A 115,343-nucleotide genomic window follows, 5' to 3' on the forward strand; every position below is an offset into this window, starting at 1 on the left:
CGAGACCGTCAGCGCCGCGCCCACGCTGCCAATGAGGCTGAGCGCGGGCGTGCCAATCAGCAGCGACAGCAAGAGCATGCCGTAGGCATCCCCGTCGAGGTTCATCAGCATGCCGAGGACGGGCGACAGGGCGACAAGCGGCAGAATGGTCGCGACCCAGTGCGCCAAAATTTTAGCCGCCGCCACGCCGGTGAGCCCAAGGGGCGACAGCGCGAGGTCATCAAGGCTGCCGTCCTCATAGTCGGCCTGATAAAGCCGGTCGAGCGATAACAGGCACGCCAGAAGCGCCACCACCCAGATAACACCGGCGGCGATGCGCGCCAGTGTCTGCGGCTCAGGCCCGACACCGAAGGGGAAAAGCGTGACGGCAATGAGGAAAAAGCTGAGCGCCATGGTGCCGGTCCCGCCCTGCGACCAGGCCAACCGCACATCGCGGGCAAAAATCGCCCCGAAGATACCCGCCCCGTTCATGCCCACACCCCGGTCACAGCCATGCCTCGTCAATTTCAAGTTTTGGGGTAAAGTTGTCCAGCACAAGTTCATCACCATCCACCCCGATGGGGTCGTGGGTCGCGGCGATGATCATGCCGCCTGCCGCCAGATGGCTGGTCATCAGATCCGCGAGCGACTGCCTGCTGACCGCGTCCAGCCCCACAGTGGGTTCATCCATCAACCACAAGGGTCGATCCAGCAGCGCGAACCGCATCAGGTTGGCGCGGTGCTTTTGCCCGCTGGAGAAAAACCGCGCCGGGCGGTCCAGAAGCGCTGTCAGGCCAAAAAGCCGCGCCGCGCCGTCAAGCCGGGCAGCGGCAGGCGCTTCACCGGTCATCAGCGACACATAGGCCAGCGCGTTTTCCCTGAGCGTCAACACGGGTTTGAGCGCATTGTCATGCCCCGCATAAATCAGCGCCGCGTCATAGGCCGGAGCATTTACCGTCCAGTCGCTGTCGCCATAGGTCAGCGTGCCCGCCCGCGCCTTCACGAAACCCGCAACCAGCCTGAGAAGCGTTGACTTGCCGCTGCCGTTTGGCCCACGCAGGTACAATAACCCGCCCGCGTGCAGTTCGAACGACAGGCCTTCAAACACCCGCCGCCCGCCACGGCTGGTGGCCAGACCGTCGGCCTTCAGGACACGCGTTTCAAAGCTGGAATGGTGGCGGCCGGTCATGCGGGCAGGGGTTCCTTGCGCGGTTGCTGGCCCGTGGGCAGGCCAGATGATGCGCCCAAGCTAGCCGCTCGGCAAAGCGCACTCAAGGAAAACCGGCACCGCCAAAGCGTGACCAAAGGTCGCCATAATGTGCTGCTATACACCAAGACAGCTTCACCTTTGGGCAATCATGCCTATATGATGAACAAGAGGGCTGCACACAAACCGGCAACACCGCCGGGCACGGGCTTTTGGGGGCGTATGGATCAATTTGCATATATCTGGCCTGACGGCCTGCTGATTGCGGGGTTTATCTTCCTGCTGCAGATGATCGCCAGCGCGCATATCCTCAGGAACAAGGATGACGTGCGCGCCGCCGTGGCGTGGATCGGCCTTGTATGGCTGGCACCGCTGTTTGGCCTGATCTTCTACATGCTGTTTGGCATCAATCGTATTGAACGGCAGGCACGGCGCGCGCGGATGCGCCGTGGGCGCCCGGCGAGAAAAGACCTGATCTCCGACCCCGATGGCCCCACGCTGTATGACGCCCTGCCGGACGCCGCCAACCGCTGGCACGCCCATGGGCGGCTTGCGGGCCGGGTAACGGGCCTGCCGCTGGCGCTGGGGAACCGGATCAAGCCGCTGGAAGGCGGACGCATAGCCTATGACGCCATGATCAAGGCCATTGATGAAGCCGAACATACCGTGGCGCTGACCACCTATATCTTCCAGGCCGACCAGGCAGGCCGCAAGTTCATCACGGCGCTGGCGCGCGCCCAGGAACGGGGGGTTGAGGTGCGGGTGCTGGTGGATGCTGTGGGCAACCTTTATGGCCTCCAGCCCGTGTCGAACCTCCTGAGACGCCGCAACATCCCCGTTGCCACTTTCAACCCGGCGCGGCTGTCCTGGCGGCTGGCGTTTTTTAACCTGCGCACCCACCGCAAACTGCTGATTGTCGATGGCCTGAAGGGTTTTGCCGGCGGCATGAACATCCGCAAGCATCACCTTGAGGACGAGCACGGCAGCCAGCGCGTGCGCGACACCCACTTCAGCCTTGAAGGGCCGATTGTCGGCCAGATGATGGAATCCTTCGCCGATGACTGGGCGTTTTCAACCAAGGAAGAGCTGGACGAGCAGACATGGTTGCCCACCCTATCGCCCACCGGGCCTGGCATCCCCGCCCGCGCGGTGCCCGACGGGCCGGATGAACCGCGCCAGCGCTCGGCCATGATCATGGAAAGCGCACTGGCGAGTGCGCGCAAGCGCGTGCAGGTCATCACGCCCTATTTCCTGCCTGAACCCGCGCTGGTGATTGCGCTCAAGCAGGCAGCGCTCCGCGGCGTGGAAGTAGACATTCTGGTGCCGCAGAAAAACAACCTGCCGTTTTTCATGCTCACGGCGCTCAGTGGCGCCCGGCAACTGGTGGACGCGGGCTGTCGCCTGTTCCTGTCACCCCCGCCCTTTGACCATACCAAGCTGATGATCGTGGATGACGACTGGGTGTTTTTCGGCTCGTCCAACTGGGATGCCCGGTCGCTGAAGCTGAATTTTGAATTTAACGTGGAATGTTATGACCGGCCGTTCGCCGCCGAGATGACCGACTGGGTGCACGGCCGGTATGAACGCGCGGTGGAGATGACCCGCGAAGACTTCCGCAACCGCCCCCGCCTGCACCGCGCCATGGGCCGCCTGCTATGGCTCGCCAGCCCGTATTTGTAAAGCTCATCTCGTTCATCTGCCTTCTGGGCCCCCGCCCTCGCGGCAGTGGCGACAAAACACCTGTCATGCCCGCGCAGGCGGGTATCCAGATGACGCTTCCGCGCTTATTTGATCATTAGCTTTCGACACCGTGACGGCACGTCTCAGCCCTATTTCGGCAGGTATTTGGGCATGCGGGCTTTGATCTCACCATGCAGGTCTTCTTCGAGCCCGGCCATGAACAATAGCTCGGCGATCAGGAACGACGGGGCCATGAAAATTTGCAGGATATTATCAAACAACGCCGGTTTACGGCCTTCATATTTGTGACCCCAGAACTGGATGATCCAGCCAACAATGAACAGCGCGAGGAACACTTTCAGGGGCACCCCATCGCCCATCGCGGCAATCTCGGCCGCGCCGTAGGCCAGCGCCCCATACAGCAGCGCGGCGATGGTGCCGACGAGCGGTGCGGCGACAATGTAAAACAGCACCAGCACCGCCATCAGCGCGGCCCCCACGGTGACCGGCCCGGCACTGGTGGCAAAAAGCGGGATGGTGGAGGTGATGACAAGCACGGAGAACACAATCATCGGCACGCCGATATGGTGCGTGGCCTGGTTGCGTCCGTCACGGTGATAGGCTGAATACATTGCCATCTGTTCATAGAACCAGTTTTTCATTGTCGCGCACTCCCCGGCGATTTCATTCCCTTCCACTAAAATGGACTGATCAGTCCAGTTGGTCAAGCAGCCATGCGGCCTTCCCTTTGCGCGGGTCCGCGCTAGTTTATCCGACAACGAGACGAGACGGAGGCATCCATGAGCTATGAAACCCTGACCCTTGAACGCGACGGTAGCACGGCGATCATGACCTTGAACCGGCCGGAGCGCATGAACGCCTTCACCCCCACCATGGCGGCAGAGATGGAAGCCGCCTTTGACGCGGTGGACGGTGACGGCAATGTGCGTGCCCTGGTTGTTACCGGCGCAGGGCGGGCGTTTTGCGCCGGGATGGATCTGGCGACTAGCGGCAATGTGTTTGGCCTCGATGAAAGCATCGACCCCGCCTCACCCGCGATGGAGCGCAACCGCGACACCGGCGGGCGCGTGGTGCTGCGGCTCTACCGCATGAAAAAACCGGTGATCGGTGCCATCAACGGCGCCAGCGTGGGGGTGGGCACCACCATGCAGTTGCCGATGGATGTGCGCATTGCCTCGCCTTTCGCCAAGTTCGGCTTTGTTTTTGCCGAACGCGGCATCACGCTCGAGAGCTGCGCAAGCTGGTTCCTGCCGCGCCTTGTGGGGGTGGCGCAGGCACTGGACTGGTCCATGAGCGGACGGGTGTTCAAAGCCGAGGAAGCGCTTGAAAAAGGCCTGATCAGCGAGATAGTTGAGCCAGACAACCTGATAAACCGCGCACTTGAAGTTGCGCACAGCTATACCGGCCGCACCAGCGCCATGTCGGTCGCGCTGAACCGCCAGCTTATCTGGCGTATGATGGGCGCGGCGCACCCGATGGAGGCGCACAAGGCGGAAAGCCGCACCATGCTTTATACCAGCACCCGCGACGGGCGCGAGGGGGTGCAGTCCTTCCTCGAGAAACGCGCCCCTGTATTCGCGGACAAGGTCTCAAACGGGCCGGTGCCTGGGCTGGATTGGGACGCTGAACCGCCGTTTGAATAGCAGGCCTGAATAGCAGGCTTGGCGAGGCTTTCAGTAAAAGGCCTTGCGACGTTTCTCTCGGAAAGCCTTGCGGCTGGGGCATGCCTGCCGCTACAACGGGCAAAGCTCAGTTCAACCGGACCCGTTTGCGCCCATGACCCTTTTGCCCATCACTGTTTTGCCCTGCGCAAACGACAAGGCCTTCACCGCCTGCTGCAAAAAACGCGGGCTGGTGTTCGACGCTTACGGCCCGGCGGCAGAGGCCAAACAGTCCCCCGCCGCACGCGCCAACGCCGCACTGCCACTGCTTGACACGCCCTATACCAACAACTGGCTCGCCCAGTATTACAAACGGCAGGCGCGGGGCGCAAACCGCATCGGCCTGATGCACACTGGCGGCGTGTGGCTGACCGATGACTGGGGCCTTGTGCTTGATAAAACAACGGGGTTTGCCATCACCGGGCTAAGCGGCTTTGGCTGGACCGCCGACCAGTTCGACTATATGGCGCGGCAGGGCCACCTCAAGCGCACGCAGGACGACGTGCTGGCGCTTGAAAGCAAGGGGCTTCGGCGCGTACAGTTGCCGGGCACCAGCGCGCTGCTGTCGTTCCCCGGCGCCTATACCTATGGCCACTGGATCACCGACATCTGTGCCCGGCTTGAGCTTCTGGCCGCCCGGCAGGACATCAACGGCATCGACCGTTTTTTCCTGCCCAAGGTGTCGGCGTGGATGTTCCCGTTTCTGGCGGCCTACGGCGTGCGGCAAGACCGCATTATTGAACTGGACAAAAAACAGCTGTTTGAGCTGGATGACCTGATTATCCCCACCACGCTTGGCCAGCATCATCGCGGCGCGCTGCCAACCCGCTTCGCGGCGCAGATGTATCACCGGCTGGCGTCGATCAGTGCACATTGGGGGCGGCTGCCCAACTGGGGCGAAAAGCGACCTCGTATTCCGCTGGCGCTGGTGAAACACACGGCGCTGACCTCCGCGCCCGGGCGGGAAATCCGCAACTTTGATGAAGTTGCGGCGCTGGTGGAAGATCTGGGCGGGCGTGTGCTTGACCCGCTGAAGCTGCCCTTGCCGGCCTTCCTCAACCGCCTGCGCGAAAGCGACCTGGTGATCGGGCAGGATTCGTCGGCGCTGCATAACCTCGCGATGGCCCCCGCTGACCTCTTGGTCATCCAGACCGAGCCACGCTTTAACATGCTGCATGCCTCCATTCAGGAAGCCACCGGCAAGCGGGTGGGCTTCATGGAGGCGCAACCCCTTGAGGGCGGCGGCTGGCAGGTGAATATACGCCGGCTGAAAACCCTGATCCGGCGTGCAGGGGAAAGTCAGCAACACGTATCTCAGCGATAAGGCTGTGCGATGTGTGATGCGGTTGGGAAGAAGACGCAAACCACATTGAGTCAGAAAGTTAACGGTGTATTATTCATTGGCCCCTAACGTTCCAAGGACCTGGTCGGGAAAAGGTAAATCAGCGGCATATGTCCAGCACATTAAAAAAATTCGTCTTGTGGCTGATTGTGGGTATGTTTTTTGTATCAGCCGCTTGCGTTTTTGCCGGAAGACTTTCCCTTGAGGCCGCTGAGTCCCAGGTGCGGGCGGCCGAAGACCTGACTGTAAAGCTGGCGAGCCAATATCTGCGCGACCAGTTGTCGAAGCCTGCCAGCCATATGCAAAGCATCGCCATGCTGGAACCCGCTGTGCAGCAGGCTGTCAGCAACCCGGGCCGGGATACGGACACCGTTATTGCCAATGCCCTTAGCACATTACTGCTGAGAAACCCGGATTATCTGCAAGCCCGGTGGTTGAGCGATAAGGGCAACGAACTGGTCCGCGTTGACCGCATTATGCGGTCGGAAGTGCGCGTCAGCCCGGCATCCGAACTTCAGAACAAGCAGGCGAGAAGTTACGTGCGTTTCGGTCGCGAGCTTGAAAAAGGACAGGTCTATGTATCTCCGCTGGACCTGAATATGGAGAATGGCAGGATCCAGACGCCGTTTGTTCCGGTTGTCAGGGTTGCCATTCGCGGTTTTACGGCCGAGGGCCGACCATCTGGTATTTTTGTGCTTAATATCGGCGCAAAGTCGTTCCTTGACCACCTGAACCAGTTTGCACCAGACAACAACCTGATGCTGTTGAACGAACAAGGCTTCTGGCTAAAGGGGCCGAGGCCTGCGGACGAATGGGGCTTCATGCTGGACCGTAACGTCAGTTTTGCGGCCCGCTATCCGACCGCCTGGCAAACCATCAGCAACCAGCCATCGGGGCAACTGGAGACAACAGAAGGCCTCTGGACCTGGGAAACTGTCGCTGTGCAGGCCAACGACGTAAGCGTCAAACACAACATCGCCCTCAAGTCTTTGACAGTCGTAGATGCCGCACATTTGCAGCAAGTGCGGGACGCGCGTATCAAGCCGGTTTTCCTCATGGGGCTTGTGTTGGTTATTCTGTACGGTATTGGCCTGCACAAGATACTTCAGGAAATGGAGAGCCGCCGCGGAGCCGAACGCGACGCGGTTGAAGCAAACGAGGCAAAAAGCAGTTTTCTCGCCACCATGAGCCACGAGATACGAACCCCGATGACCGGCGTCATCGGACTGGCTGACCTGCTGATGGATGACAAGCTTTCCGACGAAAGCCTGTTCAAGGTCAAGCGAATCCGGGAAACGGCAAAAGCGCTTCTGGCCATTATCAACGACATCCTTGACCTGTCCAAGCTTGACGCAGGAAAGTTCGTCATCGAAAATCTGAACTTCCAGCCCCTCGATATCGCCAACGAGGTTGTCCGGCTTTTTTATATGACCTGCCCGGCGGAAAAAAAGGCAAAGCTGCAGATCAATGCCGAAGTCGCGGACAATTTCCCCAAGGTGGTGCGCGCGGACCCGACCCGGCTCAGGCAGGTGCTTGTCAACCTTGTTGGCAACGCCGTGAAATTCACTGACGAAGGCAGCGTAACCCTGAAATGCAGCCACGATTCTGCCCGCCGTCGGTTGATTTTTGAGGTTGTCGATACCGGCATCGGCATGGAGCCGGAGACAGTTGACAGCCTGTTTGATGCTTTTGTACAGGCCGACGCCTCGATCAGCCGCAAGTATCACGGTACCGGGCTGGGCCTGGCTGTCTGCAAACGGCTGATCGAATGCATGGGCGGTGAAATCGGCGTATGGAGCGAACCAGATAAAGGAAGCCGCTTCTTTTTCTGGGTACCCTACGAACCCGTGGCAGAGCATGAATATACCGAAGACCAGTCGGAGAATACGTCTCTTCCATTGGGGGATGGTCAGGGGCTTTCGGTTCTTGTTGCGGAAGACAACGCAATCAACCAGATCATCATCCGCGGCCTTGTGGAAAAGATGGGACATGAGCCTGTATTTGTCGGCAATGGCCAGGAAGCGGTGGATGCGGTACAGGCCGGTTATTTCGACATTATCTTGATGGATGTTCGCATGCCGGTTGTCTCCGGCCCAGATGCCACAAAAATGATAAGAAAGCTTGGCGGCGAAAAGGCAAAGATCCCGATAATTGCACTGACGGCGGACCTTATCGCGGAAAACAAAAGCGTCTATCTTGCCGCTGGCATGAATGACTGTGTCGGCAAACCGATCGATCCGGCAGAACTGGACCACGCCATCTGGAAAGCGGTTGGTAACGCCGCGAGCAAGAACCTCTAGGTAAAAAGCCGGCTGGCCCACCGGCTCACAAGCTCCACGCCACGGTACAAACGGCGGAGCTTGGGGCCGCGGTTTAGCCGTGACGCCTCTTATAAAAAGCAAACCAGTGGCCGATACGTCGCACATCCCTTCACCGGGCGGTCAAAATATGCCCGGGCTTGCTTGGGTTTTGTTTGTTTACAGGGCTTAAGGATTTTTTCACGCTTACTCGCTAAGGTTAACAAGTGCGTAAAATTGTATGCATGAAAGAAATATTACAACGCCCTACCCCTTAATGCTGCGGGCCTCTGGATTACTTTATTAAACTTTATGTAGGCAGGTTCGAGTAATGAGGTGTTTTTTGCGTTTTGGTGCCGTCTTTCCCCTTTACTGCCTCGCCACCTTATATTTTCTGGCCGCTTCTTTTTCGCAGGCACTCGGCGATGAAACACGTCCGGGTGAGGGATCGCCCTCTCACGATCTGTCTCAGTGGTCATTCACGGAAGATGGCGCTTACCGGCTTAAGGATGGATGGCTTGTTTACAGAGGCGCCCTTATTAACCCCCAAAACTTTTCCCGGGCCAGCTGTAAGCTGCAAACGCGCGACGGCGAAAACTTCGAGCGTTATTCCCCCGAGGAGATACAGCTACCCGATGTGTGGGGGCCTGCTTTAACATTCACCACTGAAACCGGGTATGGAAAAGCTACCTATTGCACCTCATTAATTCTGCCGAACACGCATTCCTTCTATGCCATTCGGATAGGCACCCTACGAACCGTCTCGACAATATATGTCCGGTATCTCGATGAACATGGCCAACCCACGTTCATCCGGGTATACCAGAACAAAAATTCGTCAGATCAACTTCCCGAACTCGCCAATAACCCCGCGCCACCCTTGGTTCCGATACCTTACGGTGCAAAACGTGTTTCCGTCATCGCGCAGGTCAGCAATTCGGTCCATAAGCAGGGAGGGTTGATCGAGGTTCCCGTTCTGGACTTGAAGTGGCGCCTGGACGCAAGACAAAACAGGGATACAGCACTTCCAAACGCATTGGTGATCGTGCTTCTCATGATATCAGGCGGCACTGCTGTCATTGGTCTCCGGCAAAAAAAACCGCTTGGGCATATATTGTTCGCGATACTCACCTGCGTCTCGGCCTTACGTGTGCTTTTCGTGAGTGACATAATTTGGGATTATTTTCCCGGTTTTCCGCTTGAGCGGAAATATGATCTTGAGTATCTGACGCTTTTCCTGATCGCGCCCGCTTATTATGCGTTTGTGAGTTTTCTGTTTCGCGGAAAATATTTTGAACGCAAGGATATCGTCATCTACGGAGCTTCCGCGCTTCTTTCCGCCTTCGCGATTTTCATTGCGCCGTTCATGCCACCTGGCACCATTACACTCCTTCGCGAACCGGTGCAGGTTCTGTGGGCAATCGTGGGATTGCAGGTTTCCTACATGGTCATCATCACATATTTCGGCAGCAAACATCGCAGCAAGGAAGCAATCATTGTCGCCGCCGCAGCCCTGGTAATCATCGCATACGAGATTTTATCGGCGGCTGGCGTGATCGAGGCGTCGCTCGAATGGTCGCAATTCCTGATTATTTTGGTAACCCTGATGCATATGCGCGCTTTTGTGGTCAATTCGCGACGGGTCGAGCAGGAACGCGACACACTGACGCAGGATTTACAGGAAGCGAACAAAATCCTCGAAGGCCGCAATGCCATGCTGGACCTTGCTCTGGTGCGAGCGGAAAGCGCCTCGCGTGCAAAAAGCGATTTTCTGGCAACCATGAGTCATGAACTGAGGACGCCGCTAAACGCCATTATCGGTTTTTCCGACTTGATGAAGGAACAGCTTTTCGGGCCGATGGGACAGGCGCGCTACGTTGAATATTCAAAGGATATCAACGATTCCGGTACCCACCTGTTGTCACTCGTGAATGATATCCTGGATCTTTCCCGCATCGAAGCTGGTGCAGAGATCCTCTACGAGAGCGAGATCGACCTTCAGGAAGTTGCCCACTGGGTACTGAAATTGACATCCGGCTTTGCCAGCGAGCGAAACGTGGCCTGTCAGGTTGAAATGTGTGAAAACCTGCCGCTTTTGACAGGAGACGAACGCAAGATCAGGCAGGTCTTTTTCAATCTGGTCACCAATGCCATCAAGTTCAACAAGAAGAACGGTCAGGTAAACATCGCCTTACGCCTTGAGAAGCATTCACTGATTGCCGAAATACGTGACACCGGAATCGGCATCGCGGAGGAAGATATTCCCAAAGCTCTTGAGAGGTTTGGGCAGATCGACAGCGACCTCGACAGAGCCCATGACGGCGTCGGTATTGGCCTGCCACTGGCGCAGGCCATCATTCAGCAACACGGCGGACAGCTTCGCATCTCAAGTACGGTAGGTGTCGGGACAACAGTTCAAGTGAGTTTTCCCGCCGTGCGTTGCGCCGGGCCCTGACGCCGGTCATCATGAAACCGGATAGGCGCGCGCAGCTTTTTCAGTTATCCGGCGCAATACGGGCCACAACGGGAACGACGCCTCATAAGAGAAGCTGGTGACCCCGACTGGATTCGAACCAGTGGCCTACAGATTAGGAATCTGTCGCTCTATCCTGCTGAGCTACGGGGCCGCACCAATGCGGTTTTGATGTACCCTCAAACTGCGCCAACCGTCAACTATCGAACTTGCTCAGTTGTCAAAAGCGTGTTTCGGCCCCTAAGCTGAGGGAAATAATCAGGCTCTTACCATAATTTAACTTTTCCGCCTTAGAGAGTCTTGGGGGGTCGCTAGGGAATGTAGCGTGAATTTTCGCAGGCTTGTTGCACCGGTCTTTCTTGCTGTCGCTGTCAGTATCGCAGCTTTCATGGCGCTTGTATGGTATGCCGCTTCCCGGCAGGATGCCGCCGCGCTACGCGCAGAACGGCAGGTTATCACGCGGGAACTGAGCTCCGTGCACGAAGCCCTCGCGGTCCTCGCCGAGGACAACGCCTGGTGGGACGCTGCTGTCGAAAACATCTATCTGACCGAAAATATAGACTGGATCGATTCCACCCTGGGGGAGTCCGTAATGGGCATCAGCCAGATCCATGGCGTGTTGATCGTCCGGCCCGACAGCACCATGGCCTATGCCAACTTCGCCGCTGCCGTGCCGCCGCCGCACAGCATTCTCGACCAGGGATTAACCGATCTGGTGCAGAATATGACTATAGCCGAGCGACATCTGCCATCGAGCCGGTCGGGCTATCTGCGGGTTGATGGCAGCCTGCTCGCCTTCGGTGCCAGCATGGTTCAGACTGCGGGCGTGAACGACGTGGGCGACTTTACCGGAAAGCGCATGCCGGTGATCGTTTTTGTCGCGGTCGTTGAGCCGCAGGACATAAAAAATATCGGCCAGAATATGGCTGTCGACAAACTGACCCTGACAGATGTGAAGACGGGAACCGACAGCAGGGTAACGATCACCGACTTCAAGGGCGAGGATGCCGCATACCTGACATGGCGGTCCTCCGCGCCGGGCAGCCAGATGGTCCGTTCCATGATTTTGCCCGCCATCATCCTCCTTGGGGTCGTCGGCGTGGCCATGACGCGCTTTTTGCGCCGGGCCGGGCAGCTGGTAACCGAGCTGGCGCGCGCCAACAAGGCAAAATCCGCCTTCCTTGCCTCCACAAGCCACGAGATACGTACACCGCTCAACTCCATCATCGGCTTCACCGAACTGATATCGCTGGAACTCTACGGCAAGGTCGAAGGCGAAAAGAACAAGGAATACCTGCAGCTTATCAAAGACAGTGGCGAGCACCTCCTCTCGATCATCAACGATATCCTCGATATCTCGAAGCTGGAAGCCGAACGCTTTGAGGTTTATGCCGAGAGGGTTGACCCGCGCCAGGTCGTGCGCGCCGCCAGCAAACTTGTATCCGCGGCCGCTAAGGACAAGGGCATCAGGATCGAAACCGACTGCCTGCCTGGCGACACCCTGTCGGATGAACGCATCATGCGTCAGGTCCTGATCAACCTTCTGTCAAACGCCATCAAGTTTACCCCGGCTGGCGGCCACGTGAGCATTACCGGCAAGATCAAGGGCAGATACTATGTGATCGTGATCGAAGACACCGGTGTGGGCATGAACGACAGACAAATCGAAACCGCGCTGTCTCTCTTTGGCCAGATCGACGACAACCTCACCCGCGCACACACCGGCACCGGGCTGGGCCTGCCCCTCGTTACCCGGTTCATGGACCTGCTGAACGGCACCTTTGATATCCGGTCGGCCCCCGGCGTTGGTACCAAGGTGACGATCGCCTTCCTGCTTTTTGAACATGACCCGCATATCTGACCAGCTTCAGAGCCTGTAGCGGCTGAGCGTCTCATAGATCGGCATTGCCGCATCCGCGATCCGTGCCAGATGTGGGGCAAGCACTGGTGTTTCTTCCTTCTTTGGTGCCATAAACCCGGTGGAGGCTTCCACGTTCCTGTACCAGTAAGGCGCCCATACCCCGTCGCTGTCTCGCCGCCCGGCGGGCCAACTGAGCATGGCATCATCAAAGAGGATTCGCAGCGCGGCACATAGTTTCCGCAGCTTGCCCTCGGGGTTCCTGAGCACATCCGCGCTTTCGATCACCGGCGGTGCCTTGCCGAGCTTGTCGGCCTCGCGTTCGAAAATCTCCAGTTGCGCTTCAAGGCCGAGGTCCGTGAGCGTGACCTCTTCCCGGGTTTTCACATAGCTTGCCAGCATCAACCGCGGGTCGCGGATAAGAAAGGCGTGATCAAGGGCTTCGAGCCAGTCCCGCCCCATATCAGGCAGCATGTGGTGGCACATGTGTTTCTGGTAAAAGACAGAGGCACCATCTGGCACTGGTCCGGTCAGCGTTTCGACTATCTGCCGCCAGTCCGTCGACTGTGAGACCAGCACCTCCTCGCGGCCTGGGTGGTCAATGCCTGTCGCTGCCAGATAGGTGGCATAAAGCGGTTCGTCCACCACCACGGTATCGGCACGGTTCTCGAAAGAGCGCATCATCGCGGTCGAGATATTGCGTGGTCCCGACCACATGGCGATGCGGACTGGCGCACTCATGCACCGCGGCCTTTCAGGGCCTCGGCTTCAATGCGCGCCCGGTAAAGCGTACGCAACCGTTCGACCATCGGCCCCGGCATGGCGGCGCCATTTTCGCCAATGGTACGGCCATCCACTTCACCCACGGGCACAAGCCCCGCGAAGGTGCCGGTGACAAAGGCCTCGTCCGCCCCATAAACATCCGTGAGGCTGAAATCACATTCGCGCACCGTAATGCCTGCGTCCCGCGCCAGGGTCAGCACCATGCGGCGCGTGATGCCACCAAGGCAATAGCGTCCGCTTGATGTCCAGACCTCGCCCTCGCGCACGATGAAAAAATGTGTGCTGTTACAGGTGGCGACAAAGCCATGCGGGTCCAGCATCAATGCTTCATCCGCCCCGGCCTTTGTTGCCTGGATACAGGCCGTGATACAGTTCAGCTTGGAATGGCTGTTCAGCTTCGGGTCCTGTACATCGGGGTAACCACGCCGCACATGTGCGGTGAAAAGGCGGATGCCACGGTCGAGCGTCGCCTTCATCGGGGCCTTGAATTCCGGGATGATAACAATGGTGGCAGGGCTGATCGTAACCCGTGGGTCCTGATAGGGCGTGGCCTTGATGCCGCGCGTGACCATCAGGCGGATATGCACCCCGTCATGCATCTTGTTGGCATCCAGCGTTTCATAAAGCCGGGCGACAAGCGCCTGTTTGCTGATCCCGATGTCCATATCGATGGCTTTGGCCCCTTCAAAAAGGCGCTTCATATGGGCCTCCAGGAAGACGATTACGCCATTATGGACCCGAAGGCCCTCCCAGACGCCGTCACCAAGGATATAGCCACTGTCAAACACAGACACCTTTGCCTCGTCGCGCGGGTAAAGCTCGCCCCCGATATTGATCAGGATATCGCGGTTGCGCGGGTCGTCTTCATAATCATGGGTACCATGGGCCAAGGCAGTTTCTCTTTCTTGTCAAAAGTAGCAATTGGTGAGACTCTGAACCCACCTTTGGGGAGAATGAAACATGCTCCGACTGCTTGCAATCCTGTTTCTATGTTTTGGTGCAACACCTGCTTTCGCGCAGGCGCTTGATACCGCGACGCTCAAGCCCTGTGGCGATACCGTAGCAGGCGAGGCAATAGGCGGCGCGCGCTTCAAGTCGGCCGAAGGCCAGATCATCAAGATTGCCCTGGTGAAAGCGCCGGAACTGTGGGAGCCGGGTGCGGCCTATACCAGCTGGCCGCACAGCATTGACGCCAAAAAAGCGCTGGACGCGAAAGTGCGCGGCAAAACGGTCACCCTGTATTGTGAAGGCCCCAAAACCAATCGGCTTGGCGAACTGGTCGCCCATGTCATCATGCCGGATGGCGGCTGGCTCGCGCTTGAACTCATCAGTGAAGGCCATGTCTTTGTTTTCCCCGGTGCCACCAGGCGTCAGGGCCTGCCCACACTTTTTGCCGCCGAGGAAGTGGCACGAGCAGCAAAAAAAGGCCTGTGGAATTATCGCAACCTTGTCCCGGTCGAGGCGCTCGGCAATGGCGCCAAGGCGGGCTGGTTCCAGATTGTACGGGGCCGGGTCGTAGAGGTAGGCGTGGTACGCGGTACCTATTTTCTGAACTTTGGCGAGGACTGGCGCACCGATTTCACCATCGAGATACCGCCGCTTGTCGCCCGCCAGTTTACGCAATTGAATATCGACCCGACGAGCCTGCAGGGCAAGTTGGTGGAGGGCCGCGGCTGGATTGATTTCAAATCGGGACCACGGCTGTTGTTGCAGGGACCGGGGCAGCTCAGAATGCTTGACGACGGTGAAAACAAAAGCCAGCCCGACTAGGCTGGCCTTCTACCACGTTGCAATGCATCCGCCGGCCTAGCCGCCGGCAAGGCCCGCCAGTTCCGGATCGCCCACATCGGCCATCAGCGCCTGCCTGAGCTTGCCAAGCGCCTGCGCCTCCAATTGACGCACACGTTCCTTGGAAATGCCAAGCTGCGTGCCAAGCACGGCAAGGGTCACACCGTCTTCCCGCAGCTGACGCTCGCGGATGATATAGCTTTCCCGCTCGGTCAAATGGCCCATGGCTTTTTCAATCAGTGCAGCTTTTTTGGTACCGTCGTGGCTCTCCATGTAGATCTGGTCCGGTCGCGGTGTATCGCTGACGAGCAGGTCCTGCCATTCCTGTGCACTTTCATCCGCCACCGGGGCATTGAGTGAACGGTCAACGCCGGAAAGGCGACCCTCCATGGCCTCCACGTCCCTGAGGCGCACGCCCATTTCATCCGCGATCTGGTTTCTGGCACCCATGGATAGCGGCCGGTCAGGGTCCACACCCATGCGGGCTTTCAGGCGCTTGAGGTTAAAAAAGAGTGCCTTGTGCGCGCTTGTGGTGCCGGTGCGCACAATGGACCAGTTCCTCAGAACATAATCCTGCACGGCGGCACGAACCCACCAGCTGGCATAGGTTGAAAAACGCACATCGCGTTCCGGTTCAAAACGGTAGCCGGCCTCCATCAGGCCGACGGTTCCTTCCTGAATAAGATCAGCGACCGGCAACCCATAGTGCCGGTAGCGACTTGCCGCGGCAATCGCCAAGCGCAGGTGCGCTTCGGTCAAGCGCTTCAGCGCCCGTTCGTCTCGTTCCATCTGCCACGCCAGCGCCAGCTCGGCTTCTTCTTCCCGGTCCAGCATCGGCGCTCGCATCGCGAAACGAATCAAGCGGCGATCTTCCCCAGTGGCCCAGTTTCCTCGGCTCACTCTCACCTCCCAATTTTTAATGACCTTGATTAATGTAGTGCATTATGACGAGTTTTTTTGCGCAATGCAGCAACTTTTTCACGCCAGTGCGATAAAATCGATGTGAGGGTCGGGATTCCGCAGGATCGGGCATTTTTTTGCCGACGCCTGACACCTGGCTCCCGCTCGAATTTTATTGATTACGTCTGTAAACATTATGCTTGCTTTTATCGATTACATGTGTAAACGTGAGACTCATGAGCGAGGATAAAAAACAGATCAGCATAGCTGAAAGCAAGGTGATGGAAGCGCTTTGGCGCGCCTATCCCTTAAGCGCGGAGGATGTCACCACTGACGTCGCCGCAGAACATAACTGGAGCGTGGGCACCGTCAAGTCCCTGCTGAACCGCCTGTTGTCAAAGGGCGCGATCTCGGCAGAGAAGGATGGCCGCCGCTACCTCTATACCCCGGTCCTGAGCCACGACGACTATATGACCCGCGAGGGGCAGGGCGTGCTTGACCGTCTTTTCGATGGTCGGGTTTCCGCCATGCTGACGCATTTTTCCCGGCATGAAAAATTGAGCGGCGATGACATCGCCGAGCTGAAGAAACTGATCAAGGAGCTGGACAATGACGAGTGATTTTTTTGACCTCATGGTACAGGCCGCCATCGGCACCAGCGCCGCCATGCTTCTTGTCCTGGTGCTCCGGCGTCGCGCCCATGCGGCATTTGGTGCCCGCACGGCCTATGCCCTGTGGCTGATTGTTCCCATCGCCATGATCGCCAGTCTCCTGCCCGCTGACTTCGTTGTCACCGACAGCGCCCCCAAGGCAGAGCGCCGCGCACCAGTGGTAGAGGTCCCAGCGCTTACCGACAACGACGCACCGGCACCCTTGACAGAAACACGGCCCAAAACCGGCACCACGGCCCAAAAAGCGCTAACACGGACCAATGCAGCCGCCCCCACCGTTCCTGATGGTTGGCTCATGGTGCTCTGGCTCGCGGGGACCTGTGCAAGCCTCGGTGCCCTTGCCTATGGCCAGCGCCGTTTCATGCGCCGTCATGGCCTCCGGGCCCGTACCAACACATTGCGGGTATCGCGCCACGCCGATGTCGGGCCAGCCGTGCTTGGCTTCATGACTCCGCGCATTGTGGTGCCAACCGATTTTCGCGACGCCTATAACCGGCTGGAACGCCGGCTTATTCTGGCCCACGAACAGGCCCATATTCGCGCAGGCGATATGCAGACAAATGCGCTGGCCATCGCCATCCGCAGCCTTAACTGGTTCAACCCGCTGGCTTATATCGCCTACGGCCTTTTCCGCGCCGATCAGGAAATGGCATGCGACGAACGCGTGATGCGCCGCTTTGGCCAGCACCGTCGCCTCTATGCCGAAACGCTCTTGAAATCCCAGCTGATGGGCGAACGGGCACCGCTTGGCTGTTCATGGTTCGGCGATACTCGTCACCCGCTGAAGGACCGCGTGGCCAAGCTGGCCCGGCGCGAACTGAGCCCGGCGCGGCGTATGCTGGGTGTTACCCTGTTGCTTGGCGCCACCAGCCTGAGCGGCATGGCCGCCTGGGCAACGCTGGCGACACAGGTGATTTATATCGAGGGCGATAATACCGCTGGGCGCCTTGCACAGGCTGACAGTTTTATCAGCCCCGACATGGACACGGGCGGCGACAGCACAGCACAACAGGACCCACTGAAGGCAGCGCAAGGGGCCGCCCTTGTGGACGCCATCATGGAACGGCGCCGCGATCACGCCAGAGCCTTTCTGAAGGCTGGCGTGGATGTGAACTATCACCGCAAGGGAGACGGGACGCCGCTCTCCGTGGCCGTGCTGGTGCGCGACCGGGAGATGGTGGACATGCTCATCAAGGCTGGCGCAGACGTGAACAAGCCCGCGCTTGGCGACGGCACGCCGCTTCTCGTTGCAGCGCGCAACCGCGACGCCGCAATGGTCGCAACCCTTCTTGAGGCCGGCGCGGACGTCAATGGCTATTCGCCGGGCGACGGCACGGCACTGATTGCTGCCGCACGCAGCGGCGACAAGGCGGTGGTTGAACAGTTGCTAAAGGCTGGCGCCAAGGTAAACCAGGTAGCGCCCGGAGACGGCACAGCCCTTCTGGCTGCAATCGAGAGAGACGACCCGGCCATCATGGAAATGCTGATGGCCGCGGGGGCGGACCTCAATATGGTTGCGCCCGGCGACGGTACCGCGCTTACCATGGCAGCACAGATGAGCCACGACCGCGTGCTCGATCGTCTCATCAAGCTCGGCGCTGACGTGAACAAGGCCGCGCCAGGCGACGGTACACCCCTTCTGGTGGCGGCGCGAAACGGAGATACCGCCATCGTGAAGAAGCTGCTTGCTGCCGGGGCGGACATCGACGGCTATTCGCCCGGTGACGGTACGGCCTTGATCGCCGCCGTGCAGGCGTCCGACCAGGCGATGATCGAGCTGCTGCTCGAGGCCGGGGCCGATGTCAACAAGGCCGCACCCGGGGACGGCAATGCCCTCATCATGGCTGCCGCTGTCGGCGACCTTGCCATAGTCAAACGGCTGATGGACGCAGGGGCGGATGTGAACGGCTTTGTCCTTGGCGACGAGACCCCGCTCATCACCGCCTCCCGTGCCGGTCACCTTGAGGTTGTGGAATATCTGATCAGCAAAGGCGCGAATGTAAACGCCCGGGTGCCCGCAGGACAGGACTGGCAGCGCAGAAGCGAACGGTACCGCAGCCCGCTTGGGCAGGCGCTCAGGTATGAGCATAACGATATCGCCGACTATCTGCGCGAAAAGGGCGCGACCGAACCCAAGGAGCCGGAAGACCGCTAACCCCGCCAACTGCCCGCATCCGCACCCCAAACAAAAAACCCGCCTCAAGTTGAGGCGGGTTTTCTTTGAACGTCTTGAAAGACGGGCAGGCTTTATGCTGCCAGTTCTTTCTCAAGCTTCACCATCGCGGCTGCTTCGTCGATATCCTCGACAGCGGCAAGCTCACGCGCGAGACGGCCAAGAGCCGATTCGTAAATCTGGCGTTCGCTGTAGGACTGCTCAGGCTGGTCGGCACCGCGGTGCAGGTCACGAACGACCTCCGCGATGGAAACCAGATCACCGGAGTTGATCTTTGCTTCATATTCCTGTGCCCGACGGCTCCACATCGTGCGCTTGATCCGAGCCTTGCCCTTGAGCGTGGTGAACGCTTCCTTGAGCGTGGCATCGTTGGACAGACGGCGCATACCGCTGGCTTCCGCCTTGCCGGTCGGCACCCGCAGGGTCATGCGCTCTTTTTCAAAACGAATCACATAAAGTTCGAGCTTGAGGCCAGCAATTTCCTGGACTTCAAGTTCCGTGACCCGGCCCACGCCGTGCTTGGGGTAAACGATGTAATCACCGACTGCAAAGGGATGTTTACTGGATTTTGCCATAGTGGTTCTATGTCCTTCTTATCTAAAACAGGCACGCCTGGCTGGGTCAGGCCTGCCGGCTATATAAATTGGGCCCCCGCTGGGCACGGTCCTCGCGTGGCAGATGCCTGCAGAGGCCGCGGAAACCCTTGAGAAAAGCTGCAACTCACGCTTTTCTGTCAAACTGCGTCAAAAAAAGCCTTGCACCGCCCCGTTCAGGGAGGCACAGTCAGGCCTCAAATCAGCTTCTTCAATTTTCGGCGGTCCAGCCACCACGCGCTCACCCGTTTGCCGCAAACAGGTCGCGCAATCCCTTCTTGTAACACAAAATTAGTAATTTTTACAGTCTAATTACGCGTTTTTGGCTCTATCGCTGAATTTCGCGACGATCTGACGCAACAAAAAAGCCGGGCAAAGACCCGGCTTTCTCAGTAAGCAGTTGATGCTCAAGCAATATTATTGCGGCATATGCCCTAGTTTCCCGAGCCCGGATTTGGCGAGAAATGGGCCATCTTGCCTTCCTTGTCTTTCCAGTCGTCGGCATCGGCCGGCTGCTCACCCTTCACGGTGATGTTCGGCCATTCTTCGGAATATTTGGTATTGAGCTCAAGCCATTCTTCCATGCCGTCTTCGGTATCGGGCAGGATGGCTTCGGCCGGGCACTCTGGCTCGCACACGCCGCAGTCAATGCATTCATTGGGGTTGATCACGAGCATGTTTTCACCCTCGTAGAAACAGTCAACCGGGCAGACCTCGACACAGTCCATGAATTTACATTTGATGCAGGCCTCAGTGACAACATAGGTCATGAGCGTCTCCTTATATTCCGCAACAGGGGAAAACATTCATTTTCGCTTAATTGGCTTTATGCCGAAAAGCGAAAGCCGGGGCAACGCCTTTATCTGCAATAGATTCTTATGTGCACAAAATGTTTAGCTTACGATCGGAGGCTTAGTCCCAGTCCTTCAGCTTGTCTGTGGCGCGGCGGTCGGCTTTGCAGCAGTTCCCGCGACCACTAGCCACCGGCAAATTGGCTAGCGCGCTGAACCGAAGATCAGTATCGTTGCGCTATGAGAAAAATTGTCGATACAGCAACAGAGCTGTGCAGGGCCATACCGCTAAAGCTGGTCTGGCTCTTGATCTTGGTTTCACTCCCGTTACGTTGGACGATCCTTGACCTTTTTCTCACTGCATACATGCTCAGTTGGCCGCTGGCACTGAGCCACAGCATCTCACGTCTTTATCCTGAAACGGCAAAGCGACATTCCACACCATTGCTAGCTGCCCCGCTGGGACTGATGACTTGTTTGCTGCCTGCACACTATTTTTTTCCAACACCAACTGAATCCGTAACCGAGGCGCTGGGACCCGTGATCGTTGTAATGGGGTTGGCAGCCTATTTTATCGGCCTCTGGAAACTGGCAAGTATCCTCGTGAGCCTTGAGAAGAACCCAGGCACTCCCCCACGGGATACTTTCTCAACTTTCTTTGCGCTTTTTTATCACCTCTTCGGCGGCAGCGTGTGGATTAACATCCCGGCGCGTGCGGTCAATCCGGAGATATAGCCAGCCTAACGCTCCTCGCCCTTCGCCATCAGCTTGTCTGTGGCGCGGCGGTCGGCTTTGGTGGGGCGGCCGCTGCCTGCTTCGCGTACCGCAACGGCGGTCTTGCGTTCTTCCTTGAGAGCTTCTTTTTGTGCCTCAATGGGCGAGAGGTCATCATAAAGCGCCTGCGCTTCGGTGGCGGGGCCCCGGCGGGTGCCGAGCGCGAGGATTTTCACCACGCGGATATGCGGGCCTTGGGGGAAGGTCAGCACCTGGCCCGTGCGTACAGTGACAGACGCCTTGGCGGCGATAGTGCCGTCAACGCGCACCTTGCGGGCCTTGCAAACCGTTGAAGCGATGGAGCGGGACCGAAAAAACCGGGCATGCCAGAGCCATTTATCCAGCCTGATCTGCCCGGTCTCGAGATTTTCAGCCATAAGACGCGGCTATTTTTTCTTCTGCAGGCTTTCTTTCAGACCTGCGAGTGCCGCGAACGGCGAATCGGGGTCCGCCTGCTTTTCCTTGCGGGGCGGGCGGGCGGTGTGCACACGCGGGCCCTGCGGCTTGCCGCCCTTGCCCTTTGGTCCCTTACCACGCGGGCGGTCAGCTTTTGCACGGTCGCCTTTAGGGCGATCGCCCTGACGGTCACCACGATCACCCCGCTCACCGGGCTTGCCGCCACGGCGGCCTTCGCCTGCCGGGCGGGCCTTGCGCTTGGGCGCCCACGCGAAGAAGTAACGCTCAACAAGCTCTTCCTCGCCGGTTTCGGCGTCCGCAGCGGCGACATTCTCTGCCGCACCGTCAGCCTTTTCGGCAACATCGGTAGCGTCACTAACTTCAGCGACAGGTGCTTCGGCGGGCGCTTCGGCAGGCGCAACGTCCACGGGCTTCGGCTCTTCCGCTTTGGCGACTTCAGTCTCGGCCTCGCCGGTCTTGGCGTCTTCAGGCTTGGCCTCAGGCGCAGGGGCCTCTGCCACTGCTTCGGTTTTTGCTTCAGCTTCCGCCGCCACTTCAGCGGCGGGCGCGGCAGCGTCGTCTGGCTTGGCGTCCGTGCCTTCTGCTGCGGTTTCATCCTTGGCAGGTGCTTCTTCCTTGGCAGCGGGGGCCACTTTGCGCACTTCGTTCTTGTAGCCCGCAGCCTGCATCACTTCGGCAAAGTCTTCGCCTGACAAGCCAACAAGCCCCATGATCTCCGGCGTGACTTCAAACCAGTCACCGCCCTGACCCATGGGCCGCACGGCGTCGGCGAGACGCTCCAGCATGTCCATGCGTACGGCTTTTTTGCCGCACACCTGAAAACCTGCCATCTCATAGAACTCACGCGGGGCCGTCGCTTCGGTCTCAACCCAGACCATGCCGGGGGTTGGCAAGGTTGGCAGCGCCGTCAGCTTGCCGGCCATTGCCCACATCATCAGCCTGAGCTCATTGGCATGCGGCTTGAGAATAACAGGGATATAAAGCGAGCTGGCACCAATGCGGATACCAAAGCGGCGCAAGCCTTTGCGGGCGTCCTGGTCAAGCTGGCGCAGGTCACCATCCACCAGCGAACGCGAAATCACGCCGTAGTTTTCCAGCAGGCGGTACGCCACGCCCCGGGCAAGCCCGCTGAGCGGCGCGGCACCTTCAGGTGCTTGGGTATCGCCGTTAAGCTCACCAGCCAGCTTCATCAGTGGCTCAAGCTTTTCAGCGATGCGGCTATCAAGCCATTCCTGCGCTTTTTCCCGCACGAGGTCAGCATTGTCACCCTGCAGCAAAGTTGAGGCCACCAGCTTCACACGCGGCGCAAACAGGGCGCCACTGTCGTGCAGGGTCGCGATGGGCGCGCCCTCCCACACCAGCTTGGGATACGCGAGGCCTTCCGAAAAATCGAAGCCCAGCGTCTTGTAGCCCACATTGGCAAACAGTTTGGCCCGGCGGGTCAGTTCCACCTGCAAGGCCGCTTCGGCTGCTGCTTTCAGGGTCTTCTGGTCGTCACGAGCGGCGCCCGGCTCGACACGGAAGGAAAATCCATTCAGTTCACCGATCTCGTGTCCTTCGACCGAAACCTGGTTTGTCTCTTCATCAATGCTCACGCTAAGTTCGCCCCTATGCCTGAGCGAGCGCATGAGAACAGCCGTTCGCCTGTCCACAAAACGCTGGGTTAATTTTTCATGCAGCGCGTCGGACAAACGGTCCTCGACACTGCGCGTTACATGGGCCCAATGGGCCGCATCCTTGAGCCAGCCTTTCCGGTGCGAAACGTACGTCCAAATCCGGATACTGGCAATTCGACCGGCCAAGGTATCTATATCGCCGCTTGTATTGTCAAGGCGCTTAACCTGCCGGGCAATCCAATCATGCGGGATTGTGCCCCCAGGACCCATCAGATCGACATAAATACGACGTAGAAGGGATATATGGTCATCGTGTGACAATTTCCGGAAATCCGGAATTTGGCAGACATTCCAAAGCCTTTCGACCGCCTCGGGGTGTGCGGCAAGGCCGGATATCTCATCGTCTTCCGCCAAACGCTTGAGGGCAACGAGGTCGATCGCATCGCGCGTGCGGTGCAGCCCCTCCGTGCTCGCCGGGGCCTCAAGCGCACGCACGAGCCGCGGAATCGTTGCAAAATCAAGCCGGTGATTCCGCCAATACAGCCGTTTGACGGGGCCAAACTGATGCTCCTCGATCTGCGCGACCATGAGGGGGTCCATCAGCTCCCCGCCCGTAAGCGTGGTGAAGGTGCCGTCCTTCTTGTAACGTCCGGCGCGGCCCGCGATTTGAGCGGCCTCAGCCGCTGTCAGCTCGCGGTAACTGCGACCGTCAAATTTCGAAAGCCCGGCAAACGACACATGGCCGATATCAAGGTTCAGCCCCATGCCGATAGCGTCGGTGGCGACCAGATGATCGACCTCGCCGCTCAGGTACATGTCCACCTGTGCATTGCGTGTGCGGGGGCTGAGCGCGCCCATGACAATCGCCGCGCCTCCCTTTTGCCGGCGGATGAGCTCCGCCATGCCGTATACATCAGCCGAGGAAAAGCCTACCACGGCCGAGCGCCGCGGCAGGCGTGACAGCTTGTTTGGCTTGACCGCCTTGAGTTCCGAGAAGCGCGGGCGGGAGATAATCTCGGCCTCAGGGATCAGGCGGCGCACCACATGGCGCATGGTGTCTGCGCCCAGAAGCAGGGTTTCATGTGTGCCGCGACTGTGCAGCAGGTGTTCGGTGAAGATATGGCCGCGCTGCGCGTCGGCGGCCATCTGGATCTCGTCAAGCGCGACAAAATCCGCGACCGCATGGCGCGGCATGGCTTCAGCGGTACACAGGAAATAGCGCGCACCCTCAGGCACGACGCGTTCCTCGCCGGTCACGAGCGCCACCTGGTTTTTGCCTTTGACCGCCACGACGCGGTCATACACCTCCCGCGCAAGCAGCCTGAGCGGGAAGCCCATGACGCCTGAGGCATAGCCCATCATACGCTCCACCGCATAATGGGTTTTACCCGTATTGGTGGGGCCGAGAACCGCCTTGATGATGCCAGCCATAAAAACGCCTAACAGTGACTTAATAGTAAAGTTTTAGATAACGGTTCCCCGTTCAAAAGTGAAACCCTATAATCATTATTAAACGGGAGCGTGTATGGCTAAACTTGGAATGGACAGGCGACAGATCCTTAAGGGTGCGGGCATATTAGGTGGTATTGCGGCGGCGAGAGCGGCCTATGCCTACGTGCCCGAAACACCAAACCCGCCGGTTAAAACGCCTGCGGACCTCGCCATCGCCGAACGCATCGCGGGGGTAAGCTATACGCCTGACGAACGCGCCATGATCCTCGACGAGCTTGAGGACATGCTCGACCGGCTCAGGCGCCGACGCGCGGGGGTGACGCTCAGGAACTCGGATGCGCCCGCCATGGCGTTTGACCCGCGCCTGCCCGGCAAAACCTATGTTGTGCAATCAGGCAGTGTGCAGCTGGCCTCCGAAGCACCGGGGCCCTTGCCCAATGACGAAGCCGTCGCCTTCGCACCTGTGCATGCTCAGGCCTACTGGATCAAAAACGGGCTTCTGACCTCAAGCCGCCTGACCGACATTTATCTTTCACGCATCAAACGGCTGGACCCCAAGCTGAAAAGCTTCATCACCGTGACCGAAGCGGTCGCGCGCGAGCAGGCCCGCGAAGCGGACGTGGAAATTCGCTCGGGCCGCTACCGGGGGCCGTTGCACGGCATTCCGTTTGGCATGAAAGACATCATCGATACCAAGGGCATCAAAACTACGTGGGGCGCCGCACCCTATCAGGACCGCACGGCAGAAAGTGACGCGGCTGTGACAAAACGCCTGCGTGACGCGGGAGCCGTTCTGCTTGGCAAGGTGGCGCTGGGCGCGCTTGCCTATGGCGACCTGTGGTTTGGCGGCGTGGTGCGCAATCCGTGGAACCTGAATGAGGGTGCGTCGGGCTCCAGCGCCGGTTCCGCGTCCGCTACCGTCGCGGCGCTTTGCAGCTTCGCCATCGGTACCGAGACCATGGGGTCGATCATCTCCCCGTCCGCCCGATGCGGCGCCGTGGGGCTGAGACCCACATTTGGCCGCGTGCCCCGCACAGGGGCCATGGCGCTTTGTTGGTCACTGGATAAAATCGGCCCGATCTGCCGCAGCGTCGAGGACACCGCGCTGGTGCTGGAAGCCATCAACGGCCATGACGCGGGTGACCCCGGCTCGCTCGACTGGGGATTTGCCTATGACGGCAAATCCGCCGCCGCCGGGGATATCAGAATAGGGTATGACCCCAAGTGGTTCACCGGCGAGGACGCCACCGACCTTGACCGGCAGGTACTGGACCAGCTCAAGAGCATGGGTTTCGCACTGGTGGAGATTGCGCTGCCGAAACTGCCTTACTCCACCCTGCTCACAACGGTGGAAGTGGAAGCGGCGGCCGCGTTTGAGGGACTGACCCTCTCTGACGAAGACGACAGACTTATGTGGCAGGGTGACAAGGCATGGCCCAACACCCTGCGGGCGGCGCGTTTCCATAGCGCCATCGAATATGTACAGCTGGACCGCTTCCGCCGCCAGGTGATGGAGATGATGCACTCCATGTTCGACCAGGTGGATATGTTCGCCTGCCCCAACTTTGCTGGCGATATGCTGGTGATCACCAATTATACCGGGCACCCAAGCCTTTCCCTGCCGCTGGGGCTGATCAAACGCCAGACCTTCCCGCTGACGGGCACGGAGGATAAAAAGCTCGGGTTTGAGCGCCGGGTGCCCTATGGCTTCACCCTGTGGGGCAACATGTTCCGCGAGGACCAGCTCATCGGCGTTGGCCGCCTTCTGGAGCGCGCCGCCAATTTCGGCGCCCACCGCCCCGCACTTCTTGAAAGCCTGAACCGCGAAGAGTAAACAGGCGCAAAGCCGCACAAATGCTATAGTGCGCGAGTCAAAAAGCTTGACCGGGGCAGGCGAATCGTCTACCTACCGCGCCAGCTATTGCCCAATCCGGTCTCTAGCGAACATGAATTCATAAAGATTCCCGGGGGTAACCCCGAGCAGAAAAACAAGGATAACGAACATGTCGCGCGTATGTGAACTGACCGGCAAGAAAGTAATGACAGGTAACAATGTGTCGCACGCACACAACAAATCCCGTCGTCGCTTCCTGCCAAACCTGACCAAAGCAACCCTGATTTCCGACACGCTGGGCCGCTCTGTAAGCCTGCGTATCTCAACCCATGCGCTGCGCTCAGTGGAGCACAACGACGGTCTTGATAACTTCCTTCTTAAAGCTCGCGACACCGACCTTTCGGCTGCTGCGCAAAAGCTTAAGCGGGATATCAAGAAGAAACAGGCTGCTGCGAAGGCCTAACGGCAAGCCTCAACTGAGGCAAAAGCGCAAGTTTCAGGAAACGCCGTGGCATCAACGCTGCGGCGTTTTGCTTTTGCATCCGCTGCGGCTGCTAGAAATAACACCCGTAAATTTCATAGTCCCGCGCACAGAGGGGACGGACCTGTTCCTCAAGCGCAGGTGTGGGCTCAAGCGCTACCATGTTCTTGGAGTGGAAATTGTGGATGGCCGGAATGGCGGTGTTCGTCTTTTCGCTCAGTTTCGCCCGAAGCTCGTCCATTCTGGCGACCAGGCCAACCCAGTCATAGACCGAGGGGTCATCACCGGCAATATCACTGAGCGGATTGGTGTGGGCCCGCAGTGTCGGGAAGACCTGCCGGTAGCGGTGCAGGTTTTTGAGAAACTGGTCATACGTCGGTTGCAGCCTCAGCCCCATGAAGCTCTCCCGCTTGCCCACTTCCTTCGAGAGATCGTCGGTGAAGACAAGATTGAACCTGTAGTAGGACCGGAGCCTTGAAATGGGGTCCCGCACCACGAGAAACCTGAACCAGTCGGCATAATCGACCGGCAGCTTTGCCCGCACCAGCATGCGGTAGGGTGCCTGCTCAAGCATGCGGGAATGGGAATGCCCCTCACCCCGCTCGCCGGTCAGAATATGGTAAAGCATATCCTTCACGGTGGTGGAGCCGCATTTGGGAACATGCAGGTATAATAGCTTGTGGATCTTGAGGGCCGTGAAGGATGACATTTCCGATCGGATCAGGGCCAGCTCCGTCGCTGTCGGCATATGGATATGATCCACGATACGGCGCATGATCAGTTCCGCCGCAGGCTCATCTCCCAACATGAGCAACACGCGCTTCTTGAACCGCCACAAACGGACATGATCATGATCAGCAAGGGCCGCCTCGACAAGCCGGTAGGCGGCTTCAATTTCCTCTGTCAGGAGAAGCTCCCACGCCTGCGCGATGCAGCGGTTTACTACCGGGTTCTTGCCGCGTTCCATAAAACCTGATTACGGGCTTTCAAGGGCAAATACAAGCAACAGCGTACGCTGGCTTTTACGGAAATTATCATCCGAGATCATCACCACCAGTGGAGTTTGGCCCGGCCGCTCAATCACGTCGAGGCCCTCCATATTGTCAACCGTTTGCGGTGGTTCAAGGTGCATCACTTCGCCCCCTACAAGCGTAGCGCCCGCCCTGATTTCCGCAGCCGGGATGCGTACAAGCTTGGCAGACACCCCGTCAAAGAGCGAATAGCGCCTGAGCAAGATCAGCACATCGCCGTTTTTCAGGGTAGCGGCGTCCGTGGGGGAATAATTGCGTGGTGGCTTGAAATAGATGGTCTCGCTGGCGTCATGCCCTACCAGCCAGCCACGCAGGCGACCCAGCTCATCTACCCCGCGCTCGGGAAAGCCCAGCAGTTTGCCATCCGCAAAGGTGATGGCCTCCAGCCCGCTATTGTTGGCAACGCCGGTGAAATCCATCAATGCCGTATAGGGCGACGGCATGACGGTTCCGTCGGCAGCCACATGTACAAGCCGGTGCTGGCCCTCAAAGGACACCAGAAAGCCATCGCCCTCAGTGATAACGCTTTCCGAATCCAGCGCCGCCTTGCTTTTGCCCTGTGCGTCATCCGAGAAAGGGCGCATTTTCGCCGCCGTCAGGGGCATGGCGGCTGTCGGGTCAAAATGTGCGCCAAACCAGTCGCCGCGATCGCTGACCGCCACCAGGCGCCCATCAGGCCGGACCACAAGGCCAGAGAAACCGCCAAAATTGACACTATCGGCCGTCAACGCCCATCCGGCGACATAGGTGGCGTTGCCGACCGTTCTTTGCGTCGGGTCGCTTTCAAGAAGCGGGACGGGTCGGGCGGTAACCGCGACCGCAATCTCGGTCGCGAGCACATCACTCGGCTTGTTGCTCCTGATATGCTCGTAGACACCAAACCCTGTTATCAATGCCGCTGACAAGACAAGGACAAGAAGCTTTTTGGCGTGACTGGGCATGGCGCTCAGCGGATACGCCTTGGTGTGGGGATGGCTTCCTCAAACAGCGAAGCGAGTTGTTCGGTCATGGCGCCGCCCAACTGTTCGGCATCAAGGATGGTCACGGCGCGCTTGTAGTAGCGCGTGACATCGTGACCGATGCCAATGGCGATAAGCTCCACGGGCGAACGGTCTTCGATCCAGCCGATAACCTGCCGCAGGTGGTTCTCCAGATAGACACCTGAATTGACGCTGAGCGTGCTGTCATCCACCGGCGCACCGTCGGAGATGACCATCAGAATGCGGCGCTCTTCCGACCGCGCGATCAGGCGGTTGTGTGCCCACATCAGCGCCTCACCGTCGATATTTTCCTTCAGCAACCCCTCGCGCATCATCAGGCCAAGGTTCCGGCGCGAACGCCGCCACGGGGCATCGCCGGTTTTATAAATGATGTGCCGCAGGTCATTCAGCCGCCCTGGCGTCTTCGGCCGGCCAGCCTGCAACCATTTTTCGCGGCTCTGGCCCCCTTTCCACGCCTTGGTGGTAAAACCGAGGATCTCCACCTTCACGCCGCAGCGCTCCAGCGTGCGGGCGAGGATATCGGCGGAGATGGCCGCAATCGAGATAGGCCTGCCACGCATGGAGCCGGAGTTATCCAACAGCAGGGTCACCACCGTGTCCTTGAACTCGGTCTCGCTTTCGAGCTTGTAGGAAAGGGGCTTGGTCGGGCTTGAAACCACGCGCGCGAGGCGGCCTGCGTCAAGGATGCCTTCTTCAAGGTCGAACTGCCAGTGGCGGCGCTGCTGCGCCAACAGGCGCCGCTGCAGCCGGTTTGCAAGCTTGGAGACAGCACCGGAGAGATGCGCCATCTGCTGGTCGAGATATTTGCGCAGGCGTTCAAGCTCTTCGACGTCGCACAGCTCTTCCGCTTTCAGGACCTCGTCATATTCTTCGGTGAAGACTTTATAGAACGGCGTATCCGGCAACTGGTCGAGCGGTCGGTTGGGCCGCCATGGTATTGTACCCTCGTGCTTGCCCTCTCCAGCGTCGGCTTCGCTGTCGTCCATTTCCTCCATGGCCGCTTCGCTTGACGCTTCGTCTTCGGCGGTTTCGCTTTCGCCGTCCTCGGACGACTCTGCTCCATCCGAGGAGCCTTCGTCATCCTCTCCGGGGTCGCCATCCGGGCTGTCGGGCGCGTCGCCCTCGCCGTCATCGGGTTGGTCGTCCTCATCATCGCGGTCGCGCTTGTCACCGTCGCCATCGCCGATCAGCTCCGCGATGATGCTGCGAGAGATAACGGACAGGCCGCGCTGGTCCTCGACCTTGTCTTCAAGGGTGTCAAGAAGGTGACCGACACTTTCCTCAAGCCACTTGCGCTGGCCCTCAACCGCGACAACCGCGTTTTCAGGCGGCGGGGCACCGGTAAGCCGTTCCCGCACCAACAAACCCAACACAGAGGCGAGTTTGCTCTCTTCGTCGTCCGTCGGGCGCGACAGGCCGCTTTCAAGCGCGCGGCGCTCGGTGACGGCGGCGAGGTTCGATTTCATGCCCGACATGGCACGGGCACCAATCGCCTCATAGCGGGCCTGTTCCACAGCATCAAAAATCGCGCGGCCAACGGCACCGCCGGGCGCCAGTTTCGAATGCAGCTTGGCATCATGATGGCGGTGTCTGAGGGCGTAGCTGTCAGCCTGTCCCCGCACCTCGGCGACATCTTGCGCGCGCACCTTGTGCGGCAGATGCGAGACACGCATTTCGCCAGCCACATAGCCGGGTGCGTCGGCGGTGAACTTGACCTCAAGGCCCTTGTCCTCCGCCACGGCGCGCGCGGCGGCGGCCAGCGCGTGCTCAAACGTCTCTTTCGGATTTTGGCTGCCGTCTGCCATTCAGATTACCCTAAACTCACCTTCACGGTGCGCCGCCTCAGGTGTTCACAACCAGATTGCTGGCCGATTCCTTGAGCTCCTCGCCAAAGCAGCGCTGATAATATTCCGCCACAATCGGGCGCTCTGCCTCGTCACACTTGTTGAGGAAGCTGACCCGGAACGCAAAGGATATGTCACCGAAAATACGCGCGTTTTGCGCCCATGTCAGCACGGTACGCGGGCTCATCACGGTCGAGATATCACCGGCCATGAAACCGGTCCGGCTGAGGTCTGCCACGCGTACCATATTCGAGATCGCCTTGCGGCCATCGTCGGTGTCGTAGCTCGGCTCCTTGGCAAGGATGATGTCGGTTTCGGTATCGTGCGGCAGATAGTTGAGCGTCGCGACAATGTTCCAGCGGTCCATCTGGCCCTGGTTGATCTGCTGCGTGCCGTGGTAAAGGCCTGTCGTATCGCCGAGTCCAACCGTGTTCGAGGTGGCAAAAATACGGAACGCCGGATGCGGGCGGATAACACGGTTCTGGTCCAGCAGTGTCAGCTTGCCCTCAACCTCCAGCACACGCTGGATCACGAACATCACATCCGGTCGGCCCGCGTCATATTCATCAAAGACAATCGCGGTCGGGCTCTGCAGCGCCCACGGCAGGATGCCTTCCTGAAACTCGGTCACCTGTTTGCCGTCACGCAGCACAATGGCGTCCTTGCCGACAAGGTCGATGCGGCTGATGTGGCTGTCGAGGTTCACACGAATGGTAGGCCAGTTGAGGCGCGCGGCCACCTGCTCAATGTGGGTGGATTTACCGGTGCCGTGATAGCCCTGGATCATCACCCGGCGATTGTGGGCGAACCCGGCGAGAATCGCCAGCGTGGTATCGGGGTCAAACACATAGGTGCTGTCGATATCTGGCACATGCTCGGTGCGCTCCCCGAAAGCAGGCACTTCCATATCAAGATCGAGGCCAAAGGCATCACGAACGGAAACTTTTTTCTCTGGCAGGGTCAGGCTAGGAAGCTTTTCAGCCGCAGCGGCACTCATGGACAGTATCCTCTTGTCTAAAAACTTTTGATAACCATTCTAAAGAATGCATCATGGGTTTACCAGTGACTGGGTCAATATGAAACAGCACATTTAACTTGGGTATTGTGCGCTTGAATTGCCAGACAGCGGTATATAGCCCCCTCACATGAATAGGAAAGTATGGCGAATATGGGTGAAGTCACCGAGAGAATCGAAAAAAAGCTGCGCGCGGCGCTTGAACCGACCCACCTTGAGGTGATCGACGAATCGGAAGGACACCGTGGGCACGCGGGCTTTCGGGAAGGTGGCGAAAGCCACTTTCGCGTGGTGGTCCGCTCGCACGCTTTTAAAGGGCAAAGCCGCCTCGCGCGCCAACGCATGGTCATGGGCGCGCTCAAGGAAGAGCTGGCCGGCCCGGTACACGCGCTTTCTATTCAGGCGGAAGCCCCTGAGGCCTGACCCCCTGTTCCAATGCACATTGTTCTAATGCACATTGTCGGAGCCCCGCGGCAACACGGAGACAATCGCCTGATGCGCTTCCTTAAGGTTGAAGGGCTTGGTGATAAACTTGCGAAAACCCATGTTCATTGCGCGCTGGATAGTTTTGACGTTCACGTCGGCACTGACCGCGATAACCGGAATATCCCGTGTCTGTTCATTGGCGGACAGCGCAATCTGCGCTTCAAATCCGTCCATTCCCGGCAGGTTCAGGTCCATCAGAATGAGATCGATCTTTCTGTCCATTGCAACGGCGATGCCGTCTTCTGCGGTTAGTACCGTGATGAGGTTGATGCCGGCAATATCGCCAAGGAACTGGCGCATCAGCGCCGTGTTGGCCGGATTATCCTCGATATAGAGAATCGTCGCCACATCGGTTGGGGTGGGGGACAAGCGGCGCTGGATTTTCATCTCAAAGGCCACGTCCGCCCCACTCCCGGTGCGGATCATGCTTTTGGCGGCAGGCAGGTCAATCCAGAACTTGGTGCCCGCGCCAATTTCACTTGAGAGGCCAATTTTGCCGCCCATGGCCTCAATCACTGTTCTACTAACCGAGAGGCCGATGCCAGTGCCCTCGATAATGGACGCTTCGCGACCCAGACGGTTAAACGGCTCAAAAAGCTGATCCCAGTGCGCTTCCGGGATGCCGTCCCCGGTATCGGCGATCGTTATACGCAGGGTTCCCGGCACGGGTGTGTCGATATCAAAACTGACCGAGCCGCCAGCCTTGTTATATTTGATCGCATTGGTCAGCAGGTTGGTAATCACCTGTTTGAGCCTGACCCGGTCGGCCCGTACGGCGAGGCCCTCATCCACCTGTGGCAAGGCACGGATCGAAACCTTATGCCGGTCGGCCAGGGGAGCCAGCATCTCGGCACATTCCGCCAGGGCGCTGCCCGCCGAGACGCTTTCAATACTGAGCTTGAGGTTGCCGCATTCGAGCTGCGACAGATCAAGCACTTCATTGATCAATGTCAGCAGATGTTCGCCACTGCTGCGGATATGGTTTAGATATTCGCGCTGCCGGTCGGTCAGCTGGCTGGACGGCCCAATTTCGAAAAGTTGGGCAAAGCCGAGGATGGCGTTGAGCGGAGTGCGTACCTCATGGCTGATGGAACTGAGGAAAACTGTTTTTGCCCGGTTGGCGTTTTCCGCCGCTTCCTTGGCTTGTACCAGTTCACTCTTGGCACGGGTCTCCGCTGTCATGTCGCGGACGATACCGCCGTAATAGACATTGCTATCCGCCGTAAACTGGTTGACAGCCAGGTAAAGAGGAAATTCGCTTCCGTCCTTGCGGCGGCCCGCCACCTCACGCCCGATACCGATGATGCGGGCTTCCCCGGTCTTGTTATAGGCACCTACATAACCGTCATGTTCCACTGCATATCGTTCCGGCATGAGGATTTTGACATTGCGGTCGAGAAGTTCATCTTCCGCATAGCCAAAAATGGCCTCGGTCGCCGGGTTGGCGGAAACAATGCGCGCGCGGTCGTCAATGACAATAAGCCCGTCCACAACGGTTGCCCACAACGCATCAAGCTGCGCTTTCGAGCGCTCAAGCTGCGAGGCCCTTCGCCGCTCGAAAAGCTGGTGCAGGAAAACCAGCAGAAGGAGAAAGAAGCCGTTCAGTATCCAGAGATACTGTTGCCACTCGCCCCCGACAAGTGCGCCATGAAGCAGCAATCCGGCGGAGACAACGGCGAAAACCTGCACGCGCGCCTTCATCATGAACGGCAAGAGGCAAAAGGCCAGCACACTGTACCCCAAGGCTACAAGAATGCCCTCACCCCAAATAACTTCGCAGCAAAAAAGGAGTGCGGTATATATTACAAGAGAATAAGCCCATGTTTTCTTCACATTTCAATCCCAAACAAGAAAGTAACTTTGTTATCGTGGAAAGAAGATGTCCAGTTTAGTAACACAGTATTCAAATTAAAAGTCTATTAGAAAAACTTCAATGGGTTGGCGTTTTAAAAAGCCTTTAGGAAAGTTGCGGCGTTTGTAGCAAGTGAATACGTATTATGGCGATGGTTAATTTTCGATTGCAACGCCATGTCAGATGCGCCGCGGGCCGCATTTTAATGCGGGCTGGCGTCGTGGTTCAGCCGACACTCACGGTCTCGCACTCAGGGGCGGGCTGCCAACACTCGAAAATTTGAGATGCCAGTTTCTCCGGCCGGTTCTCCGCCTTGAAGGCCCGGGCCAACCGCAGGCGCTCTTTCCGGTTCATTGGTGGGTCTTCAATGGCGCAGGTAACCGCTTCCAGCATAGCACGCGCGGAAAATTCACCAAAAGTGACATAGGCCGCGCCAAGCCGGGCCGCCTCGCGGGCCAGCCAGCAGTTTTCAGGCACCACAAGGATATTCGCCGTTGCGATTGCCTCCCACACAATGCCGGAGGACCGGTTGAAATAGACCCCTGCATGGTAGGGCACCAATACAATTTCACTGTCGTTAAAAAGGGCACAGTAGGGATCTGTTTCCTGCAGGCGAGAACTGTATGAAAAATTCTCATGCACACGGTCAAGCGCTGAAAGCGCTCCGTGCGCCGGTTCGGCGGAAACATCATCTTGCGGCCACCCTACCTGCACGACAAAGGTCCAGTCCTCATGCCTTGAGCACAAGCCAGCGGCAATGTCCTGCAGGAAAAAAGAGCCCTTTTCGTTTCTGGGGGCCCCTGCATGCAGCAGCACCTGACGGGCCGGTTGCTCGCGCAGCGGCGCGTAAGGCTGAACGGCTGTCGCCAATATGGGATAGGTGGGAACGGGTTTGCCCCGTAGGTAGCTGTATTGCTCCGCATGGTCACTGCCGCAGGCGAAAAAATGCATGCCTGCCGGTTCGCTTTCCAGCTCCCGGAAGGCGAGCTTGTAAAAACGCGCGGTGTCAAAACTGTCGATCTGGATTTTCTGCCGCGCGGTATCGACAAGGCATCCGCTTGGCCCCATCAGATAACAGATGACCGTCGGGCGCTCGGCTTCCGGCAGCGCACAAAACCAGCGCACCACCCCGGTTAACTGATACTGGAGGATGGTGGGAAAGATCAGGATGTCGTCTGGCTCAATACGGTCACCGGGGCCGCCGTGCAAATTGTCCGCTGTCAGGTGACTGCCCACAAAAAGGCGGGCCAGTTCCTCGAACATCACCCGGTTCATATCGAAATATTTGTCCCAGTTTTTTAGCAGGTCCCGACGGCTGTCGGTATGCCAACTGGTCTTGGTGAAATGCCGCACAACCGGCACGCCATCCAGCGTGGCGTCCTGAAAGTTGCCATGGCTGAAGATGGTTGTTTTATAGCCCTTTTCGGTGAAAAGCGCCGCAAAACAAGCGTCCCATCTCGCATGGTGCCCGGCATGGCTGGTTAAGCCCGGATCACAAATATATACCTTCGCCATGTTCGCAAGCCCCACCTGACATTGTCAGCAGGACGATGGAACACACAGAACACGAAGTCAACGCGAAGAAGCTTTCGGGTGCTTGGATTTGGCTGCGGCGCCCTTCTAGAAACGGCGACGCGTTATCTGCACACGGCTGTAGGTGACACCCCCAGCGGCAACAGCGATCAAAAAGAAGGAGAGTAAAAACTCGGCAAATGTAAATTCAGTCATTTTATTATCCTCGGCAGTGGATCTTTATTTTTTCGATTGAGTGATCATGCCGACGCAATAAGGCGGGAAAGTGAAGGAATTGGGGTCAGTTTGGCGCAACAGCCCACCATTTATCTCCCACCATTTATCTATTGACGCGCATGGCTTCACCCCGTCGATTACGCGCGTGATGAAGTCCGCTTGAGCGGCGGCTGCAGGATGGAAGGGTTTAAGTCCTGGCGGGTGCCCGCAGCGCACACGGGAGCGCGCTGCTGGTTTATCTTGTCGTTTTGGTCCTGTCTCCCGGCAACCAGGAGATTGCCGGGGGCGCGACGCTAGTGATGGCTTGCGGTAACCGGCGGCTTGCCGAGCGGCGGTGCGAAGCTGGTGAGGTTGATACCCTCCACAGCGGCTTCATACTCGGCAATATTTGGTGTACGGCCAAGCACCGTGGACAGCACCACAACAGGCGTGGAAGCCAGGAGCGATTCGCCCTTCTTCTCGTCAGAGTCCTCGACAACACGGCCTTTAAAGAGGCGAGTGGATGTCGCCATCACAGTGTCGCCCCTCCCGGCTTTCTCCTGGTTGCCCATGCACAGGTTGCAGCCCGGACGCTCGAGATAGAGGGTGTTTTCATACTGGGTGCGGGCTGTGCTCTTGGGCGCACTGTCGTCAAACTCGAAGCCCGCGTATTTTTGCAGCACTTCCCAGTCGCCTTCGGCCTTCAGCTCATCAACGATATTGTAGGTTGGCGGCGCGATCACGAGCGGGGCCTTGAACTCCACCTTGCCGTTCTGTTTCTCGATGTTCCTCAGCATCTGCGCGACGATTTTCATGTCGCCCTTGTGCACCATGCAGGAACCGACAAAGCCGAGGTCGACTTTCTTCTCACCCCCATAAAAGGAAACCGGGCGGATGGTGTCGTGCGTGTAGCGGCGGGATACGTCCGCGTTGTTCACGTCCGGGTCCGCGATCATCGGCTCGATGATCTGGTCGAGGTCCACGACAAACTCGGCGAAATATTTGGCGTTGGCATCTGGCTGCAATGCAGGTTTCCCACCCGACTTGATCTCGGCAATGCGCTGGTCCGCGATGGCGATCAGGCCCCTCAGGGTCCCCGCTGCATTGTCCATGCCCTTGTCGATCATGATCTGGATACGGCTTTTCGAGATCTCGAGCGACTGGATCAAGGTCGCGTCCTCGGAAATACAGATCGAGGCTTTTGCCTTCATTTCCGCCGTCCAGTCGGTGAAGGTGAAAGCCTGATCGGCGATCAGCGTGCCGATGTGCACTTCAATCACGCGGCCCTGAAAGACGTTGTCGCCAAACTGCTTCAGCATCTGGGCTTGCGTTGCGTGCACAACATCGCGGAAGTCCATGTGCGACTTGAGGCTGCCCTTAAAGGTGACCTTGACCGATTCCGGGATCGGCATGGTGGCCTCGCCCGTTGCGAGCGCAAGTGCCACGGTGCCCGAATCCGCCCCAAAGGCCACGCCTTTGGACATGCGAGTGTGGCTGTCGCCGCCGATGATCACCGACCAGTCGTCCACGGTGATGTCATTGAGCACCTTGTGGATCACGTCCGTCATCGGGTGATACACACCCTGCGGGTCGCGCGCGGTGATAAGGCCGAACTTGTTCATGAAACTCATGAGCTTGGGGATGTTGGCTTGCGCTTTGGTGTCCCACACAGACGCGGTGTGGCAGCCGGACTGGTAGGCACCGTCTACCGTGGGCGAGATAACCGTTGCGGCCATCGCCTCAAGTTCCTGCGCGGTCATCAGGCCCGTGGTGTCCTGCGAGCCGACAATATTCACGCTCACACGAACGTCCGAGCCCGCGTGCAATACCTTGCCGCCAGCCACACCAACAGCATTGTTGTTGAAGATTTTTTCAACAGCCGTCAGCCCCTGGCCCTCATGCGACACTTCCTTCGAGGTCGCAAAGACACGCGGCGCCGTGGCGCCAAGCGCGGCAGCCGCAAATGTTTGCAGTTTCTTGCCGAACACAACGGCGTAAGAACCGCCCGCCTTGATGAATTCGACCTTTGGCGGGGTCAGCGCGGAGGAGATATCAACGAGCTCTTTTTCACCCGTCGCATCATAAAGCTTTTTGGTTTTGGTGTTGATGGTAAACACCGTGCCGGTCTCGACCGAATACACCTGCTCAAGCACCGGGTCGCCGCTCGCGTCCAGAACCGGCTTGCCGTCGGCACCGAGCTTCTTGACCCAGTTTTTGAGATCAAGGCCAATACCGCCCGTCACACCGACGGTAGTCAGGAAGATCGGCGAAATGCCGTTTGTGCCGCCCACAATCGGCGCAATGTTCACGAAGGGTACGTAGGGGCTGGCTTGCCGACCGGTCCAGAGCGCGACGTTATTCACGCCGGACATGCGGCTTGACCCCACACCCATCGTGCCCTTCTCGGCCACCAGCATCACACGCGCGTCCGGGTGCTTGCGTTGCAGCGCCTGAATTTCCGCCTGTGCCTCCTCGGAGATCATGCACTTGCCGTGCAGTTCACGGTCCGAGCGGGAGTGCGCCTGATTACCGGGCGACAGGAGGTCAGTGGAAACATCGCCTTCAGCGGCGATATAGGTGACAACCTTGATTTTCTCGTCGATGTCCGGAAGCTTGGTGAAAAATTCCGCCTGCGCGTAACTTTCGAGGATGTCCCTGGCGACTGCGTTCCCTGCCCTGTAGGCGGCCGCGAGCCGGTCGGTGTCAACCTCATAAAGGAACACCTGCGACTTCAGCACCTCAGCGGCTTTGTTCGCAACCGTCTGATCATCACCGAGCGCCAGATCAAGAAGAACCTCAACCGACGGGCCGCCCTTCATGTGAGACAGAAGCTCAAAGGCGAAGTCCGGGGAGATTTCCTCAACAACCGCGCCGCCCAGGATAATCTCCTTCAGGAAGCTGGCTTTCGCGCCCGCCGCACTCGTGGTGCCCGGCAGCGTGTTATAGATGAAAAACTGGAGGGAAGCTTCCCGGTGCTCATTGCCCTGATCTTTGATCTGGGAGATGATTTCTTCGACAAGCGCTGCATCTTCAATGGGCTTTGGATTCAATCCCTGGTTTTTGCGCGTTTCGATCTCGTTCAAATATTCGGTGTACAAACCCATGACTATCCTGACAAAAAGTGTTAGATGAAGCTTGGAACCCGGGCCGCAGATACGTCTGCCAAGCAAGGGAAAAGCAGGCCGGCGCGGATACTATTTCAACATACCCTTGCTTGCAAGATAGTTCAGCCCGAAAAACATCAGTTTTCGGCCATTTTTTGAGCTTTTCCATGTGCACAATCGGCCTATCTCAAACCCTTTAAGTGGAGTTCTTGATCTCATGGCATCCGTTGGCAACGACACACTCAAGACCCGCCGCACGCTTACGGTTGGCGGCAAGGAATATGATTATTACAGCCTGAAGGCGGCTGCCGATCAGATCGGTGACGTCTCCCGCCTGCCATACACACTCAAGGTTCTGCTTGAGAATCTCTTGCGTTTTGAGGACGGTACGTCAGTAACCACCGCCGACATTCAGGCCCTCGCCGACTGGCAGAAAGACAAACGTTCCGATCACGAGATTGCCTACCGGCCTGCTCGTGTGCTGATGCAGGATTTCACCGGCGTGCCCGCGGTGGTGGACCTCGCCGCCATGCGCGACGCAATGGCCGAGATGGGCGGCAACCCTGAACTGATCAATCCGCTTGCGCAGTGTGATCTCGTGATTGACCATTCCGTGATGGTGGACAAGTTCGGCACGCCACAAAGCTTCAAGCAGAACGTTGACCTTGAGATGGAACGTAACGCGGAACGTTATGAGTTCCTCAAGTGGGGCCAAAGCAGCCTCAACAACTTCAACGCCGTGCCGCCCGGCACCGGCATCTGTCACCAGGTAAACCTCGAGTATCTTGCAAAAACGGTCTGGACGTCCGAGGAGGGCGGCCGCACCGTTGCCTATCCTGACACCTGCGTCGGTACCGACAGCCACACCACCATGGTGAACGGCCTAGCCGTTCTTGGCTGGGGTGTTGGCGGCATCGAGGCCGAGGCCGCCATGCTGGGCCAGCCGGTTTCCATGCTGATCCCTGAGGTTGTCGGTTTCAAGCTGACCGGCAAGCTCAAGGAAGGTATCACCGCGACCGACCTCGTGCTGACCGTTGTGCAAATGCTGCGTGAGCGCGGTGTGGTTGGCAAGTTTGTCGAATTCTTTGGCAATGGCCTTGACCAGCTGACGATCGCTGACCAGGCAACAATCGCCAACATGGGCCCGGAATATGGCGCAACCTGCGGCTTCTTCCCCATCTCCCAGCCCACGCTTGATTACATGCATTTCACTGGCCGGGACGAGCAAACCATCGCGCTTGTGGAAGCTTACGCCAAGGAGCAGGGCATGTGGCGCGACGTAAACGCGCCCGACCCTGTATTCACCGACACGCTTGAACTGGATATCTCCACTGTCAAGCCGTCGCTCGCCGGCCCGAAGCGTCCGCAGGACCGTGTGGAACTGGCGAACGCTGCGACCGAGTTTGACAAGGTTCTCGCCTCATTCGACAAGGACGGCAGCGGCGAATATGCTGTTGACGGTGAAGACTATAAACTGAAAAACGGTGACGTTTGTATCGCGGCCATCACCAGTTGTACCAACACCTCGAACCCCGGTGTATTGATCGCGGCTGGCCTTGTTGCCAAAAAGGCCAACGAGCTGGGTATGACACGCAAGCCCTGGGTCAAAACCTCACTGGCACCGGGCTCACAGGTCGTGACCGATTATCTTGACCGCGCTGGCCTGACCGAACACCTCAATGCGCTTGGTTTCAACCTCGTGGGGTACGGCTGCACCACCTGTATCGGCAACTCCGGCCCGCTGGATGCTCCGATCTCGAAGACGATCAACGAGAACGACATGGTCTGCACCAGCGTTCTGTCAGGCAACCGGAACTTCGAAGGCCGCGTGAGTCAGGACCTGAAGGCAAACTATCTCGCATCCCCGCCGCTGGTGGTGGCCTATGCGCTCGCCGGTTCGATCCGCACCAACATCACCACCGAACCGCTCGGGCAGGACAAGGACGGCAACGACGTTTACCTGCGTGACCTGTGGCCCTCTAACCAGGAAGTGGCTGACGCCATCACGGCGTCGCTGACACGAGAGATGTTCATCGAACGGTATGCCGACGTGTTCGCAGGAACGCCCGAGTGGCAGGCGATCCCGGTTGCCGAAGGCAAAACCTACGACTGGAACAACAAGTCCACCTATGTGCAGCACCCGCCTTACTTCCAGGGCATGGGCCCACATGTTGACGATACGGCAAACATCGTAGGCGCCCGTCCGCTTGCGCTTCTGGGTGACAGCATCACCACCGACCACATCAGCCCTGCAGGCGCCATCAAGCCAGACAGCCCGGCTGGCCAGTACCTGCAATCCAAAGGCGTTGCGGTCGCGGACTTCAACAGCTACGGCTCGCGCCGGGGTAACCACGAAGTCATGATGCGCGGCACGTTTGCCAACATCCGCCTGCGCAACCTGATGGCGCCGGGTACCGAAGGCGGCTGGACCACACACCAGCCGTCGGGTGAGGTGATGAGTATCTATGATGCCTCGATGAAGTATCAGGAAGCGGGCACGCCGCTTGTGGTGATCGGCGGCAAGGAATACGGTACCGGCTCTAGCCGCGACTGGGCAGCAAAGGGCACCAATCTGCTCGGCGTTAAAGCTGTGCTCGTGGAAAGCTTTGAGCGCATCCACCGCTCCAACCTCGTCGGCATGGGCGTGCTTCCGCTCCAGTTCAAGGAAGGCGACAACCGCGAGAGCCTCGGCCTTGAAGGCACCGAGACCTTCGATATCACCGGTATCGAAGGCACGATCAAACCGCGCCAGAACGTGACGGTGATGATCCATTATGCCGACGGCACGAAAAAAGAGATCACTGTGCTCTGCCGTGTCGATACGGAAGACGAGGTGGCCTACTACCGGAACGGTGGCATCCTCCACTATGTGCTGCGCCGCCTGGCCGCGTAAGCGCGCTCTCGATCAAACACCCGAAAGGCGGCCCGATTGGCCGCCTTTTTTGTTGTCGCTGGCAGTATGGCCCTCAGGCATTGCACCCGGACTCACCCCTGCCTTTTCCTGAAAACAGGGACAACCGCCTGAAGAATGACCTGTCCGGTCACGTTTATTTTTCCCTATGGCACTATTTTGTGAAATACTGCGTCAACATTTGGGGGAATAGCGGTATTTGGTCCCGCGCGGGATCAAATACCAGACCAATCGACAAAGGGGCTCGTTAATCCGGCATGGCTGTAAATTTTGAGGTCTATCTGATCAAACCTACACGCTACTGCGATGACGGTTATCCGCTTCAATGGTGGCGGTCGCTTATTCCCTCAAACTCTCTGGCCAGCGTCAATGGCATCGCTGTCGAAGCGGTAACGCGCAACCCGCTGGGCAATGATGTTGCAATCAACATCCATGTGATCGACGAAATCAACACCGATGTCAGGCCTGACAGGATCATCACGTCATTGAAGACATCGGGCCGCAAGGCCCTGATTTGCCTCGTTGGCGCGCAAACAAACCAGTTTCCCCGCTCGGTCGACCTTGCGAGACAATTTGTCGGTGCGGGCATTCCGGTGTGCATCGGTGGTTTCCATGTATCGGGTTGCCTCTCCATGCTCAAGGATCTGCCGCCAGACCTTCAGGAAGCGCAGGCACTCGGCATTTCTTTCTTCGCCGGCGAGGCAGAGGAACACAGGTTCGATGAAATCCTCGTCGACGCCTATCGCGGTGACTTGAAGCCGATTTACAATCATGTGCGAAATACGCCGGACATGGCCAACGCCCCCATTCCCATCCTGCCTGACGAGCCCATCAAGAGAACGGTCAACGCCTACACGAGCTTCGATCTGGGTCGCGGCTGCCCGTTTGAATGCTCTTTCTGCACCATCATCAATGTGCAGGGTCGCAAGAGCCGCTTCCGAACGGCTGACGATCTTGAAACCATCGTGCGAGAGAACGCAAAGATCGGCATTAACCGCTTTTTCCTCACCGATGACAATTTCGCCCGCAACAAGAACTGGCGCGAATTCACCAACCGGTTGATCAAACTGAAGGCGGAAGGGTTCCCCATAGCCATGATCATCCAGGTCGACACGCTCGCCCACCGCATTGAAGGCTTTATCGACGCCTGCGCCGAAGCTGGCGCAAACCAGATCTTCATCGGCCTTGAAAGCATCAACGCAGACAGCCTTGAGGCGGTGAAAAAACGTCAGAACCGAATTGAGGAATACCGGGAAATGTTCCTCGCCTGGAAGCGCCACCCGGTCTTCATCACCTGCGGCTATATCATCGGTTTCCCGACCGACACACCGGCGTCTATCGTCGCGGACATCGAGACAATCAAGAAAAACCTTCCTGTGGACGGGCTTTACCTCAATTACCTGACACCCCTGCCGGGCAGCGCCGACCATAAAGCGCTCTATGAAGCCGGGGTCTGGATGGACCCGGACATGAACAAATACGACCTCAACCACCGTGTCTCGCACCACGCTCATATGAGCGACGAGGAATGGGAAGCCACATATCAGGCGGCGCACGCCACCTTTTACACGTGGGAGCATATGGAAACCATCATCCGGCGTATGGTCGCGCTCAGGTCAAACAAGAAAAAACTGACGGTCAAAAACCTGTTCGCCTATCGGGAAGCGCCGCGGCTTGAGGGGATTTCCGCGTTCGAAGCTGGCATCCTGCGGGTGCGACGAAGGACGCAGCGGCGCTCGGGCATGCCGATTGAAAGTCCCTTCGTTTTTTATCCCAAATACACAGCAATCACAGCCATTCGATTGCTGACAGGGCTGGTCACCTTCCTGCGCCTCCGCCGCATCCTCAAGCGCACGCTCAAGGACCCTGCGCGGTTTGACTACCGGGACGAGGCCATCACGGGGGAAAATCCGGGCGGGGAAGATACCCTCCTCCGGGACACCCGCATGACCGAAACCGCTCTCAAACGTATGAACCGCAGAAGTGACACAAAGGTCGCGTGACCGGCTGATTTATTCTCGCCTCAACGGCCTGCCGCGACACCGCGCATAAGACTGGCGCGTTGCGCAATCTCGCGCACGAAGGACATCAGGTATCTGGGCGTGCCGGTGTCATCGACCATCGGCAGGTCGAGAATATCCACACAAACATGTTCGCGCCCTTTAAAGGGCAGGCTGCCACGAAAGCGCCCGATATAGGGCCCGGTCAGCAGTTCGCGGAAATAATCGTCCACACCCTGCAAGATGGCGCTCTTTGTCTCGGAGACCAGCATGTTCTGCCACAGGGCACCGGTCAGCAATGTCCCGTACATCTCGCCCAGAATGCGCATGCGCCCGTCCGCCAGGTCTTCATCAAATTCAATCAGGAAGAAACTGGCATGCCAGCCGCGCAAATCCTGAAAGCTGATCGCCTTGCGGCTGGGCATAAGGTGCCCTTCGCGCTTGCTGCCAAACAGATCGATAATCGGCTCAAAGCCGGAAACACGAGGGAGCGCACCCTTAAGTGGATAAAAAAGAAGCTCGCCGTGCTCCCGTTTTGTTGTCTTGAAAGGTGTTGTTTCTTCGCTATCGCTGTGTGTTGTCACATCGCTTGGTGTATTTTTTTTCAGATCAAGGCTATGCATCAGGTAAACGGTTCCATACTCACATACAGGTGATTGGCAAGTGACCTACACTCTTCGTAAGTTAGAAACATGAGAAAGTGGTTAACAGCAGCATGTTTTGTCCTAACCTCCCTGGCGGCGTCCGTTGGTGCTCAGGCGGACAATGACGACCGTCTGACAGTGGTTGAACTATTCACAAGCCAAGGTTGTTCATCCTGCCCACCAGCTGATGCCGCGCTGAAATCCATGCGCGACAGACCGGGCATCCTCACCCTCTCATGGCCGGTTGACTATTGGGATCGGCTAGGCTGGGAAGACACGTTTGCTCATCCGCATAACGCCATCAGGCAGGCCGCTTACAACAAGCGCCTTGGTCGCGGCGGCGTATTTACCCCGCAGATGATTCTTGATGGCCGCGTGCAATGCGTGGGCTCCAAGCCTGAAAAGGTGCGTGCCTCCATCGCCAAAGCCCGCACCCTGAACCACCCATGGATAAATCCAACCCTGAAACTGGCCGGTGACACCATCACCGTCAGCCTGCCTGAAGCCAAGGTCGAAGGCACGGTCTCCGTGCGCGTCGTGTGGTATCTCGGCGATGCCGAGGTTGAGATTGGCGACGGTGAAAACCAGGGTCGTCGCCTGCACTATACCAATGTGGTGCGCGCCTCTGACGTTATTGACATGGATTGGAGCGGTGGTGCCAAATCACTGACGCTCGACGCGGCAACCGGCCACACCGCGGGTGCCGACCATCTCGCGATCCTTTTGCAGCAGGATTATGTGCACGGGCCCATCATCGGGGCCGCACGCCTCGTACTGCCTGCCCCTACCGCGCCGACATCTGCCAGCCGCTGACGCATATAAACTGCGTGGCGCTGACACTCATTTCTTGACATTTGTCCGCAATGCCGTCATAGACCGCGGCGGCGAATATGACCACCCCGTGATTTATCACATGGGTAAGGGCCCAAAAGCACCCCGGCAAGACTGGACAGCGAAGCGGCCTCATTAGAACGAAGTTTCCGTGCGAAGGTCGCACTAACCATCTGTGTCTTGGCTGAGCAAAGTCTCAGACTGCCAAACCATCGGTTCAGGAAAAGGCGTTCCCGCCAGAAATATAAACGCCGGAAGATGCTGCGTACTGTGGCGCTTCGGGATTAACCGATGCTAGGACATATATGACTGATTTCAGTACGCTCTCTTTGAGCGCACCGGTTCTTCGCGCGATCGAGGAACAGGGCTTTACTTCAACGACCGAAATTCAAGCTGCCACTATCCCGGCCCTGATGACAGGGCAGGATGTGATCGGCATCTCGCAAACGGGCGGCGGCAAGACGGCGGCTTTTGTATTGCCGATGATCGAACGCCTGATGGCCTATGAAGATAAACCCAAAAGCGGCATGCCGCGCGCGCTGATCCTTGCGCCAACGCGTGAGCTTGCCCTGCAGATCTCCGAGACGGTAAAGGCGCTGAGCCGCCACACCGAGCTCAAGAACTGCACCATTTTCGGTGGCGCGCCTTACCGCACCCAAATCCACATACTGCGTCGCGGTGTCGACATCCTTGTCGCCACCCCGGGTCGCCTGCTGGATCACATGAAACAGGGCAACATCTATCTGGATGAAACCGAGTATTTTGTGCTCGATGAGGCCGACCGCATGCTCGACATGGGCTTTGTGGACGATGTGCGCCTTGTCGCGGCCAAGATGATGTCCGACCACCAGTCGGTTATGTTTTCCGCCACCATGAACGGCGGCATCCGCACACTTGCGAACACGCTCCTTGAAAACCCCGCCCAGATTGAAGTAGCCCGTGAAGCGACGATTGCAGACAATCTGTCTCACAAGGTTCTGTTTGTGCCATATGACAAAAAACACGACCTGCTGCTGCACATGATTGAAACCAAGAAAGTAACCAAGTCGCTTATTTTCGTGCGCACAAAGCGCGAAGCTGACGAACTGGCAGGTTTCATGGAAGCGTCCGGCTTCAGCGCCGATTCGATCCACGGCGACAAACAACAGCGTCAGCGCGAGCGCATCATTCGTGGCTTCAAGGGCGACCGTACCGATTTCCTTGTAGCAACCGACGTAGCCGCCCGCGGCATCGACGTGAAAGACATCGGCCATGTGTTCAACATCGACGTACCGGTTGAACCGGAATCATACGTGCACCGCATCGGCCGGACCGCCCGGGGTGGCAAATCAGGCGAAGCATACACCTTCTGCAGCAAGAGCGAATTTGGCCTGCTGCGCGCCGTGGAGCGTGTGATCAAGATGGAAATCGAGACGGAGGAGGATAACCCCTTCCCGCTGAAGATCGATCGTCACAAGGTCAAGCCACGGAACGACAGGCCAGCACACCGCCGTGGTGGCCCCCGTCCGTTTGCCAAAGACGGCAAGCCCGGATTCAAAGGCACCAAACGTCCATCCGGCAAGCCGTTCGCAGGTAAACGCGCCGACGGTCCACGCCCGGAAGGCAAACGGTTTGACGACCGCCGCAGTGAAGGCCGCCGTGAAGGCGGGCGTTCAGATGGTAACCGGTTCGAGGGTAAACGCTCGGAAGGCGCGCGGCCAGAGGGCAAGCGATTCGAGGAGCGCCGCCCGGAAGGAAAGCGGTTTGAAGGCAAACGCACCGAAGGTAAACGGCCAGAAGGTAAACGGCCAGAAGGCCAGCGTGCCGAAGGTAAACGATTTGAAGGTAAAAAGCCTGCCGGCAAATGGACTGAGGGCAAACGCGCCGACGGCGGCAAGCCTGAAGAACGTCGTGCTGGCCCAGGCAAACCAGCAGGGAAACCGGCAGGGAAAAAGTTTGGCCCGAAAAAAGCAACCGGCAAACCAGGCTTTAAGGCTGGTTTCAAGGCAACGGGTACCCGCAAGGCCAAAACCGGTGGCAACCAGCCATTGAAGCGTCGCTCGGCTTAAGCCCGGCGACTAGCGATACAGAAAAAAGCTGAAGAGGAAGGCGACGTTGCCTTCCTCATCGGCCGCAGGCAGATCAAGCACTTCAAAATTACCGAGATTACGCCCCTCAAACGGGATCATCCCCGAATAGCGGCCATAAACATCGCCCGCCCGGATGGCTTTAAAATACTCCGCATAATCATCGAAGGTAACGCTGGGCAGGCTTGAAAAGCTGTCGCCCGGCCGGATCCGATGACCAAACATGTCCATCACCCGGTCCCCCGCAATGCGAAAGCGCAGGTTGCCATCCTCAGGCAGGTCCGCCAGCACCATGCGGGCATGCCAGCCGACAAAATCCTGAAAACGAAGCGCAGAACGTTTTGGCACAATGCCCCGTCCTGTCTTGTCCTGCCACGTTGGAAACAGTGTGGAGAATGACCTGAGGAACACATCCTCGGCCTGATTTTCAGAAATTGTCGCCAGCACATTTGTCTTGGCGCGGTAATCATCTTGCCGCAAGCTTCTTGACCGTGGGCCCGGCTTGCCACTCAATACCTTCAACACTGGATATGCCACCTGTACTGTTTGTATCCTGCGGCCAATATTAGGAGCGAAGCTATGAAGAAACCGTTAGCAATGGCTCTGTGCCTTGTTATGTCGTCGCTGGTCACGCCGTCCGGACCGTGTCGCGCAGAAGACCAGGCAGCGTTCAAGGCCGGGCAGGCGGCACGCGCCCGTGGGGTGGACGCTTTTCGGGCCGGAGACCTGGATACAGCGCTTGCCGCCATGGAGGAAGCGCTTACCCACCGGCCGGGTCATCCGCTCCTGCTTGGCAACGTTGCTTACCTCGCTGCCGCCACCGGCGACGGGGGACGTGCGTATGAGGCCGCGCAAGCCTATGCCGCTCTCGGACTCGTGCCTGGGGCAGAAATTCAGGCCAAGATAAAGCAAGCCATAACCCCGGATGCCTGGCGCAGGCTTGAGGCAATGTTTGCCAGGAACGACAAAAAGATTGGCATGTTTGAAATCTCCGCCTCGTTCAACCGCGAGCTTCAACTGGTGGAAGGTATTGCCGAAGATGACGAAGGCACCCTTTATGCCGCCACCGTTGTATCAGGCGGTATCTACCGCCGCGACGGCTGGAATGCTGTTCAGATTGTCGACGCAAAGGACCATGAATTTGGCAGCTTCTTCGGCATGACATTCCACGATGGTGCGCTTTACGCCACTTTTGCCCGCGTGGAGCAGACCCCCGGATATGTGCAGGGGGAGGGCCAGACAGGCCTCGCAAAAATAGACCCGAAAACGGGCGATATCCTGAAGGTCTGGACACTGCCGGACGGCACAGACGGGCAGCAGATTGCCGATCTGACCATTACCGCAACCGGGACCATCCTGCTCAGTGATGCGCAAGGCGGCAAAGTCTACAGGGTTGCGGGCGATACACTTGAAGTGGCCTTTTCTGACGCGGGCTTCATGAGCCCGCAAGGTATAGCGGAGCTTCCGGGGAACGGGCTTTTCCTCGCCGACTATGGCCGTGGCATCTGGCATCTGGATGAAAAGTCGGGGGCTATAACCCTGATGGAGCCACCTGCCAACACAACCCTTTTAGGTATTGATGGCCTGATCGCGCACAAGGGGCGCCTCTATGCCATCCAGAACGGTGTGAACCCGCACCGTATCATCAGGATAACCGTTGCCGACCAGGCTATAAGCGCGGTCGAGATCGTCGCTCAAAACCTGGAGCCATGGAAAGAGCCTACCCTCGGCTTCAGCAGCGAAAGCGGTGTCCTGTATGTGGCGGCGAGCCAGTGGCCCAAATATGGTGAATGGGGTGCCATCCGGCAGGGTGCGGCACCATCCGCACCAACCCCCATCATGCTGATCCGCGATTAATCTTCGACACTGCTTTCAACAACAATGTCGTAGTGGTTGGGTAGGAGATAACGTTCAAAAACCCCCACCTGTGCCGTGTCGCCGGGCCTGAAGAAAAACGGCGTAAGTGTCTCGATCTTCTCAACCCGCCCGTCGGGAAAGCGGACCGTAATGCTGCGCCAACCGTCCGTGCCGTCATCAAGTGCGATAACCTCAACGGTAACCACGCATGTCGGTGCATCCGGCAGGCGAAATGCAAACCATACCGCGCCGCCAACCAAAAGTGCGGCAAACAATAGCCGCCAACCTAATATCTTCATGCTTCCCCCTCCAGCTGTGCTTTGGCCCATCCCGCAGCATCACGCACAACGTCGGTGGCATCATGGCAAAGATTGTTCACTGCTGGCAAGTGTTCCCGATCTCCCGTGTTGCCGATGGCATAAAGCACATTACGCACGAAGCGGTCGCGCCCGATGCGCTTGATCGGGCTGCCGGAGAAAACCTCGCGGAAGGTGGCATCATCCAATACGACAAGGTCAGCCAGCGCGGGCGCACCAAGCTCAACCCGCGCGTGGAAAGCGGCTTCATGGCTAGTTTTTGCGAACTTGTTCCACGGACAGGCGGCCAAACAGTCGTCACAGCCATAAATGCGGTTGCCTAACGCGCGGCGGTACACCTCGTCAATCGGGCCCTTGTGTTCGATGGTGAGGTAAGAGATGCAGCGCCGTGCATCGATCTGGTAGGGAGCCGGGAAAGCATTCGTCGGGCAGGCATCAATGCACGCGCGGCAACTGCCACACTGGTCGCGGTGCGGGGTATCTTCCGGCAGGTTCATGTCGGTATAAATCGCGCCGAGGAAAAGCCAGCTGCCGAACCTTGGGCTGACCATATTGGTGTGTTTACCCTGCCAACCCAGCCCGGCGGCAGACGCAAGCGGTTTCTCTGGCACCGGCGCGGTGTCAACAAATACCTTCAACTCGCAGTCATATGTCTCGACAATCCAGCGCGCAAAAGCCTTCAGGCGTTTTTTGACTAGGTCGTGATAGTCCTTGCCACGTGCGTAGACCGATATATTGCCATATTCCGGCGCGTCCAGAAGCAGCCGAGGGTCGTCCTTGGGGCCATAATTGACGCCCAGCATGATCGCGGACCGAGCCTCTGGCCAAAGACCCTGCGGGCTTTCCCGGTGATGCAGGCGCGTCTCCATCCACTCCATGGTGCCGTGGCGACCCTTGGCCACAAAGTCGCGCAGGCGGGCGGAAACCTCTTCCGACAACACGGCGCCGGTGACACCGAAGGCATCAAACCCGAGCTCGGTTGCTTTGGCTTCAAGCTCGGCGCGGATATCGCCGGGCGGCCGCACTTAAAAATCCAGTTCCTGATAATGTTTTGGCGGGGTCAGGCCAGTAATGCGGTCCGTAAGCAGCGCGCGGATTGACCGGCGCGACTTGACCCGCACATACCACTCCTTGACCATGGGCCACTGTTCCCAGGCGATGTCGCCAAAATAGTCGATCACGGAGATATGGGACGCGGCGGCGGCGTCAGCCATGGTGAACTGCGGGCCAGCCAGATAGTGGCGGCGCTCCGCGAGGTAGGTGATGTATTTCAGGTGAACCTTGAGGTTATGGGAAGCACAGCGGATGGCTTCCGAATCCGGTTCCCCCATACCAAGGAACCGCTTGAAAAGCTTTTCCGACACGGTGTGGCGCGTCACCTCCGTGCCTACCTTGGAATGGAACCACCCCGCCAGCCGCCTGATTTCATAACGCTCGTCCGCGTCTCCGATCAAAAGCGCAGGCTCGGGGATCACTTCTTCCAGATATTCGGCAATCGCCATAGTACCGGAATAGGCATGACCGTCGTCCATGACAAGCACCGGCACTTCGCCCGCCGGGTTCAGCGCCAGAAAGGCGGGTCTGCGCTCCCACTCGCGCTCAAGGCGCAAATCAAAATCGACGCGCTTCTCGGCAAGAAGCACACGAACAAAGCGGGCGGCGGGACTGAGCCAGTGATGATATAAAGTTGGCATGACAGCCCCCTTCATAACGTATGTTTCGGGGGCCGCCAATTCGGAAATTGCGCCAGACACGGAATATCTTTCACGGAATATCTGGCGCGGGATCCACTGGTTTTAGGCTGTCAGTTTTTTGCCATGCTGTTCATCGCTCACTGGTTGCTCAAGACGATTGATCATTTCCTTCGGCACAACCTGCCAGAAACCGCCTTTTTTGCTTTCCCAGTTCGAGAGAACGGTCGCCCCCCAGCGTGAATGGGTTTCCGCCACATGCTCTTCAACCAGAGATTTGAGCTTGTCTTCCCAGTATGCGCTGGAAAGACGGTTATACAAGACCGAGTCACCATTGATGTGTTCTTCGAACGAGCCGTCTTCATCAAGCACGAAGGCCATGCCGCCGGTCATGCCTGCGCCGAAGTTGTCGCCCACGGAACCAAGGATCACAGCCGTACCGCCGGTCATGTATTCACAGCCGTTGGCCCCGCAGCCTTCAATGACCACATCCGCACCCGAGTTACGGACCGCGAAACGCTCCCCGGCTTGCCCGGCGGCGAACAGCTTGCCCGCCGTCGCACCATACAGCACCGTGTTGCCGATGATCGTATTGTCCTTCGAATTGAAAGACGCCCGGTTGGATGGTCGCACAACAATGGTGCCGCCAGAGAGGCCTTTCCCGACATAGTCGTTGGCATCGCCCGCTACCTCAAGCTTGAGGCCCTGCACTGCAAATGCGCCGAGCGACTGGCCGGCCGAGCCACGAAGCCGCACGGTGACATGGTCAGGCTTGAGGCCATACATGCCAAAGGTGCGGGTGATCTCGCTTGAGAAGCGTGTCCCGATGGCACGCAGCGTGTTCTGCACCGAGTAGGTGAGCTGCATCTTTTCGCCCTTGGTGAACACAGCCGACGCATCCTCCAGCATTTGCGCGTCAAGCGAATCAGGCACCTCGTTACGGCCCTCAAGCGTACAGACGGAGCGGCGGTTCCGCCCGCCAACCTGCACCAGAAGCGGGTTGAGGTCGAGGTCATCCAGATGCTCCGCACCGCGGCTGACCTGATGCAACAGGTCGGTACGGCCGATGATGTCATCCAGCTTCTCGACACCCAGCTCAGCGAGGATTTCGCGCGTTTCCTCGGCGATAAAGCTGAAGAGGTTCACGACCTTCTCCGCGGAGCCATCAAACTTTTTGCGCAGGTCTTCATCCTGCGTGCAGATACCCACGGGACAGGTGTTGGAGTGGCACTGCCGCACCATGATGCAGCCCATGGCCACAAGGGATGCCGTGCCGACACCATATTCCTCAGCCCCCAGCAAGGCGGCGATCACCACGTCACGCCCGGTACGGATACCGCCGTCTGTCCGGAGCTTCACCCGATGCCTGAGGCCATTCAGCGACAGTACCTGGTTCACTTCAGCCAGGCCAATCTCCCACGGGGTACCAGCGTATTTTATGCTGGTTTGCGGGCTGGCGCCGGTGCCCCCTGAGTGGCCAGAGACCAGAATAACGTCGGCATGCGCCTTAGCGACGCCAGCGGCAATGGTGCCAATCCCCGCGCTTGAGACCAGCTTCACACACACCTTGGCGCGCGGGTTGATCTGCTTCAGGTCATAAATAAGCTGCGCCAGATCCTCGATCGAATAGATATCATGGTGCGGCGGCGGGGAAATCAGCATCACCCCTGGTGTGGAGTGGCGCAGTTTTGCAATCATCTCCGTCACCTTGAAGCCGGGAAGCTGGCCACCCTCACCAGGCTTGGCACCCTGCGCGACCTTGATCTCCAGCTCTTCGCAGGCATTCAGATATTCCGCCGTCACCCCAAAGCGGCCGGAGGCTACCTGTTTGATCGGGCTGTTGGCGTTGTCGCCGTTCTCATAGGGCTTATAGCGTTTCTTGTCTTCACCACCTTCGCCCGAGACCGACTTGGCACCGATGCGGTTCATGGCGATGGCTAGTGTTTCATGCGCTTCCACCGACAGCGCGCCCAGAGACATGCCCGGCGTGATGAAACGCTTGCGGATCTGGGTGATCGATTCCACCTCATCAATCGGCTTGCCTTCTTGCGGGCGGCGGAAATCCATCAGGTCACGCAGGTTCACGGGCGGTAATTTGTGCAGCCCGCGCGAATAGGTGAGATATTTAGCATAGTTGTCTTGGCCAACTGCTGTTTGCAGCAGATGAATAAGCTGGCCGTCATGCGCATGCACTTCGCCGCCACGGCGATAGCGGTAAAGCCCACCGATGGGCAGCACCAGGGCTTCTTCATCAAAGGCCTTGGCGTGCTGCTCCAGTATTTTTTTCTGAATGCCGGACAGGCCAATACCGGAAATTTTGGTCGGCATGCCAGGGAAGAACTCTGCCACGAGGGATCGAGACAAGCCAAGGGCTTCAAAGTTATTGCCGCCTCGATACGAGGAAACAACCGAGATACCCATTTTTGACAGGATCTTCAGCAACCCCTGATCAATCGCCTCGCTCGCGCGCCACACCGCATCATTGAGCGACATATCGCCAAACAGGCCCTTGGCGTGACGGTCGGCAATGGTGTCCTGCGCCAAATAGGCGTTCACCGTTGTCGCGCCCGCGCCAATCAACACGGCAAAATAGTGCGGATCAAGGCATTCACTCGCGCGCACGTTAAGGCTGGTAAAGGTCCGCAGGCCTTCGTTCAGGAGGTGCGTATGCAAGCCGCCGGTCGCCAGGATCATCGGCACCGGCGCGCGGTCTTCGCTGATATTCTCGTCAGACAGGAACAGATGGCCACGGCCTGCACGAACGGCGTCCTCGGCCTCGCGGCGGATGCGGTCGATCGCGTCACGCAGCGCACCCTTGCCCGCGTTGACATCGAATGTGCAGTCGATCACCTGTGCGGAATCGCCAAAATGCTTGATCAGGACGCCCCATTCGCGGTTCGAGATCACGGGGCTGTCGAGCACTATGGCCCCCGCCTGCGTATGGCCACCGTCCAGCACGTTGGCAAAGTTGCCAAACCGGGTCTTGAGGCTCATGACCCGGTGTTCGCGCAGGCTGTCAATCGGCGGATTGGTCACCTGACTGAAATTCTGCCGGAAATAATGCGACAGGTTGCGGTATTTACTTGAAAGCACCGCAAGCGGTGTATCGTCACCCATGGAGCCAATGGCTTCCTTGGCAGTTGTCACCTGCGGATGTAAAATAAGCTCAAGGTCTTCGTGGCTCAGCCCTGCCGCGATCTGACGGCGTTTGAGATCGTCCCCCGTGAACGCTGCATCTTCGGGGCCGCGGAAGTCTGGCAGCTCATCAATACCCTGGATGTCCTGCACCCAGTCTTCAAATGGCTGGCTGGCGGAGAGTTTATCCTTGATCTCCCGGTCGTGGTAAAACTGGCCTTCCCTGAGATCGAGAGCGATCATCTGCCCAGGCCCCAGACGGCCCTTTTCGCGTACGTCTTCTTCATCGACGATAACCATGCCGGTCTCTGAGCCAACAACAAGGAAGCCGTCGTTTGTAACAGTGAAACGCATGGGCCGAAGGCCGTTACGGTCAAGCCCCGCGACCACCCAGCGGCCGTCGGTAGCTGCCAGCGCAGCCGGGCCGTCCCATGGCTCCATTACCGAATTGGTGTAGGCATACATGGCGCGGTGTGCTTCCGGCATGCTGGTTTTATTGGTCCAGGCCTCAGGCACCAGCATGGTTTTCACCATCGGCGCGGACCGACCCGCCCGTACCATCACCTCAAACACCGCATCAAGCGCTGCGCTATCGGAAGCGCCCTTGGGCACCACCGGTTTGATGTCTTCGGAGTTTTCACCAAAGGCGATTGACGCCATGCGAATCTGGTGACTGCGCATCCAGTTCACATTGCCGCGGATGGTATTGATCTCACCGTTATGCGCCAGCATGCGGAAGGGCTGCGCCAGCCACCACTGCGGAAACGTATTTGTTGAATAACGCTGGTGATATACCGCGAAAGAGGAAACAAAGCGCTCGTCTTCCAGGTCCGGGTAAAAGGTTGAAAGTTGTTCAGCCAGAAACAAGCCTTTGTAGATCACCGATCGGCACGACAGTGAACATATATAAAAATCACCCACCTGCGCCTTGATCACGGCGGCCTCGATGCGGCGGCGCACAAGATAAAGCTCGCGCTCGAAGGTTTCCTCGTCCACGCCTTTTGAATTGGCTATCATGATCTGCTCAATCTCGGGGCGGGTGCTTTCGGCTTTTTCGCCAATCACATCGATGTCCACCGGTACCTGGCGCCAGCCATAGATGGTGTAGCCAAAAGCGAGAATCTCTTTTTCGACAATCGTACGGCAGGTTTCCTGTGCGGGAAGGTCAACGCGCGGCAGGAAGACCATGCCCACTGCAAGGCGACCTTCTGCCGGCACATGGCCCGTGGCACGCACATGTTCCTTGAAAAATTCCTGCGGGATTTCAACATGGATGCCCGCGCCGTCGCCGGTCTTGCCGTCCGCGTCCACCGCACCGCGGTGCCAGATCGCCTTCAGCGCTTCAATGCCCATCAACACCACACGGCGCGAAGGTTTGCCATCCATTGCGGCCACAAGCCCCACGCCACAGGACGAATGTTCGTCCACCGGGTCATAAAGGCCAACGGGGCCAGGCACGTGTTCGTTATAGGTCTGATACATCTTTTGTCCCCTTAGGCCGCGACAGTTGCGCGAGCGCGCAGGAATTGTTTGATCTGGGCTGCGGCGTCACGACCGTCACGGATCGCCCACACCACCAGGGAGGCGCCGCGCACAATATCGCCGGCCGCAAACACGCCCTCGAGGTTCGTCATCATCGTTGAATGGTTCACCGTCACCGTGCCCCAACGGGTGACGCGCAGCTCCGGCGCGCCAAACAAGGCTGGCAGGTCCTCAGGCTCAAAACCAAGCGCCATTACGGCGAGGTCGCAGTCCAAGGTGAAGGAAGATTCCGGCACCGGCTCCGGCGCTTGCCGGCCGGTGGCGTCAGGGGCGCCGAGGCGCATCTCATAGGCGCGCACCGCCTCCACCTTCTCGTCACCGAGGAAGGCTTCCGGCCCCGAAAGCCAGACAAATTCAACGCCTTCTTCCTCCGCGTTTTGTACCTCGCGCACAGATCCCGGCATATTGGCGCGGTCACGGCGGTAAAGGCATTTGACCGACTTGGCACCCTGTCGCACAGCGGTGCGCACACAGTCCATCGCGGTGTCCCCACCCCCAATCACAACAACGTTTTTGCCGTTGGCGTCCAGTGCGCCGTTTTCAAATTCCGGCACCGTGTCACCCATCCCCTTGCGATTGGAAGCGATCAGATAATCAAGCGCCTCACGGATATTACCGAGACCGACGCCCGGCACCTTGAGGCCACGGGCGCGGTATACACCGGTCGCGATCAGGATGGCGTCGTGATTTTCGCGCAGCTCGGCAAGGCCTGCTTCACCACCCACTTCAAAATCCAGATGGAAGGTAATGCCTGATTGCTCAAGCCGTCCGGTGCGGCGGCCCACAATGTCTTTTTCCAGTTTGAAACCGGGGATACCATATATAAGGAGGCCGCCCGCACGGTCATGCCGGTCATAAATATGTACCTGAAAACCTGCTTTCCTGAGTTCCTCGGCTGCAGCAAGGCCAGCGGGGCCGGCGCCGATGATACCCACACTTTCATCCAGCTCCTTGCGCGGCGTAATCGGCTTCACCCAGCCGTTATCCCAGGCGTTGTCAGTGATGAATTTCTCGACGCTACCAATAGTAACGGAATCAAAATCCTTCTCGATCACGCAGTTGCCTTCACACAGGCGGTCCTGCGGGCAGATGCGGCCACATATCTCTGGCATATTGTTGGTGGCGCTTGAAATTTCATAGGCTTCTTCAAGCCGGCCTTCCGCCGTCAGGCGCAGCCAGTCAGGGATATTGTTCCCCAGTGGGCAATGGATTTGGCAAAATGGCACACCACACTGGCTGCAGCGGCTCGACTGTTCCTTCGCACCGTCCACATTATAGCGCGCGTAAACCTCGGAAAAATCCTCCGCACGTTCCTTCGCCGTGCGCTTTTCCGGCATTTTCTGGTCGATCGAAACAAATTTAAGCAGATCGTCGGCCATAGGGCACCCTTCTCAGTCTGACAGTTGAAACGCCCGGCTGATAGCCTGGCGTATTTTATTGGCCCGGAAATCTGGCGCAGAAAAAAGAGGTGCAGAAGCGTCGGCGGTCCCGATTTGATCAAACAGAACCCGGTGGGTTCGACTTGGCCTCGGGTCGTCCGGATAACCTCTGCATAAACGCGTAATTTTACTGTCCACGATTCCGATGCCGCGCATTATAAGTTCAAAATAATCAAATTTCACGCAAAAAATACATTATAGGTCAATAAGACTGACTTACTTTCTATAAGATACTTGAATCTAACGATTCTTTTTGCTCGTTCAAAGCCATTTTTAGTACCATTTCTGTACAACATAGATACTCGCCAGCACAAGGGTGGCTTGGTATAAGGTTTTTCGAACGTTCTATGGGGAGGAACAGCCGTGACGGCACTGCATTTATTCATACTGGCAATCGTCCAGGGCATTACCGAGTTTCTGCCCATCAGTTCTTCTGGACACCTTGTGCTGGTCCCGGTGCTGACGGGCTGGCAAGATCAAGGCCTGATGATCGATGTGTCAGTGCATATCGGCACGCTTGTCGCGGTTTTGATCTATTTCCGGGATGACGCCAAAGGACTGTTTCTGGCGGGGCTTGGTGTGGTTGGCGTTGGCCCCGCCCGGCGGGCAACCGACGGTACAATCTACGGCAAGCTCTTCTGGGCCATCGTGATTGCCACCATTCCGGCTGTCATGATCGGCTTTGCCGTCAAGGTCACCGGCCTTGCTGATTTGATGCGCGGTGCCGCGGTTATCGCCACCACATCCATCGTCTTTGGCCTGTTGCTTTATTGGGCCGACAAGGTGGGTGCCACCGATAAAACCCTTGAACGCATGGCCGTTAAACCCGCCCTGCTCGTTGGACTGGCACAAGTGCTGGCGCTGATCCCGGGTACAAGCCGCTCCGGCATTACCATGACCGCCGCACGGTACCTCGGCTTCAGCCGACAGGATGCAGCGCGGTTTTCGCTGCTGCTGTCGATCCCGACCATTTTGGGGGCGGGCGTACTGCTGGGCAAAGATGTGCTTGAGGGCGGCGACCAGATTCTTTGGGTACACGCGGCATTTGGCGCCGGTCTCTCCTGCCTCGCGGCCATCGCTGCCATTCATTTCCTGATGAAATGGCTGGCGCATGCAAACATGACCATATTTGTCGCATACCGGGTGGCCCTGGGTCTGTTTCTTTTTGCGCTGATCGCGGGCGGTGTTATCTAACTTGCCTTGAACTGACCGTGGCGCTTGTGGTGGATCATATAGGTTGGCAGCACCGCGCTGATGCGCGTTGGTGTGATACCCAAGGCGGCAAGGCCTTCTGCCCCGTCGGGCACTACATTGTCCTGGCGCAAAAGGGTTACCTGATCCCTTGTCAGGGGCGGGTTTGGCAGCAGGCCAAGGAATGTCGCCTGCAACATCGCCAGACCAAACGGCACATTGATGATTGGCCGCTTTATACCGGTATAGGCCATCATCTCTTCCAAAAGCTCGCGCAACGTTTTCGCCTGTGGGCCGCCTAGGGAAAAGGCCTTGCCTTCAACATCCCTGCCGCCGACACTCGCCCGCACAATGGCTTCTGCTACATCGCGCACATACACCGGCTGAAACCTCGTCTCCGCCCCCGGGATTGGCAAGACAGGCAGCTTGGCCGCAAGGGCGGCAAAACGGTTATAAAACCCGTCTTCAGGGCCAAACACCACGCTGGGTCTGATGATTGTCGCACGGGGACAGGCATCAAGCACGGCCTCTTCACCACGGCCTTTTGTGCGTGCATATTCGGACGCAGACGCCTGATCGGCACCCAGGGCAGACATATGGACGAAGGTTTTAACGCCCACATCAGCCGCACAGCGTGCCGCCCGCGCGGCGCCTTCCTCATGCAGGTTCTGGAACGACTGCCCGCCGTCATTAAAAAGCACACCGACCAGATTGATGGCGCAGTCAGCGCCCGCAACCGCACGCTTTATCGATGCCTCATTATTCAAATTCGCGGCCATAACCTGAACCTGACCAAGGTCGCCAAGCGGCTTCAGGAACAGGGCGTCCGCCGGGCGCCTGACCGCGACGCGAATCATCTCGCCGCGCGCCGCCAGCTTCTCCACCACATAGCGCCCAATAAAGCCCGAACCGCCAAATACTGTCACTAGCCTGGATTTCATGCCGTAACCTCCTGTGCTGGAAAGAATATTTTCGCCGTGTGCAGTGTAATCTGACCGCAGCATTGTGGCAATTATACATACAAAGCCGCCATTGATGTGGATGAGGCCGTAAAATAATCGCCGGAAGTACACTTTTTTGAATGTGAGCGCTTGACAGCCACCCCCTGCCCGCGCTAAATCCCGCCGACCAATTTACTGCGTGCCCAGATGGCGGAATTGGTAGACGCGCTAGCTTCAGGTGCTAGTGTCCGTATGGACGTGGAGGTTCGAGTCCTCTTCTGGGCACCATTAATAGCTCATTGATACCACAGAGTTATTTAGCATTTAAAAAGGCCGCGGAGAGTCCATTCTCTGGCGGCCTTTTTAAATTTATGCTGGGTTTATACTGCACACATTCATTTGATTATCCGAACAGCAATACCCTCTGGCTCACAACTAAAATAGTCCCATAGCTTATCGAGGTTGTCAGCGGGGGCTGTTGGCCTGCTACAAACCTGCCTCTGGCATCCCCGCAGACATGCGGGCAGGCACCGCAAGCTCCCTTGTAAAAGCCCACACGAGCCCAACGCTCATATGCACGAGCAGCCCACAAGCACCTCGCCCCAGACCGTAGCAAACCAATTCAGGTCACCTTACTTTTTTTCGCCCTGTGCGTCGTCAAGCGCCAACGACAGCAAGAAGACAAGGAACGGCGTCAGCAGGACGCTTATCGCGAACACCCCTGCAAAACCAAAACGGCGATGGCGGCCATAATAAGCAACCACCATGCACAAAAACAGGTAGATGACGATTAGGAATGGAAGCATGATATTCGCTCCTAAACTGTTGGAAGTGAGCCCTGCGGTATAAGGGTTGGACCCTGATACGTCGCGGTTGAGCAGAATGGGTGGCTGTGAACGGGTGCCTTCATTAAGTTCGGACGGACTAGTTAAACCGTCACCCGGTTCTTTATCGGCCAATAATCCGTCAGTATCCGTTGTCTCAGTCAACTCGTCCGCTGTTTCATCTGGCGCGGTCAGGCCCTCCGCGTCGGAACTCGCGGCAGCCGTTTTCTTGCTGGCGGGGCCTTGTTTAGCGCTGGTTTGCCCTGGTTTCGCCGCACGTGCACCTTTTGAATCTCCCGGCTGGTCACTGGTGTTTTTTTTCGTTTTCGAACCGTCACCCTCAAGTCCTGTCGCAGGTTTTGGCACACCTGATGTCGACACCTGGTCCGTGGGGAACAGTTGCGGCAGGTTCTCAAAATCAAGTGGCGGCGCATCAGATTCGGACAGAGACTTGACCGGCGGCGCTTGCTGCAAATTATGGATATCACTGCCTAGAATCAAAGGAAGCTGTTTTTCTCCCGATCCAACGATAACAACTTTTGAATTTGGTGACTTTGCCAACTCCACAGTCGCCTCAATCCCACGCCAGGTCAGAAGGTTTTTATTCAAGGCACCGGAAACGATGGCATAAAAATTCTGCACCCCAAGTGCTTTAATCCTCAGCCTCTCCGCTTCCTGGCGTTCGGCCTCCAGCCGGAAAGTAAACGACGCCGCCACTTGCTCCTGCACCAATTTCTGCTCGATAGAGTTGGCTATAGCTGGTGGTATTACGATTTCACGGATGATGAGATCCGTGAACTCGAAAAACTGGGAGTATTCTGACCGCTGAACAATCTTATAAAGATCTGTTTCCAGTTCTTTATAATTGCTGGTGTAGAGCTCGACCGAGTTATATCGGGAAAGAACTTCGCGGACCGCACCCGTTGTCAAAGGAATAACGACGCGCTCCCGGTATTCAGGGCCAATACCCTGCAACAATTCACCCGCCTGATTGCCCCTTATCCGGAACAGGACCGATAGCTTCACCCGAACTTCCATCCCCTCGGCGCTGAGAGCCAAAACCTCCTCATTCGAATTGGTCGCCTGGATAACCAGATCAAACTGAACGGGTTTCGTATTGAAACCGGTGAAATTGAAGCACAAGTCATAGAAAGGCTCGGTTTTGATGATTGTGCCGTCATCATGCAGATGTCTGACGACAGGACCGACCACCTGGTTGCGTTCGTCACCGGGTCTGCGCGGTATCTGGACCGCCACGCAGACTGGGACGCCTGCAACACCGCCCTACGCGCCAACTTGCCGGACTATATGATACCGCAAGAATGGGTGACGCTGGAAGCCTTGCCCAGCACCAATAACAACAAAGTGGATCGCGTAAAACTGGCGTCGCTGTATGCTCAAAAACCAGCCCCGGAAAGCAGAAATCCTGTTCCGGAAAATGACCGTAAAAAGATGCTGTCCGACACTCTGGCCAACATTGCGGCGTCGGTAATAAAACGAACAGCAAGTGAACTTGATTTTGCACAGCCATTGAATTTGCAGGGGTTTGATTCAGTGGCCGTTATAAAATTGACCGAGCTGCTGAACGAGACCTATAGCCTGCATCTGTCGCCCGTCGATTTGTATAATGCGCCTACATTGGAACAGATCCGCGCATTGTTGCCGGCTGCTCCACGCCCTGCGCCCGCGCAACTCGCCGCAGAGAAACCGAGCACAACCCGCGATAGTAGCATCGCCATTATCGGCATGTCCGGGCAAATGCCAGGCGCCGATGATCTCGCTGCGTTCTGGGACAATCTGGAAGCGGGTCGTGTCAGTATCACGGACGTTCCGGATGATCGGTGGACGGAAGCAGACCGCGCGCACGGCCATAAGGCCGGTTTCCTGAGCGGCATTGACCTGTTTGACGCGCCTTTCTTTGGCATGACCAACCAGGAAGCCGCCAGCACGGACCCGCAGCAACGGCTGTTCACACTCAATTGCTACCGAGCCCTCGAAGATGCCGGGATTGATCCCAACAGCCTTAAAGGCCGGAAAGTAGGCGTATATGCCGGTGCCGCATTGGGCGATTACCAGAGGCTGCTGGAGAGTGCAGAGGGCTTTAGCGCCTTCAGCATGATCGGAATGAGCCCATCGATCATTCCGGCGCGCATAGCATTTCAGCTTGACCTGAAAGGGCCAACGGAAACCGTGGATACTGCCTGCTCGTCAGCCCTGGTGTCTGTCCACAATGCCGTTAAGGCGCTACAGTCCGGTGATATCGAAATGGCGATGGCCGGCGGGGTCTATCTGATGACCACGCCGCTTGGTCAGATGATCTCCGCGCAGGCTGGCATCATCGCCAGCGATGGGCGCTGCAAGCCTTTTGATGAGCGCGCAAACGGCATTGTGATCGGCGAGGCTGTGGGCGTATTGACCCTCAAGCGACTTGAGGATGCCATTCGCGACAACGACCCGATACGCGCGGTAATCCGGGGTGCTGCCGTCAATCAGGACGGGCGGACAAACGGCATTACAGCGCCGTCATCCACAGCACAGGCCGCGCTGATAGGCCAGGCCACGGATATTGAAGGCGTATCGGCAAAAGATATCAGCTATGTGGAATGCCATGGCACCGGCACCAGGCTTGGTGACCCAATAGAGATAGAAGGCCTGCGCCAGGCGTCGCTGGGCGATCGCGCGCCTTGCTGGATCGGGTCCGTTAAGGCCAATGTTGGCCATTGTTATCAGGCTGCCGGCGTTGTGGGTCTGATTAAAGTGGTTCTATCCCTTGAGCACCAACGCCTGCCGGGCCAGCCGGACTTTGGCGAGCCGAATCCTCTCCTGAAGCTGGAGGGCAGCGGATTACGTGTGCTTGACCGGACCCAGAACTGGGACGTAGCAAGCGGTGAGCGACGAATCGCAGGCGTCAGCGCGTTCGGCTTCAGCGGCACCAATGCCCATGTGTTGATTGAGGAATGGCCCGCCGCCGCAGCCACCCTGCGGCCGCAAACTCGCCGTGCCTTCAACCTTGCATCTTACTGGGCAAGCCCTGCCGCCACCAACATGCCAGCGCCCCAGTCAAAACAGCTTCAGCTTGACGGTGTTGAAACAGCCAAAAAGCTGATCATGAAGGAGCTGTCATCCTTGAGCGGCATCCCGACCGATGAGATTGCAGGCGACGCAAGCTTGGAGGCCGATATCGGCATGGACTCCATCAAACTGATGGGGTTGATGGCAAAACTTGGCCGGGTCGTTGACCTGCCAACCATTGATGCCGCAGGCATTGCCCTCATCACAACTGTTGATAGTCTGTTGGCTGTTCTGCCGTCATCAATACCTGATGCACATTCGGGCGGGGCGAGCGAAGCAAAGAAACTAATTATGGCTGAGTTTTCAGCTCTATCAGGCCTTCCTGCTTCAGAGATCAAGCGCGATGCCTGCCTTGAGGCGGATATCGGCATGGATTCCATCAAGCTGATGGGACTGGTGGCGCGGCTGAGCCATATTGATGGTATCACATCGATCGATTCCGGCAACATCGCCAGGATCGTTACGGTTGGCGACCTTCTGGATGCCGTATGCCCGTCAGCGAACAGCTCGGCGCAGTACAACAAGGCCAACCATCGCCAGCCGGATACCGCCCCACACACGCGCGACACCGACCTCACAAAGCGGCGCCTGCCCGTCAGCATACCTTACGCTGAATATCTCTTCCTGCTTGGACATCACCTGATCCGGTCGAGTTCGCTTTGCTCGTGGCTTCGGCTTGCAGGGCCATTGGATCCGGTGTTGATGCAAAAGGCGTGGCAATTGGTTGTGGACCAGCAACCAGGCAGCAGACTGGTTTTTGAACGACGGGGCGAGACAAACACATTCTCAGACTATCAAGCTGTCCTGCTGCAGAGCCCAAAGGTGCCAGCAATCAACCTGACTGATCTATCCGACCTGACGCCAGAACAACAGGAAAAAGCCCTGCAAGAAGCTTTTGACAGGGCGCTCAATGCTGAATGGTCCCTTGAAATCTGGCCCTTGCACCGATTCGACGTCTACCGACTGAGCCCGAATGATCATGCGGTATTTTTGGTAAATGAACACTGTGTCAGTGATGGCATTGGCAACCAAAGACTGCTGTCAGCATTGATGCTGTCTTATCAGGCGCTCGCGGGGAGCGGAAAAAACACCCCACCCGCCAATCCTGTTATGAATGACGCTGAATTTGTGAGACTGATGGCTGGCTTCAACGAAGCTGCTGATCATCTGACAGGACCCATGCCTGAAGCCGGGGAGGCGCCCCCTTATTTCTGGAATCCCGGAGGCCGGAAAATCGAGAACTTCCAGCCTGACTTCACGGTTGGTGTGAAAGTGAAGTCCCGACCGGAAACCAAAGCTTTAGTAAGAGCCGCGTCCACGTTTGGCATGTCGCTCAACCAACTGCTGGTGCTTGCAATGGCCCGCGCCACCCACGCCACGTCTGGTGACGATAGTGTGAGTGTGCAGATGCCCACGGGCGGTCGTAATATTCATGGGCTCGACGCGCATGACCTGGTCTGTTGCCTCGCGCAAAATCTACCCGTTGATTTTGCCGATGATCTTCTTGCTGCAGGATGGGGTTTAGCTGGGCCATTGTTTTCCCTCAAGTTGGCCAGCGTGTTGGCTGCGCAGAGTGATTGGCGCATCACGAAAGCGATGGCGGAAACCATCGCAGGTGACATCCCTCTTGAGCCAGAAGCATTGCGGGGTAATCTGCGTCCGCTTTTCAGGGGGCGATTACGGTCGAATATCTATGTTCCCTACATTGGCGATACCGGCCTTGAGCCCGCTTACGCTGACCTCAAGATTACCGCATATCGCGCGGGCACGGTTAATGGCCCGGCCACGGTGGATGTCTTGCACGAAATCTTTGACGGGCAGCTACACGGCTCCTGGAATTATGACCGAGGTTTCTTCACCGAGAACGAGATAGAAGGTCTGTGCGAGGCCTTCGACAAGGAATTGGCCGCTGCTGTAAAGGCTTCATTGAACGTGCCGGTTTCACGTGAAAAAGCAATTTCCGGGCAGGCCCTTCCCTTGCCGCTGATTGAGGCGGTCGAGACAGTGCTAGGCAGGACGCTGCGCCCGGAGGAAGCCGAAGGGAAATTGGACCAAGGACTGGGCTTCGATTCCCTGCAAAGAATCCGCCTACTGAGCAAACTACCCGCCGAGTTCAGAAGTAATGTGACGCAGCGTGCAGCCTTTTTGACAGCTCCGACGTTGATTGATATGGCCCGATTGATGGGGGATAACAGCTATTCCGCTCCGGGGGAGAAAAGCGAAGCTCCCCCGCGGCCGGACGATCTCACTTCTGCCACCCCCGGAACCTATGATTTCAGTGAATTGCCGATCAGCCGCATCGTCAAACAGATGACCGACACGCCTGACGCTGTCGCTGTAACCAGCCGACGCGGCCAGCTTACCTATGCGGAGCTTAACGGTAAAAGCCGCAGCCTCGCATCTTATCTGATCTCAAACGGGCTGGAAAAAGGCGATCGTGTCGGTCTATTGATGGGCCGCAGCAGGGATTTCATCGCGTCGGTAATCGGTGTTCTGAGAGCGGGTCTCGTATATGTGCCGCTGGACCCCGACCTGCCGAAAGATCGACTTGGCTACATCATCAACCACGCCAGGCTTTCACTTGTCATTTACGCTGAAGACCATGAAAACTTGCTGAACGCATCTGTTGACGCCTTTGATACATGTCCCGACGCCGCGTCCGCGCGGGAGGCGTTCGCGAAAGCGCCATTATCTGTCCCCGGCCTGGTTGAAGTGGCACCAGAAGATCCAATGCTTGTTCTTTATACCTCAGGGTCCACAGGGCGACCGAAAGGCGTCCAGTTGAACCACGGGGGATACGCCAATCGGCTTGCCTGGCACCAGAAGCAGTTCCAACTGAAACCCGGCGAAGGCGTCTTACACAAAACAACCATCTGTTTTGATGTCTCAGTTTGGGAGATATTCTGGCCGCTCATGTATGGCGGCACACTTCACGCCGTCGGGTCAGATGTCGCGCGCGACCCTTGGGCGCTCACACAAATCATGCGAGACAATAAAATCGCTGTCCTGCATTTTGTACCGTCGATGTTTGGCGAGTTTCTGAGCATACTGGAAGCCGATACACCGCACGCGCCATTTTCTGACTTACGTTGGGTGGTACTATCGGGCGAAGCGCTGCCCGTTGCACAGGTGCGCAAATGGTTCCAGCTTTTCGGCGATACCACCAAGCTCGCCAATCTCTATGGTCCGACCGAAGCATCCATCGACGTAACCTGCCAGGTGATGACGGGTACGCCGCCCTCTGACTGGACGCGAGTGCCAATCGGCGCCGCCATAGACAATGTCGAATTGTTGATTATGGACGATAGCCTGACACCGGTGAAGGACGGGGAAGACGGCGAGCTTTTCATTGGTGGGATACAAGTAGCGGATGGTTATCTTCATGCCAAGGAACTGACCGACAAGGCCTTTTTCGACATAGACCCCGACGGCAGAGGACCAAGACGCTTTTATAAAACCGGGGATCTTGTGCGCCGCCTGCCAGATGGTGCTTTCGATCATCTTGGCCGTCTGGATAGCCAGGTTAAGCTGCGCGGGTACCGCATAGAACTCGGGGAGATAGAGGCTATCCTGGGCGATCGTGCACAGGTTCACCAGGTAGTTGTATTGGTTGCGGATGGTGCCATTGTGGCCCACATCGCAGGCGATGCAAATGACCCCCAATCTTATCTGCACCACTGCGCCCTTAAGCTGCCTGCCTACATGATGCCTCAAACCATAAAGCTCTATGACCGGCTGCCGATAAATGCCAACGGCAAGCTTGATCGGCGCGCTATTCAAGCAGGATATGTGGAGCCAGGAACGAAGGGGTCAGCGCTCTTGCCAGCGCAAAGCTGGATGCTGCAGCACTTCCCGGCGCCTTACCGCTGGTGGGGAACAAGTCGCTTCACGGTGAACAGGGCGCTCGACATGGAGCGCGTGAAAGTAGCGTTTGCGAGCTTGGCAGCGCGCCACGATGCCCTTCGAACCGTTTACGACCGCGCGGTCGATGGAAACTGGTACCGACGTGTCATCCCCATTTCGGAAATCGATGAACTGGACGTGCGCATCATAGATGTACAGACAATGGGCACGGCCAAACGGGAGGAAATGATCGCCGAAGCAATGTACGAGAGCTGCAAAGCATATTCCCTTGACCTACTGCCTCTTGACACGGCGATGATCCTGCGTGAAGCGCCGGACCGCTACACCTTCTGCCTGGCCAATCACCATGTAAACGGTGATTTCGTCTCAGGCACGATCTTGTTCCGTGACTTCTGGGCCCTCTATGATGGCATGGAATTGGCACCGCCCGCCCGGCAACAGGGGGATCTCGTTGATCTCCTGGAAAGAATCGACCTGGACGCCGACCGTGAATACTGGAAGCGTCTCAACGAATGCTGCCAAGCGCCGCCCTCCCTGTTGATCGGCCCGGAGATAGATAATCTTGAGCACCGAGAGCTCACAAGCGAACGGTGCCTGACCAGCGCACAGACAAAGGCGCTATCCACTGACGTACGTGCCCAAAGCGGAACAGCGCTTTACCCTGTTTTGGCGGCAGCCTTCTATATTGCTGTTGCCGAACTTTTCAAGACGGGTAATGCAATTTTAAGCCACCGCATGATGGGGCGCGTGCTCGGTGACGACTTGCCTGACTTTACAGAAACTGTCGGCAACTTTGCTGTTCACTTCCCCTTGTTGGTTGAGGTAGACACCAGCTTGACCAGCACCGCCAACCGTGTGGCAAAGGCGCTGGCAGCTGTGCCGCACGGCGGCATAAGTTATGATTGGCTTGCGTCAAAAGCAGGCGGCGCGCCTGATTTCCCCTATCCTGATGAAAGGCTCACTCCACTGCGCCTGAATTATCTTGGACAAGTATTGCCCCGGGTCGAGAACGAGTTTGAATTTAATGCGGATCAGCTAAACCAGCGCTTCGCGCCAGATGACCTGCCGCGCTCGGCCGAGATTGAAATTCACCTGAGTGTTGAAAAGAGTTGTCTGTTCCTGCGTGCCCGCTTCGTGGAAGGCCGGCATGACGGCGCGCTGATAAACAGGCTTCTCGACCGGGTTACAGCGCTCTTGGGCAATACGTAAAGGCTTAGGCAGCCTATACTGCCAGCGTGGGGGGTTTATCGAAAACGACCTGGGCCAACCCGGGAGCTAAGGCCGAACGGTGTGCGTTGCACGGGCACGGGCACGGGCACGGGCACGGGCACGGGCACGGGCACCGAACTGTATATTTGAGGACCTTGACACTAAAATCAGCGATAAGATCGAAAAAACATCTGCATCGGTGCAAGCTCAATCACCGGAAAGACCTGCTGGACGATGCCGACGCCATCACCTGGCGCTAGCGCGGGTACAATCAAACTATCGACGCCGCACCGGAAAGCGGATACCTATGCGCTATGACCGCAGACAAAACCCTTGAAATATTCCTGGTGACAGTGCCGGGGCTGGAAGCAGCCCTTCAAAAGGAAGCGCTGGAAAAAGGCTTTGCGCCCGCCACCGTCAGCACGGGCGGCGTTACGGTTACAGGCGGCTGGCAGGATGTCTGGCGCGCGAACCTTGAACTCAGGGGCCCGAGCCATGTGCTGGTACGCCTGGGATCTTTCAGGGTGCAGCACCTTGCCAAACTCGACAAGCGCAGCCGCAGCTTCCCGTGGGACGATACGCTAAGGTCCGATAAGCCCGTGCGCGTTGAAGTAACCTGCAAGAAATCCCGCATTTATCACGATAAGGCCGCTGCCGAACGGCTGGAAAAAGCCATTCGCACTGTCGCGGGGGCTGAAATCTCGAAAGACGCCACCGTCTGCGTCAAGGCCCGCATCTTCGATGACCTTTGCACCATCAGTGTCGACACCTCGGGCGAGGCATTACACAAGCGCGGCCACAAAGAAGCGGTAAACAAGGCACCCATGCGCGAAAACCTTGCCGCGCTTCTGCTGCGCGAGTGCGGGTTTGACGGGTCTGAGCCGGTCATTGATCCCATGTGTGGGTCCGGCACTTTTGTCATAGAAGCCGCAGAAATAGCAAACGGCCTGAACCCCGGGCGTAGCCGTTCGTTTGCCTTTGAAGCGCTGAAAACATTTGATGCCGATGCCTGGCAGGAGCTCAAGCAGCAGACTAGCCCGCATGAGGTTGGCAGCCGCTTTTATGGGTTCGACCGCGATGCAGGTGCCATCAGGATGAGCCAGGCAAACGCAGACCGCGCGGGTGTTGCCGCGATAACGGAATTCAGTACGCAGCCGATCAGCGAGCTTTCGCCACCCGAGGGCGCGGCGGGGCTTGTGATCATCAATCCGCCCTATGGTGCCCGCATCGGGGATGTCGCGCGGCTGCGCGCGCTGTACAGCAGCCTTGGCAAAACCTTGCGGGCGCGCTTCGCCGGGTGGCGCGTGGGCCTTGTGACCAACACGCCGGAGCTTGCAAAGGCCACAGGCCTGCCCTTCGGCAGGAAGCCTGTTGCTTTCTCCCACGGCGGCATCCCCGTAAAACTGTTCAAGACGCCACCATTACGCACTGACTAAACACACAGGGCGGAGGCCAGTTCCCACCCCACATCCATCTAGTTGACTCAGTCATATATTTTCTATAACTTGACCAAGTCAACTAGATGGAGCACCGAAATGCAGCAGAGTTCCCCACGCCACCAGCGCGCCGAAGCGGCGAGAGCGTTCAACCGTTTTTATACCAGCCAGCTGGAACTCTTGAACCAACATCTGCATCAAAGCGACTTCACCCTAACGGAAACCCGTATCCTCTTTGAGCTGGCAAACCGCCACCATGTTGTCGCAAATGACCTCGTGCGGGACCTTCGGCTGGATGCCGGATACCTGAGCCGGATTCTGGCTAAATTTGATAAGGCGGGTCTTATAAAACGCACCCGGTCGGAGAGCGATGCCCGGCAGAGCCAGCTAGGCCTGACCCCTGCCGGTGTGGCAGCATTTTCTCCGCTTGACCAGGCCGCACGCACACAGATGATGGACCGACTTTCCAGCCTTAATGACTCAGACCAGATGAAGCTTATCGCAGCAATGGGTGATATCAGAACGCTGCTGGCTGGCTCCAACCAGCCCGCCGGTGTGCCCACGATCCGGAATCTGGAGCCGGGCGACATCGGCTGGGTCACCCACCGACAGGCGAAGCTCTATCATGAAGAATATGGTTGGGACCTGACCTATGAGGCGCTCGTTGCAGAAATTCTGGCGGACTTTGGCCGCCACCATGACAAGGAACGCGAACGTGCCTGGATTGCTGAGGTAGACGGCCGCATCGTGGGCAGCATTTTTCTTATGCGGGCAACGGACGAGCTGGCGAAGCTGCGCCTTCTTTACGTTGAACCTGACACGCGCGGCATGGGGCTTGGGCAAAAACTGGTGGAAGACTGTATCTCCGGTGCGCGCCAGCGTGGATACAAGCGCATGACACTTTGGACACAGAGCACCCTGAGTGCCGCCCGCAAAATATACGAGCGGGCGGGCTTCAAGTTAAGCGCGGAAGAAAAGCACCACTCCTTCGGCCACGACCTAATTGGCGAAACATGGGACATGACGCTATAACCCCATCATGACACCAGCCCTTCACACGGACCCGTGCGCCAGCCTACTCCGCGTCATGGCACACAAATTCCACCAGCCAGCAGGCAGGCGAGCGCGGGCTCTCGGTTGCGTCGGTACACCATCGGCTGAAACGACTTAAGCGGGAGGGCATCATCGAACGCGAGGTGGCGGTCCTCAACCCGGTCGTATTGAGGCAGGAGAGGCGGATTATGTGCTTATCTGCCCAGCCCCCGACATGAAGGTATTCGAGCTTTTGACCCAGCGGCTGTTCCTCGAAGACGACAATGTCAGGCGCTTCCGGACGCCCCTCACCATGAACCGCACTAAGGTCAGCCTGACTGTTCCGGTGTTCGACTAGTTATTCGAAATAAACCATGCACTGGCGCGAGAGTGTGAGCAGTTCACCGTCTTCCGAAAAGACCCGGCCTGACTGCTGGCTATAGCCGTTTGCCGCAGCTTCCAGCGTGTAATCGAGATAAAACCAGCCGGGTTTCACTGTCTCGGGCGCCACCAGAAACTCCAGCGACCAGCTGAGGGAGCTTGCCATCACCGGCCGGTTATAATGTGACATCATCACGGGTGGCGGGATATCGGCGATCGCGATCAACGCTTCGGTGGGGAAGGCCGACACATCCGAATTGTGACGCACCCATTTGCCAAGCCTGCGCGACTGCTGATTCGAGGCCGGGATGCCGCCGCCGGTCCAGTGAACATCAAAATGCTTCAGGAACGCAGGAAGCAGCCGCACCGAACTGTCCATCGGCGGCACGCTGTCGCGCGGTTCGGGCTTAAATTCTGGGTTCACCCTCACAGCCTTGGTATCCCGGTCCGAGCCAAAAGCCGCCATGGCCTGTGCACAGACCTTGTCGCCATCCAGAAGCCTCGCTGTCGCCTGGGTAACGTTGCGCCCTTCCCGCAAAACCTCAGACCGCACACCGACCGCACCGACGGGTGCCGGCCCGACGAATGAGACCATGAGCGAACGCAGGGTTTTAACCTCGTCAAGGCTCGTCATCATCCCGCGCGCCAAAAGCGCGGCGACGAGCCCACCAAAAGTGGCGCGGCCCTGTGTCCAGCCCTGCGTAAGGGTTGCCGTGGCGTCGGGGCCAGTGACATCGCCCAAAATTTCAGCTAACAAACGTTCCTGCATCACTAATCCTTAACTCCTGGTCTCAGGCGGGGTTCGGTGTCCTGTAGAGATAGCCCTATCGCGAACAGAGACAAGACATCATCTCTGCATGCCCCCTGTAACAGCGACAAATAGCGCCGCATGGGTATATAGTTCTTTTTTCTGCCACAAGGGGCTTTATAATGGCCGCTCCGCCTGACAAAATCCGGCAGCATGATCAATAAACAGGTATCAGGAGAGACTATGGCCATTCATCTCTATGAAGGCGACCTGCCGAACGGGCTGAATCTCGGCGCCGTTGTGGCAATCGACAGCGAGACGATGGGCCTGAACCCGCACCGGGACCGGCTGTGTGTTGTGCAGCTCTCCAGCGGCGACGGCAATGCGCATCTGGTGCGCTTCAAGAAGGGCATCTATGACGCACCGAACCTGTGCAAACTGTTGACAGACGAAAACGTGCTGAAGCTGTTTCACTTCGCGCGCTTTGACGTGGCGGTGATGAAAAAATACCTGGGGGTCGATACAGCGCCGATCTACTGCACCAAGATCGCGTCGAAGCTTGTACGCACCTACACCGACCGCCACGGCCTCAAGGACCTTGTGCGTGAGCTGGCGGGCGTTGAGCTGGACAAGCAGCAGCAGTCAAGCGACTGGGGCGCGGACGCGATCACCGAGGCTCAGCAAACCTATGCCGCATCGGACGTGCTTTACCTCCACGCCTGCAAGGACAAGCTGGATATGATGCTCGCGCGAGAGGGGCGCACGGAGCTTGCCAACGCGGCATTCGCCTTCCTGCCGACCCGCGCCGAGATGGATTTGAACGGCTTTGAGCCAATGGACATTTTCTCGCACTAGGACCAGTTATCCCTATATGTCACACGCCACCGAAGAGCATTTGAAAAGCAACAGCGCCCCCCGCGAGCGGGACCGCACGGCTTTGGGCCCGATGGTGATCAAAAAAACCGACGATAGCTGGGACCGTTTTATCCTGTTCATGCGGGCCCTGCTGCCGGTTCTCGCCGTTATCGTGGGCGGAACCACTATCCTGTGGCCGTTCCTCAATGAAAAAGAAGTCAGCTTCACCTTGTCACAAGACGACGTTGCCAAAAGCGACGGCATCATCCACATGACCAACCCGCGTTATGTCGGCACGGATTCGGGCAACCGGCTGTTCAGTGTGGAGGCTGGCTCCGGCCAGCAGGAAGATGTCAAGTCGCCCCGTATCCGGCTCAGTGACATCCGCGCGCAGATGGAACTGCAGCCCGGCAACCCGGCGTATGTGCACGCGCGCACCGGAATTTACCGGATGAAAGAAAGTACGCTTTCGCTTGTCGGCGGTGTATCCGTGCGCTCTGCCGCGGGCTATGAGCTTGAGATGGATGGTGCCGAAATTGATCTCAAGGCCCACAGGGCAGAGGGCCAGGGCAACGTACGCGGCGCGTCCGAACTGGGCCGTCTCGAAGCGGGTAAAATGGAAATTCTTGTGGATACACAGGAAGGTATTTTCGAAGGTGGCGTAAAGCTTTATCTTATTCCCCGGCGGCCCAAGACGGACGGACCAAAACCACCGCACCTGACGAGCCAGCCAAACCGTAACCAGACAGAGTTCGCCGGCACATGAGGCAGATGATGACAATTCGTACTTTGGTAATTTCAGGCCTTCTGGCAACAACACTGTGGGGGATAAGCGGCGTCTCCGCTCAGTCTGTTCTCAAGAACCACGACACCTATCAGCCCATCGACATTTCAGCTGAACGGCTTGAGATGAAGCAGAAAGAAGGGCGCGCCATCTTCAAGGGTGCCGTTGTGGTCAAGCAGGGTGACATGACCCTGAACGCCAATACGCTGACCGTTTTCTACCAGGCGGAAAATGGCGTCGAAAACCCGTCGATCTCGCGCCTCGATGCCGAAGGCAACGTGAAACTGTCGTCCGCGAGTGAAACGCTGACCGGTGAATGGGGTGTATATGATGTGGACCGCCGCCTGATCACCCTCGGCGGAGACGTCACATTCCAGCAGGGCGACAGCATGCTCAAGGGCGACAGGCTTGAGTTTGACCTTGTTTCGGGCCTCGCCAAGCTTGACGGTAAAGCCAGCGAAGACGGCCGGGTTCGCGGCCAGTTCAGCGTGCCACCGAAAAAAGATGACAAGGACGGCAACAAATAAGCGCCTTTATGGCTGAAAGGCGCTTTGGCACGACCTTTTAGCCCCTCGCACACGATGGGAACAGCCCGAGAAATTGAGCGCACCCCATTGCTTTTCTCTAGCGTCGCGCCCATCTTCATGATTTATTGATAAAGCTCATGCATAAAATGAGCCAAACAGCGTCACGGGTTGTCAGGCCGGGGAAAAACCTGACACGGAAGGCCCGCACCAAGGGATGGTCTATGAGTATGAAGGACAGCGCAAGCGGTCAAACTTCAGGCGATGACAAGAAGGTCGGCGACAGCCGCGAGGGCCTTCACGTTTGTGGTATCGGCAAGGCCTATAGCGGGCGCCCTGTCCTAAGAGACGTATCGCTTTCGGTGCACCGGGGCGAGGTCGTCGGCCTTTTGGGACCCAACGGTGCTGGCAAGACCACTTGCTTTTATTCCATCACCGGGCTGATCGCGCCTGACCATGGCCGGGTAGAGCTGGACGGCAATGATGTGACACATTTGCCCATGTATCGCCGCGCCCGGCTGGGCATCGGTTATCTGCCACAGGAGACGTCGATTTTCCGCGGCATGACGGTCGAGGAGAACATCCGCGCGGTCCTTGAGGTGGTGGAAAAAGACCGCGACGCCAGGGATGCGATCATCACCGAGCTGCTGGACGAGTTTTCGATCACACACTTGCGCAATACGCCGGCGCTTGCGTTATCGGGGGGCGAACGGCGGCGCTGCGAAATCGCACGCGCCTTGGCGGCACAGCCCAGCTTTGTACTGCTGGATGAGCCATTTGCTGGCATTGATCCCATCGCCATCGCCGACATTCGGGACCTGACGGCGCACCTGAAGGATCGCGGCATCGGCGTGTTGATCACCGACCATAATGTGCGCGAAACGCTCGATATCATCGACCGCGCTTATATCATCTATGACGGCCATGTGTTGTTTGAGGGTAACGCCGAGGCCGTGCTCAAGGACCCGGACGTGCGCCGGGTGTACCTGGGTGAAAGTTTCAGCCTTTAGGAGGGGTATCCGTGGCCTTAACGCCAAGGCTTGATCTAAGACAAAGCCAACAGCTGGTGATGACACCCCAGTTGCAGCAGGCGATCAAGCTTTTGCAACTGTCAAACCTTGAACTTGCAGACTATGTCTCGCAAGAGGTGGAGCGCAACCCGCTTCTGGACGTGGGTGAACCCGGTGACGGGCCCATCACCCAGGAAGGCGGCGAGCAGGGCGGCTCGGCCTCTGATGATTATCTGCGCGAAGGTGGCGAACAGGGCGGCGATGGCTCGGACGGTATTGTCGCGGCAGATCGCGGGCTTGAAAGCGCCATGGATACGTCATCCGGGAATGACGGGGCACTCGACACCGACTTTGAAACCAACATCTACAACAGCGATGCTGCATCGGACCGCGTCAGCACGGAAAGCGCGCCTGAGGGCATGTCATCCGGCAGCTTGTCGTATGACGGCGGCGGCAGCGTCAAGAGCAGCGGCGGCGGTTTCGACGAACGTGGTCTCGACCAGACGCTGGAGGGCGAAGAGAGCCTGCAGGACTATCTTATGCGGCAGATGGCCGTCGCGCTGCACGGCCCGGCTGAGCGGCTGATCGCCACCCATTTGATCGACCTTGTGGACGATGCCGGATATCTGCGCACCGAAAGCCTTGACGAAGTGGCCGAACAGCTCGGCACTGACGAGATGGAGATCGGGCGCATTTTATCAGTGCTGCAGACACTGGAGCCCTCCGGTGTCTTTGCCCGCAGCCTGGGTGAATGCCTGTCCCTGCAGCTCAAGGAACTGGACCGCTTTGACCCCGCAATGGAAGCGCTGATCAACAATCTCGACCTGCTCGCCAAGCGGGACATGGCTGCCCTCAAGCGTGTCTGCGGGGTGGATCAGGACGATATTACCGACATGGTCAAGGAAATCCGCGCACTGAACCCGAAACCCGGCCTGATGTTCGGCGGTGCTTCGGTGCAGCCTGTCGTGCCTGATATTTTTGTCCATAAAAGCCGCGTGGGCACCTGGGTTGTTGAGCTCAACACCGATACATTGCCGAAAGTATTGGTCAACCAGCAATATTTATCCGAACTATCCGAAGCTGCCTCTGGCAAGGAAGCCAGGACATTTGTGTCCGACTGCGTTTCAAGCGCCAATTGGCTGGTGAAGGCCCTTGACCAGCGGGCACGCACTATTTTGAAGGTCTCGACCGCGCTGGTCAAAACCCAGAGCCATTTTTTCGAGCATGGCGTGCGTTTCCTCAAGCCGCTTACGCTCAAGGACATCGCGGACGAAATCAGCATGCATGAAAGCACCGTCTCCCGCGTGACCAACAACAAGTTCATGTCGTGCCCGCGCGGCATGTTTGAGCTGAAGTATTTTTTCACCTCGTCCATCTCCTCCGGGGACGGCGGTGATGCGCATTCCTCCGAGTCGGTCAAATTCCGCCTGAAGGAGCTGATCGATGGCGAGGAGCCGAAAAAAATCCTCTCCGACGACAAGCTTGTCGCCATTATGCAGGGCGAAGGCATAGACATCGCGCGGCGCACGGTTGCCAAATACCGGGAGGCTATGCGCATCCCGTCATCGGTGCAACGCAGGCGCCTCAAGAATATGGGTTCGTGAGTCGCGCGCGCGCCCGTGTGGGACGGCCTCTGAACGGCCTCTCAAATTCTCTTTAGTTTCAAAAATTTGACATAAATCATTCCCCATTAACCACACTTAAACCATCTTTTGTGGTAGGCTAAATATGTTAGCCGCAATGGTTAGCAGCGGCCCCGATGTCGGACGGGGAAAGGCATCGGAAAGTGAGTGCCGCACGGCGGGTTGCAATGGCCCGCATTACCGTGAAAGGCTGCCTCCCCGGCAGCCAGAGAAAGGATGATTGGCACCTATGGATATCAATGTTACCGGACGGAAAATGAATGTAGGCGAAGCCCTCACCAGCCATATTGAAGAGCGCCTCGAAGCAGTCGCAGAAAAATATTTCAGCCGCACCATTGATGCTACAACCACTTTTGTCAAAGAGGGTCATACCTACCGAGCAGATATTTCACTTCACGCCAATCAAGGCATCAGCCTGCAAGCCAGGGGCGAAGCCGATGAACCCTATGCCGCATTTGAGACTGCAGCAGAGAAAATAGAAAAACAGTTGCGTCGATACAAACGACGCCTTAAGAACCACCACCACGCCCCGCAGCGCGACGTCGCCATGGAATTGGCACGCGATACAGTTATCGCGCCGGAGCAGGAAGACGACGAACCAGCCCCGAACGGGCACGATGATCAGCCGATCATCATCGCAGAAAGCAAAAAGGCTATCCCACTCGTATCTGTGGGGGATGCTGTGATGTTGATGGATTTGGCTGACGCTAATGCATTTGTCTTCCGAAACCGAAAGAGTGAGGCACTGGAGGTGGTTTACCGCCGACAGGATGGCAATATCGGGTGGATAAGCCCGGGGGCCGACGCCTGACGCCTTTTGGTACAGGTAGGATTTAAAGCCAGAGAGGTACCGGGCCCACATGTTGATGGGCCCGGGTAAGAGAGAGATCATGGAGATCGAAGATTTGTTGGCGGCCGAGCATGTTCTCGCCGACTTTAGAGCATCGAGTAAAAAACAGACGATTCAGGCACTGTCGCGCAAGCTGGCAGACACCACCGGCCTCGACCCTCGCACTGTTTTTGACAAGCTTCTGGAACGGGAACGCCTTGGCAGCACTGGTGTTGGCAAGGGTGTTGCCATACCGCACGCGCGTGTTGAAGGGGTTGACCGCATCGTCGGCCTGTTCGCGCGGCTGGCAAACCCCATTGACTTTGACAGCGTAGACGACCAGCCGGTGGACATTGTGTTCATGCTGCTGGCGCCAGTGGACGCAGGCGCGGACCACCTGAAGGCGCTCGCGCGTATTTCAAGGCTGCTCCGGGACGAAAACATGCTGGCCAAGCTGCGCGCAACCGGTGATTCCGGCGCTCTTTACGCGATGCTGGCACAGCCTGCGAGCAATGCAGCCTAGCTACCGCAGCTTAAAATTCGACTTTACGAAAATATAATCCATCTGGCGGGGCGTTGAGCCCCAACCGGCTGCGGTCCTGCGCGTCCAGCGCAGCTTTCACATCCTCTGGCGACCAGTTGCCCTCCCCCACCAGCTTGAGAGTGCCGGTGATCGAACGGATCTGATGATGCAGGAAAGACCGCGCGCCTGCATGGATATGCACTTCCTCGCCCACCCGCTCCACGGTCAGGTAGTCCATGGTCTTAACCGGGCTTTTGGCCTGGCAGCGCGCATGTCGAAATGTGGTAAAGTCGTGCTGACCAACTAAATACTGCGCCGCCTCATGCATCGCTGCATGGTCAAGCGGTGCCTTCACATGCCATATCAGCCCTTTTCCAAAGGATGGTGGCGCGCGCCGGTTCAGTATTTTATAAATATAGTGCCGCTTAAGCGCTGAGAAACGCGCGCTGAATTCAGCGTCCACCGCTTCGGCAGCCAGGATCGATATCGGCTCAGGCTTGAGGTGATAGTTCAGCGCGCCCTGCAGCGCATCAGGTGTCATGGGGCGGTCAAGGTCGAGGTGAGCAACCTGCCCCAGGGCATGCACGCCGGCATCCGTACGGCCGGACCCGATAACGCGAATATCCTCATTGGGCGCAAAGGCCGCGCAGGCATCCTCGATCGCGGCCTGAACGGATGGACCATTGTCCTGCCGCTGCCAGCCGACATAGGGCCTGCCGTCATATTCGATGGTGAGTTTAAAGCGCTGCATTAATCGTCCAAGCCAACTTTTGTTCCTTTTGGCAAGGTGAAGCCACGCAACAGGTCAGCGCGGTCCATCGGGGCCTTGCCTGCGCGTTGCGCCCGCTCAACCCGGTAAGCGCCACGCCCGCAAGCGATCAGCATCTCGTCATCAAGAGCCTGCCCGGCGGCGGCGCCCCCTGCTTCTTCCATGATACCGGCAAGAACCTTGATGCGCTCCCCCGCCATCTCGGACCAGGCGCCGGGAAACGGGAACAGTCCGCGCACGTGCTGGTCCACCTCCACGGCGGAACGGCTCCAGTCTATGCGAGCCTCTGCCTTCTCGATCTTCTTGGCGTAGGTCACGCCCTCTTCCCCTTGACGTTCCGCCACCAGTGTCCCGGACACAAGCCCTTCCACGGCCTCATTGATCAGGCTGGCTCCCATGTCAGACAGCCGGTCATGCAGGCTGAGCGTGGTGTCATCAGGCGCTATGTCGGTTTCCGCCCGAATAAGCACCGGCCCGGTATCAAGGCCCGCTTCCATTTGCATGATGCACACACCGGTCTTTGTGTCGCCCGCCATCACCGCACGGTGGATCGGCGCAGCCCCGCGCCAGCGCGGCAGCAGGCTTGCGTGCACATTCACACAGCCATGTTTTGGTGTATCCAGCACAGCCTGCGGCAGGATCTGGCCATAGGCCACCACCACAGCAATATCCGGCTGCAGGACGCTAAACTCCGCCTGCGCGACTTCATTACGCATGGACTTTGGGGTAAATACCGGCAGGCTGGCGCTTTCGGCAAAAGCCTGCACAGGAGACGGCCTCAGCTTCTTGCCGCGGCCCGCAGGTGCGGGCGGCTGGCTATAGACGCCCACGATCTCGTGACCGCCCGCCAGCAGTGCCTTCAAGGTTGGCACGGCAAAATCAGGTGTGCCCATAAAAGCGACCCGCATGGTGCCTTCTCCCGACATGAAAGGTTAGAGGATCATGGCGTCTTTGGTCGCCTTGCGAACCTTCTTGATGATCATATTGCGCTTGAGCTTGGAGAGATAGTCGATAAAAACCACGCCGTTCAGGTGGTCGATCTCATGCTGCACGCACGTCGCCTGAAGGCCCTCCATCAGCTCTTCGTGCTGCTGGCCGTGATAGTCAAAATATTTGACCTTTACGGTCGCCGGGCGCTCGACCTCGGCATAATGCTCCGGCACCGACAGACAGCCTTCATTATAGACGCTGAATTCCTCTGATTCCCAGGTGATCTCAGGGTTTACGAGGAACACAGGCTTGCGGCCGGTCTCTTCATCCCCTTCGGTATCAAGCACAATCACCCGCTTTGGCACGGCAACCTGGATGGCGGCGAGACCAATACCCGGCGCGTCATACATGGTCTCCAGCATGTTATCCATCAACCGGCGCAGGTCATCGTCCACCTGACCCACAGGGTCAGAGAGGGTTTTGAGCATCGGATCTGGGACATTGATAATCGGGAGCTTGGCCATAATAACTTTCCAACGGCGTTGTCGTTCTTTCCGCTTTACCTATGGACGGCGCTGCCCGACGTCAAGCTGAAAGCGCCATTAAAGCTCGGAAACCGGCGCATCACAAACATAGTTACCGGCCATGTCCTCAATCTCGAGGACCCAGAGATCGCTGTCAAATTGTCGTTTTTTCCGCACTCGGCTATCGGCGTCGGCCTCGTCCTCTCCCGTCTCGGGGCCCAGGCGTCGCCACAGGCGGTTGCCATCAAAATCGCGGGAGAGTTCATAAAGATGCACACCGTCCTTGAAGCGGTTCACCTTCAGCAGAATACCGCCCCGTTCCGCGTCGCCCTTGGCGACAATGAACGCCGGGCAGCCCTCGATATGGCAGGTCCGCACATGGGCATCGACCCAAAGTTTGCTGGTCAGTCTGTGATGTTGCATGCGCTGATATGGCGTGAAGACGGCATATTCGTCAAGTATTACCGCGGGTTAGTCATCGTCATCAAGACCCAGGATGTGCAGGCGGTCGGCAAACATCTTGCGGATCACTTCCTCCGCCACGCTAAAGCGGATACCAAGCGACTCGCCTTGCGCCCAGGCGACAAGCGCCGGAATATCACCGCGGTCGGCAACGGTCAGTATAATCTCGCTGCCTTCCTTGAGCGGCAGGTCAACGCGCACGCGCGCGCCCCCCAGCGACAGGTTCCATATCTGGCAGGAAACCGTGTGTTTACCGACAGTTAGCTTGGCAGGCCACAAAACGGAACGCCTGCGGTGCCTGCGGTTATCACTGCCCTGCAGTGGTTCAAGTTTTTCCTGCGCCATGGTCGGCCCTCTCAAGGTTGAGCTGGCAGTTTGCCTGAGATCTGTGGCCCAGTCTAGCGCAAGGGCGTAAAGCAATCGTCACCAAATACGGTCAATTTTCATTAAACTGAAGCCATGACCGGGGCAAATCTGTGTCGCAAAATGCGGCAATCTGTGCGAAAACTGTACGGGATGTGTGTGGGGTTTGTGCGAGATGTGTGCCGCACACAGCGACATATTTCGCTATCCGAAGGGGGTCAGATGGCAAACAGAGCAAGCATCCTGATTGTGGAAGACAGCCCGACACTCGCGCTGACCTACCGGGAATATCTGCGTCCGCTCGGGCTACCGGTGGAGATTGCCGAGACAGGCACCGACGCCCTGCGTCATATCGAGGCGGAGCTGCCCACCGTTATCCTGCTGGACCTGATGCTGCCCGATATGGACGGGCTTGATATCCTGAAAGGCCTGCATGCGGAGAAAAAAGACGTCCGGGTGATTGTGATCACCGCGCACGGCTCGGTGAAAACGGCCGTTGAAGCCATGCGCGTCGGCGCAACCGACTTCCTTCTCAAGCCCTTTGCCGCCGAACGGCTGGTAACCACGGTTAAAAACGCACTGGAGATCCACCGACTGTCAGGCCTTGTGGAACGGTTCGCGGGCGGACGGGCGAAGAAGTTTGATCGTTTCATCGGCTCAAGCCCCGCCATGCAGGCGGTTTACCGTATGATCGAGGATTGCGCCGCGTCAAAAGCCTCCGTTTTCATTATGGGGCCGTCGGGTACCGGCAAGGAACTGTGCGCAGAATCCGTCCACAACCAGAGCCCGCGCAAGGAAAAGCGCTTTGTGGCGCTGAACTGCGCGGCCATCCCGGCAAACCTGATCGAGAGCGAGGTTTTCGGCCACAAGAAAGGCGCCTTCACCGGCGCCGCCGCCGACCGTGACGGCGCAGCGGTAACAGCGGACGGCGGCACGCTGTTCCTTGACGAAATTTGCGAAATGCCGCTTGACCTGCAGGCCAAGCTATTGCGCTTTATCCAGACCGGGCAGGTGGTGCCGGTTGGCAGCAATACACCGCGCAATGTGAATGTACGCTTTGTCTGCGCCACCAACAGGAATCCGTGGGAAGAGGTGGAGGCCGGACGTTTCCGCGAGGATCTTTATTACCGGCTGCATGTGGTGCCCATCCACCTGCCCCCGCTGGCGGAACGCGGTGACGACATGCTGCTGATCGCCCACCACCTGCTGGCGCAATATGCGGCGGAAGAAAGCAAAACTTTTGACCGGATCGAGCAGGCCGCGGAACAACGCCTGAAGGCGCATAGCTGGCCCGGTAACGTGCGCGAACTGGGCAATGTCATCCATTCCGCCGTTGTACTGAACGAAGGGCCCGTGCTGACCGCCCCGATGCTGGAACGTCTGATGGGCCCGGCCCGCCGCCTGCGGGAGCAGGCCGGCGCAAACGGCATTCCGGCGGCTCAGACGGTTGCTGCCACCACAGATGGCACCATCAGCACTGACACGCCGCACCTGCCGACCAGCGCGGAAGAGATCGAGCCACTGGCAACCACCGAACGGCGAATTATCGAACACGCCATCAGCCTGATGGGCGGCAAGGTCAGGAAAGCAGCCAAAAAGCTGGAGGTGAACCCCTCCACACTCTACCGCAAACTAAAAGAATGGGAGGCCTGAGCCTCCCGATCCGGTAATTCAGTAGTTAGGCAGGCGCAGACTAGTCTTTGTCCTCGTCATGCGCCAGTTCCTTGCGGGCGGTCTCCAGCGCGTGCGCGGTCGAAGCCGCAAGGCCTGCCATGTTCACAAGGTCAGACGCCGACGCGGTCATGCGCGCCACCTGGATCGAATGGCTCATGCCCAGAAGCATCGGCCCGATTACCCGGCCACCGCCCAGCTCCGCCAGCAGCTTGTAGCCGATATTGGCGCTATGGAGCGCAGGCATCACCAGCACGTTGGCAGGCCCAGACAGGTTCATGAACGGATACTGTTCCATCAGATCCCTGTTCAGGGCGACGTCAGCCTGCATTTCACCGTCAAATTCGAAATCAACATCGCGTTCGTTGAGGATATTGACCGCCTGCTGGATGTGTTTGGTTTTGTCCGACGGCGGGTTACCGAAGTTGGAGAATGACAGGAATGCGACGCGCGGATCGTGACCCAGGCGTTTGACAAAATAGGCCGCGCTTTGTGCGATATCGGCCAGATCTTCTGCGCCCGGGCGTTCGTTCACCGTTGTGTCGGCCATAAACACCGTGCGCGACTTTGTCACCACGATCGACATGCCAAAGGGGCGCATGCCCGGCAGCGGGTCGATCACGCGGCGGATGTTCTTGAGCGCGCGCCAGTAGTGGCGGGTCACACCGGTGACAACCGCATCGGCGTCGCCTGTTGCCACCATGCAGGCCGAAAAGACGTTCCGGTCCCGTTTGACAAGGCGCTGCACGTCGCGCAGCAGGAAGCCCCGGCGGTTCAGGCGCTCGTAGATATAATCCACATAGTCGTTGGTGCGCGGGGTGTTGGCCGCGTTCCAGATCTCAAATGCCTGGTCATCGACGCCCATTTCCCGAAGCTTCTCGCGGATCGGTGCTTCATAACCCACAAGGATCGGCATACCATAGCCAGCGTTCTTGAAGCCAATGGCCGCGCGCAGGACTTTTTCTTCCTCCGCTTCGGCAAACACGACGCGCTTGGGTGTACGCCGCTTGAGGTCTTCGAACATGGTCGAAAGCGTGTCTGCCGTCGGGTCAAGCCGCGCGGACAACTCTTTTTCATAGCCTTCCATATCGGCGATCGGTTTGCGCGCCACCCCGGTGTCCATCGCGGCCTGCGCCACCTTCACCGGAATGCGGCGGATCAGACGCGGGTCAAACGGTGCCGGGATGATATATTCCGGGCCATAGTGCGGTTGCTGGCCCCCATAGGCCGCAGCCACCTCGTCCGGCACGTCTTCGCGGGCCAGCTCGGCAATGGCTTGTGCCGCCGCGATTTTCATCTCTTCGTTGATGGTGCGGGCCCGCACATCAAGCGCGCCACGGAAAATGTAAGGGAAACCCAGCACATTATTGACCTGGTTCGGATAATCCGACCGGCCGGTGGCGATAATCGCGTCCGGGCGGGCTTCGCGTGCATCCTCGGGCGTGATCTCGGGGTCTGGGTTGGCCATGGCGAAAATGATCGGCTTTTCGCCCATGGACTTGACCATATCCTGCGTAATGGCACCCGCCGCCGCAAGGCCGATAACCACATCCGCCCCCACCATGGCTTCCTCAAGCGTGCGCGCATCGGTCTTGATCGCATGCGCGGATTTCCACTGGTTCATGCCCTCGGTGCGGCCCGCATAAATAACACCGGTGCGGTCGACCATGGTGACATTTTCATGCGGCAGGCCCATGGCCTTGATCAGTTCGATACAGGCGATACATGCTGCGCCGGCACCGATGGCGACAACCTTGGTGTCCTTCAGCTCACGGCCCGTCAGGTCGAGCGCGTTGATAAAACCGGCGGCGGTGATAATGGCCGTGCCGTGCTGGTCATCATGGAAAACCGGGATATCCATGGCCTCGCGCAGGCGCTGTTCGATGATGAAGCATTCAGGGGCTGCGATGTCCTCAAGGTTGATACCACCAAACGAGGGGCCCAGAAGGCGTACACAGTTGACAAATTCGTCAATGTCTTCGCTGTCGACCTCAAGGTCGATGGAATCAACATCTGCGAAACGCTTGAAAAGAACAGCCTTGCCTTCCATCACCGGCTTGGACGCCTGCGCCCCCAGGTTACCGAGCCCAAGGATTGCGGTCCCGTTCGAGATAACAGCCACAAGGTTGCCCTTGGCGGTATAATCGTAAGCCGTATCCGGGTCCTTGGCGATTTCCTTCACCGGCACAGCAACACCCGGGCTGTAGGCCAGCGACAAATCACGCTGGGTTGCCATGGGTTTGGTGGGTGTGATCTCGATCTTTCCGGGGCGGCCGGAAGAATGGAACCTGAGGGCTTCCGCATCCGTAAATTTGGAAGATTTGCTAGCCATGGGGATTCCTCTGTTCTTTAGGTGGCGACAGATAAAAGAATGCTCTAAAAGCGGGGTATGTTATGCGGCATACTATGGCATAAAGCGGCTGACAATTGAAATCGGGCAGTAAACCGGGAGTTCTTAAAAAAAATGGAAGGTAGCGCGCATTTGGGGGCAAACGCGAACAATCAGGCTGACGGTGGCACTGACAGTGTGTCGGGCAGTGTGTCGGGCAGTGTGTCAGGCAGTGTGTCGGGAGCGGACAACAAATGGGCCCGCGCCGCGCAGGAGCCCGGCATTACCCCCATGATGCAGCAATTCCTTGAGATCAAGGCCACCTATCCGGATTGCATGCTGTTCTACCGCATGGGCGACTTCTATGAGCTGTTTTTCGAGGATGCGGAGCGCGCCGCTGAAGCGCTTGATATCACACTGACAAAACGCGGCAAACACCAGGGCGAAGACATCCCCATGGCCGGTGTGCCGGTACACGCAAGCGAGATGTATCTCTCGCGCCTGATCCGCAAGGGCTTCAAGGTCGCCGTGTGCGAACAGACCGAAGACCCGGCAGAAGCCAAAAAACGCGGCTCGAAATCCGTTGTGCGCCGGGAGGTCATCCGCCTTGTCACCCCCGGCACCATCACGGAAGAAAACCTGCTGGATGCCCGCGCCGCCAACTATCTGGTGGCGCTTGGCCGCGCGCAGGCCGACCTGTCACTCGCGGTTGTTGAAATCTCGACCGGTGAGTTTTTCATTCTCCCCACCAAACCCGGACGGCTGGACGCAGACCTGGCGCGACTGAACCCCGGTGAGTTGCTGATCGCCGAAGACATGCAGCGTGACGAAAAGCTGACGAGTGCGCTTTTTGACTGGCGCGGCGTGATGAGCCTTGTGGAAGCCCACCGGTTTGACAGCACCTTTGGCGCCAGACGGCTTAAGGAGCTTTTCGATGTCGCCACCCTTGACGGCTTCGCGAACCTGAGCCGCGCCGACCTGGCCGCCGCTGGCGCGCTGGTGGATTACCTTGAGGACACGCAAAAAGGCAAGATGCCCCGGCTTTACCCGCCCCGGCGACTGGCGGCCGACGGCACCATGATGATCGACGCCGCCACACGCCGCAGCCTGGAGCTGACACGCACGCAAAACGGCGAAACCTCCGGCAGCCTCCTGAGCGTGATTGACTGCACCGTCACGGGGGCTGGCGCGCGGCTGCTGGCAAAACGCCTTGCCGCGCCGCTCACGGACCCCATCCGCATCAACGAACGCCTGGACGCCGTGGGTTATATGCTTGATCGCCCCCACCTGCGCGGCGACCTGCGCGCAGCCTTCAAATCCGCCCCCGACATGGAACGCGCGCTGGCCCGCCTGTCGCTTGGGCGGGGTGGCCCGCGTGACCTGCATGCCATGCGGCTTGGGCTTGAAGCGGCGCGCGCGGTGAAAAGTTATCTGCTGGCCCCCAAGGACGCGTTTGAAGATATGCCGGATCTTGTGGCCGACGCCGCCACTGACCTTGGCGAACACGGCGGCCTGATTGATGAGCTTGGCCGCGCGCTGGTGGACGAACCACCGCTTCTGACCCGCGACGGCGGTTTTATTCAGAAGGGCTACCATGACGCGCTGGATGAGTTCCGTGTGCTCAAGGATGAAAGCCGCCGCCTGATCGCCGGGCTTGAGGCCGACTATCAGAAGCTGACCGGCATCAATTCCTTGAAGGTCAAACATAATAACGTCATCGGCTATCATGTGGATGTGACCGCTAAACATGCGGACAAGATGCACGCCGCACCTCTCAATGAAACCTTCATCCACCGTCAGACGCTTGCCAACTCGGTCCGGTTTTCAACCGCCGAGCTGTCGAAGCTGGCGGGGAAAATTTCGGAAGCCGGTGACCGCGCGCTGTCGCTTGAACAGGAGCTGTTCGCGGCACTGGTGGCAAGGGTCATGGAAGCGGCAGAGCCTATCTCCACCGCCGCTGAAGCGCTGGCGGACCTCGATGTGGCCACCAGCCTTGCAACCCTCGCCGAAAACGAACGCCATACCCGGCCAGAAGTTGACGACAGCCTTGCCTTCACCGTTCAGGGCGGCCGCCACCCGGTGGTGGAAAAGGCGCTGAAAGCCACATCAGACAAATCCTTCGTCGCCAATGACTGCGACCTTGGTCCCGATGACAGGCTGTGGCTGATCACCGGCCCCAATATGGCGGGCAAAAGTACCTTCCTGCGCCAGAATGCGCTGATTGCCGTGATGGCGCAAATCGGCGCTTATGTGCCCGCCGACCATGCCCAGATCGGTGTGGTTGACCGGCTCTTTAGCCGTGTGGGCGCGTCGGATGACCTCGCGCACGGCCGCTCCACCTTCATGGTGGAAATGGTGGAAACCGCGGCCATCCTCAACCAGGCCGGACCGCGCTCGCTGGTGATCCTCGACGAGATCGGCCGTGGTACGGCCACTTATGACGGGCTGTCGATCGCATGGGCGGCGGTGGAGAACCTGCATAACATCAACCAGTCCCGCGCGCTTTTTGCCACGCACTATCATGAACTGACCGCGCTGAAGGAAACCCTGGATGCCGTCAGCCTGCGCTCGATGAAGGTGCGCGAATGGAAGGGCGAGGTGGTTTTCCTGCATGAAGTGGCGCAAGGCGCGGCGGACCGGTCCTACGGCATTCAGGTTGCCAAGCTCGCCGGGTTGCCGACGCGGGTGGTGGAACGCGCGCGTCAAGTGCTTGACCATCTGGAGAACAGCGACAAGGGCGACAAGGTCACCGGTCTTATTAACGACTTGCCGCTCTTTCAAAGCACCCCAGTTTCACGTGAAGCAGCACCCAGGGGCCCCAGCGCCGTGGAAGAAAAACTGGCTGATATCAACCCCGACCAGTTGACGCCCCGCGAAGCGCTTGAGATGCTTTATGCTCTCAAGGATGAACTCGAGGGCTAGCCGCCAAGGCGCGCTGGCCCCACTGGAAACCAATTTATGAGCCAGATCAAAAATCGCCGCGCCCTCATTAACCGCAAGGAACTTGTGATCGCGCTCGACCAGATGGTCGCGGAAAAAAGCGCGAGCGACTGGCAGCTTGGCTTGACCACTATTCTCAAGGACGCGCATCAGGCAGGCTGGGCCGAAGTCAAACGGCGGTTTCTGGACGAGGCCGAGAACGGCCGCATGGCAGCAACGTCGCTGTGTTATGTGATGGATCAGGTGCTGCGCACGCTCTATGACTTTGCCACCACCCATGTCTATCCGCTCTCCAATCCCACCGCGTCCGAGCAGCTTTGCCTTGTTGCCACCGGCGGCTATGGCCGTGGTGAACTGGCGCCTTTTTCCGATATCGACCTTTTGTTCCTTATTCCCTACAAATCCACGCCGTGGGCCGAAAATGTCGTGGAATATATGCTCTATGTGCTGTGGGACCTGGGGCTGAAGGTCGGCCACGCCACCCGCACGCCCGAGGAATGCAGCCGTCTCGCCAAGGATGACCTCACGATCCGCACCTCGCTTCTGGAAGCGCGCTACCTGTGGGGTGAAGAAGAGCTGTTCCACGCCGCCGCCAAACGCTTCATTCGCCGCGTGGTCGCGCCAAGTGGCACCGAATTTGTCGAACTGAAACTTGAGGAGCGCGACAACCGCCACAAGAAGATGGGCGACAGCCGCTATGTGGTGGAACCCAACATCAAGGACGGCAAGGGCGGGCTTCGCGACCTGCAGACCATGTGGTGGATCGCGCATTATCTTTATGGCGGCCTCACCCGCGACACCATGGTGGCGGAGGATATGCTGACCGCCTCGGAAAACCGCCAGTTCAAGAAAGCGGAATCCTTCCTGTGGACGGTGCGCGTGGCTCTGCATTTCATGGCGGGCCGCGCCGAAGAACGCCTGACCTTTGATTACCAGCGCATGCTGGCAGAACAGTTGCGCTACAAGGACCACCCGGGCGCAAGCGGCGTTGAGCGCTTCATGAAGCACTATTTCCTTGTTGCCAAACAGGTGGGCGACCTGACGCGTATCTTCTGTGCGGTGCTTGAAGCCCGGCAGCAGAAAAGCACGTTCCTCGCGCGCTTCCGCCGCACCAAAAAGCTGCAGGATTTTGTCATTGAGGCCGGGCGGTTGTCGTTCGGGTCTCCCGAGGACGTCAAGGAAGACCCGGCCCTGATGATCCGCATCTTTGCGGTGGCCGACGACAAGGGTTTTGACATTCATCCGGATGCCCTCAGGCTTATCAAGCTGAACCTGCACCGTATTACGGACAAGGTACGCGCGGACGAACGCGCCAATGAGGACTTTCTCAAAGTCCTGACAAGCAAAAAAGAAGGTGAAATCAACCTGCGCCGCATGAATGAAGCGGGCGTGTTTGGCCGCTTCGTTCCTGACTTTGGTCGCGTGGTGGCGCAGATGCAGTATGATATGTACCACCACTATACGGTGGATGAGCATACGATCCGCGCCATCGGGCTGCTGCCACGCATCGAAAGCGGGGAACTGAAGGCCGACCATCCGCTTTCCTCCGACGTGATCCAGAAAGTGATCTCGCGCCGCGTGCTGTATGTCGCCGTGCTTCTGCACGACATCGCCAAGGGGCGGGGCGGGGACCATTCTGTCATCGGCGCGGAAGTGTGCGCATACCTGTGCCCGCGCTTTGGTCTCAAGCCCGCCGAAACCGAAACGGTCGCCTGGCTGGTGCGCTGGCATTTGCTCATGAGCAACACCGCCTTCAAACGTGACCTCAGCGACCATAAAACCATCCACGACTTCTGCGAGCTGGTCAAAAGCCCTGAGCGGCTGAGGCTCTTGCTTGTGCTTACCGTTGTGGACATCCGCGCCGTTGGGCCGGGCATATGGAACGGCTGGAAAGGCCAGCTCTTGCGTGAGCTTTACTACGCAGCGGAAGAAGTGCTGGTGGCCGGCCATGTCAATGTAGGCCGTGGTGAGCGGGTGCGCGCAAAACAGGAAGCGCTGCGCGAAGCGCTGTCGGATTGGGATGACAAGACCTTTGGCAAACACGCCGACCGCCTGCCGGACGCCTACTGGATCGCCGAGGGCCCCAACACGCTTGAGCAGAACGCACTGCTGATCCGCGAAACGGATGACCGGGGTGGCGCCTTTGGTGTCACCGCGCGGGTTGAAGCCTTTCAGGACATGACCAAAGTATCGGTCTACACCGCCGACCACCCTGGTCTTTTCGCCCGCATCGTTGGCGCGCTGGGGGTGGCGGGTGCCACCATTATGGACGCCAAGATCCACACCTCCAAGGACGGCATGGCAATGGATAACTTCGCCGTGCAAGACATGGACGGCAAGGCATTTGACAGCAAACCGGCGCTTGCGAAACTGGAAGGCACCATCCTTGAGACCCTGCGCGGCAACGTGCGGCCCAAGGAGCAGCTCAAGGACCGGCGCATCTTCGGCAAGAAAGACGCCGCCTTTGAGGTTGAGCCTGTGGTGCTGATCGATAACAAAGCGTCCAACTGGTCCACGGTGATTGAGGTGAACGCCAAGGACAGACCCGGCCTTCTTTATGACCTTGCCTATGCGCTGTACCGACTGAAGTTGTCGCTGTATTCCGCGCATGTGGCCACCTATGGCGAACGCGCGATTGACGTCTTTTACGTGCGCGACCTCGTGGGCCAGAAAATCTCCAACAAGATCCGCCTGCGCAACATAGAGGAAAAACTGCTGAAGGCCGCGCGCGGCGAGCCCATCTTCACCCAGAAGAACAAACATACGGAGACGGTGGTGTGAGCCTCGCCAGACGTATCTCCACCGTCGGTGGTTTCACGCTGCTGAGCCGCGTTTTCGGCTTTGTGCGCGATATGCTGATTGCGCGCTACCTGGGCGCAGGCATGGCGTCCGATGCTTTTTTTATCGCCTTCAAGCTGCCCAACTTTTTCAGACGACTTTTTGGCGAAGGTGCCTTCACGGTCGGTTTTGTGCCGCTTTATGCCCGCTTTCTCGGCAAGGATGTCACGCCGGAAAGCAAACGTGCGGCGGACGCGTTTGCAAGCCAGGTGTTGTCATGGCTGACGCCGATCCTCATTCTCTTCCTGATCATCATGGAAGTGGCGATGGTACCGGTAATGTTTGGCCTCTCCGGCGGGTTCGAAGGCGATACCGGGAAGTTCAATTTCGCGGTCGAGCTGGGACGCTACACCTTCCCCTACCTCGTACTCATTTCGTTGATGACCTTTTTCGCCGGTATGCTGAACGCCGTGGACCGTTTCTCCGCCGCCGCTTTCGCGCCGGTTATCCTCAATATTTTCATGATCAGCGCCTTGCTTTTCCTTGGCGAGACGACAGTTGAAAAAGCCCGCTGGCTGGCGATCGCAGTCTCGGCCTCGGGCGGCGGGCAGCTTTTATGGGTGTTTGTCGCCGCCCGGCGCGCCGGGCTGAAAGTGCGCCTGCCGATGCCAAAACTGAGCCCGGAGATCAGGGAGCTGTTCCGGGTGATCGGCCCTGCTGCCCTTGGCGCCGGTATCATGCAGATCAACCTGCTGATCGACACCCTGCTGGCCGCGCGCTTTTTGCCCGAGGGCTCTGTATCCTGGCTTTTTTATGCTGACCGGCTGAACCAATTGCCCCTGGGGGTGATCGGTATTGCGGTGGGCACCGTTCTGCTGCCCGGCATCTCCCGCCTGTTGGCAGGCGGGGACGACGCCGGTGCCGCGCGACAGCAAAACCGCGCGATTGAGCTGACCCTCTTGATCACCCTGCCAGCCGCCACCGCGCTGGCCCTGATTGCCTCGCCCATCATCGCAACCCTGTTTGAGCGCGAAGCCTTCACCAGCGCAGACACCGCAGCTACCGCAGGCGCGCTTGCGGTTTATGCCCTGGGGCTGCCAGCCTATGTGATTGCCAAGGCGCTGACACCGGGCTATTTCGCGCGGCAGGACACCAAAACCCCGGTGCGATTTGCCACCGTATCGCTGGTGATCAACACAGGGCTCAACTTTGCACTGATATGGGACTTCGCCCATGTCGGCCTTGCCGCCGCCACCGCCATCGCGGCATGGGCAAATGTGGCGATGCTGTATTATGGCCTTAAGAGACGGGATGCCTTCTCCCTCACCCGGCGGACATGGCTTGCCATCGGCAAATCCGCGGTGGCCTGTGGGGTCATGGCCGCGGTGTTGATGGCTTACCTTGGATATTTCGGCAGCATGTTCGAAGCAGACGGCAACCTGCGTATCGTACATCTGGTGCTTCTGATCATAGCGGGTGGTGTCAGCTACCTTGTGTTTGCCTTTGCGCTGGGCGCGGTGCGACTTGGTGAAATCCGCCAAATTATGCGGCGCTGAGGGCTTTGCCCGCTTGACCGGCTCCGCGCCCCTTGCCATAACGCTGCGACAGAGACGGCCCGGTCCAAAGGTGCCGTATTTTTATGATGGAGACATTTGGTGACAAATCGCGTTTTTTCGGGTGCCCAGCCCAGCGGCAACATGCATCTTGGCAACTATCTTGGTGCGTTCCGCAACTGGGTGAAGCTGCAAGACAATTTTGAAAGCATCTATTGTGTTGTGGACATGCACGCGATCACTGTCTGGCAAGACCCGGCCGACCTGCGTGCACAGGTGCGCGAAGCGGCGGCCGCTTATATCGCCACTGGTGTCGATCCCAATAAATCTATCCTCTTTAACCAGAGCCGCGTGCCCGGCCACGCCGAACTGGCGTGGATCTTCAACTGCGTCGCCCGGATCGGCTGGCTGAACCGTATGACCCAGTTCAAGGACAAGGCAGGCAAAAACCGCGAGAAGGCATCGGCGGGCCTGTATGTATACCCGAACCTGATGGCGGCGGATATCCTTCTATACAAGGCCACGCACGTGCCCGTGGGCGAAGACCAGAAACAACACCTTGAGCTGACCCGCGACATCGCACAGAAGTTCAACAATGACTTTGGCGTTGAGATGTTCCCGGTGGTGGAGCCCGTCATTCAGGGCGAAGGCACCCGGGTGATGAGCCTGCGCGACGGCACCAAGAAGATGTCCAAATCGGACCCGTCGGAATACAGTCGCATCAACCTCAATGATGACGCCGATACCATCCAGCAGAAAATCCGCAAGGCAAAAACGGATGCCGAGCTGCTGCCCGCCAAGGCAGACCAGCTTGAAGGCCGGGCCGAAGCGCAGAACCTTGTCGGTATCTACGCCGCGCTGATGGACATGACGCGTGACCAGGTATGCGGTGAGTTTGAAGGTAAGGGTTTTGGCGACTTCAAAAAAGCGTTGACCGACGTGGCAGTGGCGAAGCTGGCACCAATCACCGGGGAAATGGCCCGTATCCAGAAGGATGAGGCTTATATCGACAGCGTGCTGCGCTCCGGCGCCGAACGCGCACGGGCGATAGCACAGCCGATCCTGAACGAGGTCAAGGACGCCATCGGCTTCCTGCGCTAGCACTTCGTCACCACGGCTGGCCGTTCAGTCTGCGTTCAGGCTGCGGCCCCTATAGTGGCTGCGATGATATGAAACAGCTATCAAGCCTTGCCCAGCGGCAGGGGCTTGATAGACTGCGATACACACGAGCCAAACAAGGACGGAAAAACAAAAATGGCCAGCATGATGACAGCCAACACCTTCAAGTCGGTCGTGCTTTCGCTCGCGCTGATTACCCTTGGTGCCTGCTCCAGCACATTCCGAAGCGACGTTGCCACGTTCCACAAACTGACGGCCCCGCAGGGCGAGCGGCTGATGATTGTGCCCATGAACGAGGAACGCAAGGACAGCCTTGAGTTTCAGCAATATGCCGCCATTCTCGCCAACCATCTGCGCAATGAAGGCTACAAGGCCACCGGAGAAAAAGACCCGGACCTGATTGTCGGCTTTGACGTGCAGATCAGCGATGGCCGCGAAAAAGTGACCGCCACACCCGGCATGCACACAGATTTTTACTGGCGCAGCTATTGGTACTGGGGCCGTTTCTGGCACCCCGTATACCCCATCGGCCGCGACTTTGACGACCGGATCGTCACCCGCACGGTCTATACCGCCACCTTGTGGATGGAAATCCGCAAGCCCAATGGCGACCTTGTATTCGAAGGCCGTGCCGAAACCGAAACACGCAACCGCGCGGTGCCCGAAGTGGTACCATATCTGGCCGAAGCGCTGTTCGAGAATTTCCCCGGCCCCAGCGGCGTAACCCGCCATGTGAAGCTGGATCTGAGCGACGAAGAGTAAGTACGCCCAACACGCAAGATTACCAAAGCCCCCTGTGAAAGCCGGGGGCTTTATCTTTTGTTGAGACAGACCCGCCCACCGCAATAGCGCTGTTTTGCCCGCGCGCTTTTGACCAGATATAGCCATCCGCACGCATCGTTAGCGCAGAGACGCAGGCGCCTGTCCGGGAGGGTTTTCACAAGGTCTACGGCGTCACGCGTGATAAGATCAGCGATAATGGTGAGGCTTGTGAAAGCCACGGGGCGAATCTCAATATGGTCATCGGTGAAGGCCAGCCGGTGGGCACCAATCGCCTGCTTCCAGAAAGCTTCAAATGCTTCCATGTCGTCATATGCTGGCTCGCCCCCCTGTGCGTGGGCGGCAAGAACATGGTGCAGGATACCCCGCAATGCCCGGGCGTTTTCAAGCGCTACCACGGCATCGTCAGGCTCAAGGCTTGCTTTCATCGCCACGATATCGGCAAGTGCCGGTTCCATAACACCGGCGACAACCGACCATTGTGCAAGGCTTATATATCCGTCCAGCCGGTCAAGCGGCTCAGGCGACCCCCACCGTATCAGGGTGTTGATAAAATCAAGCACCGGGTGACCGCCTATGAGATCCCCTTCTCCGAACTCGTGGACGATGGCGGTTTCACCGGTTTCTGAAAGGTCTTTGGCCATACGTCCGCTCTACTGCCTTGATGGTGGTTCCTTGACCCACCAAACATGGCAACGCCGCATGGCAACCGCAAGACACTTCTTGAGCGGCGCGCCTCCCAGCCGCGCCAATGCCTATACCAACAGTCTTTCCGTTTTTGCAGCCACATACCGATTCCACACGATATCCCTCTTGACTTGTCGCAAAAAATACATACTTTGTATTTCAAAGTACTTTGCATGAAGCACCAAAGGATCGAATGATGGCGAGTGATATGGACAATGATGCCCTTGGCAACCCGGCGGAAGACCTGGCGATGATCCGCCAGATGATGGAAGCGGGCCGCAACCGTGTGGCTGTCAGCGGGGTCCACTTCATCCTGTGGGGCATTTTACTGACCATCGCATTTTATGTGCAGTATCTCAGTGTTTACGGCTACCTGCCGGAAATGCTGGTAGAGATATGGGTGCCGATGGCAGCGATCGGCTGGCTGGTTGAATATTACCTCGCGCGGCGCTGCCCCCCGGTAACCCGCACATCGAACCCGGCTGTGGTGGCTCATTCCGCCAGCTGGTCGGTTGTAGGCATCACCACGCTTGCCTACTTTGGCATGTCCGTCATCACGGATACCTTCGACCCCAAGATTATTACCATTTTATCCGCTGGCCTGATGGGTGGGGCTTACTGGATCACCGCAACGGTGACCGGCATAAGCTGGCTCAGGTTTGTTGCGCTGGGGTGGTGGGCCGTGCTGGCATACGCCACCTCGCTCAAGGTCTATGACGGCGAGATGCTTCTGGTGATGGCAGCGGCAAGTGCCCTGCTGCTGACCCTGCCCGGCTTTATTGTGAGACGGCTTCACAGCAGCGGGGAATAGACCATGTCGGATTTCGACTATCGGACGATCAACGATGTGATCCATTCCCGGGTGCGGCTGGCGATCATGTCTTACCTCGCGTCCGCCCGCGCGGCAGAGTTTACCGAACTCAAGAAAGTGCTGAAGGTGTCTGACGGCAATCTTAGTACCCACCTCAAAAAGCTTGAGGACCACGCCTATGTGAAAACAGAAAAGGGTTTTGTCGGCCGCAAGCCGCAAACCATGGTTGAGATAACAGACGAAGGCAGCAAAGCCTTCCGGGCCTATGTTGAAGGCATCGCAAGCATGCTGGGCCAAAGTTAAATACCTGACGACACGCAACACCAAATGGCGGGCACATACCGCGCCCGGGACACCACAGGAGAATAGAAATGAGAACACTGACAAAAAGCCTGATGGCGCTGAGCCTTGCTGGCATCATGCTGGGGGCCGTGCCAGCGGGTGCCGCTGACCTGACCGTGAAAATTGGCAATATCCGCGAGGCCAAAGGCAATATACTGATCGCGGTTTATGACACGCCCGAGAACTTCCTGCGCCCAGGCGGCATGACGGCAGGCATGAAACTGCAGGCGGCCACCGAGGGTGTCAGCCATACCTTCGCGGGGCTGGAGGCAGGGACTTATGCGGTCTCCGTATTCCACGATGTTAATGGCGACGGCAAGCTTGAGAGCAACTATATGGGCGTCCCGCAGGAGCCTGTGGGCATGTCACGCGATGCACGCGGCAGCTTTGGCCCACCCGCCTTCACCGATGCCGCTTTCACCCTCCCGCAAGGCGGTAGTGTACAGAAAATTGACCTTTATTGAGGCTCTGCCAGTAGCCCCATACCCGCGCCAGAGCGGTTCCCGCGCGGGTTTCCCGGCGCCTAAAGGCTGTCGAAAATAAACCCGACAAACATATCCGCCCAGGCGGGGTTATCGGTCTGCCACTTGGCATCCATGTCCGCGAGCGGCTTGGCCGTCTGGATTTCCTCTAGCGTTTTGCCTTCTTCCTTCAGCTTTTTCACCCGGTCACGCGATTGCAGAAGCATCGTGCGGTAAGCTTCAAGCCCGGCCTTGTCTGTCACCATGCCGTGGCCGGGGATGATCACCGTCTCTTCATCGGCCGCCGAAAGCGCGAGCTCGGCAGCGCGGATCATACCGCTGATACTGCCACCATTGGGTACATCAATGAACGGGAAGCGGTCGTTAAAAAAAGTGTCCCCCATATGCACAACGTTCGAGTTGCGGAAATGGATGATACTGTCGCCATCCGTGTGCGCATTGGGCACATGGATGATGCGGGTGTTTTCACCGTTCAGATGCAGCGACATCTGGTCGTTGAAGGTTACGACAGGCAAGGCCGCGCCGCGCTGTGGTTCCATCTTCTTGCCAAAAGCCTTGATGAAGGCACCAGCCCTGAGGCGTTGGCGCACATTGTCATGCGCCACAATGACGGTCCCGCTGCTGCCCATGCCTTCGTTGCCGCCGGTGTGGTCAAAGTGAAAATGCGTGTTGATGACATAGCGTATCGGTGCCGCAGAAATACCAGCGACAGCGGCCTTGACCCGCTCAGTCAGTGGCGCATACTGGTCATCGACGATAAAAACACCGTCGTCCCCCGCAGAGACGCCAATATTGCCACCAGCGCCATAGATCACATGTATGTTGCCCGCCAGCGCTTCCGTTTTCAGCTCCACTTTGTCCCAATCCTGCGCGGACGCGGCTGTGGAAAGCATCAGGCCCGCCATAAATAAGGCTTTGGCTTTCATGGTTCATGCTCCGTTAAAGTTTAAAGTGTCATCCCCAAACCCACGCTAGTCTAGGGAGCCCGGCCACAGGGTCAAATGACAAACGCTTGATGGCGAGACGCGAGCCTGCCCCTGCAGGGGTGGTCTATGGTTAAAAAACCTGCGCCTCGCCCTTAAGCTGCCATGCTTAGCCCTTTAAAGTGGCCCGGCGGGCGCATTTGCCTTTGCCGTCCGCGCCCGAATTGGCTACATGATGAAGTAGAGCCATAAACATTCAGGTGAAGGGAGCGCCCGTGACCCAAAAGAAGGTCATTGCCGTCATTTTTGGTGGAAGAAGTGTTGAGCATGATGTCAGCGTGCTGAGCGGACTCCAGTTTCTCGAAGCACTTGACCCCGGCCGTTATGAGGGTTTGCCCATTTATGTGGACCCCCTGGGCCAATGGTGGACCGGCGCGCCGCTGACCCGCCGAAGTCGCTATCCGCTTGAAGACGCCCCCAAGGATCTCACGCAGGTGATGCTTGACCTCGCCACCCCTGCCACGGGGCGGCCGCAGCTTGTTGCCTTCGCCAAGGGCCTGATGGGTGAAAAACGCACAACGATCCCGTTTGACCTCATGGTGCCTGCAATCCACGGCTCCAACGGGGAGGACGGCACGCTTCAGGGCCTGCTTGATTTTGCCGGCATCCCCTATGCCGGCTGCCGGACGCTTGGCGCGTCCGCGACCATGAACAAGGTCTTCGCCAAAAAGGTTGCCGCACAGGCAGGTATCAAGGTTTTGCCTGAACTGCTGCTGACCCGGCCGAAAAAAGGCGAGTTTCTTGACCCCGACACACTGAAGGAACAATTGCATGACACCTTCAGTGAAATTGACTACCCCTTCATTGTCAAACCCTGCAATCTGGGTTCCAGCGTTGGTGTCGGCAAAGCCAACGATATCGACGGCCTTATCGCCGCGCTGATGACCGCCTTCCGCATGGACAGCGAGGTCATCGTCGAGCCCTTTGTCGCCAACCTGGTGGAGTATAACATCGCGGTGCGGCGCACGGCCGACGGCGAAATCATTACCTCGGCCATCGAACGCCCACTGCGCGACGCTGAACTGCTGGACTTCAAAAACAAATATCTGGCGGGCGGAGCGCCGGGCGCTCCCAAGCTCGACACCGGCCCCAGCGAAGGCATGGCGTCGCTTAACCGGGTATTGAACCCTGAAGAGCTCACGACTGGGCAGGAAGCTTTTATCCGCGACAGCGCGGCAGGCATCTTTGATGCGCTTGGCCTTGGCGGTAGCGTGCGGGTGGACTATCTTTGTAATGAGCAAGGCGGCGAGCTTTGGCTCAATGAAGTGAACACCATCCCCGGCTCCTTTGCCTATTTCCTCTGGGAGGCCGCCGCAGAACCGCTCAGTTTCCTCGCTCTCGCGGGTGAAATTGTCGAGGAAGGCTTCCGCTTGTCGAACGACCGGCTTGGTGAAACCGATACCGCCACCGGCGGTGCCACCATCTTCACGCGGAGCTGATGCGTGCCTGAAGGTGATATCATCATGACAAACAGCTGCTGGTTCAATTTCACGGAGGGCACAGACGGGCAATCGCTGATATGGCTGCACGGCTGGGGCATGGAACATGCTTCGCTCAAGCGCCTCGCCAGCCTTTTCAAGACCACGCATAAAAGCACCCTGTATGACCAGCCCGGTTTTGGGCGCACCCCCAAACTGGCTGACGGTGCAGGCACCGAAGACTATGCCGATGATCTCGCCGCCGAACTTGAAGGCATACCCGGCGCACCGCACATCCTGATCGGGCACAGCTTTGGCGGGCGTGTCGCCGTGCAGATGGCCGCGCGGCATCCGTCACTGGTCAAGGCAATCATCCTGATTGGGGGCGCGGGCCTGCAACGCAGGCGTTCCCTGCGCTTCAAGCTGCGGGCTTATAGCTTAAGAAACATTGGTCGTCTGGCACGACTTAGTGATCACTTGTTTGGAACCCATATGCGCGCCGCCTATGTCGAGCGTTTCGGCAGTACTGATTATAAAAATGCGGGGCCACTCAGGCCGACATTTGTCCGCGTAGTGAACGAGGACCTGAGCCAGCCCGCCAAGATCGTACGCTGCCCGGCACTGCTTATTTACGGCTCAGATGATACCGAAGCCCCGCCTGAGATCGGCCGCCGCTTTGAAAGTCTGATTCCCATTGCGCGTTTTGTCGAAGTCCGTGGTTTTGACCACTGGGATATCCTCGGCCGCGGGGCCTACCAGTGCGAAGCGCTGATCCGCGCCTTCATGGAAGACCTGAAAGATGATTGAGGCCTTGCTTCCATTGTGGCCCGCCTTCCTGTTTGCACCGTTGGTGCTGTGGTTCATGCTCGCGCGCGGCAAAACGCTAATGATGATCTTCCAGCAGGAAGAATATGACGACGTGCGTTTCCTGGCCTGGTTCGGGGACAACAAGGCCTTTGACCGCAAGGCAAGCCTTTGGATGCTGGCCGCCGTGCTTGTCGGCTTGATCTCGCAAAGCACCCTGGTAGGTGAGCTGGGGGCGACGGCAAGCGCCGCCGCTTTTCTGGTCTGGCCACTGATGGTGGCGGCTTTTGTACACGGCGCGCTGGTGTCAGCCACCGCGCGCAACTCGTCGAAAAAGCCGCTGGTGATGACAGCGCGTGTCAAACGCATTCTGACGGTTTATCTGGGTTTTGCCGTAGCGCTTTACCTTGTTATCCTGCTGATTGCTGTTCTGGCCCCCAGGGGCACGCACTATGCTGTCGCCGTGGATATGGACGGTATCGGCTTTGCCAGCTTGCCCTACAACTGGCAGGTGGTCCTGGCCTCGATCCTCTTTCTGCCGCTCCTGCAACTACCACCTTTGCTGCTGGTGCTGGCGAACAAGCTGCTGGAACCCGCCGAGGAGCGCGTAAAAGCAGGCTTCCGCGCCGAAGCGATTGAGAAGTTCAGCCGCCTGCAGCCCAAGGTTATCGCCATCACCGGGTCCTTCGGCAAAACCTCTACCAAACATATCCTCAGCCACATTCTGGGGGCGGCCGCGCCGACACTGGCAACGCCGGGCAGCGTCAACACCGACATGGGCATCACCCGCGTTATCCGTGAACAGCTGGAGGGCAAACACCAGTTTTTCATCGTTGAAATGGGCGCCTATGGCCCCGGCTCGATCGCGCGGTTATGCCGTCTGACACCGCCGGATGTTGGACTGATCACTGCCATTGGCGCCGCACACTATGAGCGTTTCAAAACGCTTGAGACAGTGGCAAGGGCGAAATTTGAACTGGCGGAAGCCGTGTTCAAAAAGGGTGGCCAGGTTGTTGTCAACCGGGACGGCATCGCGCCCGATTTGCTGGCAGAACGCTTGGCAAATGTGCCCGGCGATTACCGCATTGTCGGCCATGAGGGTGACGTGGTGATCACAAACTGGGCCATGACTCCCTTGGGCGTCGAAGTAACGGTCAGGGACGGTGCGGAGGACCATATCCTCAGGGCACCGCTTTATGGCAGCCATCAGGCGGGCAATGTGGCGCTTGCCGCCGCCAGCGCCCGCGCTCTTGGCCTGCCTTGGGCCGCCATCAAGGGGGCCCTGGCGTCCGTGCCGCAAATTCGGCACCGGCTTGAGGTCACCCGGTCGTCTTCGGGGCCGACCATCATAAATGACGCCTACAACTCAAACCCCGTGGGCTTCAAGGCGGCGCTGGAATGCCTGGATGTACTGGTGGAAGAAGGCGGCCGCCGCATCCTTGTTACCCCCGGCATGGTGGAGCTGGGCGATAAACACAATGAGGAACACAAGGCTCTTGGGGCGCTTGCAGCCCAACACTGCGATATCGTGCTGGTGGTCACACCCGACCGTATCCCAAGCTTTGTCGAGGCACTCAATAAAGCCAACGATGGCTCCGTTACCGTGATGATGTATGGCAGGCAGGCAGATGCGGAAGCATGGGTCAAAGGTCACTGGCGCAAAGGCGACGCCGTGCTGTTTGAAAACAACCTGCCTGACCTGTATGAAGCGGTGATCCGCTTTTAGTTTTCTGCCTCACCGCTTTGTTTTACCTGAAAGTCAAGCTTTTCGAGATTGGCGCGGGCAGCCTCAGCGTTGCGGCCCTCCGGTGCTGAACGCAAAAGCGCCAGCCAGGCTTTTCGCGCATCATCCGTCCGGCCCTGAGCGTGCCGCAGGTTGCCAAGTTCCAGAAGCCCTGCGGTGTCATCGGGGTAAGCCTTGCGATACCGCATCAAGGCTTCCTCCGCGCGGTCAAGTTGACCCACGCCGCGCGCGGCTGCTGCCACAAGCACCAGAATGTCTGTGCGGTTTTCATCAGCTTGCAGCACAGCCTCAAGGTCTTGCAACGCATATTCAAAATCATCATCTGCCGCAGCAATGCGGGCACGGTCGACCAACAGTTCATTCTGCTGGGGGGTGCCTGCCGGCACCACGGCAAGGCCAAGTTCGATTGCGTCCTCGGCCCTGACGATCTCATCCGCCAATAGCCACGCATTGGCGGCCTGGCCATACATGTCCGCCAACAGGCTGGCGTTCGCCACCATACGTTGGTCGCCGCGCACCGGCATGCCTTTGCCCACCCGCATGTCGTCGGCTATCCGCATAAGGCGTACGGCCGCTTCGGCGTATTCCTTCATGTGCGAAAGCGCCAGCGCCTCGCAATGACGGGCGGGCACACCGCCGCCGCCAGCCTGCCATTCAAGCGCAAGGTTGATCGCCTTGTCGGGCGAACGGTCAATCATGCTCACGCACGTACGGTAACGTTCTTCCCCGCCTTCGTCAGCACGAACAGCAAGATGTGATGCAAGTACAGTGGCAAGCGCCGCTGAAACAAGTATTGTTGGCCTGATAATCATCTGCGCAAGGTGCGCAAAAGCCGTGGCAAATTCAAGGCAGAAGACGTGACGACAGCGAATAAAAAACACCTGTTCATCTTTGGGCCCGGGTACACAGCCGGTTTTATCGGCAGGCGCGCCATCCGCGAAGGCTGGCGTGTGAGCGCAAGTTACCGCGACGCCGCAAAAGCCGCTGCCCTCGAAGTCCATGGCTTCATCCCCTTCGCGCTTGAAGACCCTGGTTTGAAAACAGCGTTATCCAGCGCCAGCCACTTACTCACATCGGTGGCGCCGGGTCCTAAAGGTGACCCGATATTGCCGTTGATTAAAAGTTGCGCCGACCAACTTGAAGACCTCGAGTGGCTGGGATACCTGTCATCCACCAATATATACGGTGACCGTGGCGGCGACTGGGTGGATGAGGATACCCCGCCCGCCCCCAACCTGAACCGTGGTATCCGGCGTTTAAGTGCCGAAGAAGACTGGCAGGATATCGCCGGCATGATGCGGGTGCCACTGCATATCTTTCGCCTCGCCGGTATTTACGGACCTGGCCGAAACGCTGTGCGCACAGTGCTTGATGGCCGCGCGCGCCGCATTTTCAAGCAGGGCCAGCTTTTCAGCCGTATCCATGTGCAGGATATCGAGGATGCCGTTTGGCGCGCCATGACCTCAGGCAAAGCAAGCCAAATCTTCAACCTCGCTGACGACATGCCTGCCCCGCCGCAGGATATTATCGAAAAAGCCGCGCTTCGCCTGGGGGCGCCTGTACCGCCGCTGATCCCGATTGAAAAAGCGGACCTGAGCCCGATGGCGCGCAGCTTTTATCAGGAAAGCAAACGGGTGAAAAACAGCCGGGTGAAACATGAGCTTGGCTTTACGTTCCGCTACCCCACATTCGATAGTGCGCTGGAGGATCTGGTGGCGTTCGAGCTGGGCGACAAAAAGCCTTAGGCCATCGCGTCAATTTGCTCGTACGTCATGTTCCCCGGAATGAGGAACAGCGGGCACGGCAGATTGCTGGCAAGATCATGGGTGAAATAGTCCACGAGTGGGCCAGGCCCGCCTTCGGAGCCGACGCCAAGCACAAGCCCGAATATATCCTTGCGCTCCTCGATAAACTTGCGGATTTCCTCATTCGGTTCGCCTTCAAGGATCTGGGTCTCTGGCACCACGCCGCAATAGGCATGCAGGCGTTCGGCCATGTCGCGCAGAAGTTCTTCCGCCTCGTCGCGGGCTTCCTCGCGCATGCGGTCCGCAACGGCCATCCAGTGCTGAAACTCGCCCGGACGAATACAGTGGAACAGAATCAGGCCGCCACCAGTGATGTGTGCCGCCCGCGCGGCGGCAAAACGGATTGCCACCTTCGATTCCGGTGACCCATCCACCACGACCAGCAGCTTGCGCCACCGCTTGGCAACCGGACGTATCGGCCCGTGAATTTCTTCGGTCACTGTTTCAGTCACGATGATCTTCCCCTTGGTGCGTCATAGACTGACAGCACAGCCCGGCTCTGACAAGCTTATTTGAGCAGGATGTTGGACACCTCACGCAGCTGGGTCCGCGCCCGCAAAAGGTAAAAACCCTGCATGGACAAATGGTTGGCAAACACACCGTCGATTGCACCATTGGTTACCACAACAGGGTCGAGGGTCGCCGCAGCACGCAAGCTTTTTAGAAGTTCATTATAAAGCGGGGTCAGCTCGCGGTCTTCAACCACCTTGGTAAAATCAGCCCGGAGCGCCTCCAGGATCACCGTATAGGCATAAACCTGACCCTTGACCTGATAGAACAGGTCGTCGGCGCCAAAATCAGGCAGTACACCGCCCGCGTTTTCACCGATATAGGTTTCCAGTGCGGCAGACGATGCCCCGAGGTCAAGCGCGATACGGTCAAGGGTGGCCTGCAGATTATCCGAGCGGCGCTCAAACACCGCGTTACCGGCGGCAAGCCGCGCGTTATAGGCTTCAAGTTGCTTGACCGCCTGACGGAAATAGCTGTCCGACGGCGTGGTCGGCAGAATCGAATTGGAGAAATCAATGACCCAGCGGTCCGGTTCCTTGGCGAGGTTGCCTGCTGCCTGCTCCAGATCCTTGTCAACCGCGCTTGACCCGCGCGTGCGGCCAATCTGGTCCCGCAGCTCAAAGGTAAAGCGCGACAGCGCGCCCATCATGCCCTTCTGGTAATTTGGGGTGTTGTCAAGCCACCAGCCGGGCTGGAAAAAGGGATCATTCGCTGTCCAGCCATGATCAACGGTTTCCCGCTTCACCAGATAGCCGATATCCGCTACCACGCGGGAGCCACCCGCGGGTGTTGTTGTCGGTAGGTTCAGGGTATCGTCCACCCGGTGCACAATGGGCATGCCGATCAGGATATAAAGAACAAACACAAGGGGAAGTGCGACCGCAACCTTGCGCCAGGTGCTGCCTGAAATGGTAACAAGCCAGCCGGTAAAATAGCGCCACAGTGCTCTCAGGCCCCGGCCGATCATGGCGAAAAACGCCATAAACTTTTCCTTGAGCCAAAGCCATATTTCCTGCGCCATGATACCGTTTCCTGTCCTCTGTTAACCCCGAGCCTTAAGGCCTTGATATTATGCCTGATATCGTCATGAATTGCGTCCAAAACAAGTGCCTGGGACACAATTCATTCATGGACAGTTAAGATAAAGCCCGCCATTCTGCCGTTATCAATCATAGACGACGACCTCGCCGGGGACCAAGAAAATGCACGTCCGTGCTTTTACCTTTTTTGCCACCATGCTGCTTCTGAGCGCCTTGCCCGCACATGCACAGCAGGATGAAAGCGCGCCCGCGCGCCGCCCACTGCCGGGGGAAGCCGGGACACAATGCATTGATGCAGAAAATATCATTTCCTATCACACCGTCTCCGACGACCTGATCCGCTTCGAATTGAGGGACAAGGATGTAATGGCGCGGCTGCGCAAAACCTGTCCGCAACTGCATTATCATGGCTATATCTCGTATCAGCCAGTCAATGGACAGCTTTGCGCGCGGTTTGACGATGTGGTCAACCGGTCAGGCATGCCGTGCCGCATCGAAAGTTTCACTGAACTGCCGCACACGCCGGGGGACGAAACCTCTGACGCGGGTGAAGGCCGTCCTTAAGCGGCCTCAAACTCTTCCCTGAGCGCACGTTTGAGCACCTTGCCCGACGCGTTGCGCGGCAGGGCTTTCATCACATGCACCGCGCGCGGAACCTTATAACCCGCCAGGTCCTTTTCCGCGTAGGCAAGCAGCGCGTCAGGCGTCACGTCCTGCCCCGGCTTGAGGACCACAGCCAGTTGCACCTGCTCGCCCCATACCTCATGCGGCACGCCAAACACCGAAGCTTCGGCTATGGCGGGGTGCGCGGCAATCACGGCTTCTATTTCGCTGGGGAAAACATTTTCGCCGCCGGTGATGATCATGTCCTTGATGCGGTCCTTGAGGTAGAGGTAACCGTCCTTGTCGAGATACCCGCCATCACCAGTTTTGTACCAGGCGCCTTCAAGCACTTCTTTGCTCGCGGCACTGTTGTGCCAATAGCCATTCATTACAGTCGGTGTCTTGATCCACACTTCTCCGATTTCCCCCACCGGCAGGGCATTACCGGTCGTGTCCCGCACGCTGAGCTCCACACCCTTGAATGCCCTGCCCACGCTGGCGCGGCGATATTCATAGTCAGGCGCATGGTCTTCGGGTGGCAGGTATGTGGCGTATCCGCAGGTTTCGGTCATGCCATAAAGCTGCACAAACCCCGCGTTTGGAAACGCAGCAAGCGATGCTTTCAGAAGCGGTGCGGGCATTGGCGATGCACCGTAAGACAGATACTTGAGCGAACCGAGGTTTGCGGTGGCCAGAGCTGGCTCTTTCAGTAGAAAAGCCAGCATCGCCGGCACAAAGATCGCGCGGGTGATGCGCTTTTCCTCAATAGTTTTGATCACATCCGCAGGGATAAAGTCGCGCAGCACAACTATTTTAAGGCCGTGATAAAGCCCGATCAAGGCCCAGCCGCAGCCAGCGATATGGAACAGCGGCGTTGGCACCAGTTCAACTTCATCAGCCGACCAGACGTTCCAGTCGCCCGGCGCGGTCCCGGGCTTGCGCGACGCGAGGATGGCGCTTTGCGACACTGCCACACCCTTGGCGCGGCCCGTCGTGCCGGAGGTGTACATCATGATGGCGGGGGCTGCCGGGTCCACACTTTCATATGTGGCGTCGCCTTTCGCGCCACTTCGCCATTGGTTATACGCGCGCCCTTCATCCAGTGGCACGAGCGGCACGCCAGCGTGCCTGCCAGCGTTGATGCCGTCCACAAAAGTGCGGTCGGCAAAGATAATGCCTGGCATGCTGTCATCAAGTTGATCTGCGACCTCGTGGGTTGTCAGCCGCCAGTTGAGACTGACAAAACAAAGCCCGAGACGAGCGCAGGCATAAAGCAGCTCAAAAAACGCTATTGACGAGCGCCCGAGATAGACAACCCTGTCCCCCGACGAGAGACCCGCCTGCTGTAGCATCGCGGCGGCTTTATGGCTGTGATCCGCCAGTGTCTTGTATGTAATGGTGCAGTTGCCACATTCGATCGCCACCTTGTCGGGCAGCGTCGCCGCGTGTTCATCGAGATACTCCTGAAACAAACGATAGCTTTTGCTCATGCGCGCTCCTCTCCTTCACAAACAAACTAGCACAGTTATAAGGCACGGCAAGCAGGCCCACATGGCGCTTGAACGCAGGCGCAAGACCGCTTATTGAAAAAGCCATGAGCAAGCTGATTTACAAGATTTTACGCCCGCACGAGTGGGCTGCCGCCCTCGAGACCGACGCCTTCCCGGGTGCGCCCATCGACGTTGCTGACGGCTATGTGCATTTCTCTGCTGCCAGCCAGGTGCCGGAAACCGCTGAAAAATACTTTGGCGACACGGAAAAAATCCACCTGCTTGGTTTTGAGCCGGACGTTTTCCCCGATGGCTCCCTCAAATGGGAAAAGTCACGCGGCGGTGCCCTGTTCCCACACCTTTATGCCCCGCTTGACGTTGCGCTGGCGCGTGAACGGCTGACCTTGTCCCGCCGCATCGACGACACGTTCGACTTTTCTTTTCTGACAAAAGACAAAGACTGATGATCGACCTTTTCCCCCTTGTGCGGCCCTTGGTGCATGCGCTCGACCCCGAAACTGCGCATAACGCGACAATCAAGGCGCTCAGGCTGGGGTTGACCGGCAAAATTGGTGCGGAAAAGCATGATCCGGTGCTGCGGTGCGAGGTTTTTGGCCTCGATTTTCCCAACCCCGTTGGTCTCGCCGCAGGGTTCGACAAAAACGCGGAGGTCATCCGGCCTGCCCACAAAATGGGCTTTGGCTTTGCAGAAGCAGGCACGGTGACGCCAAAGCCGCAGGTTGGCAATGATAAACCGCGCCTCTTTCGCCTGACGGCGGACCGCGCCGTCATCAACCGGTTTGGCTTCAACAACCGGGGACTTGATTATTTTGAAGGGCGCCTGCGCACCCTGCCCGCCGCCCGAGGTATCTTCGGCGCCAACGTTGGTGCTAACAAGGACAGTGAAGACCGCACGGCAGATTATGTCAGTGGCATCAACCAGCTTTATGGGCTGAGCGATTATTTCACCGTCAATATATCCAGCCCCAACACGCCGGGCCTGCGGGCTTTGCAGTCAAAAGCCGCGCTTGAAGACCTTGTTGGTCGCGTACTGGATGCGCGGCAGGGAAAAATGGCTGCAGGGGCCGCCCACGTGCCAATCCTGATCAAGATCGCACCGGACCTGCTGGATGATGATATCCGCGATATTGCGGATGTCGCCCGATCAAGCACTATCGACGGCCTGATTGTCAGCAACACCACCATTACCCGCCCTGAAAGCCTGAAAAGCCGAGACAAGGACGAAGCAGGCGGTCTGTCAGGCGCGCCCCTTATGGGCCCGTCAACGGAAATTCTCTCCGCCGTTTACAAGGCAACCGACGGCCAAGTGCCCCTCATTGGTGTTGGCGGAATTGCTTCAGGCGCAGACGCTTATGCCAAGTTCCGGGCCGGTGCATCGCTGGTGCAGCTCTATTCTGCGCTCGTCTATGACGGGCCTGGCCTTGTGAGCAAAATCAACCGCGAGCTTGCCGCACTTTTAAAAGCGGACGGCTTCGCCTCGGTTGCCGATGCGGTCGGGGTTGACCAACACTAGGCGATCAGGTTGACGCCGCCTGTCAGCGACCGCGGAAGTGAGGCTGTATCAGTGTTCTCAATTTGGGCTACCACTGGTGGCAGGATGCCTTGTGGCTGGGCCTCAGGCGCATCGGACGCTCCCCCGGGCGCTGTGCGCACCGCTGTTTTGCCCGGCCCCACCTCCCCCTCAAGCGCGGCTTCGGCCTCGTCGCGTTGCCGGGCCCGCAGGTCTCCCTCCGCTTGACGAATGGCAGCTTCTGCCTTTGACGCGACCGCACGGTCCTGACCAGATGGCCGCGCTGGCGCCAGCGCAGCCGCCCGCACAATCTGCATCTTCTCAATGGTGGCTTCGGGGTTATCCGCCACTGCCTGGGTATCGATCGAGACATGGCCGCCCACCGCATACTGGACACCGTCCGGCCCGCGGATGAAGTCAAATTGCGGACTGCCAGCATAGCCCTGGCCCGTCGCCGCATGGGCAGATTCATGGGCCCTGACTTCGCGGTCGCGGGCTTTCAGTTCCGCCACGCGGGAACGGTCTTCTTCAGACAGGTCGCTTGATAGCTTCAGCGCGCCTTCAAGGGCAACAGGCGCAGGGGTTTCCGGCAGTTCGGGCGCTTCGGACGGGATACGCCCCTCATCGACCTGGATACTAACCGCCGCGGTCCCACCAAGGTTTTGTGAGTTGCCGGAAAGATAGGACCGGGGTTGCTCGAGCGGTGGCTCTGTCGGCCCGGTACCGACCCGCACAAACGGCACGCGCACGGAAGCCTTTTCCGCACCCGCGATGTCGGGTTTCAGGTTGTCTGGCACATCGGGGCGCCTGATATCAGGCGGTGGCGGCCCAATGGACGGCAGTATCACAGCGCTGGTCATGCCTCGTATTTTAGCACGAAAACGCGCATGCTGCCTACTGGGCTTTTAAAGCACGATTTTAGAAGCGCCCGTCCGGCCCCTCACCCGGCGTGCCTTCGAGTCCCTCGTCGTCAAACCCACCGGGAGGAGGAGGCATATGTTCGTCACCGTCACCAAAAGGCCCACGGGGGCCGCGTTTCATGCGCCATTTCCGACGTTTGTACATATCTTCAGCAAGCTTTTGCCTGGTCTCGAGATCGAGGTCCGCTACAATATCCAGAAGGATGGACTTCAATGGCCCATGCAGCATGCGCGTTTTGCTCTCCAGCTCGCCCAGCGCCGCGCGCAGCGCCGCTTTGTCCACAGTTTCGGCAAGCAGGATGCTGCGCACCTGTTCTTCACTTTCACGAATGCCGCGGAAACTCTCCCGCAGGTCCTTGCGGTGGCCAATCATCAGCGCCTTGAGGTCTTCGCGCTTGTCCTCCGGCAGATACGCGGCAAGGTGGCGCATGTTAAAAAGCTCCTTGCCCCCCATCCGGTGTTCACGGTGCTGCCGGTCAGGCCGGATTTCCTTACCCAGAAGATAGCCGCCAGCGAACAGATTAGCAGCCAGAGAGGCCGCCAGCACGCCATGCACCCAGTTTACCTTGAAAGCCATGATCTATTCTTCCTCCAGATACAGGTCCGCGTTGCTGGCAAAAAGATGGGCGCTCAGGTCCACACCCTCTGTGTCGACCTCATTGCCACCACCCTGCATACCCATCGCAACACCAACGCCAAGCACAACAATATAAACGGCCGCCTGCGACGCAATCGCCGCCCGCGCCGACCAACCACCAAAAAGCCGGGCGAAAAAGCCCTTTCCCCCACCTGCCGCCGCACGCGCCTGCCTTTCGGGAATATCCATCAGGCGGGAGAGGAAGGCATCACCGTCCCCCGGTACCGCATGGTCAACCGCCAGCAGGGTGTCAAGTTCGGCTTCGGCGGCCAGAAAAGCTTCGCCTTCGCGGCTGGCCAGAAAAAGCGCCACATTCTGCTGTTTGTCCTTGGGCCATGCCTCATGGTCTGCGCCAAAGCGCGCCCTCAGTTCATCATATTCCTGTTCATTCATGGGCATCTTCTTGCCCTCCTATCCCAATGCTTCAAAGAGCTGCTGTTTTTCAGCCTGCAACTGTTCTCTGAGTTTTGCCCGTGACCGCACCAGAAGCGATTCATAGGCTTTCAGGTTCATGTCCATTGCGGCAGCGGCCTCCATATTCGACAAACCGTCGAAATAGCTGAGGGTCACTGCAATTTTTTGCCTGTCCGACAACGCTGCAAGAGCTGTCCTCAACCGGGCCTTGCCACCCTCCTGGGCCAACTTTTCCTCGGCACCCGGCCGGTTGTCGGCTTCGTCAAACCCTTCCGGCAGGGGGTCGGCCTTTTTGCGGCGCTTGTCGTCAAGGCAGCGGTTGACCACAATGCGGTGAAACCAGGTGGTGAACTTCGCTTTGCCCGCATCAAACCGGCCCGCGTGGGTCCAGAGTTTGACAAACGCTTCCTGCGCAAGGTCTTCCGCCCGCGCCACATCATCCAGATAACGGAAGGCAAGCGCGCGGTAGCGCAGACCATGCCGCTTCACCAAAAAGGCAAAAGCGGTGCGGTCCCCTGTCGCGACCCTCGCAACCAGGGTCTCGTCCGTCGGTTCTTCGCCTTCAAACGCCAAACCAAAACTCTTTTTATTGTTTCATTCTCGTCGTCAACCTGCACTTTGTACGTAACAGACGGGGTACACCCTTCGCCTATTCTTGCGCTGTATCATAAATTCGAAATAATAAGGCCCTATGCGCAAGCGGTATCATACAGTATGACATTGCCACATTGTATTTTATTGATTTCGCCCACGGCATAAAAATCAGTTGAAGGTTAAAGGTTCAGTCATGAAGATTGCAGTTATCGGCACGGGGTATGTGGGTCTGGTATCAGGCACCTGTTTTTCCGAATTTGGTCATGAAGTGACTTGCGTTGACAAAGACGCAGGCAAGATCAAGGCGCTTGAAAACAACATCATGCCCATCTATGAGCCCGGGCTTGACAGCCTTGTCGCGCGGAACGTGGAAGCGGGGCGCCTGCACTTCACCACAAACCTCAAGGACGCCATGAAGGGCGCCGAGGCTGTGTTTATCGCCGTTGGCACACCAAGCCGCCGCGGGGACGGCCACGCTGACCTGCAGTATGTGTTCGCCGCCGTCGAGGAAGCCGCCGAATATATCGACAACTATGCCGTCGTGGTCACCAAGTCTACCGTCCCGGTTGGCACCGGCGCCCGCATCAAGGCGCGGCTGAGCGAACTGCTGCCTGCGGAAAAGTTTGACGTTGCGTCCAACCCTGAATTTCTGCGGGAAGGTGCCGCGATCGAAGATTTCATGCGCCCCGACCGGGTTGTGTGCGGTGTGGACAGCACCCGCGCCCATGACCTACTGCGCGAGCTGTATCGCCCGCTATACCTCAACGAAACGCCGATCGTGTTCACCAACCGCGAAACAGCGGAAGTCATCAAATATGCCGCCAACGCCTTCCTCGCGACCAAGATCAGCTTCATCAACGAGATTGCAGACCTGTGCGAGGCCGCGGGGGCAGACGTACAGGAAGTCTCCAAAGGCATCGGACTTGATAACCGCATTGGTTCCAAGTTCCTGCACGCAGGCCCGGGCTACGGCGGCAGCTGTTTCCCGAAAGACACCCGCGCCCTTGTCTCAACGGCGGACCAGTATGGCGTACCGCTCAAAATCGTACGTTCCGTCGTTGAAGTGAACGAGGAACGCAAGCGTGCCATGGCGGCCAAGGTTATCAAGGCGTGCGGCGGCGACGTGACCGGCAAACGCCTTGCCGTCCTTGGGCTGACGTTCAAGCCAAACACCGACGACATGCGCGAAAGCCCGTCGCTTGACATCATCCCGGCCCTTCAGGACGCCGGCGCCGTTATTCACGCCTATGATCCCAAAGGTACCGAGGAAGCCGAGAAGCTTCTCAAGAACGTCACCTTCCATGAAGAGCCCTACAGCACCATGGAAGATGCGGATGCCCTTGTTATCCTGACCGAATGGAACCAGTTCCGGGCGCTTGATTTCGACCGGGCACGCAAACTGATGAAAGACGGTATTCTGGTGGACCTGCGCAATATCTACGCCAAGGCGGACCCGGCGAAACACGGCTTCACCTACACCGGCATCGGGCGGGGCGCGTGACGGCAGCGCTCGCGCTTAACCACCCCCACAAACGCATCTGGGCCATTGCCGGCCCGGCCATCATCGCCAACAGCTCGGCACCGCTTGTCGGGCTGGTGGACACCTGGGTTATCGGGCACTTGCCGGGCGCCCGATATCTGGCGGCGGTCAGTATCGGCGCGATGATTTTCAGCTATCTTTACTGGGCCTTCGGCTTCCTGCGCATGAGCACGACCGGACTTATCGCACAAGCCCACGGCCGGGGCGACAGCGACCAGATTGCCCGCATTCTGACGCGCGCCCTGCTGACGGCCGTTGCCATCGGCACTTTACTCGTCATGTTCCAGGGTCCGATCCATGTATTGACACTTGAGGCGCTTGACCCACCGCCCACGACCATTCGGCTTTTTTCCGACTATTTTGCCATTCGCGTCTGGGCGTTGCCGGCCGCACTGCTAAGCTACGCCATCACTGGCTATCTGATCGGCACGGCACAGGCGACGCGCGCGCTTTATGTGCAGCTTGTGCTCAATATCGCCAATGCCGCCCTGAACCTCTTTTTTGTGCTCGGGCTTGCGCTTGACGTTCGCGGCGTCGCGCTGGGGTCCCTTATCGCCGAATGGCTTGCGGTTGCGGTCGGCCTTCTTTTTGTCGTCAGGTCGCTTGGGGGTGTCAGACTGGCGGCCGCACTCAGCAGTCCCATGACCTACGATTTGGGCAAAATGAAAAAGCTGCTCAGCGTCAATGGTTACATTTTTGCCCGCACGCTTCTGTTGATCCTTGCCTTTGCGCTGATGACACGCCAAGCCGCCGCCCTTGGACAGATACCGCTGGCGGCAAGCCATGTGCTCAATACTTTCCTGATGCTGATCGCCCTCGGGCTTGACGGCTTTGCCTATGCAGCGGAAGCCCTGTCGGGGGCCGCATACGGCAGGGGTGCACGGCTGGAATTCCGCGCCTGGGTGCGCTATGGGCTCCTGTGGTCGGGGCTGGCCGCCGTCGTCTATAGCACCGGGTTTGGCTTTTTTGGCACCGCGCTTATCCACACGCTGACAAATATAGAGCCTGTCCGGGCCGCGGCCGCCGGTGCACTGCCTGTGTTGGCGCTGCTGCCCCTTATCGCTTTCTGGTGCTACCTTTATGACGGCATCTATATCGGCGCCACCGCAGGCGGCGCCATGCTGGGCACTGCGGCAGTCGCCGCCGCCAGCTTCATCATGGTTCTTGATCCGCTGACAGACCGCTATGGCCTCACCGGGTTATGGATCGCCATGGCAGTGTTTCTGGCTATGCGGGGGCTGGCACAAGCAGTCTATTACCCCCGTATTGAACGGCGGCTCGCTGCTTAAAGAATATCAAGCACGCTTTCCGGCGGGCGGCCGATGCGCGCCTTACTGCCCGAAAAAACAATCGGGCGTTCGATCAGCTTGGGTGTTGCCGCCATCGCGGCGATAAGGTCTTCACCATCCTTGTCGGCAAGGCCCTGCTCCTTGTATTCCGCCTCACCCTTACGCATCAGGCCGCGCGGCTCAAGGTTCAGAAGCTTAAGGGTGTGTTTGATCTCATCTTTACTGGGCGCGTCCTCAAGATAGAGTCGCACTTCGGGCGCCATGCCGCTGTCTTCAAGCAACGCCAGCGTTTGCCGCGATTTACTGCACCGCGGGTTATGCCAGATAGTAACGCTCATGATTGTGTCTCCCTTGCTCTTGGTCCTTGACCAAAGGGTTTAACGACATCAGGCAGCGGCGGCAATATCATAAGAGAAGAAAGCTGGAGCGGGTGAAGGGAATCGAACCCTCGTCTTAAGCTTGGGAAGCTTCTGCTCTACCATTGAGCTACACCCGCAGTGCCTTGTGGGACCAAAGCATTTACCAGAGCTTTAGGAAAAAGCAAGAAATGATAGCGCAGCAGCACACCGAAAAGCTTGACGACAGGCGCGCGCCAACGCACCTTGGCGCCGCAAGCCCCCAACCAAGGGCTACGAAAGACATTTGTGCAGGAGACAAAGCGATGAAACAGCGCGCAGGCCTAGATAAAAGCCTTACTTCCACCTGGTCTCGCCAGACCCAGATGGTGCGCGCGGGTTCAATGCGCTCGAATTTTGGAGAAATGGGCGAGGCCATGTTCCTCACCTCGGCTTTCGCTTATGAGAATGCAGAAGAAGCCGAGGCGCGCTTTGACGGCCGCGCCGAAGGATTCACCTACTCCCGCCAGACCAATCCGACCGTAGCAATGTTTGAAAGTCGCATGGCAACGCTTGAAGGCGCCGACGTGGGCCGCGCCACCGGCACCGGCATGGCGGCAATGACCGCCTCGCTGCTGTCGAGCCTCCGGACAGGCGACCATGTGGTTGGCGCCCGCGCGCTTTTTGGCTCGTGCCGCTGGCTGATGGACGAGCTGTTGCCGCGCTACGGGATTGAGACCACAGTGGTTGATGGCCGGGACCTGAACGCCTGGAAAGCCGCGATCAAGCCAAACACAAAGCTGTTCTTCACCGAAACACCGGCAAACCCGACGCTTGAGATCGTCGACCTGCGGGCGCTCGCGGATCTGGCACACAATTCAGGCGCGCTTCTGGTTGTCGATAATGTGTTTGCGACCCCGGTGCTACAGCGCCCGATGGAAATGGGTGCCGATATTGTGGCCTATTCAACCACAAAGCATATCGACGGTCAGGGC

General features: G+C 58.2%; 93 protein-coding genes, 3 tRNA genes and 1 pseudogene (2 of these 97 only partly in view). 51 read left to right on the top strand and 46 right to left on the bottom strand.

Going from position 1 to position 115,343, the window contains the following annotated elements; translation table 11 throughout:
* Positions 1–471 carry the 5' portion of a heme exporter protein CcmB gene (ccmB, locus tag OEU85_RS14775; RefSeq protein ID WP_262692280.1) on the bottom strand. It extends 204 nt beyond the left edge of the window, so the window shows 471 of its 675 coding nt (coding positions 1–471); its start codon is at positions 469–471; its stop codon lies off the left edge, out of view.
* Positions 472–484: 13 nt separating this feature from the next.
* Positions 485–1,168, bottom strand: a complete 684-nt coding sequence (ccmA, locus tag OEU85_RS14780; protein ID WP_262692281.1) for a heme ABC exporter ATP-binding protein CcmA — start codon at positions 1,166–1,168, stop codon at positions 485–487.
* A gap of 240 nt (positions 1,169–1,408) precedes the next feature.
* Between ccmA and OEU85_RS14785 the strand changes: the two genes are divergently transcribed.
* Positions 1,409–2,866, top strand: coding sequence for a phospholipase D-like domain-containing protein (locus OEU85_RS14785; protein WP_262692282.1), 1,458 nt, complete (start codon positions 1,409–1,411; stop codon positions 2,864–2,866).
* A gap of 149 nt (positions 2,867–3,015) precedes the next feature.
* On the opposite strand, the gene OEU85_RS14790 is transcribed toward OEU85_RS14785, so the two are convergent.
* Entirely contained in the window at positions 3,016–3,528 is a 513-nt protein-coding gene (locus tag OEU85_RS14790) for an Mpo1 family 2-hydroxy fatty acid dioxygenase (protein ID WP_262692283.1), read from the bottom strand.
* Positions 3,529–3,666: 138 nt separating this feature from the next.
* Between OEU85_RS14790 and OEU85_RS14795 the strand changes: the two genes are divergently transcribed.
* The 4 genes from OEU85_RS14795 (at position 3,667) to OEU85_RS14810 (ending at position 10,642) form a co-directional block, all read left to right on the top strand.
* Positions 3,667–4,530 (top strand): crotonase/enoyl-CoA hydratase family protein, encoded by an 864-nt coding sequence (locus OEU85_RS14795; protein WP_262692284.1) that lies wholly within the window; start codon positions 3,667–3,669, stop codon positions 4,528–4,530.
* Between the two features lie 133 nt (positions 4,531–4,663).
* Positions 4,664–5,872 (top strand): glycosyltransferase family 61 protein, encoded by a 1,209-nt coding sequence (locus OEU85_RS14800; protein ID WP_262692285.1) that lies wholly within the window; start codon positions 4,664–4,666, stop codon positions 5,870–5,872.
* 128 nt (positions 5,873–6,000) lie between these two features.
* Positions 6,001–8,190, top strand: a complete 2,190-nt coding sequence (locus OEU85_RS14805; RefSeq protein ID WP_262692286.1) for an ATP-binding protein — start codon at positions 6,001–6,003, stop codon at positions 8,188–8,190.
* 340 nt (positions 8,191–8,530) lie between these two features.
* Positions 8,531–10,642 (top strand): sensor histidine kinase, encoded by a 2,112-nt coding sequence (locus tag OEU85_RS14810; protein ID WP_262692287.1) that lies wholly within the window; start codon positions 8,531–8,533, stop codon positions 10,640–10,642.
* A 95-nt stretch (positions 10,643–10,737) separates the two neighbouring features.
* On the opposite strand, the gene OEU85_RS14815 is transcribed toward OEU85_RS14810, so the two are convergent.
* Positions 10,738–10,814, bottom strand: a tRNA-Arg gene (locus tag OEU85_RS14815).
* Between the two features lie 171 nt (positions 10,815–10,985).
* On the opposite strand from OEU85_RS14815, the gene OEU85_RS14820 reads away from it, so the two are divergent.
* Positions 10,986–12,521, top strand: coding sequence for a sensor histidine kinase (locus tag OEU85_RS14820; protein ID WP_262692288.1), 1,536 nt, complete (start codon positions 10,986–10,988; stop codon positions 12,519–12,521).
* A gap of 6 nt (positions 12,522–12,527) precedes the next feature.
* Here OEU85_RS14820 and OEU85_RS14825 read toward each other — a convergent pair whose 3' ends face one another.
* Positions 12,528–13,259, bottom strand: coding sequence for a sulfotransferase-like domain-containing protein (locus tag OEU85_RS14825; RefSeq protein ID WP_262692289.1), 732 nt, complete (start codon positions 13,257–13,259; stop codon positions 12,528–12,530).
* Entirely contained in the window at positions 13,256–14,191 is a 936-nt protein-coding gene (locus OEU85_RS14830) for an aminotransferase class IV (protein WP_262692290.1), read from the bottom strand. The genes OEU85_RS14825 and OEU85_RS14830 overlap by 4 nt, the downstream gene beginning before the upstream one ends.
* A 70-nt stretch (positions 14,192–14,261) precedes the next feature.
* Here OEU85_RS14830 and OEU85_RS14835 point away from each other — a divergent pair, with 70 nt between their 5' ends.
* The gene (locus OEU85_RS14835; RefSeq protein ID WP_262692291.1) at positions 14,262–15,071 is read left to right on the top strand and encodes a thermonuclease family protein; all 810 of its coding nucleotides are present in this window, start codon (positions 14,262–14,264) and stop codon (positions 15,069–15,071) included.
* Between the two features lie 36 nt (positions 15,072–15,107).
* On the opposite strand, the gene OEU85_RS14840 is transcribed toward OEU85_RS14835, so the two are convergent.
* Entirely contained in the window at positions 15,108–15,989 is an 882-nt protein-coding gene (locus OEU85_RS14840; RefSeq protein ID WP_262692292.1) for an RNA polymerase factor sigma-32, read from the bottom strand.
* Positions 15,990–16,225: 236 nt separating this feature from the next.
* Here OEU85_RS14840 and OEU85_RS14845 point away from each other — a divergent pair, with 236 nt between their 5' ends.
* Together OEU85_RS14845 and OEU85_RS14850 are read left to right on the top strand one after the other, a co-directional pair.
* On the top strand, positions 16,226–16,609 hold the full coding sequence (locus OEU85_RS14845; protein ID WP_262692293.1) for a BlaI/MecI/CopY family transcriptional regulator: 384 nt from the start codon (positions 16,226–16,228) through the stop codon (positions 16,607–16,609).
* Positions 16,599–18,815, top strand: a complete 2,217-nt coding sequence (locus OEU85_RS14850) for a M56 family metallopeptidase (RefSeq protein WP_262692294.1) — start codon at positions 16,599–16,601, stop codon at positions 18,813–18,815. The genes OEU85_RS14845 and OEU85_RS14850 overlap by 11 nt, the downstream gene beginning before the upstream one ends.
* Positions 18,816–18,907: 92 nt before the next feature.
* Here OEU85_RS14850 and OEU85_RS14855 read toward each other — a convergent pair whose 3' ends face one another.
* Both OEU85_RS14855 and fdxA read right to left on the bottom strand, forming a co-directional pair.
* Positions 18,908–19,408 carry a CarD family transcriptional regulator gene (locus OEU85_RS14855; RefSeq protein WP_262692295.1) on the bottom strand — a complete coding sequence of 167 codons (501 nt, stop codon included), beginning with the start codon at positions 19,406–19,408 and terminating at the stop codon, positions 18,908–18,910.
* Positions 19,409–19,860: 452 nt separating this feature from the next.
* Positions 19,861–20,196, bottom strand: a complete 336-nt coding sequence (gene fdxA, locus OEU85_RS14860; RefSeq protein ID WP_262692296.1) for a ferredoxin FdxA — start codon at positions 20,194–20,196, stop codon at positions 19,861–19,863.
* A 261-nt stretch (positions 20,197–20,457) separates the two neighbouring features.
* Here fdxA and OEU85_RS14865 point away from each other — a divergent pair, with 261 nt between their 5' ends.
* Entirely contained in the window at positions 20,458–20,952 is a 495-nt protein-coding gene (locus tag OEU85_RS14865) for a hypothetical protein (protein ID WP_262692297.1), read from the top strand.
* A gap of 5 nt (positions 20,953–20,957) precedes the next feature.
* On the opposite strand, the gene OEU85_RS14870 is transcribed toward OEU85_RS14865, so the two are convergent.
* Positions 20,958–21,368: an RNA-binding S4 domain-containing protein gene (locus OEU85_RS14870; protein ID WP_262692298.1), complete on the bottom strand. Its 411-nt coding sequence runs from the start codon at positions 21,366–21,368 to the stop codon at positions 20,958–20,960.
* 9 nt (positions 21,369–21,377) lie between these two features.
* Complete coding sequence (locus OEU85_RS14875; RefSeq protein WP_262692299.1) at positions 21,378–24,455, bottom strand: helicase-related protein; 3,078 nt, start codon at positions 24,453–24,455, stop codon at positions 21,378–21,380.
* Positions 24,456–24,549: 94 nt separating this feature from the next.
* Here OEU85_RS14875 and OEU85_RS14880 point away from each other — a divergent pair, with 94 nt between their 5' ends.
* The gene (locus tag OEU85_RS14880) at positions 24,550–26,310 is read left to right on the top strand and encodes an amidase (protein ID WP_262692300.1); all 1,761 of its coding nucleotides are present in this window, start codon (positions 24,550–24,552) and stop codon (positions 26,308–26,310) included.
* Between the two features lie 169 nt (positions 26,311–26,479).
* Positions 26,480–26,773, top strand: coding sequence for a 50S ribosomal protein L28 (gene rpmB, locus OEU85_RS14885; protein ID WP_262692301.1), 294 nt, complete (start codon positions 26,480–26,482; stop codon positions 26,771–26,773).
* A 91-nt stretch (positions 26,774–26,864) separates the two neighbouring features.
* Here rpmB and OEU85_RS14890 read toward each other — a convergent pair whose 3' ends face one another.
* From OEU85_RS14890 to cobS, 4 genes are read right to left on the bottom strand one after another with little or no spacing between them, the layout of a single operon-like run.
* The gene (locus OEU85_RS14890; RefSeq protein ID WP_262692302.1) at positions 26,865–27,758 is read right to left on the bottom strand and encodes a sulfotransferase family protein; all 894 of its coding nucleotides are present in this window, start codon (positions 27,756–27,758) and stop codon (positions 26,865–26,867) included.
* A gap of 9 nt (positions 27,759–27,767) precedes the next feature.
* The gene (locus OEU85_RS14895; RefSeq protein ID WP_262692303.1) at positions 27,768–28,763 is read right to left on the bottom strand and encodes an esterase-like activity of phytase family protein; all 996 of its coding nucleotides are present in this window, start codon (positions 28,761–28,763) and stop codon (positions 27,768–27,770) included.
* A gap of 5 nt (positions 28,764–28,768) precedes the next feature.
* A complete protein-coding gene (cobT, locus tag OEU85_RS14900; RefSeq protein ID WP_262692304.1) occupies positions 28,769–30,628 on the bottom strand; it encodes a cobaltochelatase subunit CobT in 1,860 nt (619 codons plus the stop codon).
* 37 nt (positions 30,629–30,665) lie between these two features.
* On the bottom strand, positions 30,666–31,664 hold the full coding sequence (cobS, locus tag OEU85_RS14905) for a cobaltochelatase subunit CobS (RefSeq protein WP_262692305.1): 999 nt from the start codon (positions 31,662–31,664) through the stop codon (positions 30,666–30,668).
* A gap of 171 nt (positions 31,665–31,835) precedes the next feature.
* Here cobS and OEU85_RS14910 point away from each other — a divergent pair, with 171 nt between their 5' ends.
* On the top strand, positions 31,836–32,105 hold the full coding sequence (locus tag OEU85_RS14910; RefSeq protein WP_262692306.1) for a BolA family protein: 270 nt from the start codon (positions 31,836–31,838) through the stop codon (positions 32,103–32,105).
* A gap of 24 nt (positions 32,106–32,129) precedes the next feature.
* Here the strand turns inward: OEU85_RS14910 and OEU85_RS14915 are convergent, their stop codons facing one another.
* From OEU85_RS14915 to OEU85_RS14925, 3 genes are all read right to left on the bottom strand, one after another.
* Positions 32,130–33,899 (bottom strand): PAS domain-containing hybrid sensor histidine kinase/response regulator, encoded by a 1,770-nt coding sequence (locus OEU85_RS14915; RefSeq protein WP_262692307.1) that lies wholly within the window; start codon positions 33,897–33,899, stop codon positions 32,130–32,132.
* A gap of 346 nt (positions 33,900–34,245) precedes the next feature.
* Entirely contained in the window at positions 34,246–35,535 is a 1,290-nt protein-coding gene (locus OEU85_RS14920) for a glycosyltransferase family protein (RefSeq protein ID WP_262692308.1), read from the bottom strand.
* A gap of 527 nt (positions 35,536–36,062) precedes the next feature.
* Positions 36,063–38,852, bottom strand: coding sequence for a bifunctional aconitate hydratase 2/2-methylisocitrate dehydratase (locus OEU85_RS14925; protein ID WP_262692309.1), 2,790 nt, complete (start codon positions 38,850–38,852; stop codon positions 36,063–36,065).
* A 217-nt stretch (positions 38,853–39,069) separates the two neighbouring features.
* On the opposite strand from OEU85_RS14925, the gene acnA reads away from it, so the two are divergent.
* Together acnA and OEU85_RS14935 are read left to right on the top strand one after the other, a co-directional pair.
* Positions 39,070–41,745 carry an aconitate hydratase AcnA gene (gene acnA, locus OEU85_RS14930; RefSeq protein WP_262692310.1) on the top strand — a complete coding sequence of 892 codons (2,676 nt, stop codon included), beginning with the start codon at positions 39,070–39,072 and terminating at the stop codon, positions 41,743–41,745.
* 275 nt (positions 41,746–42,020) lie between these two features.
* Positions 42,021–43,766, top strand: a complete 1,746-nt coding sequence (locus tag OEU85_RS14935; RefSeq protein WP_262692311.1) for a B12-binding domain-containing radical SAM protein — start codon at positions 42,021–42,023, stop codon at positions 43,764–43,766.
* A 20-nt stretch (positions 43,767–43,786) separates the two neighbouring features.
* Here the strand turns inward: OEU85_RS14935 and OEU85_RS14940 are convergent, their stop codons facing one another.
* A complete protein-coding gene (locus tag OEU85_RS14940) occupies positions 43,787–44,386 on the bottom strand; it encodes a PAS domain-containing protein (RefSeq protein WP_262692312.1) in 600 nt (199 codons plus the stop codon).
* Positions 44,387–44,455: 69 nt separating this feature from the next.
* Between OEU85_RS14940 and OEU85_RS14945 the strand changes: the two genes are divergently transcribed.
* Together OEU85_RS14945 and OEU85_RS14950 are read left to right on the top strand one after the other, a co-directional pair.
* Positions 44,456–45,220: a DUF1223 domain-containing protein gene (locus OEU85_RS14945; protein ID WP_262692313.1), complete on the top strand. Its 765-nt coding sequence runs from the start codon at positions 44,456–44,458 to the stop codon at positions 45,218–45,220.
* Between the two features lie 323 nt (positions 45,221–45,543).
* Positions 45,544–47,286 carry a DEAD/DEAH box helicase gene (locus OEU85_RS14950; RefSeq protein ID WP_262692314.1) on the top strand — a complete coding sequence of 581 codons (1,743 nt, stop codon included), beginning with the start codon at positions 45,544–45,546 and terminating at the stop codon, positions 47,284–47,286.
* 9 nt (positions 47,287–47,295) lie between these two features.
* On the opposite strand, the gene OEU85_RS14955 is transcribed toward OEU85_RS14950, so the two are convergent.
* A complete protein-coding gene (locus OEU85_RS14955; RefSeq protein ID WP_262692315.1) occupies positions 47,296–47,829 on the bottom strand; it encodes a PAS domain-containing protein in 534 nt (177 codons plus the stop codon).
* A 54-nt stretch (positions 47,830–47,883) separates the two neighbouring features.
* Here OEU85_RS14955 and OEU85_RS14960 point away from each other — a divergent pair, with 54 nt between their 5' ends.
* The gene (locus tag OEU85_RS14960; protein ID WP_262692316.1) at positions 47,884–49,161 is read left to right on the top strand and encodes an NHL repeat-containing protein; all 1,278 of its coding nucleotides are present in this window, start codon (positions 47,884–47,886) and stop codon (positions 49,159–49,161) included.
* On the opposite strand, the gene OEU85_RS14965 is transcribed toward OEU85_RS14960, so the two are convergent.
* The 5 genes from OEU85_RS14965 to OEU85_RS14985 form a co-directional block, all read right to left on the bottom strand.
* Positions 49,158–49,460, bottom strand: a complete 303-nt coding sequence (locus OEU85_RS14965; RefSeq protein WP_262692317.1) for a hypothetical protein — start codon at positions 49,458–49,460, stop codon at positions 49,158–49,160. The two genes, OEU85_RS14960 and OEU85_RS14965, sit on opposite strands and share 4 nt — an antisense overlap.
* Positions 49,457–50,503: a tRNA epoxyqueuosine(34) reductase QueG gene (gene queG, locus OEU85_RS14970; RefSeq protein WP_262692318.1), complete on the bottom strand. Its 1,047-nt coding sequence runs from the start codon at positions 50,501–50,503 to the stop codon at positions 49,457–49,459. Before queG ends, OEU85_RS14965 begins: the two co-directional genes overlap by 4 nt.
* On the bottom strand, positions 50,504–51,172 hold the full coding sequence (locus tag OEU85_RS14975; RefSeq protein WP_262692319.1) for a glutathione S-transferase family protein: 669 nt from the start codon (positions 51,170–51,172) through the stop codon (positions 50,504–50,506).
* Between the two features lie 102 nt (positions 51,173–51,274).
* A complete protein-coding gene (gene gltB, locus OEU85_RS14980; RefSeq protein ID WP_262692320.1) occupies positions 51,275–55,786 on the bottom strand; it encodes a glutamate synthase large subunit in 4,512 nt (1,503 codons plus the stop codon).
* Positions 55,787–55,797: 11 nt separating this feature from the next.
* Entirely contained in the window at positions 55,798–57,225 is a 1,428-nt protein-coding gene (locus tag OEU85_RS14985) for an NAD(P)-dependent oxidoreductase (RefSeq protein ID WP_262692321.1), read from the bottom strand.
* Positions 57,226–57,648: 423 nt separating this feature from the next.
* Here OEU85_RS14985 and OEU85_RS14990 point away from each other — a divergent pair, with 423 nt between their 5' ends.
* Entirely contained in the window at positions 57,649–58,479 is an 831-nt protein-coding gene (locus OEU85_RS14990) for an undecaprenyl-diphosphate phosphatase (protein WP_262692322.1), read from the top strand.
* Here the strand turns inward: OEU85_RS14990 and OEU85_RS14995 are convergent.
* Positions 58,476–59,417 carry a complex I NDUFA9 subunit family protein gene (locus OEU85_RS14995; RefSeq protein WP_262692323.1) on the bottom strand — a complete coding sequence of 314 codons (942 nt, stop codon included), beginning with the start codon at positions 59,415–59,417 and terminating at the stop codon, positions 58,476–58,478. The genes OEU85_RS14990 and OEU85_RS14995 overlap by 4 nt on opposite strands.
* Before the next feature lie 201 nt (positions 59,418–59,618).
* On the opposite strand from OEU85_RS14995, the gene OEU85_RS15000 reads away from it, so the two are divergent.
* Positions 59,619–59,705: transfer RNA gene (locus OEU85_RS15000), tRNA-Leu, on the top strand.
* Between the two features lie 344 nt (positions 59,706–60,049).
* Here OEU85_RS15000 and OEU85_RS15005 read toward each other — a convergent pair.
* Positions 60,050–61,453 carry a prohibitin family protein gene (locus tag OEU85_RS15005; protein ID WP_262692324.1) on the bottom strand — a complete coding sequence of 468 codons (1,404 nt, stop codon included), beginning with the start codon at positions 61,451–61,453 and terminating at the stop codon, positions 60,050–60,052.
* Between OEU85_RS15005 and OEU85_RS15010 the strand changes: the two genes are divergently transcribed.
* From OEU85_RS15010 to OEU85_RS15025, 5 genes and pseudogenes are all read left to right on the top strand, one after another.
* Positions 61,424–68,386, top strand: coding sequence for a non-ribosomal peptide synthetase (locus tag OEU85_RS15010; protein WP_262692325.1), 6,963 nt, complete (start codon positions 61,424–61,426; stop codon positions 68,384–68,386). The two genes, OEU85_RS15005 and OEU85_RS15010, sit on opposite strands and share 30 nt — an antisense overlap.
* Before the next feature lie 314 nt (positions 68,387–68,700).
* Complete coding sequence (locus OEU85_RS15015) at positions 68,701–69,822, top strand: THUMP domain-containing class I SAM-dependent RNA methyltransferase (protein WP_262692326.1); 1,122 nt, start codon at positions 68,701–68,703, stop codon at positions 69,820–69,822.
* A gap of 99 nt (positions 69,823–69,921) precedes the next feature.
* Positions 69,922–70,854, top strand: a complete 933-nt coding sequence (locus tag OEU85_RS15020; protein WP_262692327.1) for a bifunctional helix-turn-helix transcriptional regulator/GNAT family N-acetyltransferase — start codon at positions 69,922–69,924, stop codon at positions 70,852–70,854.
* 95 nt (positions 70,855–70,949) lie between these two features.
* Positions 70,950–71,093 (top strand): annotated as a pseudogene (locus tag OEU85_RS18640) (winged helix-turn-helix transcriptional regulator); the annotation flags it as partial.
* Positions 71,066–71,212 carry a hypothetical protein gene (locus tag OEU85_RS15025; RefSeq protein WP_262692328.1) on the top strand — a complete coding sequence of 49 codons (147 nt, stop codon included), beginning with the start codon at positions 71,066–71,068 and terminating at the stop codon, positions 71,210–71,212. The pseudogene OEU85_RS18640 and the gene OEU85_RS15025, both read left to right, overlap by 28 nt.
* Here the strand turns inward: OEU85_RS15025 and OEU85_RS15030 are convergent, their stop codons facing one another.
* Entirely contained in the window at positions 71,213–72,004 is a 792-nt protein-coding gene (locus OEU85_RS15030; RefSeq protein WP_262692329.1) for a thioesterase family protein, read from the bottom strand.
* A gap of 222 nt (positions 72,005–72,226) precedes the next feature.
* Between OEU85_RS15030 and OEU85_RS15035 the strand changes: the two genes are divergently transcribed.
* The 7 genes from OEU85_RS15035 to ptsN all read left to right on the top strand — a co-directional run bounded on the left by OEU85_RS15035 (position 72,227) and on the right by ptsN (position 78,151).
* Entirely contained in the window at positions 72,227–72,838 is a 612-nt protein-coding gene (locus OEU85_RS15035; RefSeq protein WP_262692330.1) for a ribonuclease D, read from the top strand.
* 16 nt (positions 72,839–72,854) lie between these two features.
* The gene (locus OEU85_RS15040) at positions 72,855–73,604 is read left to right on the top strand and encodes a hypothetical protein (RefSeq protein ID WP_262692331.1); all 750 of its coding nucleotides are present in this window, start codon (positions 72,855–72,857) and stop codon (positions 73,602–73,604) included.
* An 8-nt stretch (positions 73,605–73,612) separates the two neighbouring features.
* Complete coding sequence (gene lptA / locus OEU85_RS15045) at positions 73,613–74,149, top strand: lipopolysaccharide transport periplasmic protein LptA (RefSeq protein WP_262692332.1); 537 nt, start codon at positions 73,613–73,615, stop codon at positions 74,147–74,149.
* Positions 74,150–74,376: 227 nt separating this feature from the next.
* Positions 74,377–75,156 carry an LPS export ABC transporter ATP-binding protein gene (lptB, locus tag OEU85_RS15050; protein ID WP_394805433.1) on the top strand — a complete coding sequence of 260 codons (780 nt, stop codon included), beginning with the start codon at positions 74,377–74,379 and terminating at the stop codon, positions 75,154–75,156.
* An 11-nt stretch (positions 75,157–75,167) separates the two neighbouring features.
* Complete coding sequence (gene rpoN, locus OEU85_RS15055; RefSeq protein WP_262692334.1) at positions 75,168–76,760, top strand: RNA polymerase factor sigma-54; 1,593 nt, start codon at positions 75,168–75,170, stop codon at positions 76,758–76,760.
* A gap of 268 nt (positions 76,761–77,028) precedes the next feature.
* Positions 77,029–77,610: a ribosome hibernation-promoting factor, HPF/YfiA family gene (gene hpf / locus OEU85_RS15060; RefSeq protein WP_262692335.1), complete on the top strand. Its 582-nt coding sequence runs from the start codon at positions 77,029–77,031 to the stop codon at positions 77,608–77,610.
* A gap of 79 nt (positions 77,611–77,689) precedes the next feature.
* Entirely contained in the window at positions 77,690–78,151 is a 462-nt protein-coding gene (ptsN, locus tag OEU85_RS15065; protein ID WP_262692336.1) for a PTS IIA-like nitrogen regulatory protein PtsN, read from the top strand.
* Positions 78,152–78,161: 10 nt separating this feature from the next.
* On the opposite strand, the gene truA is transcribed toward ptsN, so the two are convergent.
* From truA to OEU85_RS15090, 5 genes are all read right to left on the bottom strand, one after another.
* Entirely contained in the window at positions 78,162–78,902 is a 741-nt protein-coding gene (gene truA, locus OEU85_RS15070) for a tRNA pseudouridine(38-40) synthase TruA (protein ID WP_262692337.1), read from the bottom strand.
* On the bottom strand, positions 78,902–79,828 hold the full coding sequence (gene fmt, locus OEU85_RS15075) for a methionyl-tRNA formyltransferase (RefSeq protein WP_262692338.1): 927 nt from the start codon (positions 79,826–79,828) through the stop codon (positions 78,902–78,904). Before fmt ends, truA begins: the two co-directional genes overlap by 1 nt.
* Positions 79,829–79,852: 24 nt before the next feature.
* The gene (gene def, locus OEU85_RS15080; protein WP_262692339.1) at positions 79,853–80,374 is read right to left on the bottom strand and encodes a peptide deformylase; all 522 of its coding nucleotides are present in this window, start codon (positions 80,372–80,374) and stop codon (positions 79,853–79,855) included.
* A gap of 78 nt (positions 80,375–80,452) precedes the next feature.
* Positions 80,453–80,797 (bottom strand): DUF1491 family protein, encoded by a 345-nt coding sequence (locus OEU85_RS15085; RefSeq protein ID WP_262692340.1) that lies wholly within the window; start codon positions 80,795–80,797, stop codon positions 80,453–80,455.
* 48 nt (positions 80,798–80,845) lie between these two features.
* A complete protein-coding gene (locus OEU85_RS15090) occupies positions 80,846–81,181 on the bottom strand; it encodes a PilZ domain-containing protein (protein ID WP_262692341.1) in 336 nt (111 codons plus the stop codon).
* Between the two features lie 240 nt (positions 81,182–81,421).
* Here OEU85_RS15090 and OEU85_RS15095 point away from each other — a divergent pair, with 240 nt between their 5' ends.
* On the top strand, positions 81,422–82,852 hold the full coding sequence (locus tag OEU85_RS15095; RefSeq protein WP_262692342.1) for a sigma-54-dependent transcriptional regulator: 1,431 nt from the start codon (positions 81,422–81,424) through the stop codon (positions 82,850–82,852).
* Between the two features lie 40 nt (positions 82,853–82,892).
* Here the strand turns inward: OEU85_RS15095 and OEU85_RS18585 are convergent, their stop codons facing one another.
* Complete coding sequence (locus tag OEU85_RS18585; RefSeq protein WP_317277432.1) at positions 82,893–85,202, bottom strand: NADP-dependent malic enzyme; 2,310 nt, start codon at positions 85,200–85,202, stop codon at positions 82,893–82,895.
* A 288-nt stretch (positions 85,203–85,490) separates the two neighbouring features.
* Here OEU85_RS18585 and mutS point away from each other — a divergent pair, with 288 nt between their 5' ends.
* The 5 genes from mutS (at position 85,491) to OEU85_RS15130 (ending at position 94,351) form a co-directional block, all read left to right on the top strand.
* Positions 85,491–88,121, top strand: coding sequence for a DNA mismatch repair protein MutS (gene mutS / locus OEU85_RS15110; RefSeq protein WP_394805434.1), 2,631 nt, complete (start codon positions 85,491–85,493; stop codon positions 88,119–88,121).
* Positions 88,122–88,157: 36 nt separating this feature from the next.
* Positions 88,158–90,920 (top strand): [protein-PII] uridylyltransferase, encoded by a 2,763-nt coding sequence (locus OEU85_RS15115; RefSeq protein WP_262692344.1) that lies wholly within the window; start codon positions 88,158–88,160, stop codon positions 90,918–90,920.
* Positions 90,917–92,473, top strand: a complete 1,557-nt coding sequence (murJ, locus tag OEU85_RS15120) for a murein biosynthesis integral membrane protein MurJ (RefSeq protein ID WP_262692345.1) — start codon at positions 90,917–90,919, stop codon at positions 92,471–92,473. The genes OEU85_RS15115 and murJ overlap by 4 nt, the downstream gene beginning before the upstream one ends.
* Before the next feature lie 99 nt (positions 92,474–92,572).
* The gene (trpS, locus tag OEU85_RS15125) at positions 92,573–93,571 is read left to right on the top strand and encodes a tryptophan--tRNA ligase (protein WP_262692346.1); all 999 of its coding nucleotides are present in this window, start codon (positions 92,573–92,575) and stop codon (positions 93,569–93,571) included.
* Positions 93,572–93,724: 153 nt separating this feature from the next.
* Positions 93,725–94,351: a DUF4136 domain-containing protein gene (locus OEU85_RS15130; RefSeq protein ID WP_262692347.1), complete on the top strand. Its 627-nt coding sequence runs from the start codon at positions 93,725–93,727 to the stop codon at positions 94,349–94,351.
* A 50-nt stretch (positions 94,352–94,401) separates the two neighbouring features.
* On the opposite strand, the gene OEU85_RS15135 is transcribed toward OEU85_RS15130, so the two are convergent.
* Entirely contained in the window at positions 94,402–95,013 is a 612-nt protein-coding gene (locus tag OEU85_RS15135) for a CGNR zinc finger domain-containing protein (protein ID WP_262692348.1), read from the bottom strand.
* A 236-nt stretch (positions 95,014–95,249) separates the two neighbouring features.
* Here OEU85_RS15135 and OEU85_RS15140 point away from each other — a divergent pair, with 236 nt between their 5' ends.
* The 3 genes from OEU85_RS15140 to OEU85_RS15150 all read left to right on the top strand — a co-directional run bounded on the left by OEU85_RS15140 (position 95,250) and on the right by OEU85_RS15150 (position 96,673).
* On the top strand, positions 95,250–95,867 hold the full coding sequence (locus OEU85_RS15140) for a hypothetical protein (protein ID WP_262692349.1): 618 nt from the start codon (positions 95,250–95,252) through the stop codon (positions 95,865–95,867).
* Between the two features lie 3 nt (positions 95,868–95,870).
* Complete coding sequence (locus OEU85_RS15145; RefSeq protein WP_262692350.1) at positions 95,871–96,170, top strand: winged helix-turn-helix domain-containing protein; 300 nt, start codon at positions 95,871–95,873, stop codon at positions 96,168–96,170.
* 68 nt (positions 96,171–96,238) lie between these two features.
* Positions 96,239–96,673: a DUF2141 domain-containing protein gene (locus OEU85_RS15150; protein ID WP_262692351.1), complete on the top strand. Its 435-nt coding sequence runs from the start codon at positions 96,239–96,241 to the stop codon at positions 96,671–96,673.
* Between the two features lie 59 nt (positions 96,674–96,732).
* On the opposite strand, the gene OEU85_RS15155 is transcribed toward OEU85_RS15150, so the two are convergent.
* Entirely contained in the window at positions 96,733–97,617 is an 885-nt protein-coding gene (locus OEU85_RS15155; protein ID WP_262692352.1) for an MBL fold metallo-hydrolase, read from the bottom strand.
* 272 nt (positions 97,618–97,889) lie between these two features.
* Between OEU85_RS15155 and OEU85_RS15160 the strand changes: the two genes are divergently transcribed.
* From OEU85_RS15160 to OEU85_RS15170, 3 genes are read left to right on the top strand one after another with little or no spacing between them, the layout of a single operon-like run.
* The gene (locus OEU85_RS15160; protein WP_262692353.1) at positions 97,890–99,113 is read left to right on the top strand and encodes a D-alanine--D-alanine ligase; all 1,224 of its coding nucleotides are present in this window, start codon (positions 97,890–97,892) and stop codon (positions 99,111–99,113) included.
* A gap of 3 nt (positions 99,114–99,116) precedes the next feature.
* Positions 99,117–99,899, top strand: coding sequence for an alpha/beta fold hydrolase (locus tag OEU85_RS15165; RefSeq protein ID WP_262692354.1), 783 nt, complete (start codon positions 99,117–99,119; stop codon positions 99,897–99,899).
* Positions 99,892–101,622 carry a Mur ligase family protein gene (locus tag OEU85_RS15170; RefSeq protein ID WP_262692355.1) on the top strand — a complete coding sequence of 577 codons (1,731 nt, stop codon included), beginning with the start codon at positions 99,892–99,894 and terminating at the stop codon, positions 101,620–101,622. The genes OEU85_RS15165 and OEU85_RS15170 overlap by 8 nt, the downstream gene beginning before the upstream one ends.
* Here the strand turns inward: OEU85_RS15170 and OEU85_RS15175 are convergent.
* A complete protein-coding gene (locus tag OEU85_RS15175; protein WP_262692356.1) occupies positions 101,619–102,521 on the bottom strand; it encodes a hypothetical protein in 903 nt (300 codons plus the stop codon). The two genes, OEU85_RS15170 and OEU85_RS15175, sit on opposite strands and share 4 nt — an antisense overlap.
* On the opposite strand from OEU85_RS15175, the gene OEU85_RS15180 reads away from it, so the two are divergent.
* Entirely contained in the window at positions 102,498–103,385 is an 888-nt protein-coding gene (locus OEU85_RS15180; RefSeq protein WP_262692357.1) for an SDR family NAD(P)-dependent oxidoreductase, read from the top strand. The two genes, OEU85_RS15175 and OEU85_RS15180, sit on opposite strands and share 24 nt — an antisense overlap.
* Here OEU85_RS15180 and OEU85_RS15185 read toward each other — a convergent pair.
* Both OEU85_RS15185 and OEU85_RS15190 read right to left on the bottom strand, forming a co-directional pair.
* Entirely contained in the window at positions 103,382–103,897 is a 516-nt protein-coding gene (locus tag OEU85_RS15185) for a universal stress protein (RefSeq protein WP_262692358.1), read from the bottom strand. The genes OEU85_RS15180 and OEU85_RS15185 overlap by 4 nt on opposite strands.
* A gap of 56 nt (positions 103,898–103,953) precedes the next feature.
* Entirely contained in the window at positions 103,954–104,976 is a 1,023-nt protein-coding gene (locus tag OEU85_RS15190; RefSeq protein WP_262692359.1) for a DUF2333 family protein, read from the bottom strand.
* 181 nt (positions 104,977–105,157) lie between these two features.
* On the opposite strand from OEU85_RS15190, the gene OEU85_RS15195 reads away from it, so the two are divergent.
* The gene (locus tag OEU85_RS15195) at positions 105,158–105,559 is read left to right on the top strand and encodes a DUF6491 family protein (protein ID WP_262692360.1); all 402 of its coding nucleotides are present in this window, start codon (positions 105,158–105,160) and stop codon (positions 105,557–105,559) included.
* On the opposite strand, the gene OEU85_RS15200 is transcribed toward OEU85_RS15195, so the two are convergent.
* Positions 105,556–107,088, bottom strand: a complete 1,533-nt coding sequence (locus OEU85_RS15200) for an AMP-binding protein (RefSeq protein ID WP_262692361.1) — start codon at positions 107,086–107,088, stop codon at positions 105,556–105,558. The two genes, OEU85_RS15195 and OEU85_RS15200, sit on opposite strands and share 4 nt — an antisense overlap.
* Positions 107,089–107,192: 104 nt before the next feature.
* On the opposite strand from OEU85_RS15200, the gene OEU85_RS15205 reads away from it, so the two are divergent.
* Together OEU85_RS15205 and OEU85_RS15210 are read left to right on the top strand one after the other, a co-directional pair.
* Positions 107,193–107,552, top strand: coding sequence for a DUF952 domain-containing protein (locus OEU85_RS15205; protein ID WP_262692362.1), 360 nt, complete (start codon positions 107,193–107,195; stop codon positions 107,550–107,552).
* Positions 107,552–108,622, top strand: a complete 1,071-nt coding sequence (locus OEU85_RS15210; protein ID WP_262692363.1) for a quinone-dependent dihydroorotate dehydrogenase — start codon at positions 107,552–107,554, stop codon at positions 108,620–108,622. The genes OEU85_RS15205 and OEU85_RS15210 overlap by 1 nt, the downstream gene beginning before the upstream one ends.
* On the opposite strand, the gene OEU85_RS15215 is transcribed toward OEU85_RS15210, so the two are convergent.
* From OEU85_RS15215 to OEU85_RS15230, 4 genes are read right to left on the bottom strand one after another with little or no spacing between them, the layout of a single operon-like run.
* Positions 108,619–109,479: a putative metalloprotease CJM1_0395 family protein gene (locus OEU85_RS15215; RefSeq protein ID WP_262692365.1), complete on the bottom strand. Its 861-nt coding sequence runs from the start codon at positions 109,477–109,479 to the stop codon at positions 108,619–108,621. The genes OEU85_RS15210 and OEU85_RS15215 overlap by 4 nt on opposite strands.
* Before the next feature lie 58 nt (positions 109,480–109,537).
* Complete coding sequence (locus OEU85_RS15220) at positions 109,538–110,116, bottom strand: periplasmic heavy metal sensor (RefSeq protein ID WP_262692366.1); 579 nt, start codon at positions 110,114–110,116, stop codon at positions 109,538–109,540.
* 3 nt (positions 110,117–110,119) lie between these two features.
* Positions 110,120–110,569 carry a hypothetical protein gene (locus tag OEU85_RS15225; RefSeq protein WP_262692367.1) on the bottom strand — a complete coding sequence of 150 codons (450 nt, stop codon included), beginning with the start codon at positions 110,567–110,569 and terminating at the stop codon, positions 110,120–110,122.
* A gap of 18 nt (positions 110,570–110,587) precedes the next feature.
* On the bottom strand, positions 110,588–111,163 hold the full coding sequence (locus OEU85_RS15230) for a sigma-70 family RNA polymerase sigma factor (protein ID WP_262692368.1): 576 nt from the start codon (positions 111,161–111,163) through the stop codon (positions 110,588–110,590).
* Between the two features lie 214 nt (positions 111,164–111,377).
* Between OEU85_RS15230 and OEU85_RS15235 the strand changes: the two genes are divergently transcribed.
* Together OEU85_RS15235 and OEU85_RS15240 are read left to right on the top strand one after the other, a co-directional pair.
* Positions 111,378–112,685 carry a UDP-glucose dehydrogenase family protein gene (locus OEU85_RS15235; RefSeq protein ID WP_262692369.1) on the top strand — a complete coding sequence of 436 codons (1,308 nt, stop codon included), beginning with the start codon at positions 111,378–111,380 and terminating at the stop codon, positions 112,683–112,685.
* Positions 112,682–114,013 carry an MATE family efflux transporter gene (locus tag OEU85_RS15240; protein ID WP_262692370.1) on the top strand — a complete coding sequence of 444 codons (1,332 nt, stop codon included), beginning with the start codon at positions 112,682–112,684 and terminating at the stop codon, positions 114,011–114,013. The genes OEU85_RS15235 and OEU85_RS15240 overlap by 4 nt, the downstream gene beginning before the upstream one ends.
* Here the strand turns inward: OEU85_RS15240 and arsC are convergent.
* Together arsC and OEU85_RS15250 are read right to left on the bottom strand one after the other, a co-directional pair.
* The gene (gene arsC, locus OEU85_RS15245) at positions 114,010–114,351 is read right to left on the bottom strand and encodes an arsenate reductase (glutaredoxin) (RefSeq protein WP_262692371.1); all 342 of its coding nucleotides are present in this window, start codon (positions 114,349–114,351) and stop codon (positions 114,010–114,012) included. The two genes, OEU85_RS15240 and arsC, sit on opposite strands and share 4 nt — an antisense overlap.
* An 84-nt stretch (positions 114,352–114,435) precedes the next feature.
* Positions 114,436–114,509, bottom strand: a tRNA-Gly gene (locus tag OEU85_RS15250).
* Positions 114,510–114,674: 165 nt separating this feature from the next.
* On the opposite strand from OEU85_RS15250, the gene metZ reads away from it, so the two are divergent.
* Positions 114,675–115,343: the 5' portion of an O-succinylhomoserine sulfhydrylase gene (metZ, locus tag OEU85_RS15255; protein ID WP_262692372.1), read on the top strand. It continues 540 nt past the right edge of the window; 669 of the gene's 1,209 nt are visible here — the first part of the coding sequence; it begins with the start codon at positions 114,675–114,677; its stop codon lies off the right edge, out of view.

This window comes from Kordiimonas aestuarii (assembly GCF_025574465.1).
Taxonomy (GTDB): Bacteria; Pseudomonadota; Alphaproteobacteria; order Sphingomonadales; family Kordiimonadaceae; genus Kordiimonas; species Kordiimonas aestuarii.

Coding starts and splice junctions, on each gene's coding strand:
- ccmA (WP_262692281.1), bottom strand. CDS start 1,168: ATGACCGGCCGCCACCATTCCAGCTTTGAAACGCGTGTCCTGAAGGCC.
- OEU85_RS14785 (WP_262692282.1), top strand. CDS start 1,409: ATGGATCAATTTGCATATATCTGGCCTGACGGCCTGCTGATTGCGGGG.
- OEU85_RS14790 (WP_262692283.1), bottom strand. CDS start 3,528: ATGAAAAACTGGTTCTATGAACAGATGGCAATGTATTCAGCCTATCAC.
- OEU85_RS14795 (WP_262692284.1), top strand. CDS start 3,667: ATGAGCTATGAAACCCTGACCCTTGAACGCGACGGTAGCACGGCGATC.
- OEU85_RS14800 (WP_262692285.1), top strand. CDS start 4,664: ATGACCCTTTTGCCCATCACTGTTTTGCCCTGCGCAAACGACAAGGCC.
- OEU85_RS14805 (WP_262692286.1), top strand. CDS start 6,001: ATGTCCAGCACATTAAAAAAATTCGTCTTGTGGCTGATTGTGGGTATG.
- OEU85_RS14825 (WP_262692289.1), bottom strand. CDS start 13,259: ATGAGTGCGCCAGTCCGCATCGCCATGTGGTCGGGACCACGCAATATC.
- OEU85_RS14835 (WP_262692291.1), top strand. CDS start 14,262: ATGCTCCGACTGCTTGCAATCCTGTTTCTATGTTTTGGTGCAACACCT.
- OEU85_RS14845 (WP_262692293.1), top strand. CDS start 16,226: ATGAGCGAGGATAAAAAACAGATCAGCATAGCTGAAAGCAAGGTGATG.
- OEU85_RS14850 (WP_262692294.1), top strand. CDS start 16,599: ATGACGAGTGATTTTTTTGACCTCATGGTACAGGCCGCCATCGGCACC.
- OEU85_RS14855 (WP_262692295.1), bottom strand. CDS start 19,408: ATGGCAAAATCCAGTAAACATCCCTTTGCAGTCGGTGATTACATCGTT.
- fdxA (WP_262692296.1), bottom strand. CDS start 20,196: ATGACCTATGTTGTCACTGAGGCCTGCATCAAATGTAAATTCATGGAC.
- OEU85_RS14865 (WP_262692297.1), top strand. CDS start 20,458: ATGAGAAAAATTGTCGATACAGCAACAGAGCTGTGCAGGGCCATACCG.
- OEU85_RS14870 (WP_262692298.1), bottom strand. CDS start 21,368: ATGGCTGAAAATCTCGAGACCGGGCAGATCAGGCTGGATAAATGGCTC.
- OEU85_RS14875 (WP_262692299.1), bottom strand. CDS start 24,455: ATGGCTGGCATCATCAAGGCGGTTCTCGGCCCCACCAATACGGGTAAA.
- OEU85_RS14880 (WP_262692300.1), top strand. CDS start 24,550: ATGGCTAAACTTGGAATGGACAGGCGACAGATCCTTAAGGGTGCGGGC.
- rpmB (WP_262692301.1), top strand. CDS start 26,480: ATGTCGCGCGTATGTGAACTGACCGGCAAGAAAGTAATGACAGGTAAC.
- OEU85_RS14890 (WP_262692302.1), bottom strand. CDS start 27,758: ATGGAACGCGGCAAGAACCCGGTAGTAAACCGCTGCATCGCGCAGGCG.
- OEU85_RS14895 (WP_262692303.1), bottom strand. CDS start 28,763: ATGCCCAGTCACGCCAAAAAGCTTCTTGTCCTTGTCTTGTCAGCGGCA.
- cobT (WP_262692304.1), bottom strand. CDS start 30,628: ATGGCAGACGGCAGCCAAAATCCGAAAGAGACGTTTGAGCACGCGCTG.
- cobS (WP_262692305.1), bottom strand. CDS start 31,664: ATGAGTGCCGCTGCGGCTGAAAAGCTTCCTAGCCTGACCCTGCCAGAG.
- OEU85_RS14910 (WP_262692306.1), top strand. CDS start 31,836: ATGGGTGAAGTCACCGAGAGAATCGAAAAAAAGCTGCGCGCGGCGCTT.
- OEU85_RS14920 (WP_262692308.1), bottom strand. CDS start 35,535: ATGGCGAAGGTATATATTTGTGATCCGGGCTTAACCAGCCATGCCGGG.
- OEU85_RS14925 (WP_262692309.1), bottom strand. CDS start 38,852: ATGGGTTTGTACACCGAATATTTGAACGAGATCGAAACGCGCAAAAAC.
- acnA (WP_262692310.1), top strand. CDS start 39,070: ATGGCATCCGTTGGCAACGACACACTCAAGACCCGCCGCACGCTTACG.
- OEU85_RS14935 (WP_262692311.1), top strand. CDS start 42,021: ATGGCTGTAAATTTTGAGGTCTATCTGATCAAACCTACACGCTACTGC.
- OEU85_RS14940 (WP_262692312.1), bottom strand. CDS start 44,386: ATGCATAGCCTTGATCTGAAAAAAAATACACCAAGCGATGTGACAACA.
- OEU85_RS14945 (WP_262692313.1), top strand. CDS start 44,456: ATGAGAAAGTGGTTAACAGCAGCATGTTTTGTCCTAACCTCCCTGGCG.
- OEU85_RS14950 (WP_262692314.1), top strand. CDS start 45,544: ATGACTGATTTCAGTACGCTCTCTTTGAGCGCACCGGTTCTTCGCGCG.
- OEU85_RS14960 (WP_262692316.1), top strand. CDS start 47,884: ATGAAGAAACCGTTAGCAATGGCTCTGTGCCTTGTTATGTCGTCGCTG.
- OEU85_RS14965 (WP_262692317.1), bottom strand. CDS start 49,460: ATGAAGATATTAGGTTGGCGGCTATTGTTTGCCGCACTTTTGGTTGGC.
- OEU85_RS14975 (WP_262692319.1), bottom strand. CDS start 51,172: ATGCCAACTTTATATCATCACTGGCTCAGTCCCGCCGCCCGCTTTGTT.
- gltB (WP_262692320.1), bottom strand. CDS start 55,786: ATGTATCAGACCTATAACGAACACGTGCCTGGCCCCGTTGGCCTTTAT.
- OEU85_RS14985 (WP_262692321.1), bottom strand. CDS start 57,225: ATGGCCGACGATCTGCTTAAATTTGTTTCGATCGACCAGAAAATGCCG.
- OEU85_RS14995 (WP_262692323.1), bottom strand. CDS start 59,417: ATGAAATCCAGGCTAGTGACAGTATTTGGCGGTTCGGGCTTTATTGGG.
- OEU85_RS15010 (WP_262692325.1), top strand. CDS start 61,424: ATGCAGATGTCTGACGACAGGACCGACCACCTGGTTGCGTTCGTCACC.
- OEU85_RS15015 (WP_262692326.1), top strand. CDS start 68,701: ATGACCGCAGACAAAACCCTTGAAATATTCCTGGTGACAGTGCCGGGG.
- OEU85_RS15020 (WP_262692327.1), top strand. CDS start 69,922: ATGCAGCAGAGTTCCCCACGCCACCAGCGCGCCGAAGCGGCGAGAGCG.
- OEU85_RS15030 (WP_262692329.1), bottom strand. CDS start 72,004: ATGCAGGAACGTTTGTTAGCTGAAATTTTGGGCGATGTCACTGGCCCC.
- OEU85_RS15035 (WP_262692330.1), top strand. CDS start 72,227: ATGGCCATTCATCTCTATGAAGGCGACCTGCCGAACGGGCTGAATCTC.
- OEU85_RS15040 (WP_262692331.1), top strand. CDS start 72,855: ATGTCACACGCCACCGAAGAGCATTTGAAAAGCAACAGCGCCCCCCGC.
- lptA (WP_262692332.1), top strand. CDS start 73,613: ATGACAATTCGTACTTTGGTAATTTCAGGCCTTCTGGCAACAACACTG.
- lptB (WP_394805433.1), top strand. CDS start 74,377: ATGAAGGACAGCGCAAGCGGTCAAACTTCAGGCGATGACAAGAAGGTC.
- hpf (WP_262692335.1), top strand. CDS start 77,029: ATGGATATCAATGTTACCGGACGGAAAATGAATGTAGGCGAAGCCCTC.
- ptsN (WP_262692336.1), top strand. CDS start 77,690: ATGGAGATCGAAGATTTGTTGGCGGCCGAGCATGTTCTCGCCGACTTT.
- truA (WP_262692337.1), bottom strand. CDS start 78,902: ATGCAGCGCTTTAAACTCACCATCGAATATGACGGCAGGCCCTATGTC.
- fmt (WP_262692338.1), bottom strand. CDS start 79,828: ATGCGGGTCGCTTTTATGGGCACACCTGATTTTGCCGTGCCAACCTTG.
- def (WP_262692339.1), bottom strand. CDS start 80,374: ATGGCCAAGCTCCCGATTATCAATGTCCCAGATCCGATGCTCAAAACC.
- OEU85_RS15085 (WP_262692340.1), bottom strand. CDS start 80,797: ATGCAACATCACAGACTGACCAGCAAACTTTGGGTCGATGCCCATGTG.
- OEU85_RS15090 (WP_262692341.1), bottom strand. CDS start 81,181: ATGGCGCAGGAAAAACTTGAACCACTGCAGGGCAGTGATAACCGCAGG.
- OEU85_RS15095 (WP_262692342.1), top strand. CDS start 81,422: ATGGCAAACAGAGCAAGCATCCTGATTGTGGAAGACAGCCCGACACTC.
- OEU85_RS18585 (WP_317277432.1), bottom strand. CDS start 85,202: ATGGCTAGCAAATCTTCCAAATTTACGGATGCGGAAGCCCTCAGGTTC.
- mutS (WP_394805434.1), top strand. CDS start 85,491: ATGATGCAGCAATTCCTTGAGATCAAGGCCACCTATCCGGATTGCATG.
- OEU85_RS15115 (WP_262692344.1), top strand. CDS start 88,158: ATGAGCCAGATCAAAAATCGCCGCGCCCTCATTAACCGCAAGGAACTT.
- OEU85_RS15130 (WP_262692347.1), top strand. CDS start 93,725: ATGGCCAGCATGATGACAGCCAACACCTTCAAGTCGGTCGTGCTTTCG.
- OEU85_RS15135 (WP_262692348.1), bottom strand. CDS start 95,013: ATGGCCAAAGACCTTTCAGAAACCGGTGAAACCGCCATCGTCCACGAG.
- OEU85_RS15140 (WP_262692349.1), top strand. CDS start 95,250: ATGATGGCGAGTGATATGGACAATGATGCCCTTGGCAACCCGGCGGAA.
- OEU85_RS15145 (WP_262692350.1), top strand. CDS start 95,871: ATGTCGGATTTCGACTATCGGACGATCAACGATGTGATCCATTCCCGG.
- OEU85_RS15150 (WP_262692351.1), top strand. CDS start 96,239: ATGAGAACACTGACAAAAAGCCTGATGGCGCTGAGCCTTGCTGGCATC.
- OEU85_RS15155 (WP_262692352.1), bottom strand. CDS start 97,617: ATGAAAGCCAAAGCCTTATTTATGGCGGGCCTGATGCTTTCCACAGCC.
- OEU85_RS15170 (WP_262692355.1), top strand. CDS start 99,892: ATGATTGAGGCCTTGCTTCCATTGTGGCCCGCCTTCCTGTTTGCACCG.
- OEU85_RS15190 (WP_262692359.1), bottom strand. CDS start 104,976: ATGGCGCAGGAAATATGGCTTTGGCTCAAGGAAAAGTTTATGGCGTTT.
- OEU85_RS15195 (WP_262692360.1), top strand. CDS start 105,158: ATGCACGTCCGTGCTTTTACCTTTTTTGCCACCATGCTGCTTCTGAGC.
- OEU85_RS15200 (WP_262692361.1), bottom strand. CDS start 107,088: ATGAGCAAAAGCTATCGTTTGTTTCAGGAGTATCTCGATGAACACGCG.
- OEU85_RS15205 (WP_262692362.1), top strand. CDS start 107,193: ATGAGCAAGCTGATTTACAAGATTTTACGCCCGCACGAGTGGGCTGCC.
- OEU85_RS15210 (WP_262692363.1), top strand. CDS start 107,552: ATGATCGACCTTTTCCCCCTTGTGCGGCCCTTGGTGCATGCGCTCGAC.
- OEU85_RS15215 (WP_262692365.1), bottom strand. CDS start 109,479: ATGACCAGCGCTGTGATACTGCCGTCCATTGGGCCGCCACCGCCTGAT.
- OEU85_RS15220 (WP_262692366.1), bottom strand. CDS start 110,116: ATGGCTTTCAAGGTAAACTGGGTGCATGGCGTGCTGGCGGCCTCTCTG.
- OEU85_RS15225 (WP_262692367.1), bottom strand. CDS start 110,569: ATGAATGAACAGGAATATGATGAACTGAGGGCGCGCTTTGGCGCAGAC.
- OEU85_RS15235 (WP_262692369.1), top strand. CDS start 111,378: ATGAAGATTGCAGTTATCGGCACGGGGTATGTGGGTCTGGTATCAGGC.
- arsC (WP_262692371.1), bottom strand. CDS start 114,351: ATGAGCGTTACTATCTGGCATAACCCGCGGTGCAGTAAATCGCGGCAA.